General features: G+C 67.2%; 109 protein-coding genes, 2 tRNA genes and 1 riboswitch (1 of these 112 only partly in view). Of the genes, 33 read left to right on the top strand and 78 right to left on the bottom strand.

Annotated elements, in window-relative coordinates:
- The 3 genes in view from QTI05_RS18110 to QTI05_RS18100 are tightly spaced (at most 17 nt apart) and all read right to left on the bottom strand, a layout consistent with a single transcriptional unit that may run on beyond the window.
- On the bottom strand, positions 1-47 hold the 5' portion of the coding sequence (locus QTI05_RS18110; RefSeq protein WP_286543705.1) for a DUF6152 family protein. The gene continues 424 nt to the left of window position 1, outside the view; 47 of the gene's 471 nt are visible here — the first part of the coding sequence; its start codon is at positions 45-47; the stop codon falls past the left edge of the window.
- A gap of 17 nt (positions 48-64) precedes the next feature.
- Positions 65-484, bottom strand: a complete 420-nt coding sequence (locus tag QTI05_RS18105; RefSeq protein ID WP_286620081.1) for a hypothetical protein — start codon at positions 482-484, stop codon at positions 65-67.
- An 8-nt stretch (positions 485-492) separates the two neighbouring features.
- Positions 493-1,488: an asparaginase gene (locus QTI05_RS18100; RefSeq protein ID WP_286620079.1), complete on the bottom strand. Its 996-nt coding sequence runs from the start codon at positions 1,486-1,488 to the stop codon at positions 493-495.
- A gap of 74 nt (positions 1,489-1,562) precedes the next feature.
- Between QTI05_RS18100 and lexA the strand changes: the two genes are divergently transcribed.
- The 4 genes from lexA (at position 1,563) to QTI05_RS18080 (ending at position 4,895) form a co-directional block, all read left to right on the top strand.
- Positions 1,563-2,249: a transcriptional repressor LexA gene (gene lexA / locus QTI05_RS18095; protein WP_286543698.1), complete on the top strand. Its 687-nt coding sequence runs from the start codon at positions 1,563-1,565 to the stop codon at positions 2,247-2,249.
- A gap of 111 nt (positions 2,250-2,360) precedes the next feature.
- Positions 2,361-2,684 carry a hypothetical protein gene (locus tag QTI05_RS18090; RefSeq protein ID WP_286543697.1) on the top strand — a complete coding sequence of 108 codons (324 nt, stop codon included), beginning with the start codon at positions 2,361-2,363 and terminating at the stop codon, positions 2,682-2,684.
- A 49-nt stretch (positions 2,685-2,733) separates the two neighbouring features.
- On the top strand, positions 2,734-3,741 hold the full coding sequence (locus QTI05_RS18085) for a D-2-hydroxyacid dehydrogenase family protein (protein ID WP_286543695.1): 1,008 nt from the start codon (positions 2,734-2,736) through the stop codon (positions 3,739-3,741).
- Entirely contained in the window at positions 3,738-4,895 is a 1,158-nt protein-coding gene (locus QTI05_RS18080; RefSeq protein ID WP_286543693.1) for an MFS transporter, read from the top strand. Before QTI05_RS18085 ends, QTI05_RS18080 begins: the two co-directional genes overlap by 4 nt.
- A gap of 5 nt (positions 4,896-4,900) precedes the next feature.
- Here the strand turns inward: QTI05_RS18080 and QTI05_RS18075 are convergent, their stop codons facing one another.
- Positions 4,901-7,018 carry a type IV pilus assembly protein FimV gene (locus QTI05_RS18075; RefSeq protein ID WP_286543691.1) on the bottom strand — a complete coding sequence of 706 codons (2,118 nt, stop codon included), beginning with the start codon at positions 7,016-7,018 and terminating at the stop codon, positions 4,901-4,903.
- Between the two features lie 148 nt (positions 7,019-7,166).
- Between QTI05_RS18075 and QTI05_RS18070 the strand changes: the two genes are divergently transcribed.
- The 5 genes from QTI05_RS18070 to QTI05_RS18050 are packed head-to-tail and all read left to right on the top strand — an operon-like array spanning position 7,167 to position 12,627.
- Positions 7,167-8,690, top strand: coding sequence for a 3-hydroxyacyl-CoA dehydrogenase (locus QTI05_RS18070; protein WP_286543689.1), 1,524 nt, complete (start codon positions 7,167-7,169; stop codon positions 8,688-8,690).
- Positions 8,687-9,466: an oxepin-CoA hydrolase, alternative type gene (locus tag QTI05_RS18065; protein ID WP_286543687.1), complete on the top strand. Its 780-nt coding sequence runs from the start codon at positions 8,687-8,689 to the stop codon at positions 9,464-9,466. The genes QTI05_RS18070 and QTI05_RS18065 overlap by 4 nt, the downstream gene beginning before the upstream one ends.
- 57 nt (positions 9,467-9,523) lie before the next feature.
- Positions 9,524-10,243: a Crp/Fnr family transcriptional regulator gene (locus QTI05_RS18060; protein WP_286543684.1), complete on the top strand. Its 720-nt coding sequence runs from the start codon at positions 9,524-9,526 to the stop codon at positions 10,241-10,243.
- Between the two features lies 1 nt (position 10,244).
- Positions 10,245-11,330, top strand: coding sequence for a phosphotransferase (locus QTI05_RS18055; protein ID WP_286543683.1), 1,086 nt, complete (start codon positions 10,245-10,247; stop codon positions 11,328-11,330).
- A 25-nt stretch (positions 11,331-11,355) separates the two neighbouring features.
- Positions 11,356-12,627 carry an acyl-CoA dehydrogenase family protein gene (locus QTI05_RS18050; protein ID WP_286543682.1) on the top strand — a complete coding sequence of 424 codons (1,272 nt, stop codon included), beginning with the start codon at positions 11,356-11,358 and terminating at the stop codon, positions 12,625-12,627.
- A 73-nt stretch (positions 12,628-12,700) separates the two neighbouring features.
- On the opposite strand, the gene QTI05_RS18045 is transcribed toward QTI05_RS18050, so the two are convergent.
- From QTI05_RS18045 to QTI05_RS18025, 5 genes are all read right to left on the bottom strand, one after another.
- Positions 12,701-13,183, bottom strand: a complete 483-nt coding sequence (locus QTI05_RS18045) for a GNAT family N-acetyltransferase (RefSeq protein ID WP_286543681.1) — start codon at positions 13,181-13,183, stop codon at positions 12,701-12,703.
- 2 nt (positions 13,184-13,185) lie between these two features.
- The gene (gene glmM, locus QTI05_RS18040; RefSeq protein ID WP_286543680.1) at positions 13,186-14,520 is read right to left on the bottom strand and encodes a phosphoglucosamine mutase; all 1,335 of its coding nucleotides are present in this window, start codon (positions 14,518-14,520) and stop codon (positions 13,186-13,188) included.
- Positions 14,517-15,386 (bottom strand): dihydropteroate synthase, encoded by an 870-nt coding sequence (folP, locus tag QTI05_RS18035; protein WP_286543678.1) that lies wholly within the window; start codon positions 15,384-15,386, stop codon positions 14,517-14,519. The genes glmM and folP overlap by 4 nt, the downstream gene beginning before the upstream one ends.
- Before the next feature lie 61 nt (positions 15,387-15,447).
- A complete protein-coding gene (gene ftsH, locus QTI05_RS18030) occupies positions 15,448-17,370 on the bottom strand; it encodes an ATP-dependent zinc metalloprotease FtsH (protein WP_286543676.1) in 1,923 nt (640 codons plus the stop codon).
- Between the two features lie 171 nt (positions 17,371-17,541).
- Positions 17,542-18,210 carry an RlmE family RNA methyltransferase gene (locus QTI05_RS18025; RefSeq protein ID WP_286620077.1) on the bottom strand — a complete coding sequence of 223 codons (669 nt, stop codon included), beginning with the start codon at positions 18,208-18,210 and terminating at the stop codon, positions 17,542-17,544.
- Between the two features lie 37 nt (positions 18,211-18,247).
- On the opposite strand from QTI05_RS18025, the gene QTI05_RS18020 reads away from it, so the two are divergent.
- A complete protein-coding gene (locus tag QTI05_RS18020; RefSeq protein ID WP_286543673.1) occupies positions 18,248-18,727 on the top strand; it encodes a YhbY family RNA-binding protein in 480 nt (159 codons plus the stop codon).
- Positions 18,728-18,760: 33 nt separating this feature from the next.
- Positions 18,761-19,501 carry a glycosyltransferase gene (locus QTI05_RS18015; RefSeq protein WP_444812935.1) on the top strand — a complete coding sequence of 247 codons (741 nt, stop codon included), beginning with the start codon at positions 18,761-18,763 and terminating at the stop codon, positions 19,499-19,501.
- 17 nt (positions 19,502-19,518) lie between these two features.
- Here QTI05_RS18015 and QTI05_RS18010 read toward each other — a convergent pair whose 3' ends face one another.
- The 21 genes from QTI05_RS18010 to rpsB form a co-directional block, all read right to left on the bottom strand.
- Entirely contained in the window at positions 19,519-19,944 is a 426-nt protein-coding gene (locus QTI05_RS18010; protein WP_286620073.1) for a DUF4149 domain-containing protein, read from the bottom strand.
- On the bottom strand, positions 19,944-20,423 hold the full coding sequence (gene greA, locus QTI05_RS18005) for a transcription elongation factor GreA (protein ID WP_286543670.1): 480 nt from the start codon (positions 20,421-20,423) through the stop codon (positions 19,944-19,946). The genes QTI05_RS18010 and greA overlap by 1 nt, the downstream gene beginning before the upstream one ends.
- A gap of 65 nt (positions 20,424-20,488) precedes the next feature.
- The gene (gene kdoO / locus QTI05_RS18000) at positions 20,489-21,370 is read right to left on the bottom strand and encodes a Kdo hydroxylase KdoO (RefSeq protein WP_286543668.1); all 882 of its coding nucleotides are present in this window, start codon (positions 21,368-21,370) and stop codon (positions 20,489-20,491) included.
- A 4-nt stretch (positions 21,371-21,374) separates the two neighbouring features.
- Positions 21,375-24,596 carry a carbamoyl-phosphate synthase large subunit gene (gene carB, locus QTI05_RS17995; RefSeq protein ID WP_286620071.1) on the bottom strand — a complete coding sequence of 1,074 codons (3,222 nt, stop codon included), beginning with the start codon at positions 24,594-24,596 and terminating at the stop codon, positions 21,375-21,377.
- Positions 24,589-25,761 (bottom strand): glutamine-hydrolyzing carbamoyl-phosphate synthase small subunit, encoded by a 1,173-nt coding sequence (gene carA, locus QTI05_RS17990; protein WP_286620069.1) that lies wholly within the window; start codon positions 25,759-25,761, stop codon positions 24,589-24,591. Before carA ends, carB begins: the two co-directional genes overlap by 8 nt.
- A 151-nt stretch (positions 25,762-25,912) precedes the next feature.
- A complete protein-coding gene (locus tag QTI05_RS17985; RefSeq protein WP_286620067.1) occupies positions 25,913-26,692 on the bottom strand; it encodes a TrmH family RNA methyltransferase in 780 nt (259 codons plus the stop codon).
- Entirely contained in the window at positions 26,689-27,363 is a 675-nt protein-coding gene (gene rnhB / locus QTI05_RS17980) for a ribonuclease HII (protein ID WP_286543661.1), read from the bottom strand. The genes QTI05_RS17985 and rnhB overlap by 4 nt, the downstream gene beginning before the upstream one ends.
- On the bottom strand, positions 27,335-28,489 hold the full coding sequence (lpxB, locus tag QTI05_RS17975) for a lipid-A-disaccharide synthase (RefSeq protein ID WP_286620066.1): 1,155 nt from the start codon (positions 28,487-28,489) through the stop codon (positions 27,335-27,337). The genes rnhB and lpxB overlap by 29 nt, the downstream gene beginning before the upstream one ends.
- 2 nt (positions 28,490-28,491) lie before the next feature.
- On the bottom strand, positions 28,492-29,280 hold the full coding sequence (lpxA, locus tag QTI05_RS17970; RefSeq protein ID WP_286620064.1) for an acyl-ACP--UDP-N-acetylglucosamine O-acyltransferase: 789 nt from the start codon (positions 29,278-29,280) through the stop codon (positions 28,492-28,494).
- Positions 29,281-29,293: 13 nt separating this feature from the next.
- A complete protein-coding gene (fabZ, locus tag QTI05_RS17965) occupies positions 29,294-29,743 on the bottom strand; it encodes a 3-hydroxyacyl-ACP dehydratase FabZ (protein ID WP_286543655.1) in 450 nt (149 codons plus the stop codon).
- A complete protein-coding gene (gene lpxD, locus QTI05_RS17960; RefSeq protein WP_286543653.1) occupies positions 29,740-30,726 on the bottom strand; it encodes a UDP-3-O-(3-hydroxymyristoyl)glucosamine N-acyltransferase in 987 nt (328 codons plus the stop codon). Before lpxD ends, fabZ begins: the two co-directional genes overlap by 4 nt.
- 13 nt (positions 30,727-30,739) lie before the next feature.
- Positions 30,740-31,276 (bottom strand): OmpH/Skp family outer membrane protein, encoded by a 537-nt coding sequence (locus QTI05_RS17955; protein WP_286543651.1) that lies wholly within the window; start codon positions 31,274-31,276, stop codon positions 30,740-30,742.
- A complete protein-coding gene (bamA, locus tag QTI05_RS17950; protein WP_286620062.1) occupies positions 31,276-33,732 on the bottom strand; it encodes an outer membrane protein assembly factor BamA in 2,457 nt (818 codons plus the stop codon). Before bamA ends, QTI05_RS17955 begins: the two co-directional genes overlap by 1 nt.
- A 38-nt stretch (positions 33,733-33,770) precedes the next feature.
- Positions 33,771-35,144 carry an RIP metalloprotease RseP gene (rseP, locus tag QTI05_RS17945; protein ID WP_286543499.1) on the bottom strand — a complete coding sequence of 458 codons (1,374 nt, stop codon included), beginning with the start codon at positions 35,142-35,144 and terminating at the stop codon, positions 33,771-33,773.
- Between the two features lie 30 nt (positions 35,145-35,174).
- Positions 35,175-36,365: a 1-deoxy-D-xylulose-5-phosphate reductoisomerase gene (gene ispC / locus QTI05_RS17940; protein WP_286620060.1), complete on the bottom strand. Its 1,191-nt coding sequence runs from the start codon at positions 36,363-36,365 to the stop codon at positions 35,175-35,177.
- On the bottom strand, positions 36,362-37,207 hold the full coding sequence (locus QTI05_RS17935) for a phosphatidate cytidylyltransferase (protein WP_286620058.1): 846 nt from the start codon (positions 37,205-37,207) through the stop codon (positions 36,362-36,364). Before QTI05_RS17935 ends, ispC begins: the two co-directional genes overlap by 4 nt.
- Positions 37,208-37,212: 5 nt before the next feature.
- On the bottom strand, positions 37,213-37,947 hold the full coding sequence (gene uppS / locus QTI05_RS17930) for a polyprenyl diphosphate synthase (protein ID WP_286543494.1): 735 nt from the start codon (positions 37,945-37,947) through the stop codon (positions 37,213-37,215).
- A 10-nt stretch (positions 37,948-37,957) separates the two neighbouring features.
- Positions 37,958-38,518: a ribosome recycling factor gene (gene frr, locus QTI05_RS17925; protein WP_286543492.1), complete on the bottom strand. Its 561-nt coding sequence runs from the start codon at positions 38,516-38,518 to the stop codon at positions 37,958-37,960.
- A gap of 13 nt (positions 38,519-38,531) precedes the next feature.
- The gene (pyrH, locus tag QTI05_RS17920) at positions 38,532-39,254 is read right to left on the bottom strand and encodes a UMP kinase (RefSeq protein WP_286543490.1); all 723 of its coding nucleotides are present in this window, start codon (positions 39,252-39,254) and stop codon (positions 38,532-38,534) included.
- 77 nt (positions 39,255-39,331) lie between these two features.
- Positions 39,332-40,264 carry a translation elongation factor Ts gene (tsf, locus tag QTI05_RS17915; protein ID WP_286543487.1) on the bottom strand — a complete coding sequence of 311 codons (933 nt, stop codon included), beginning with the start codon at positions 40,262-40,264 and terminating at the stop codon, positions 39,332-39,334.
- 82 nt (positions 40,265-40,346) lie between these two features.
- Positions 40,347-41,102 (bottom strand): 30S ribosomal protein S2, encoded by a 756-nt coding sequence (gene rpsB / locus QTI05_RS17910; protein WP_286543485.1) that lies wholly within the window; start codon positions 41,100-41,102, stop codon positions 40,347-40,349.
- Positions 41,103-41,272: 170 nt separating this feature from the next.
- On the opposite strand from rpsB, the gene QTI05_RS17905 reads away from it, so the two are divergent.
- From QTI05_RS17905 to QTI05_RS17895, 3 genes are all read left to right on the top strand, one after another.
- Positions 41,273-42,598: an amidase gene (locus QTI05_RS17905; RefSeq protein WP_286621099.1), complete on the top strand. Its 1,326-nt coding sequence runs from the start codon at positions 41,273-41,275 to the stop codon at positions 42,596-42,598.
- A gap of 92 nt (positions 42,599-42,690) precedes the next feature.
- A complete protein-coding gene (locus tag QTI05_RS17900) occupies positions 42,691-43,950 on the top strand; it encodes a D-amino acid dehydrogenase (RefSeq protein WP_286620056.1) in 1,260 nt (419 codons plus the stop codon).
- Between the two features lie 20 nt (positions 43,951-43,970).
- The gene (locus QTI05_RS17895) at positions 43,971-45,437 is read left to right on the top strand and encodes an NAD(P)H-hydrate dehydratase (protein WP_286620054.1); all 1,467 of its coding nucleotides are present in this window, start codon (positions 43,971-43,973) and stop codon (positions 45,435-45,437) included.
- Between the two features lie 9 nt (positions 45,438-45,446).
- Here QTI05_RS17895 and QTI05_RS17890 read toward each other — a convergent pair whose 3' ends face one another.
- Both QTI05_RS17890 and rnr read right to left on the bottom strand, forming a co-directional pair.
- Positions 45,447-46,214, bottom strand: a complete 768-nt coding sequence (locus QTI05_RS17890; protein WP_286543478.1) for an SDR family oxidoreductase — start codon at positions 46,212-46,214, stop codon at positions 45,447-45,449.
- Between the two features lie 23 nt (positions 46,215-46,237).
- Positions 46,238-48,520 (bottom strand): ribonuclease R, encoded by a 2,283-nt coding sequence (rnr, locus tag QTI05_RS17885; RefSeq protein WP_286543476.1) that lies wholly within the window; start codon positions 48,518-48,520, stop codon positions 46,238-46,240.
- A gap of 84 nt (positions 48,521-48,604) precedes the next feature.
- Here rnr and QTI05_RS17880 point away from each other — a divergent pair.
- A tRNA-Leu gene (locus QTI05_RS17880) sits at positions 48,605-48,689 on the top strand.
- A 92-nt stretch (positions 48,690-48,781) separates the two neighbouring features.
- Here QTI05_RS17880 and rimO read toward each other — a convergent pair.
- The 6 genes from rimO to QTI05_RS17850 form a co-directional block, all read right to left on the bottom strand.
- Positions 48,782-50,188, bottom strand: a complete 1,407-nt coding sequence (gene rimO / locus QTI05_RS17875) for a 30S ribosomal protein S12 methylthiotransferase RimO (protein ID WP_286543474.1) — start codon at positions 50,186-50,188, stop codon at positions 48,782-48,784.
- A gap of 39 nt (positions 50,189-50,227) precedes the next feature.
- Positions 50,228-50,761, bottom strand: a complete 534-nt coding sequence (gene phaR, locus QTI05_RS17870) for a polyhydroxyalkanoate synthesis repressor PhaR (RefSeq protein WP_286543471.1) — start codon at positions 50,759-50,761, stop codon at positions 50,228-50,230.
- A 119-nt stretch (positions 50,762-50,880) separates the two neighbouring features.
- Positions 50,881-51,270, bottom strand: coding sequence for a hypothetical protein (locus tag QTI05_RS17865; RefSeq protein ID WP_286543469.1), 390 nt, complete (start codon positions 51,268-51,270; stop codon positions 50,881-50,883).
- A gap of 125 nt (positions 51,271-51,395) precedes the next feature.
- Positions 51,396-51,472: transfer RNA gene (locus QTI05_RS17860), tRNA-Val, on the bottom strand.
- Between the two features lie 46 nt (positions 51,473-51,518).
- Complete coding sequence (locus tag QTI05_RS17855) at positions 51,519-53,723, bottom strand: RelA/SpoT family protein (protein ID WP_444812934.1); 2,205 nt, start codon at positions 53,721-53,723, stop codon at positions 51,519-51,521.
- 26 nt (positions 53,724-53,749) lie between these two features.
- Entirely contained in the window at positions 53,750-54,706 is a 957-nt protein-coding gene (locus tag QTI05_RS17850) for an alpha/beta fold hydrolase (protein WP_286620052.1), read from the bottom strand.
- An 89-nt stretch (positions 54,707-54,795) separates the two neighbouring features.
- Between QTI05_RS17850 and QTI05_RS17845 the strand changes: the two genes are divergently transcribed.
- Positions 54,796-55,566, top strand: coding sequence for a 3-hydroxybutyrate dehydrogenase (locus tag QTI05_RS17845; protein ID WP_286620051.1), 771 nt, complete (start codon positions 54,796-54,798; stop codon positions 55,564-55,566).
- A 122-nt stretch (positions 55,567-55,688) separates the two neighbouring features.
- Here the strand turns inward: QTI05_RS17845 and QTI05_RS17840 are convergent, their stop codons facing one another.
- A complete protein-coding gene (locus QTI05_RS17840; protein ID WP_286543463.1) occupies positions 55,689-56,384 on the bottom strand; it encodes an SIMPL domain-containing protein in 696 nt (231 codons plus the stop codon).
- Positions 56,385-56,435: 51 nt separating this feature from the next.
- Positions 56,436-56,759 carry a hypothetical protein gene (locus QTI05_RS17835; RefSeq protein WP_286657835.1) on the bottom strand — a complete coding sequence of 108 codons (324 nt, stop codon included), beginning with the start codon at positions 56,757-56,759 and terminating at the stop codon, positions 56,436-56,438.
- A gap of 202 nt (positions 56,760-56,961) precedes the next feature.
- Between QTI05_RS17835 and ompR the strand changes: the two genes are divergently transcribed.
- Positions 56,962-57,693, top strand: coding sequence for an osmolarity response regulator transcription factor OmpR (gene ompR, locus QTI05_RS17830; protein ID WP_286543459.1), 732 nt, complete (start codon positions 56,962-56,964; stop codon positions 57,691-57,693).
- 74 nt (positions 57,694-57,767) lie between these two features.
- A complete protein-coding gene (locus QTI05_RS17825; RefSeq protein ID WP_286543643.1) occupies positions 57,768-59,168 on the top strand; it encodes a sensor histidine kinase family protein in 1,401 nt (466 codons plus the stop codon).
- Positions 59,169-59,178: 10 nt separating this feature from the next.
- Here QTI05_RS17825 and ispF read toward each other — a convergent pair whose 3' ends face one another.
- The gene (ispF, locus tag QTI05_RS17820; RefSeq protein WP_286543457.1) at positions 59,179-59,667 is read right to left on the bottom strand and encodes a 2-C-methyl-D-erythritol 2,4-cyclodiphosphate synthase; all 489 of its coding nucleotides are present in this window, start codon (positions 59,665-59,667) and stop codon (positions 59,179-59,181) included.
- The gene (gene ispD, locus QTI05_RS17815) at positions 59,664-60,377 is read right to left on the bottom strand and encodes a 2-C-methyl-D-erythritol 4-phosphate cytidylyltransferase (protein WP_286620049.1); all 714 of its coding nucleotides are present in this window, start codon (positions 60,375-60,377) and stop codon (positions 59,664-59,666) included. Before ispD ends, ispF begins: the two co-directional genes overlap by 4 nt.
- Before the next feature lie 93 nt (positions 60,378-60,470).
- On the opposite strand from ispD, the gene mfd reads away from it, so the two are divergent.
- The 3 genes from mfd to QTI05_RS17800 are packed head-to-tail and all read left to right on the top strand — an operon-like array spanning position 60,471 to position 65,733.
- Positions 60,471-63,953 carry a transcription-repair coupling factor gene (gene mfd / locus QTI05_RS17810; RefSeq protein ID WP_286620047.1) on the top strand — a complete coding sequence of 1,161 codons (3,483 nt, stop codon included), beginning with the start codon at positions 60,471-60,473 and terminating at the stop codon, positions 63,951-63,953.
- The gene (serB, locus tag QTI05_RS17805; protein ID WP_286620044.1) at positions 63,950-64,660 is read left to right on the top strand and encodes a phosphoserine phosphatase SerB; all 711 of its coding nucleotides are present in this window, start codon (positions 63,950-63,952) and stop codon (positions 64,658-64,660) included. The genes mfd and serB overlap by 4 nt, the downstream gene beginning before the upstream one ends.
- Entirely contained in the window at positions 64,657-65,733 is a 1,077-nt protein-coding gene (locus QTI05_RS17800) for an Ldh family oxidoreductase (RefSeq protein WP_286620043.1), read from the top strand. The genes serB and QTI05_RS17800 overlap by 4 nt, the downstream gene beginning before the upstream one ends.
- Here the strand turns inward: QTI05_RS17800 and QTI05_RS17795 are convergent.
- The gene (locus QTI05_RS17795) at positions 65,730-66,065 is read right to left on the bottom strand and encodes a DUF6172 family protein (RefSeq protein WP_286620041.1); all 336 of its coding nucleotides are present in this window, start codon (positions 66,063-66,065) and stop codon (positions 65,730-65,732) included. The two genes, QTI05_RS17800 and QTI05_RS17795, sit on opposite strands and share 4 nt — an antisense overlap.
- Before the next feature lie 56 nt (positions 66,066-66,121).
- Between QTI05_RS17795 and QTI05_RS17790 the strand changes: the two genes are divergently transcribed.
- The gene (locus QTI05_RS17790; protein ID WP_286543443.1) at positions 66,122-66,349 is read left to right on the top strand and encodes a hypothetical protein; all 228 of its coding nucleotides are present in this window, start codon (positions 66,122-66,124) and stop codon (positions 66,347-66,349) included.
- Here QTI05_RS17790 and QTI05_RS17785 read toward each other — a convergent pair.
- The gene (locus QTI05_RS17785; RefSeq protein ID WP_286543441.1) at positions 66,346-67,533 is read right to left on the bottom strand and encodes an aminotransferase-like domain-containing protein; all 1,188 of its coding nucleotides are present in this window, start codon (positions 67,531-67,533) and stop codon (positions 66,346-66,348) included. The two genes, QTI05_RS17790 and QTI05_RS17785, sit on opposite strands and share 4 nt — an antisense overlap.
- Positions 67,534-67,593: 60 nt before the next feature.
- Here QTI05_RS17785 and QTI05_RS17780 point away from each other — a divergent pair, with 60 nt between their 5' ends.
- Both QTI05_RS17780 and nth read left to right on the top strand, forming a co-directional pair.
- Positions 67,594-68,934 (top strand): type II toxin-antitoxin system HipA family toxin, encoded by a 1,341-nt coding sequence (locus QTI05_RS17780; RefSeq protein ID WP_286620039.1) that lies wholly within the window; start codon positions 67,594-67,596, stop codon positions 68,932-68,934.
- Positions 68,935-68,938: 4 nt separating this feature from the next.
- Positions 68,939-69,595, top strand: coding sequence for an endonuclease III (nth, locus tag QTI05_RS17775; protein ID WP_286620037.1), 657 nt, complete (start codon positions 68,939-68,941; stop codon positions 69,593-69,595).
- On the opposite strand, the gene QTI05_RS17770 is transcribed toward nth, so the two are convergent.
- The 17 genes from QTI05_RS17770 to QTI05_RS17690 form a co-directional block, all read right to left on the bottom strand.
- Positions 69,576-70,127, bottom strand: coding sequence for a histidine phosphatase family protein (locus QTI05_RS17770; RefSeq protein ID WP_286620035.1), 552 nt, complete (start codon positions 70,125-70,127; stop codon positions 69,576-69,578). The two genes, nth and QTI05_RS17770, sit on opposite strands and share 20 nt — an antisense overlap.
- Complete coding sequence (locus tag QTI05_RS17765; RefSeq protein WP_286620033.1) at positions 70,124-70,924, bottom strand: adenosylcobinamide-GDP ribazoletransferase; 801 nt, start codon at positions 70,922-70,924, stop codon at positions 70,124-70,126. Before QTI05_RS17765 ends, QTI05_RS17770 begins: the two co-directional genes overlap by 4 nt.
- Before the next feature lies 1 nt (position 70,925).
- Positions 70,926-71,981 (bottom strand): nicotinate-nucleotide--dimethylbenzimidazole phosphoribosyltransferase, encoded by a 1,056-nt coding sequence (gene cobT / locus QTI05_RS17760; RefSeq protein ID WP_286620031.1) that lies wholly within the window; start codon positions 71,979-71,981, stop codon positions 70,926-70,928.
- Positions 71,978-73,441 (bottom strand): cobyric acid synthase, encoded by a 1,464-nt coding sequence (locus QTI05_RS17755; RefSeq protein ID WP_286620029.1) that lies wholly within the window; start codon positions 73,439-73,441, stop codon positions 71,978-71,980. Before QTI05_RS17755 ends, cobT begins: the two co-directional genes overlap by 4 nt.
- Positions 73,438-74,478 (bottom strand): aminotransferase class I/II-fold pyridoxal phosphate-dependent enzyme, encoded by a 1,041-nt coding sequence (locus QTI05_RS17750; RefSeq protein WP_286620028.1) that lies wholly within the window; start codon positions 74,476-74,478, stop codon positions 73,438-73,440. Before QTI05_RS17750 ends, QTI05_RS17755 begins: the two co-directional genes overlap by 4 nt.
- Positions 74,479-74,482: 4 nt before the next feature.
- Positions 74,483-75,421 (bottom strand): adenosylcobinamide-phosphate synthase CbiB, encoded by a 939-nt coding sequence (cbiB, locus tag QTI05_RS17745; protein WP_444812933.1) that lies wholly within the window; start codon positions 75,419-75,421, stop codon positions 74,483-74,485.
- A gap of 2 nt (positions 75,422-75,423) precedes the next feature.
- Complete coding sequence (gene cobN, locus QTI05_RS17740; RefSeq protein WP_286620024.1) at positions 75,424-79,437, bottom strand: cobaltochelatase subunit CobN; 4,014 nt, start codon at positions 79,435-79,437, stop codon at positions 75,424-75,426.
- Positions 79,434-79,787 carry a DUF2149 domain-containing protein gene (locus tag QTI05_RS17735; protein WP_286543420.1) on the bottom strand — a complete coding sequence of 118 codons (354 nt, stop codon included), beginning with the start codon at positions 79,785-79,787 and terminating at the stop codon, positions 79,434-79,436. Before QTI05_RS17735 ends, cobN begins: the two co-directional genes overlap by 4 nt.
- Complete coding sequence (locus tag QTI05_RS17730) at positions 79,784-80,257, bottom strand: MotA/TolQ/ExbB proton channel family protein (protein ID WP_286620022.1); 474 nt, start codon at positions 80,255-80,257, stop codon at positions 79,784-79,786. The genes QTI05_RS17735 and QTI05_RS17730 overlap by 4 nt, the downstream gene beginning before the upstream one ends.
- The gene (gene bluB, locus QTI05_RS17725) at positions 80,257-80,961 is read right to left on the bottom strand and encodes a 5,6-dimethylbenzimidazole synthase (protein ID WP_444812932.1); all 705 of its coding nucleotides are present in this window, start codon (positions 80,959-80,961) and stop codon (positions 80,257-80,259) included. Before bluB ends, QTI05_RS17730 begins: the two co-directional genes overlap by 1 nt.
- A 107-nt stretch (positions 80,962-81,068) precedes the next feature.
- Positions 81,069-81,638 (bottom strand): cob(I)yrinic acid a,c-diamide adenosyltransferase, encoded by a 570-nt coding sequence (gene cobO, locus QTI05_RS17720; RefSeq protein ID WP_286620020.1) that lies wholly within the window; start codon positions 81,636-81,638, stop codon positions 81,069-81,071.
- Positions 81,639-81,650: 12 nt separating this feature from the next.
- Positions 81,651-82,418 (bottom strand): ABC transporter ATP-binding protein, encoded by a 768-nt coding sequence (locus QTI05_RS17715; RefSeq protein ID WP_286620017.1) that lies wholly within the window; start codon positions 82,416-82,418, stop codon positions 81,651-81,653.
- The gene (locus tag QTI05_RS17710) at positions 82,415-83,422 is read right to left on the bottom strand and encodes a FecCD family ABC transporter permease (protein ID WP_286620015.1); all 1,008 of its coding nucleotides are present in this window, start codon (positions 83,420-83,422) and stop codon (positions 82,415-82,417) included. The genes QTI05_RS17715 and QTI05_RS17710 overlap by 4 nt, the downstream gene beginning before the upstream one ends.
- Positions 83,419-84,273 carry an ABC transporter substrate-binding protein gene (locus QTI05_RS17705; RefSeq protein WP_286620013.1) on the bottom strand — a complete coding sequence of 285 codons (855 nt, stop codon included), beginning with the start codon at positions 84,271-84,273 and terminating at the stop codon, positions 83,419-83,421. Before QTI05_RS17705 ends, QTI05_RS17710 begins: the two co-directional genes overlap by 4 nt.
- A complete protein-coding gene (cobU, locus tag QTI05_RS17700; protein WP_286620011.1) occupies positions 84,270-84,833 on the bottom strand; it encodes a bifunctional adenosylcobinamide kinase/adenosylcobinamide-phosphate guanylyltransferase in 564 nt (187 codons plus the stop codon). The genes QTI05_RS17705 and cobU overlap by 4 nt, the downstream gene beginning before the upstream one ends.
- On the bottom strand, positions 84,826-86,178 hold the full coding sequence (locus QTI05_RS17695; RefSeq protein WP_286620009.1) for a cobyrinic acid a,c-diamide synthase CobB: 1,353 nt from the start codon (positions 86,176-86,178) through the stop codon (positions 84,826-84,828). Before QTI05_RS17695 ends, cobU begins: the two co-directional genes overlap by 8 nt.
- Positions 86,160-88,037, bottom strand: coding sequence for a TonB-dependent receptor domain-containing protein (locus QTI05_RS17690; protein WP_286620008.1), 1,878 nt, complete (start codon positions 88,035-88,037; stop codon positions 86,160-86,162). The genes QTI05_RS17695 and QTI05_RS17690 overlap by 19 nt, the downstream gene beginning before the upstream one ends.
- An 82-nt stretch (positions 88,038-88,119) precedes the next feature.
- A riboswitch (cobalamin riboswitch) is annotated at positions 88,120-88,375 on the bottom strand.
- A gap of 41 nt (positions 88,376-88,416) precedes the next feature.
- Between QTI05_RS17690 and QTI05_RS17685 the strand changes: the two genes are divergently transcribed.
- The 4 genes from QTI05_RS17685 (at position 88,417) to QTI05_RS17670 (ending at position 90,904) form a co-directional block, all read left to right on the top strand.
- Complete coding sequence (locus QTI05_RS17685) at positions 88,417-88,632, top strand: DUF904 domain-containing protein (protein WP_286543395.1); 216 nt, start codon at positions 88,417-88,419, stop codon at positions 88,630-88,632.
- A 9-nt stretch (positions 88,633-88,641) separates the two neighbouring features.
- Entirely contained in the window at positions 88,642-88,992 is a 351-nt protein-coding gene (locus QTI05_RS17680; protein ID WP_286620007.1) for a cell division protein ZapA, read from the top strand.
- A gap of 279 nt (positions 88,993-89,271) precedes the next feature.
- On the top strand, positions 89,272-90,087 hold the full coding sequence (locus tag QTI05_RS17675; protein WP_286620003.1) for a sulfite exporter TauE/SafE family protein: 816 nt from the start codon (positions 89,272-89,274) through the stop codon (positions 90,085-90,087).
- 295 nt (positions 90,088-90,382) lie between these two features.
- Complete coding sequence (locus tag QTI05_RS17670) at positions 90,383-90,904, top strand: universal stress protein (RefSeq protein WP_286620000.1); 522 nt, start codon at positions 90,383-90,385, stop codon at positions 90,902-90,904.
- A 19-nt stretch (positions 90,905-90,923) separates the two neighbouring features.
- Here QTI05_RS17670 and QTI05_RS17665 read toward each other — a convergent pair whose 3' ends face one another.
- On the bottom strand, positions 90,924-91,634 hold the full coding sequence (locus QTI05_RS17665) for a sulfite exporter TauE/SafE family protein (RefSeq protein WP_286619998.1): 711 nt from the start codon (positions 91,632-91,634) through the stop codon (positions 90,924-90,926).
- 204 nt (positions 91,635-91,838) lie between these two features.
- On the opposite strand from QTI05_RS17665, the gene fnr reads away from it, so the two are divergent.
- Entirely contained in the window at positions 91,839-92,555 is a 717-nt protein-coding gene (fnr, locus tag QTI05_RS17660) for a fumarate/nitrate reduction transcriptional regulator Fnr (RefSeq protein ID WP_286619995.1), read from the top strand.
- Here the strand turns inward: fnr and QTI05_RS17655 are convergent.
- The 9 genes from QTI05_RS17655 to QTI05_RS17615 all read right to left on the bottom strand — a co-directional run bounded on the left by QTI05_RS17655 (position 92,536) and on the right by QTI05_RS17615 (position 100,188).
- Positions 92,536-92,784, bottom strand: a complete 249-nt coding sequence (locus QTI05_RS17655; RefSeq protein WP_286619993.1) for a hypothetical protein — start codon at positions 92,782-92,784, stop codon at positions 92,536-92,538. The genes fnr and QTI05_RS17655 overlap by 20 nt on opposite strands.
- The gene (locus QTI05_RS17650) at positions 92,781-93,068 is read right to left on the bottom strand and encodes a FixH family protein (protein ID WP_286543640.1); all 288 of its coding nucleotides are present in this window, start codon (positions 93,066-93,068) and stop codon (positions 92,781-92,783) included. The genes QTI05_RS17655 and QTI05_RS17650 overlap by 4 nt, the downstream gene beginning before the upstream one ends.
- Before the next feature lie 25 nt (positions 93,069-93,093).
- The gene (gene ccoG / locus QTI05_RS17645) at positions 93,094-94,530 is read right to left on the bottom strand and encodes a cytochrome c oxidase accessory protein CcoG (RefSeq protein WP_286619991.1); all 1,437 of its coding nucleotides are present in this window, start codon (positions 94,528-94,530) and stop codon (positions 93,094-93,096) included.
- Positions 94,531-94,535: 5 nt separating this feature from the next.
- Positions 94,536-95,450: a cytochrome-c oxidase, cbb3-type subunit III gene (gene ccoP, locus QTI05_RS17640; RefSeq protein WP_286543372.1), complete on the bottom strand. Its 915-nt coding sequence runs from the start codon at positions 95,448-95,450 to the stop codon at positions 94,536-94,538.
- Between the two features lie 9 nt (positions 95,451-95,459).
- Entirely contained in the window at positions 95,460-95,597 is a 138-nt protein-coding gene (locus tag QTI05_RS17635; RefSeq protein WP_286543371.1) for a cbb3-type cytochrome oxidase subunit 3, read from the bottom strand.
- Positions 95,598-95,607: 10 nt separating this feature from the next.
- Entirely contained in the window at positions 95,608-96,240 is a 633-nt protein-coding gene (ccoO, locus tag QTI05_RS17630) for a cytochrome-c oxidase, cbb3-type subunit II (RefSeq protein WP_286619988.1), read from the bottom strand.
- A 9-nt stretch (positions 96,241-96,249) separates the two neighbouring features.
- The gene (gene ccoN, locus QTI05_RS17625; protein ID WP_286543367.1) at positions 96,250-97,689 is read right to left on the bottom strand and encodes a cytochrome-c oxidase, cbb3-type subunit I; all 1,440 of its coding nucleotides are present in this window, start codon (positions 97,687-97,689) and stop codon (positions 96,250-96,252) included.
- A gap of 64 nt (positions 97,690-97,753) precedes the next feature.
- Positions 97,754-97,891: a cbb3-type cytochrome oxidase assembly protein CcoS gene (gene ccoS / locus QTI05_RS17620; protein ID WP_286543366.1), complete on the bottom strand. Its 138-nt coding sequence runs from the start codon at positions 97,889-97,891 to the stop codon at positions 97,754-97,756.
- Positions 97,891-100,188: a heavy metal translocating P-type ATPase gene (locus tag QTI05_RS17615; protein ID WP_286619985.1), complete on the bottom strand. Its 2,298-nt coding sequence runs from the start codon at positions 100,186-100,188 to the stop codon at positions 97,891-97,893. The genes ccoS and QTI05_RS17615 overlap by 1 nt, the downstream gene beginning before the upstream one ends.
- A gap of 98 nt (positions 100,189-100,286) precedes the next feature.
- Between QTI05_RS17615 and QTI05_RS17610 the strand changes: the two genes are divergently transcribed.
- Together QTI05_RS17610 and QTI05_RS17605 are read left to right on the top strand one after the other, a co-directional pair.
- A complete protein-coding gene (locus QTI05_RS17610; protein ID WP_286543362.1) occupies positions 100,287-100,730 on the top strand; it encodes a universal stress protein in 444 nt (147 codons plus the stop codon).
- Positions 100,731-100,819: 89 nt separating this feature from the next.
- The gene (locus QTI05_RS17605; protein WP_286543360.1) at positions 100,820-101,245 is read left to right on the top strand and encodes a universal stress protein; all 426 of its coding nucleotides are present in this window, start codon (positions 100,820-100,822) and stop codon (positions 101,243-101,245) included.
- A 3-nt stretch (positions 101,246-101,248) separates the two neighbouring features.
- Here QTI05_RS17605 and QTI05_RS17600 read toward each other — a convergent pair whose 3' ends face one another.
- A complete protein-coding gene (locus tag QTI05_RS17600) occupies positions 101,249-102,211 on the bottom strand; it encodes an AraC-like ligand-binding domain-containing protein (protein WP_286543358.1) in 963 nt (320 codons plus the stop codon).
- Positions 102,212-102,377: 166 nt separating this feature from the next.
- On the opposite strand from QTI05_RS17600, the gene QTI05_RS17595 reads away from it, so the two are divergent.
- Together QTI05_RS17595 and QTI05_RS17590 are read left to right on the top strand one after the other, a co-directional pair.
- Positions 102,378-103,412, top strand: coding sequence for a carbon-nitrogen hydrolase family protein (locus tag QTI05_RS17595; RefSeq protein WP_286543356.1), 1,035 nt, complete (start codon positions 102,378-102,380; stop codon positions 103,410-103,412).
- A gap of 17 nt (positions 103,413-103,429) precedes the next feature.
- Positions 103,430-104,500 carry a phenylacetaldoxime dehydratase family protein gene (locus QTI05_RS17590; protein WP_286619983.1) on the top strand — a complete coding sequence of 357 codons (1,071 nt, stop codon included), beginning with the start codon at positions 103,430-103,432 and terminating at the stop codon, positions 104,498-104,500.
- Here the strand turns inward: QTI05_RS17590 and QTI05_RS17585 are convergent.
- The 6 genes from QTI05_RS17585 to lgt form a co-directional block, all read right to left on the bottom strand.
- Complete coding sequence (locus QTI05_RS17585) at positions 104,497-106,041, bottom strand: malonate--CoA ligase (protein WP_286619981.1); 1,545 nt, start codon at positions 106,039-106,041, stop codon at positions 104,497-104,499. The two genes, QTI05_RS17590 and QTI05_RS17585, sit on opposite strands and share 4 nt — an antisense overlap.
- Positions 106,042-106,048: 7 nt before the next feature.
- The gene (locus QTI05_RS17580) at positions 106,049-106,819 is read right to left on the bottom strand and encodes an enoyl-CoA hydratase/isomerase family protein (protein ID WP_286543347.1); all 771 of its coding nucleotides are present in this window, start codon (positions 106,817-106,819) and stop codon (positions 106,049-106,051) included.
- Positions 106,816-107,805 carry a Bug family tripartite tricarboxylate transporter substrate binding protein gene (locus QTI05_RS17575; RefSeq protein WP_286543344.1) on the bottom strand — a complete coding sequence of 330 codons (990 nt, stop codon included), beginning with the start codon at positions 107,803-107,805 and terminating at the stop codon, positions 106,816-106,818. The genes QTI05_RS17580 and QTI05_RS17575 overlap by 4 nt, the downstream gene beginning before the upstream one ends.
- 34 nt (positions 107,806-107,839) lie before the next feature.
- Positions 107,840-109,300: a malonyl-CoA decarboxylase domain-containing protein gene (locus QTI05_RS17570; protein WP_286619979.1), complete on the bottom strand. Its 1,461-nt coding sequence runs from the start codon at positions 109,298-109,300 to the stop codon at positions 107,840-107,842.
- On the bottom strand, positions 109,297-109,965 hold the full coding sequence (locus tag QTI05_RS17565) for a GntR family transcriptional regulator (RefSeq protein ID WP_286619977.1): 669 nt from the start codon (positions 109,963-109,965) through the stop codon (positions 109,297-109,299). The genes QTI05_RS17570 and QTI05_RS17565 overlap by 4 nt, the downstream gene beginning before the upstream one ends.
- Before the next feature lie 93 nt (positions 109,966-110,058).
- Positions 110,059-110,889 carry a prolipoprotein diacylglyceryl transferase gene (gene lgt / locus QTI05_RS17560; protein ID WP_286543336.1) on the bottom strand — a complete coding sequence of 277 codons (831 nt, stop codon included), beginning with the start codon at positions 110,887-110,889 and terminating at the stop codon, positions 110,059-110,061.
- Positions 110,890-111,183: the final 294 nt, after the last annotated feature.

Here is a 111,183-nt window from a genome sequence, read left to right as displayed (position 1 = left end):
GCAACGAGCGATGTGGCTGCCAAGGCGAAAAAATGGCGGCGTTGCATGACGGGCTCCTTCGCGTTCAGTAGTACGCAATCCAACGGCCGCAGAACACGACCGCAACCCAGATCACAGTGGACAGCAACATCTGGGCGCGGGCAAGCCCGTCCAGCCGGGCCAGCGAGCCACGCCCGTGGAACCATGCCGCATTGCAGCCTGCCGCCACGAGCAGCAGCATCTTGAGCACGAAGCTGCGGTTGGCGAGCAACTCGGCCGGCTGCGTCGAGAACATCAGGAGGCCGCTCGCCGCGGCGAGTGTGAACCCGGCCAGCGCGACGCCGAGCGACAACCGGGCCAACGCCTCGACCGGCAGCGCCGCGCCGCGACCGAACACGCGCAACTCGAACAGCACGAGATTGCCGAACAACAGTCCGATACCGAGGATGTGCACCGCCTCCAGTACCGGATAGGCCCAGGGATGGGTCTGCAGCGCGGCGAACATTACGTCCTTCAGCCGGACGCGTCAGCGCCGATCAGCTCGAGCATCAGCGCGATGCGCGCCTTGACCGGGCTCAACCCGCCTGCATCAGGCAGCGCATCACCCGCCTTCGGCAGGATCTGCCCGCTGGTGCAACGCGTGGCGCGCAGCACCGCGATGCCGGTGGCCTGCGCGCGCAATGCCGAAGCCTCCAGTTCGCGATGCAGCGTGCCGTTGCCGGTGGCAGCCAGCACCAGGCCCCGCACGGCATCGGCAACGCCGGCCTCCCGTTCACGCACCAGTGCGTCGACGATGGCGCCGCGCGCACCGGCGTGGCTTGTCAGGATCTCCACGCGCGGCGCGGCGCCGACGCTTGCTATCAAATCAATAGCTGTCTGCGCGCTTCCTTCTGACGCCGCAGGCCAATTTCGCAGTGAACGAACGACGCCCTCCTCGACATAACCGTGCGGGCCGGCATCGCCGGACGCGAAGGCGTCGACCCGGTAGGTGTGCACCTTCTGCACATCGAGCGCGCTGTGAATCACGCCCGCGCAGACCGCCACCACACCGCTCGCGCCTTCAGTGGCTGCGACCACGATCGCATCGCGCACGTTCTGCGGACCGTCGGGCGACAGCGCGGTTGCGGGCCGCATGGCGCAGGTCAGCACCACGGGCTTCCCGGGCGCCAGCACCGATTGGAGAAAAAAGGCCGTTTCTTCGAGCGTGTCGGTGCCATGGGTGATCACGATGCCTGCCACGTCGGGCTGTGCCAGCCAGTGCGCGCAACGCCGCGCGAGCTGCTGCCAGAGGGCGAACTCCATGTCCTTGCTGTCGACCTGCGCAACCTGCTCGGCCTCCAGCGTCACGCCGTCGGGCGCTTCGATGGCGCCGAGCAGCTCGGCCACGCCCACTTCGCCCGCGGTGTAGCCGATGTTGTCCCCGGGCTGCGCGGCTCGCCCGGCGATGGTGCCACCAGTGCCGAGCACCAGGATGCGGCGCGGCGTTGCTGTTGCAGATTGCGTGACCATCGCTTGCCAACTTTCAAAAACTGGTTAAAAATACAGTTACTGGATATGCAGCCAGTATCGCAAGGAGTCAACGCATGCTCAACCTGTCGACTTTCGCCGTCAAGCTTACCGCCCGTCAGCAACAGATTCTGGATCTCATCCAGAGCGCCATTGCACGAACCGGCGCCCCGCCCACCCGCGCCGAAATCGCAGCCGAACTGGGCTTCAAGTCGGCCAACGCGGCCGAAGAACACCTGCAGGCGCTGGCACGCAAGGGCGTGATCGAACTGGTCAGCGGCACCTCGCGCGGCATCCGCCTGAAGAGCGATGCACTGCGCGCCATCAACGAAACCCGCTCCAGCCAGTATTCGCTCGGGCTACCCGGCATGGCCCAGCTCGCACTGCCACTGATCGGCCGCGTCGCAGCCGGCTCGCCAATCCTCGCGCAGGAGCACGTCGATCAAACCTACTACGTCGAGAACACGCTGTTCCAGCGCCAGCCCGACTACCTGCTCAAGGTGCGCGGCATGTCGATGCGCGACGCCGGCATCATGGACGGCGACCTGCTCGCAGTGCAGGCCACCAAGGAAGCGCGCAATGGCCAGATCGTCGTGGCCCGGTTGGGCGACGAGGTCACCGTCAAGCGCCTCAAGCGCAACAAGCATGTGATCGAGCTGCATGCCGAAAACCCCGACTATCCAACCATCATCGTGCAGCCCGGCGAGCCCTTCGAAATCGAAGGCCTCGCCGTCGGCCTGATCCGCAACACGATGCTGATGTAGCCATCACCGGCAGCAACAGGTGGCGGGCGTATGGCGCAAGGCCATCACCCTGTTGCAGCCGGACAAGACGCAATCCTGCCTGTGTTCAACCTCTGACTTTCTGGAGTTCACATGGGAATCGCTCTTCTGACCTTGGCCGACCTGTTCATGCCGCTGCAATCGCTTGCAAGCCGCTGGATGCCGGCGCGCCGGGCCCACCGCAATGCGGGCCTGCGCTATGTGGCCGTGCGCCCCGCTTGCACCGTGCGGCCCGCTGCAGCCAACGTGGCACCCGCCGCACGGCCGCTGCGCGTGGTGCGCGTGCTCGATGGCCAGCGCGCCGGCCGCGCTTCCGGCCGCGTCGTGATCTCGGGCCGCATGGCCGATGTCTGTGCCGAACTCGACCGCCTCGTCGCGCTCGAGGCCGCCGACGACTCACGCCATCTGATGCACTGACCAGCGGCCGCCTCACGGCGACGAGGAGCGCAAGGCACAATAACGTGCCATGAACATCGTGATCCTCGACGACTACCAGGATGCCGTGCGCAAGCTGCGCTGTGCCGCCAAACTCGACGCCTACGCGGCCAAGGTCTACACCAACACCGTCAAGGGCATCGGGCAGTTGTCTGTTCGGCTCAAGGATGCCGACGTGATCGTGCTGATCCGCGAGCGCACGCAGATCTCGCGGCAACTGGTCGAGAAGCTGCCCAAGCTCAGACTCATTTCCCAGACCGGCCGCGTCGGTGGCCATGTCGACATCAACGCCTGCAGCGAACTCGGCATCGCGGTGGCCGAGGGCAGCGGCTCCCCGCTGGCGCCGGCCGAGCTGACCTGGGCCTTGATCATGGCGGCGATGCGGCGCCTGCCCCAGTACATCAGCAACCTCAAGCACGGTGCCTGGCAGCAGTCGGGCCTCAAGTCGGCGTCGATGCCGGCGAATTTCGGCCTTGGCTCAGTGCTCAAGGGCAAGACGCTGGGCATCTGGGGCTACGGCCGCATCGGCCAACTGGTCGCGCGCTATGGCCAGGCCTTCGGCATGCAGGTCGTGATCTGGGGCCGCGAGGCCAGTTGCAGCAAGGCCCGTTCCGATGGGTTCCAGATCGCTGCCAGTCGCGAGGCCCTGTTCGAGACGGCCGATGTGCTGTCCGTCCACCTGCGCCTGACGGACGAAACACGCGGCCTGGTCAGCCTGGAAGACCTCTCGCGCATGAAGCCGACTGCTTTGTTCGTGAACACCTCGCGCGCCGAACTGGTCGAGCCCGATGCGCTGCTCGCGGCGCTCAATCGCGGCCGACCCGGGCTGGCTGCCATCGACGTTTTCGAAAGCGAACCGCCGCTGCAGGGCCATGCACTGCTGCGTCTCGAAAACTGTATCTGCACGCCGCACATCGGCTATGTGGAACAAGAGAGCTACGAGCTCTATTTCGGGCAGGCGTTCGACAACGTGGTGAGCTTCATCAAGGGCAACCCGACCAACATCGTCAATCCGGGCGCGCTGCAGGTCCGGCGGTGAGCCGGCCGCCGCTGCCCGCCGCGCTGTGGGCGCTGCTGGTGGGCAATTTCGTGATCGGCACCGGCGTCATGGTCGTGGCCGGCACACTCAACGAGATCAGCGCTTCCTTCGGCGTCAGCGCCGCAGCGGCGGGCCAGCTGATCACGGCGGGCGCGGTGGTCGTCTGCCTCGGCGCCCCGCTGCTCGCGGCACTGGTGGCTAACTGGGATCGACGTGTGCTGCTGGCGCTGTCGATGGCTTGGTATGCGGTCGGTCACGCGCTCGCGGCGCTGATGCCCAGCTACACGGGTCTGCTCGTGGTGCGGATGCTCACGATGATCGCACCCGCCATCTTCACGCCGCAGGCCGCTGCCTGTGCCGGCTTGCTGGTGCCGCTCGAGCAGCGCGGCCGCGCCGTGACCTTCGTTTTTCTCGGCTGGTCAATGGCCTCTGTGCTGGGGCTACCGCTCGGTGCGCTGATTGGCGGGCACTTCGGCTGGCGTACTGCGTTCATGGCGATTGCCGTGGGGTCCGTGCTCAGCGCGATCTGGGTCTGGGCCACGCTGCCGGTTGGCATCCGGCCCGCGGCGTTGACGCGCGCCGCGTGGGCCAGGGTTCTGAAGAGCCCGGTGCTGATGGGCGTCGTGGCAGTCACTGCACTGCAGGGCGCCGGCCAGTTTGTGCTGTTCAGCTATTTCGCACCGCTGGTCAAACAACAGCTCGGTGCCGACGCGACGATGCTGAGTCTGCTGTGGGCCTGGTTCGGCGTCTGCGGCCTGATCGGCAACATGCTGGTCAGCCGGTACATCGACCGCATCGGTGCAGGCCGGATGGTGTTGTTGACCACCTCGCTGATCGCGCTGAGCCTGTTGCTGTGGCCGCTGGGCCGCAGCTTCGCCGTGCTGGCGCTGGTGCTGGCGCCCTGGGGACTCGGCTGCTTTGCCGCCAACTCGGCCCAGCAGGCGCGGCTGGTGGGCCTGGCGCCCGCAATGGCCTCCGGCTCGGTGGCGCTCAACAGTTCAGGGATCTATATCGGGCAGGCCATGGGCGCCGGGGCCGGTGGCTGGCTGCTCGCCAACGGCGCGGCAGGCTGGATGAGCTGGGCGGGCCTCGCGGCCCTGCTGCTGGCCATGGCGTTGAGCGCCGCAGTCGAGCGCCTGCCGCGTCCGGCCTGACCGCCTCAGCGCTTCTTGATGACGCGCGGTGCGATCTCGGCCTCGGTGGCCGGATCGAACAGGTCGAAATCGATGGTGTGCGAATCGCCGGCTGGCGGCGGCGCCCCCCGTTCGATCGGCGCGGCGATCGTTTCGAAGGCAGTCTTGTCGAACTCGGCCAGATCCATATCGATCTGCGGCCTGGCGGGCATCGGCCGGGCCTCGGCAGCCTGCACCGGCGACTCGGGGATCAGCACCGTATCGGCCTGCAGGCCGTCGTCGATGCCGCCGTAGATCGAAGGCGGCGGCATCCGCTGGTCGGGCGCGTTGCCGTCGAGCAAGGTGGCGGGCGCTGTGGCCGGCTCGTCGTGAGAGAAGGTGTCGACGAACGACAGTGGCGTCACCGGCGCCGGCGGCGCGCTGTCGGGGTCGATCACTTCCTTGGCCACCGCATACAACAGCAACAGTTCCTGATAAGCGGCAAGGTCGAAGGCTTCGTCCTCGTGCACGCCTGGTTTGCGGAACACCAGTTCCTCGATCAGCGCCAGCGTGCCCGAGGCCGGCCATTGCGATTCGATGCGGGCGAGCGCGCCTCGGTAGTGCTCCAGCCCGCGCCCGCCGAGCGAGAAATCGTCGAACGCAGGCACCTCGGCGTTGAAAGCACGCTCGAAGCCGCCGCTCAGACGGGCGTACTCGTCACGACGGCCCAGCGCGTGATAGATCTTGAACAGGTCGAGGTATGCCAGCGCACTGGTGTCGGGATTGGCGGCAATGTGTTCGACCAGAACCGCGATGGCCTGGTCGTGCTGGCCAAGCGACAGGAAGAAGTCCGATTGCTGCTGCACATCGAACAGCTCCTCGGTATTGACCGGTCGCACGGCTGCAGGCTCCGGCGCGCGCGTGGCAGCGGGCTCTGGCACGTCTTGGTCGTAACGCGTGTCGGCATTGGTGGAGGCCAGCAGCGCCGCATGGCGCGGATCCAGCTCCCCTGGTGGCAGCGCGTCGGGCTGCGTGGCCGGGTGATCCACCAGGTCGTCGAACTGGCTGTCGGGCGTCGGCCCCGGGCGTGGCCCGCCTTCCCGCGCATCAGGCCCATCACCCCACCAGGCCGGTGCCACGGCGCGGCGTGACAGGCGCCACAACAATCCAATCGCGACCAGTGCGAGCAACAGCAACAGCCCGAGGGCATACACCAGCGGATTGTTGTAGCGACTGTCGCGCGCCTCGGCCAATTCGCTGCGCATTTCGAGCAGCGTGCGCTGGTTCTGGGCGGTCTGCTCGCGCAGTGCGGCAAGCGTGGCTTCGAGCGACTGAATGCGCTGTGCCTCGCGTTGCGCGTCTTCCGGCGGTGCCGAGAGTGCACGCCACTGCGCTGCGGCTTGCGCGCGCTTTGCCAAGTCTTCACTGCCGGGCAATGCCAGCGAAGACGAAGTTTGCAGACCCACTTCCCGCAACGACAACGGTTCGAGCGCATCGACCTGCAGCCGAGGGCCGGTGGCAACCGCTTCGCGTTGGGGTTCAGGTGCCGTCACCCGTGCGACGGGTGCGGCCGGCGCGGGCACGCGCACGGCGGGCGCAACGCGGGCCGGCGCTTGCGCGACCGCGGCGCGGCGCGGCGCGGGAGGCGGCGTGCCTGAGGTCCGCTCGCCGGATTCAGCATTGCGCGGACGCGGCAGTGCGCTGCGTCGTGCCGTGCCGCCCGAACCAATGGCGGCAGAACCGGCGCCGGCGCTGCCTCGCGACGAACGCGTGCCGCGTTCTTGCGGTGCAAAAGCGGGCGCGCCGCTGTCCGCCCTGGAAGCCGACGACGCTGCGCGGGGCAGACTGACCGCCTCAGGTGGCACATCAGCCAACAGGACATAGGTGCGGATCGAGCGTGCGTCGCAACCGGCGCGCACCGTCACATTGACCACCGGTTCCTCGATTGCCACCGTCGACCGGACACGTAGACGCGAGCCGCCGGCCGAAGAACCCGGTTCCAGCGATACAGTCACGCGTCGATCATCGAGGCGCGCGTCGCCCTGAACCACTTCGGCTTCGAGGCACAGGCTGTCCCCTTTTTCCGTATCTTCGAGTGCCAGCGGGATCACCAGATCGAGCGGCTTGCCGATCCAGGTCACCCCTTGAGGGCGGCCGATCGTCAAGGCGAGCGATGGTAGTGCGAACCCCAACAGGGCCAGGGTCGCCGCAATGCGTCGAAGTTTCAAAATGGGATGAAAAAATTGCAATCTAAAGTAAACAGATTCTGACATGCAGGTACAGCACATTCTTCCATCTGGAGACATTTAACCAATGAACGTGAACTTTTCCAAAATCGCCGTCGTCGGTGCCGGCGCCATGGGCCGCGGTATCGCCCAGATGGCAGCGCAGGCCGGCAGCGAAGTATTGCTGGTCGACAGCATGCCAGGCGCCGCAGAACGGGGGCTGGCGGCCCTTGCCGAACAATGGGACAAATTGCACGCCAAGGGCCGGCTCGACGCGGCCGAGCGCGACGGGCTGGTTTCGCGGATCCGTGCGGTCACCACGATGCAGGAACTGGCCGCTTGCGATCTGGTCATTGAAGCCATCATCGAAGACCTTGAGGTGAAACGCCAGTTGTTTCGCGAACTCGAGACGATCGTGGCGCCCACTGCCGTGCTGGCCACCAACACCTCGTCGCTGTCTGTAACGGCCATTGCCCGCGCGCTGCAGCATCCGGGGCGCTGTGCGGGCTTCCACTTCTTCAACCCGGTACCGCTGATGAAGGTGGTCGAAGTCGTGGCCGGCTTCAAGACGGAACCGGAGGTCTGCACCCGCCTGGCCGACTACGCCGGGCAGATGGGCCACAAGGCGGTGCAGGCACGGGACACGCCCGGCTTCATCGTGAACCATGCGGGCCGCGGTTATGGCACCGAGGCGCTGCGCATCGTCGGTGAAGGCGTGGCCGATTTCGCCACGGTCGACCGGATCCTCAAGGACCAGGCCGGCTTCAGGCTCGGCCCGTTCGAGCTGCTGGACTTGACCGGGCTCGACGTTTCGCACCCGGTGATGGAGTCGATCTACCACCAGTACTACGAAGAGCCGCGCTTCCGACCCAGCGTGATCACGGCCCAGCGCCTGGCGGCCGGCGCGCTCGGCCGCAAGACCGGCGAAGGCTTCTATCGCTATCCCGACGGGGCAATGCAGCAGGCTCCCGAAGCGCCTGCGCCCCTGGTGGAAAAACTGCCGATCTTCTGGATCTCGCCCCGCGCCGCCCGGCGTGCCGAATTGATCAAGCTGGTACACGACCTCGGCGGCCAGATCGAAACCGGCGCCACGCCGTCGACGGCCGCGTTGATCCTGGTCGCACCACTGGGCTTCGACGTGACCACGGTGGCCGCCGTCGAGCGCCTGGACGCCACGCGCACCGTCGGCATCGACATGCTGATCGACGATGCCGCCACCAAACGCCGCGTGCTGGCCACCAACCCGGCCACACGGGTCGACATGCGCGACGCAGCGCATGCGCTGTTCGCGCGTGACGGCAAGGCCGTCAGCGTCATTCGCGACAGCGGCGGCTTCGTCACACAGCGCGTGGTGGCCACCATCGTGAACATCGCGGCCGACATGTGCCAGCAAGGCGTGTGTTCGCCGGCCGACCTCGAAACCGCGGTGACGCGCGGCCTCGGCTACCCGCAGGGCCCGCTTGCGATGGGCAACCTGTACGGCCCGACCAACATGCTCGAAGTGCTATTCAACCTGCAGACCGTCTACGGGGATCCGCGCTATCGCCCCAGCCCCTGGTTGCGCCGCCGTGGCGCGCTGGGCCTCAGCCTGATGCACGAAGAAGAAGCATGACCGCAGAACTCAAGAGCCGCACCGAAGGCCAGACCATGGTGCTGACACTGGCCAACCCGTCGCAGCGCAACGCGCTCGGCCCCGAGATGTACGCAGCCGGCATCGAAGCGCTGAACGGCGCCGAGAACAGCAACGACGTGCGCAACGTGGTGATCGTGGGCGATGGCGCCTGGTTCAGCGCGGGCGGATCGCTGCAGCGCCTGGCCGCGAACCGCGAGCGCGAGCCCGCGGCACAGGCCGAAAGCATCGACGGGCTGCACAACTGGATCGATTCGATCCGCGCCTTTCCGAAGCCGGTGATCGCCGCGGTCGAAGGTGCTGCGGCAGGAGCGGGCTTTTCCCTCGCGCTGGCCTGCGATTTCGTGATCGCGGCACGCGATGCGGTGTTCGCCGCGTCATACAGCAACATCGCGCTGTCGCCCGACGGCGGCCTGAGCTGGCAACTCGCGCAGGCGTTGCCGCGCCAACTCGCCAGCGAATGGCTGATGGGTGGCGAACGCATCGCGGCGCCGCGCCTGCATGCGCTCGGTCTGGTCAATCAACTGACCGAGCCAGGCCAGGCGCTGCAGGGCGCGCTCACAATGGCCGCCACACTTGCAGGCCGTGCGCCCAATTCGCTGGCGAGCATCAAGGAGCTGCTCAACGACGCGCGTGGCGCCACGTTGGCGGCCCATCTCACGCAGGAGCGCGACCACTTCGTGCGCAACCTGCACCATGCGAATGCCGGCATCGGCATCGCGGCCTTCCTCGCCAAGACACCACCGCGCTACGAGTAGCGCCGGGTCGCGCCAGCGACATCCCCCACCCCTTTCAGTCTCCGACAGGACAGACCAATGGACGACCCCATTCTTACCATCGAAGAACGAGAAGCGATCAATGCCGGTCGCTGGTTTTCTTCCCTTTCCCCATCACTTCGCCACGACATCCTCCGATGTGCTTATGTCAAACGCTACAAGGACGGCGACCTGCTGTGCGCGCGCGGCGACCCGCCCGAGCAGTGGATCGCCTGCGCCAAGGGTGCGGTGCGCGTGAGTTCGACGGCTGTGTCGGGCAAGCAGGTCACGCTGACCTACGTGGAGCCGGGGATCTGGTTCGGCGACGTGGCGATGTTCGACGGCGAGCGTCGCACGCACGATGCCTATGCGCATGGCGACACCACCACGCTCAACGTGGCGCGCGCCGACTTCCAGAAGATCCTGGCTGCGCACGTGGAACTGTACGAGGCCCTCATGCGCCTGCAGGCTCGGCGCATCCGCACGCTGTTCGGGTTGGTGGAAGACCTCAACACCCTGCCCTTGCGCGCACGCCTGGCCAAGCAACTGATTCACCTGGTGCGCAGCTATGGCGTGCCGAACCTTGCCGACGGCAGCCAGATGCGCATCGGCCTGCATCTGGCGCAGGAAGAACTGGCGCAACTGCTCGGCGCCTCGCGCCAGCGCGTGAACCAGGAGCTCAAGGCGATGGAGCGCGAGAACGCGATCCGCATCGAGCCGGCCGGGCTGGTGGTGCTGGACCGCGCTGCGCTCATGCGCATTTCGGAAGCAGACATCTGACATGACGGATTTCCAGAACTTCGTCGGCACGCGTGCCGTTTCGCCGCAGCATGCCTTCGACATCGGCGCGCTGACGGCCTGGCTCGAACAGCACCTCGATGGCTTCAGCGGCCCGCTGACGGTCGAGATGTTCAAGGGCGGGCAGTCGAACCCGACCTACAAGCTCGTCACGCCGGCCCGCAGCTATGTGATGCGCGCCAAGCCCGGCCCGGTTGCCAAGCTGCTGCCGTCGGCCCATGCGATCGAGCGCGAGTTCAAGGTGATGAGCGGCCTCGCCGGCACCGATGTGCCGGTGCCGCAAATGCATTGCCTGTGCACCGACGAAAGCATCATCGGCCGGGCCTTCTATGTGATGGAGTTCATGGCCGGCCGCGTGCTGTGGGATCAGTCGCTCCCCGGCATGAGCAACGCCGAACGCAGTGCCATCTACGACGAGATGAACCGCGTCATTGCAGCGCTGCACACGGTCAAGTTCGCCGAGCGGGGCCTGGCCGACTACGGCAAACCCGGCAACTACTTCGAGCGCCAGATCGGCCGCTGGAGCAAGCAGTACGTGGCCTCGATCACCCAGCCCATCCCCGAGATGGACAAGCTGATGGAATGGCTGCCGGCCCACATGCCGGCGAGCGCGCGCGACGAAAAAATGGTGTCGATCGTGCATGGCGACTACCGCCTCGACAACCTGATGTTCCACGCCACCGAGCCGCGCGCGATAGCCGTGCTCGACTGGGAGCTCTCGACGCTGGGCCATCCGCTGGCCGACTTCAGCTACCACTGCATGTCGTGGCACATCCCGCCGGGCACGTTCCGCGGCATCGGCGGGCTCGACCACAAGAGCCTCGGCATCCCGACCGAGAGCGAATACATCCGCAAGTACTGCGAACGCACCGGGCTCACCACGCCCGAGGCGCTGGTGCCCGACTGGAACTTCTACCAGGCCTACAACCTGTTCCGCATGGCCGCGATCCTGCAGGGCATCGCCAAACGGGTCGAGGCCGGTACCGCATCGAGCGAGCAAGCCGTGGCCTCCGGTCGTGGCGCGCGGCCCATGGCCGAAATGGCCTGGGCCTTCGCGCAGCGCACCTGACCCATTTACCCCGAGGAGACACCAGATGGATTTTGAATATTCCGCCAAGACGAAGGATCTGCAAAAGCGCGTGGGTGCTTTCATGCAAGAGCACATCTACCCGGCGGAAACCGAGTACACCGCCGAGTTGGCCGCCAACACGGCAGCAGGCAAACGCTGGAGTGCGCTCAAGACCGTCGAGAAGGTCAAGGAAAAGGCCAAAGCCCAAGGCCTCTGGAACCTGTTCCTGCCGGTCGACAGCGCCTCAGCCTCGGGCTACGAGGGCGCCGGCCTCACGAACCAGGAATACGCGCCGCTGGCCGAGATCATGGGCGCGGTGCCATGGGCCAGCGAAGCGTTCAACTGCTCGGCGCCTGACACCGGCAACATGGAAACCATCGCGCGCTACGGCTCCGAAGACATCAAGGCGCGCTGGCTCAAGCCGCTGCTCGAAGGGCAGATCCGTTCCGCCTTCGCGATGACCGAACCCGACGTGGCGTCGAGCGATGCGACCAACATCGCGACGCGCATCGAACGCGACGGCAACGAGTACGTGATCAACGGCCACAAGTGGTGGATCTCCGGTGCGGCCGACCCGCGTTGCGCAGTTTTCATCACCATGGGCAAAAGCGACCCCGACGCCCCCAAGCACTCGCAGCAGAGCATGGTGATCGTGCCTGCCGATGCCAAGGGCATCCGCATCGTGCGTCCGCTCAATGTGATGGGCTATGACGATGCGCCGCACGGCCACGTCGAGATGTATTTCGAGAACGTGCGCGTTCCTGTCGACAACATCCTGCTCGGCGAAGGCCGTGGCTTCGAGATCGCCCAGGGCCGCCTCGGCCCGGGACGGATCCACCACTGCATGCGCCTGATCGGCCTGGCCGAGCGCGCTCTCGAGCTGATGTGCAAGCGCGCCTCCTCGCGCGTGGCCTTCGGCAAGACCGTCGCCTCGCAGACCGTCACGCAGGAACGCATTGCCGAAGCGCGCTGCAAGATCGACATGGCGCGCCTGCTCACGCTCAAGGCCGCCTGGCTGATGGACGTGGCCGGCAACAAGGTCGCCAAGAACGAGATCGCGATGATCAAGGTGGTCGCGCCGAGCATGGCCTGCCAGGTGATCGACTGGGCCATGCAGGTGCATGGTGGCGGCGGCATGTGCGACGACTTCCCGCTCGCCTACGCCTACGCCGGTGCGCGCACCCTGCGGTTTGCCGATGGCCCGGACGAGGTGCATCGCAACGCGATCGCCAAGTGGGAGCTGGGCAAGTACGCGGCCGACAAGCGCGAAAGCGAGCCGCCCGTCACCCGCTTCTGACCGACACTGCTCATCGGCTGTTTTTCTGGCAGCCGCTGCCGCCCGCGCCACAAGCGCCGGCGGCATTTTTTATCTATAGCTTCTTCTGCAGGAAGAGCGCCGAGCCAAAGGCCGGATCGAGCTGATAGGCGGCGAAGCCCTCACGCTCGTAGGCACGCAGCGCACTTGCATTGCCCGACAACACCTCGAGCGTGAGCTTGCAGGCGCCGCGCGCCCTCGCCTCCTGCTCGACGCGCCCGAACATGCGCTGCGTGAGGCGCTGGCCGCGGTGGCTGGCCAGCACCACGACGTCGTGCACGTTCACGAGCGGGCGGCAGGCGAAGGTCGAGAAGCCCTCGATGCAGTTGACCAGTCCGACCGGTGCATCGCCGTCGAACGCCAGCACGCTGTAGGCCTGCGGCCGTCGGGCGAGTTCGGCTGGCAGACGCTCCAGCAGTTCGGGCGCAATCGCCGTTCCGCCGCCTGCCGGATCCTGCGCATAGACGTCGAGCAACGCGACGAGGGCAGCGGCGTCGTCGGGATTGGCGTAGTTCGCGAGCCTGATCTCGATCGACACGGTCAGGCCGCCTCGACCGTCGCCACGAGCCGGCGCGCGCACGCCTCGGCCTGTGCCGCTTCGCGCGCCTCGACCATCACGCGCAGCAGCGGCTCGGTGCCGCTGGCGCGGATCAGGACGCGGCCGCCGTCACCGAGTTCGGCCTCGGTGCGCTTCGTTTCCTCGGCGAGCGCACGGTTGCTGCGCCAGTCCTGGCCTTCGCGCAGCCGGATGTTGATGAGCGTCTGAGGGAACAGCGTCACGTCGGACAGGAGCTGCGCCACTGTCTTGCCGGAACGCACGCAGGCTTGCAGCACCTGCAGTGCACTCACGATGCCGTCGCCGGTGGTGTGACGGTCGAGCGCCAGCAGGTGGCCCGACCCTTCGCCGCCGAGCAGCCAGCCGCGCTTGTGCAGCTCTTCGAGCACATAGCGATCGCCCACCCTGGCCCGAACGAACTCGATGCCTTTGGCGCGCAGCGCGACTTCCACCGCCTTGTTGGTCATCAGCGTGCCGACCACACCTTCGATCCGGTCGCCCTTGGCCAGGCGCTCGGCGACCATGAGGTAGAGCAGCTCGTCGCCGTTGAACAGGCGCCCGCTGGCGTCGACCAGCTGCAGCCGGTCGGCATCGCCGTCGAGCGCGATGCCGTAGTCGGCGCCCTGCGCCTTGACCATCTCGATCAACGCTTGCGGATGCGTCGCGCCGACGCCCTTGTTGATGTTGAGCCCGTCGGGTGCACAGCCGATGCTGACCACGTCGGCTCCCAACTCGTGGAACACCTGCGGCGCAACCTGGTAGGCCGCGCCGTGGGCCGCGTCGACCACCAGCCTGAGGCCACGCAGCGTAAGGTCGTTGGCGAAGGTGCTCTTGCAGAACTCGGTGTAGCGGCCGGCCGCGTCGTCGAGGCGGCGCGCCTTGCCGAGCTGGGCGGACTCGACCCACACGGGCGCCTCCTCCAACGCGGCCTCGACCGCCAGCTCCCACTCGTCGCTGAGCTTGGTGCCCTGCGCGCTGAAGAACTTGATGCCGTTGTCCGGAAAGGCGTTGTGGCTGGCGCTGATGACCACGCCCAGGCTGGCGCGCTGTGCGCGCGTAAGGTAGGCCACGCCAGGTGTCGGCAACGGCCCCAGCAGCAGCACGTCGACACCGGCCGAATTGAAGCCGGACTCGAGTGCGCTCTCCAGCATGTAGCCCGAGATGCGCGTGTCCTTGCCAATCAGCACGCGTGGCCGCGCTTCGGTCTTCTTGAGCACACGGCCGACCGCATGGGCCAGGCGCAGCACGAAGTCGGGTGTGATCGGCGGCTGGCCGACTGTTCCTCGGATGCCGTCGGTGCCGAAATACTGACGTGTCATGATGGGATTTCGCTCCTTTGTTGTTGTGCTTCTTCGGCGTGCATGGCCTGCCAGACCTGGAGCACGCTCACGGTCTGGGCCACATCATGCACGCGCACGATACGGGCACCCCGCTCTACCGCGAGCAGCGCGGCGGCCACGCTGGGCATCAAGCGTTGCGAAGCGGGTTCGATACCGCTGACCGCGCCGAGTGAGGACTTCCGCGACCAGCCGGCCAGCAGCGGATAGCCTGGCGCGAGCAACTCGGACTGGCGTGCCAGCAGCGCGAAATTCTGCGCCACGGTCTTGCCGAAGCCAATGCCGGGGTCGAGCACGATGCGGGTCGAATCGACCCCGAGCGCCCGCAATGCCTGCGCCGATTGCTCCAAAAACGATCGCACCTGCTGCACCACGTCACCCGTCATCGGCGCCACCTGCATGGTCTGCGGATCGCGATGCATGTGCATGAGGCAGACGCCGCAAGCAGGATGCGCCGCCACGGCCTCCCTTGCGCCGGGTTGGCGCAGCGCCCAGACATCGTTGACGATGTCGGCATCGAGCTCGAGCACGGCACGCATGACTTCGGGCTTGTAGGTATCGACCGAGACCGGCACGCCGAGCCTGACGGCCTCGCGCACCACCGGCAGCACGCGCGCCAGCTCGATCTCCAGCGGCACCGCCGGACTGCCGGGCCGGGTCGATTCGCCGCCGATGTCGAGGATGTCCGCGCCCTCTTCGACCAGGCGTTCGCAATGGCGCAGCGCTGCCGCCGTGCTTTCGTGCGCACCACCGTCCGAGAACGAATCGGGCGTGACGTTGACGATGCCCATCACGCGCGGTCGCGCGAGATCGATCCTGAACCGCGTGGTTTGCCAGATCGTCGTCATGCGGCGGCGATTCCACAAAAAAACGGGGCCCGAGGCCCCGTTGATTGCCGATGCGTCACGCTCAGGCGGCGGTCGGCGCCGGATCCGGCTTGACGGCGGGCGTGCCGCCCGTGCCGCCACCGCTGTTGCCCGAAGGTGGCACGCGCGGCGTCCAGTCCTTGGGCGGACGCGGTTCCTTGCCGGCCATGATGTCGTCGAGCTGCTCAGAGTCGATGGTTTCCCACTCGAGCAGCGCCTTGGCCATCGTGTGCATCTTGTCGCTGTTCTCTTCGATCAGGCTGCGCGCCAGTGCGTATTGCTGGTCGATGATGCGGCGCACCTCGGCATCGACCTTTTCCATGGTCTGCTCGCTCATGCTGGTGGTCTTGGTGACCGAGCGGCCGAGGAACACCTCGCCCTCGTTCTCGGCATAGACCATCGGGCCGAGCGATTCGGTCATGCCGTAGCGCGTGACCATGTCGCGTGCGATCTGCGTGGCGCGCTCGAAGTCGTTGCTCGCGCCGGTGGTCATCTGGTGCATGAACACTTCTTCGGCGATGCGGCCACCGAACAGCATGCTGATCTGGTTCAGCATGTAGTCGCGGTCGTAGCTGTAGCGATCCTGCGCCGGCAGGCTCATGGTCACGCCGAGGGCGCGGCCGCGCGGAATGATAGTGACCTTGTGCACCGGGTCGCACTTCGGCAGCAGCTTGCCGAGCAGCGCGTGGCCGGACTCGTGGTAGGCCGTGTTGCGACGCTCTTCTTCGGGCATGACCATGCTCTTGCGCTCGGGGCCCATGAAGATCTTGTCCTTGGCCTTTTCGAAGTCCTGCATCTCGACCACGCGCGCATTGCGGCGCGCGGCCATCAGGGCGGCCTCGTTGCAGAGGTTGGCCAGATCGGCGCCCGACATGCCGGGCGTGCCGCGCGCGATGACGCCCGGGTTCACGTCCTGGCTCACCGGGATCTTGCGCATGTGCACGTTGAGGATCTGCTCGCGGCCACGGATGTCGGGCAGCGTGACGTAGACCTGGCGATCGAAGCGGCCCGGGCGCAGCAGCGCCGCGTCGAGGATGTCCGGGCGGTTGGTCGCAGCGACCACGATCACGCCGAGGTTGGTTTCGAAGCCGTCCATCTCGACCAGCATCTGGTTGAGCGTTTGCTCGCGTTCGTCGTTGCCGCCGCCGAGACCAGCGCCGCGCTGGCGGCCGACCGCGTCGATTTCATCGATGAAGATGATGCAGGGCGCGTTTTTCTTGGCGTTCTCGAACATGTCGCGCACGCGGGCCGCGCCCACGCCGACGAACATTTCGACGAAATCGGAACCCGAGATCGAAAAGAAAGGCACCTTGGCCTCGCCGGCGATCGATTTGGCCAGCAGCGTCTTGCCGGTACCGGGCGGGCCGACCAGCAGCAGGCCGCGGGGAATGCGCCCGCCGAGTTTCTGGAAGCGCTGCGGATCCTTCAGGAAATCGACAACTTCCTTGACCTCTTCCTTGGCCTCGTCGCAACCGGCGACGTCTGCGAAGGTCACCGTGTTGTTGTTCTCGTCCATCATGCGGGCTTTGCTCTTGCCGAAGCTGAAGGCACCGCCCTTGCCGCCGCCCTGCATCTGTCGCATGAAATAGACCCAGACGCCGATCAGCAGCAGCATCGGCCCCCAGCTGACCAGCAGCGTCATGAGCAGCGAGCCCTCTTCGCGCGGCTTGACGTCGAACTTGACGTTGTTGTTGATCAGGTCGCCAACGAGGCCACGGTCGAGGTAGGTGGCGGTGGTGCGGATCTTGCGGTCGTCATTGGTGACTGCCACGATCTCGCTGCCGCCCTGGCCTTCCTGGATGGTTGCACTCTTGATCCGGTTGCCGCGCACTTCCTCGAGGAAATCCGAGTAGCCGACATAGCCGGCCCCTGCTGCGCCGCGGGTGTCGAACTGCTTGAACACAGTGAACAACACCATCGCAATGACGAGCCAGACGGCAATTTTCGAAAACCACTGATTGTTCAAACGAGGCTCCAGTCGTAGGGTGCGCGTGACAAAACAATGAAAGCCGCGCACCAGGCAGGCAATTGACGCCCATTTTAGGCTTTTCAAGCTGCGAAATAGCCTTGTTTGCACCCATCAGCCACAGGGCCTGCACGGTTTTGCGCCAAACCGCCCCGTTTGGCGGCAACGGTATCAAGGCGTATCCGATACCTTCAGGCCGATCCCGACCAGAAAAGTCTCGGACGACTTGTCGCGCGATGCCTTCGGTTTGACCTTCTTTACGACCTTGAAGGTGTCCTTGAACAGCTTGTTGAGCGGGTCGTAGCCGCTGCCGTGAAACAGCTTGGTCACGAGCGCGCCCTCGGCCTTCATGTGGCGACCGGCAAAGTCGACCGCAAGCTCCACCAGGTGGGCGATGCGCGCCGCATCGGCCGAGGCGATGCCGGAGAGGTTGGGCGCCATGTCGGACACCACCACGTCGGCCTTGCGCCCCTGCAAGGCCTCCTCGAGGCGCGCGAGCACGTCCGGCTCGCGGAAGTCGCCCTGCAGGAAGATCACGCCCTCGATCGGCTCCATCGGCAGCATGTCGAGCGCGATGATGGTGCCGTGCAACTGACCCGCCGCAGCCCCGCCAGGCGCCATCCGGCGCCGCGCGTACTGGCTCCAGGCCCCCGGCGTGGAGCCCAGGTCGATCACGAGCTGCCCGGGCTTGATCAGGCCCAGCGTCTCGTCGATTTCCTTGAGCTTGTAGGCAGCGCGCGCCCGGTAGCCCTCTTTGGTCGCGAGCTTGACCCACGGGTCGTTGATATGGTCGTGCAGCCAGGCCTTGTTGACCTTCTTGCCGGTTGTTTTGGTGCTCATCCGTAGGGTCGTTTCACAGTGGTTCGATAATACGGGCATGCCCGCTATTCATTTGACCCCCGCCCAGCGCAAGGTGCACCGCTCCGAAGCGCACCATCTGAACCCGATCGTCATGATCGGCGGTGACGGGCTCACGCCGGCCGTCAAGAAGGAAACCGACGCCGCACTCAAGGCGCATGGCCTCATCAAGATCCGCGTCTTCTCCGACGACCGGGTCGCGCGCGACGCGATGCTGCAGACGCTGGCCGACGAACTCGATGCGGCCCCGATCCAGCACATCGGCAAGCTGCTGGTGCTGTGGCGCCCGAAAGCCGAGAAGGTCAAGGAAGTCGACGAAGACCGCATGCCCGGCCCCCGCGACATCAAGGTCGTCAAGTACAGCAAGCGCTTCGGCCAGCGGCCCGAGATAAAGACCCTGCGCGTGCTCGGCAACCAGCGCCTCACCCCCGGCGGCAACATCAAGCGTGCCAAGCCGCGCAAGTCGCTGTCGGTGAAAAAGCAGCGCCAGGCGGATTGAGCGATGGCGCTGGAGGCTGGAGCGGCGCCGCCGATGCGCCACATCTTGTGCATGAAGTGGGGCACCAAGTACGAGGCCTACTACGTCAACAAGCTCTATGCGATGGCGCGCCGCCATCTGAGTGGCGAGTTCCGCTTTGTCTGCCTGACCGACGACGCCGCCGGAATACGCAAAGAGGTCGAATGCTTTCCGATTCCGCGGCTCGACATCCGGCCCGAGGCGGCCGGCGTGCGCGATCGGGCCTGGCGCAAGCTCACCACGCTGAGCCGCGACCTGCCTGACGTCTACGGACTGCACGGCCAGGCGCTGTTTCTCGACCTCGACATCGTGGTGGTCGGCAGCCTCGACGAATTCTTCACCGAGCCCGGCGAGTTCGTGATCATCAAGGACTACCGCCGCCCCTGGCGCGTGACCGGAAACTCGTCGGTGTACCGCTTCACGATCGGCGCGCATGCCGATGTGCTGGATCATTTCCGTAGCCACGAGACGGCGCTGCGCGAGCAGTTTCGCAACGAGCAGACCTACCTGTCGGACTACGTGCACAAGCAGGGAAAGCTCAGCTATTGGCCGAGCGCCTGGTGCCCGAGCTTCAAGTACCACGGCATTCCGGTGTGGCCGACCAACTACTGGCAGCCACCCTTTGTGCCTGAAGGTGCGCGCGTGGTGATCTTTCACGGCGAGTGCAACCCGCCCGATGCGCTGGCCGGACGCCGCAACCGCCGGTTCCGCTTTATCCGCCCGGCGCGCTGGGTCGCCGAGCACTGGAAAGAGTAAGCGCGCCTTCAGGCGTCTCAGCGAAGCGCGGGGCCTTGCATCCGCCACAGGACGACTGCGGCGCTCACCCACTGCAACAGGTACATGCCGCTGCCAACCGCGTGCCACAGCGGCAGGTTGTCGCGCGCCACGATGCGCGGCGCGACGCCGAACTCGGCCAGCAGTGCAAACAGCAAGCCCGCCAGGATGAACGGCAAGGCCGCCCGCACCCGGTCGGCGGTTTCGGGCGCGCGGGCCGATCGGCTCACCATCAGGAGCAGCAGAGCGCACGCGATCGAGACCCAGGTCTGGGCCGTGAAAAGCCTGGCCGCCATGCCGCCCGCGATCGTGGGGGTTGCCAGGTGCTTGAACAGCAACGGCACGACCAGGAACCCGATCGTGCTCAGGCTGCCCCACCAGAACGCCGCAACGATGCCGGGCAGGCGCGCGACCAGGGCCCGCATCAGAGGTAGCGCACCGCCACGATTTCGTAGCGCTTGAGGCCGCCCGGCGCCTGCACTTCGGCCGTATCGCCCTCTTCCTTGCCGATCAGCGCGCGCGCGATGGGGCTGGAGATGTTGATCAGGCCCAGCTTCAGGTCGGCCTCGTCCTCGCCGACGATCTGGTATTTGACCGCCTCGCCGGACTCCTCTTCCTCGAGTTCCACGGTGGAGCCGAACACTACCTTGCCGCCGGCGTCGAGCTCGGTCGGGTCGATGACCTGCGCGGCCGAGAGCTTGCCCTCGACCTCCTGGATGCGGCCCTCGATGAAGCCCTGGCGATCCTTGGCGACTTCGTACTCGGCGTTTTCGCTCAGGTCGCCCTGGGCGCGTGCCTCCGAGATCGCGTTGATGACCCAGGGGCGGTCGACGGTCTTGAGGCGGTGCAGTTCTTCGCGGAGCTTCTCGGCGCCGCGCTTGGTAATCGGAATGGTGGTGGCCATGGTTGCCTGTCTCAAAAAGCGAAACCGCCGAACGTCGCCGTTCGGCGGTATCTGGGTAGTGGAAATCAGACGAGGGTTCGTCCGGTCAGCCGGCTCAAAATAGCCAGCGGACTTGCAGAAGGATTGTATTGGCTTGCGGCCGGCAGATGAAGGGTCTGCTCGGCCATGAACTGGCCCGACATCACGGCGTGGGAGGTCTGGTCCGAAAAACAGACCCACACCGAACCGGGCGGAAACGGCACGGTTTCCTGCTCTGCTGTCTTTTGATAGTCCAGGTCGGACTTCATCGCGTCGTGCAGCTGCAGCATCAGGTGGTCGTACTCGCTGCGCAGCGACTTGGTCACGCGCAGCGTGCGCAGCAGCCTGGCCTGCAGGCGTGAATACGGCTTGGCGCGCGGCAGAAAGCGTTGTGCCACCGTCTCGAACGGCTCACCCACCCGCCAGACGCGCGGCGCGCCCTGCGGATTCAGATTGGTGAACACGCGCAGGATGCGCTCACCGTAGTTGGGCCGCGAGGGAAAGGAGTCGACATGCAGGCGCCTGTCGTCGGCGCGCCAGGATTGCACGCGCGTTTCGACCTGGGCCGGGCGGAAGCTGGTCGGCGCCATGCGCAACGACGGGCTGTAGTGCGGCAGCAAGCCGTCGATCAGCTGGCGCGCCTGGCTGCGAAAGCGGCCGATCATCGCGGCCGCCGTCTGCTGCGTCGATTCGTCGCCCGCCACGCCCTTGAGCTTGCCCTCCCCGGACGCAGTCACGTCGAGGCTGATGTTGCGCACGCCCTCGGCCAGCAGCGCCGGGTCAAGCAGCTTCTGCTCCGACGGCAGCAGTTCAAAGCCCAGGCGCGGGAAGTACAGCACCTTGCCAGCCTCGAGGGCAGCGATCCACGCTTCGTTGGGCGTGGCGCCGCCCCAGTCGGCCAGGTCGAGTTCGACGAGCTGGGAGGCCATGGCTTCAGGCGAGCTGCGCGTGCATCTCCTGCACGGAAATCACGCCCAGCTCGTCCATGTGCTGCATGCCTTCGACCGCGGCTTCGGCGCCGAAGATGGTGGTGTACGTGGTCACACGCGCCAGCAGCGCCGAGGTGCGGATCTGGCGCGAGTCGGTGATCGCGTTGCGGCGCTCCTCGACCGTGTTGATCACCAGCGCGATCTCGTTGTTCTTGAGCATGTCGACGATGTGCGGGCGACCTTCGGTGACCTTGTTCACCTGGGTGCAGGCAATGCCGGCCGCCTGCATCGCGGCCGATGTGCCCTTGGTCGCGATCAGCTCGAAACCGAGCCTGGCCAGGCCGCGCGCGACTTCCACCGCGCGCGCCTTGTCGTTGTTCTTGACCGAGATGAACACCTTGCCCGATTTCGGCAGCACCGTGCCGGCGCCGAGCTGCGACTTGACGAAGGCTTCGCCGAAGGTCTTGCCCACGCCCATGACTTCACCGGTCGACTTCATCTCGGGGCCAAGGATCGTGTCCACGCCCGGGAACTTGACGAACGGGAACACGGCTTCCTTCACGCTGAAGTAAGGCGGCGTCACTTCCTTCGTCATGCCTTGCGACTTGAGCGACTGTCCCGCCATACAGCGCGCCGCGACCTTGGCAAGCTGGATGCCGGTGGCCTTGCTCACGTAGGGCACGGTGCGCGAGGCACGCGGGTTCACTTCGAGCACGTAGATGACGTCCTTGCCGTCCTTCTGCTGGATCGCGAACTGCACGTTCATCAGGCCGACCACGTTCAGCGCTTCGGCCATGGCGGCGCTCTGGCGCTTGAGTTCGGCGATCGTATCGGCGTTCAGGCTGTAGGGCGGCAGCGAGCAGGCCGAGTCGCCCGAGTGCACGCCGGCCTGTTCGATGTGTTCCATCACGCCACCGATCAGCGTGCCGCCTTCGGCGTCGCGGATGCAGTCGACGTCGCATTCGACCGCGTCGTTCAGGAAGCGGTCGAGCAGCACCGGCGAGTCGTTGCTCACCTTGACCGCTTCGCGCATGTAGCGCTCGAGGTCGCGCTGCTCGTGCACGATTTCCATCGCGCGGCCGCCGAGCACGTAGCTCGGGCGCACGACCAGCGGATAACCCAGTTCGGCCGCTTTCTCGAGCGCCTCGGGCTCGGCGCGTGCGGTCGCGTTCGGCGGCTGGCGCAAGCCCAGCTTGTGCAGCAGCTGCTGGAAGCGTTCGCGGTCTTCTGCCGCGTCGATCATGTCAGGCGAGGTGCCGATGATCGGCACGCCGTTGGCTTCGAGGTCGAGCGCGAGCTTGAGCGGCGTCTGGCCGCCGTACTGCACGATCACGCCGAGCGGCTTTTCCTTGTCGACAATCTCGAGCACGTCCTCGAGCGTCAGCGGCTCGAAGTACAGGCGGTCCGAGGTGTCGTAGTCGGTCGACACGGTCTCCGGATTGCAGTTGACCATGATGGTCTCGTAGCCGTCCTCGCGCATCGCCAGCGCGGCATGCACGCAGCAATAGTCGAACTCGATGCCCTGCCCGATGCGGTTGGGACCACCGCCGAGCACCATGATCTTTTTCTTGTCGGTCGGCGCGGCCTCGCACTCGTCCTCGTAGGTCGAGTACATGTAGGCGGTGTTGGTCGCGAACTCGGCCGCGCAGGTGTCGACCCGCTTGTAGACCGGGCGCACGCCCAGCGCGATGCGCTTTTCCCGGATCGCGGTGTCGGTGGTCTTCAACTGGCGCGCGAGGCGGCGGTCGGAGAAGCCCTTCTTCTTGAGCGCCAGCAGCGTGTCGCGGTCGATCTCGTCGATCGACTTGGTTTCGAGCTCGAGCTCGATCTTCACGATCTCTTCGATCTGCACCAGGAACCACGGGTCGATCTTGGTCAGCGCGAACACTTCGTCCACGCTCAGGCCCATCGCGAATGCGTCGCCCACATACCAGATGCGCTCGGGACCGGGCTCGCCGAGTTCCTTCTCGAGCACTTCGCGATCCTGCGTTTTCTCGTTCAGGCCGTCGACGCCCACTTCGAGCCCGCGCAGCGCCTTCTGGAACGATTCCTGGAAGGTGCGGCCCATCGCCATCACCTCGCCCACCGACTTCATCTGCGTCGTCAGGCGCGAATCGGCCTGCGGGAACTTCTCGAAGGCAAAACGCGGAATCTTCGTGACCACGTAGTCGATGCTGGGCTCGAAGCTCGCCGGCGTAGCGCCGCCGGTGATCTCGTTGCGCAGCTCGTCGAGCGTGTAGCCGACGGCCAGCTTGGCCGCGACCTTGGCGATCGGAAAACCGGTCGCCTTCGACGCCAGCGCCGAGGAACGGGACACGCGCGGGTTCATCTCGATGACGACCATGCGGCCGTCCTTCGGATTGATGGAGAACTGCACGTTCGAGCCGCCGGTGTCGACGCCGATCTCGCGCAGCACGGCCAGCGAGGCGTTGCGCAGGATCTGGTATTCCTTGTCGGTGAGCGTCTGTGCCGGCGCCACGGTGATCGAGTCGCCGGTGTGCACGCCCATGGGGTCGAGGTTCTCGATCGAGCAGACGATGATGCAGTTGTCCGCCTTGTCGCGCACCACTTCCATCTCGTACTCTTTCCAGCCGAGCAGCGATTCTTCGATCAGCAACTCGTTGGTCGGCGAGGCCTCGATGCCGCGCTTGCAGATGGTCTCGAACTCTTCCGGGTTGTAGGCGATGCCGCCACCGGTGCCGCCGAGCGTGAAGCTGGGGCGGATCACCGTGGGGAAGCCGACCGTCTTCTGCACGGCCCAGGCTTCGTCCATGGAGTGCGCAATGCCCGAGCGTGCCGAGCCCAGGCCGATCTTCGTCATTGCGTCCTTGAACTTCAGACGGTCTTCGGCCTTGTCGATAGCCTCGGGCGTGGCGCCGATGAGTTCGACGTTGTACTTGGCGAGCACGCCGTTGCGCCACAGGTCGAGCGCGCAGTTCAGCGCCGTCTGGCCACCCATGGTCGGCAGGATCGCGTCGGGCTTTTCCTTGGCAATGATCTTCTCGACCGTCTGCCAGGTGATCGGCTCGATGTAGGTGACGTCGGCTGTCGCCGGGTCGGTCATGATCGTCGCGGGGTTGCTGTTGATCAGGATGACCTTGTAGCCCTCCTCGCGCAACGCCTTGCAGGCCTGCACGCCCGAATAGTCGAACTCGCAGGCCTGGCCGATGATGATCGGGCCGGCGCCGATGATCAGGATGCTTTTGAGGTCTGTGCGCTTAGGCATTCTTGTGTTTCTCCATCAATGCCGTGAAGCGGTCGAACAGGTAGCCGATGTCGTGCGGGCCCGGCGAGGCTTCCGGGTGGCCCTGGAAGCAGAACGCGGGCTTGTCGGTGCGGGCCAGGCCCTGCAGCGTGTTGTCGAACAGGCTGATGTGGGTCGGGCGCAGGGTTGCGGGCAGCGTTTTCTCGTCGACGGCGAAGCCGTGGTTCTGGCTGGTGATGCTCACGCGGCCGTTGTCGAGATCCTTGACCGGATGGTTCGCGCCGTGGTGCCCGAACTTCATCTTGAAAGTCTTCGCGCCCGAAGCCAGCGCCATGATCTGGTGGCCCAGGCAGATGCCGAAGGTCGGGATGCCGGTCTCGATCAGTTCCTTCACGGCGCTGATCGCGTAGTCGCAGGGCTCCGGGTCACCGGGGCCGTTGGCCAGAAAGATGCCGTCGGGCTTGAGCTTGAGCACATCGGCCGCGGGCGTTTGCGCCGGAACCACCGTGATGCGCGCGCCGCGCTGCGCGATCATGCGCAAGATGTTCTTCTTTACGCCATAGTCGAAGGCCACGACGTGGAACTTCGGCGTGATCTGCACGCCGTAGCCGGCGCCGAGCTTCCACTCGGTCTGCGTCCATTCGTAGGTTTGCTGAACCGACACCACTTTGGCCAGATCCAGCCCGGCCATGCTCGGCGCGGCCTTGGCGGCGGCGATGGCCTTGTCGATCAGTGCCTGGGTGGCGGCCTCGCCTTCGGCCAAGCCGAGGATGCAGCCGTTCTGTGCGCCGTGCGTGCGCAGGTGGCGCGTGAGCTTGCGGGTGTCGATGTTGGCAATCGCGACCGTGCGGCCGGCCACCAGGTACTCGTTGAGCGTGGCGGTCTTGCGGAAGTTGGACGCGACGAGCGGCAAGTCCTTGATGATCAGGCCTGCGGCGTGGATCTTGTCGGCTTCGACGTCTTCCTCGTTGACGCCGTAGTTGCCGATGTGCGGATACGTGAGGGTCACGATCTGCTGGCAATAGCTCGGGTCGGTCAGGATTTCCTGGTAGCCGGTCATCGCGGTGTTGAACACCACTTCACCGACGGTGGCGCCAGTGGCGCCAATCGAGTTGCCGAGAAAGACCGTGCCGTCTGCAAGCGCCAGGATGGCGGGCGGGAAAACTCCCTTGAGAGACAAAAGCAACTGGGTTCTCCGGATGGATGACGCCCAAAGCGAACCCAAGAAGCGACTCGGGGGTTGCGGCTTTCGTCGAGGAGGTGGCTTGCGTGCGCTGTGGGCGGGGTGGGTGCGGGAAAGCCCTTGATTATAGCCGGTGGCGCCCCGCGAAATTGATTCAGGCCTGGCGCGCTGCAGCACTCGCGTGCAGGCAAATCGCCGCCGCAGCTGCGACGTTGAGCGATTCTTCGCCGCCGGGCTGGGCAATACGAATGCGATGAGAGGCGCGCGCCTCCAACTCGGCCGACACGCCCTGCCCCTCGTGGCCCATGAGCCATGCACAGGGATGCGGCAACCTTGCCTTGTGCAGCCAGTCGCCGTGGTGCGAGCTGGTCGCGACCAGCGGCACCGTCAGGCCATCGAGCGCCGACGCATCCACACCCTCGATCAGCCGCAGGCCGAAGTGCGCGCCCATGCCGGCGCGCAATACCTTGGGCGCCCACAGTGCGGCCGTGCCCTTGAGCGCCACCACCTGAGAGAAACCGAAGGCAGAAGCGCTGCGCAGGATGGAACCCACATTGCCCGCGTCCTGCAGCCGGTCGAGCACCACGGTCGGCGCGTCGGGCAGCAATTCGGGCCGGTCCGGCAGGTCGAGAACAAAGCCCATCGGCGCCGGCGACTCGAGACCGCTCACAGCAGCCAGCAATGCATCTGCAATCACGATCTTTTTGACAGCAGCCTGCGCCAATTCGACTGGCGCTGCAGGCCAGAACGACGCTGAAAAAACCGCAATGGCCGGGCGCACGCCACGCGCCAGCGCCGCACGGCACAGGTGGTCGCCCTCGAGCCAGAGGCGGCCGAGCCTGCGATAGGCGCCCGGGTCTTGCGCAAGCTTGCGCAGGTCTTTCAGCAACGGGTTGTCGCGCGAAGTGACGTGCTGGACGTCGGAAACGCTCATGGCGCGCTTTCGCGCTGCAGGAGCACATCCGGCGCCACGGCTTGGTCGGCCATGCGCGCATAGGCCGCCGCCACGGGACTGAAGGAACGCCGGTGGTGCACGCAGGCGCCGTGGCGCTGCAGCGCTTCCATGTGCTCGGGCGTGCCATAGCCCTTGTGGCTGGCAAAGCCGTAGTTCGGAAACTCCGCGTGCAGTTGATCGCACAACCGGTCGCGGTGCACCTTGGCCAGGATCGAGGCGGCGGAAATGGCCTTCACGCGCGCGTCGCCCTTGACGATCGCTTCAGCCAGCACGTCGAGCGTCGGCAACCGGTTGCCGTCGACCAGCACCTTGGCCGGCTTCAGGCGCAGGCCCTCGACCGCGCGGCGCATCGCGATCATGGTGGCCTGGAGGATGTTATGCCGGTCGATTTCCTCGACGCTGGCCAGCGCGATGGAGCAGCAGAGGGCCTGCGCCAGGATCTGGTCGTGCAGCCGCTCGCGCTGCAGCGCCGTGAGGGTTTTGGAATCCGCCAGCCCGCGGATCGGCCGCAGGTCGTCGAGGATCACGGCCGCGGCCACCACCGGTCCGGCCAGCGGGCCGCGGCCCGCTTCGTCGACCCCGGCCAGCAGACCCGGCGCATCCCAGACCAGCGCGGCCTGCTCAGCTTTGAAGAACTTTCTGGATCGCATCGGCACAGAGTGTGGGGGTGTCGCGGCGCAATTCGTCGTGCAGGGTCGCAAAACGCTGCTGCAGCGCCGCAACGCGGTCGGGGGCGGCAAGCCAGGCCAGCGTGGCCTCGGCCAGCGCCTCGGGCGTGGCGGCATCCTGCAGCAGTTCGGGCACCACGAACTCGCCGCACAGGATGTTCGGCAATCCGACCCAGGGTTGCAACTGCTGCCGGTGCATGAGGCGCCAGGAAAGCGAATGCATGTTGTAGGCGATCACCATCGGCCGCTTGAACAGTGCAGCCTCCAGCGTGGCGGTGCCGCTCGCAATCAGCGTCACGTCGCAGGCGGCCAGCGCGGTGTGCGACTGGCCGTCGAGCAGTTGCACCTGGCCTGCCATCGGGCTGGCTGCCAACAGCTGCTCGACTTCGGCGCGCAGCGCGGGCAACACCGGCGCTATGAATTTAAGAGCGGGCTGCGCCCGCTGCATCAGCGCTGCAGCCGAAAAGAACCTGGAAGCAAGGTAGCGCAGCTCGGAGCGGCGACTGCCAGGCAGCAGCGCCACCACGGTCGCGTCGGCCTCGATGCCGAGCGCTGCACGGGCGGCAGCGCGATCGGGCGTGATCGGGATCACGTTGGCGACCGGATGGCCGACGTAGCTGGCCGCAATGCCCTGCTTCGCGAGCAGGGCCGGCTCGAACGGGAAGATGCACAGGACATGGTCGGCGGCTGCCCGGATTTTCTCGACCCGGTCGGCGCGCCAGGCCCAGATCGAGGGACAGACGAAATGCACGGTCTTGAGGCCGCGGCCGCGCAGGCCGGCCTCGAGGTCGAGGTTGAAATCGGGCGCATCGACGCCGATGAACAGCTGCGGCCATTCGCGCAGCAGGCGCGCCTTGAGCTGTCGTCGGATGCCTGCAATTTCAGCATAGTGGCGCAGCACCTCGATGTAACCGCGCACGGCGAGCTTCTCCTGCGGCCACCAGCTTTCGAAGCCGCGCGCCAGCATGCGCGGCCCGCCGATGCCGGCTGCGTGCATGTCGGGCCAGCGCGCCTGAAGGCCTTCGAGCAGCAGGCTGGCCAGAAGATCGCCTGACGCTTCGCCTGCGACCAGTGCGAACTGTCGCGGTGTCGTCGTGGGAGCGGACATGTCTAGCGCGCGATGCCGCGCGTGCTGTTGGCGAGAAACCCGCTCATCAACGCGACGTCGGCAGCGGCTTCCGGCAATTCGGTCGCCAGCGCGTCGACGGCGCCGCGCGCATCGTCGAGCGTGCGGCCCTGCCGGTAGATGAGGCGGTGCATCTGCTTGACCGCCGCGAGCCTTGCGGCCGAGAAACCGCGGCGGCGCAAGCCCACGATGTTGAAGCCGCGCACCGCCATCGGGTTGCCGTCGACCAGCATGAACGGCGGTACGTCCTGCGACACCGCAGTGGCGAAACCGACCATGGCGTGCGCGCCGACCTTCACGAACTGGTGGATGCCCACGAGGCCACCGACGGTGACCCAGTCGCCGAGATCGACATGGCCGGCCAGCGTGGTGTTGTTGGCCAGCGTGGTGTGGTCGCCGACCCGGCAATCGTGCGCGATGTGGGTGTAGGCCATGATCCAGTTGTCATGGCCGACGCGCGTGATGCCACCAGCGCCCGGCACGCCGAGGTTGAAGGTGCAGAACTCGCGAATCCTGTTGCGGTCGCCGATCACCAGCTCGGTCGGCTCGCCCGCGTACTTCTTGTCCTGCGGCACGGCACCGATCGAGGAGAACTGGAAAATCTGGTTGTCGACGCCGATGGTGGTTCGGCCCTCGATCACGCAGTGCGGACCGATCGTGGTGCCGGCCCCCACCTTCACGTGCGGGCCGATCACGGTGTAGGGGCCAACCGTGACGGATGCGTCGAGTTCGGCCTTCGGGTCGACGATGGCCGTCGAATGAACCTGGGTCATGCGGTCGACAGGATCAGTTGATCTGGCGCATTGCGCACATCAGCGTGGCCTCGCACGCCAGTTCGCTGCCAACCAGAGCGCGGCCCCTGAACTTGGAAATACCGGCCTTCATGCGGTCGATTTCGACCTCGAGCGTGAGCTGATCGCCCGGCTCGACCGGCCGCTTGAAGCGAGCCCCGTCGATCGCGGCGAAGTAGTAGACCGTGTTGTCGTCGGGCACGATGTCGAGCGAATGGAACGACAGCAGCGCAGCAGCCTGTGCCATCGCCTCGAGCATCAGCACGCCAGGCATCACCGGGCGGTGCGGAAAATGGCCATTGAAGAACGGCTCGTTCATCGTGACGTTTTTCAGCGCGGTGATGCGCTTGCCCTTCTCCATCGACAACACCCGGTCCACCAGCAGGAACGGGTAGCGGTGCGGCAGCAGTTTGAGGATCTGGTGGATATCGAGCGTCGTCGTCATGAATTCTTGTCCTGCATCGTCGTTTTTTCGAGGGCCTTGAGCCGCTCGCGCAGACCATGCAGCTGCTTGAGGGTGGCGGCGTTCTTCTCCCACGCGGCATTGTCGTCGATGGGAAACATGCCGGTGTAGTGGCCGGGTTTGTGGATCGAGCGCGTGACCACGCTGGCGGCCGAGATGTGTACGCCGTCGGCCAGCGCCAGGTGGCCCAGCACGATGGCGCCACCACCGACGGTGCAATGCGCACCGATCACTGCACTGCCCGCCACACCGACGCAGCCGGCCATGGCGGTGTGCTTGCCGATGCGGACGTTGTGGCCGATCTGGATCAGGTTGTCGAGCTTGACGCCGTCCTCCAGTACCGTGTCTTCGAGCGCGCCACGGTCGATGCAGGTGTTGGCACCGATCTCGACGTCGTCGCCGATGCGCACCGCGCCGAGCTGCTCGATCTTGACCCATGCGCCTTCGTGCGGCGCCAGCCCGAAGCCATCGGCGCCGATCACCACGCCCGGATGAAGCAGGCAACGCGCGCCGATGACACAGTCTTCGCTGACCGTGACGCGCGACTTGAGCACCGTGCCGGCACCGATGCGTGCGCCACGTTCGACCACGCACAGCGCGCCGATGCGCGCCGTCGGATCGACCCGGGCCTCCGGATCGATCACGGCGCTGGGATGGATGCGCACGCCGTCAGGCCGGGCATGTTCGCGCTTCCAGAGCTGGGTCAGCCGCGCGAAGTAAAGGTACGGGTCAGCGGCGACGATGAAAGCGCCGCGTGCGGCAGCCTGCTCGCGCAGCGCTGGCGACACGATCACGCAACCCGCGCGGGATGCCGCCAGTTCCTTGAGGTATTTGGGATGGCTCAGAAAGCTGAGGCCATCGGGGCCGGCATCCTGCAGCGGCACAAGCCGCGCGATGCTCAGCCCGGGATCACCCTGGAGTTCGCCTCCGAGGGCTTCGACGATCGCTCCGAGCCGCAGCGCCACACCGGTCGCGGCCTTACTTGGCGTTGCCTGCGGACGTCGACGCGTTGAGCGCCTTGATCACCTTGTCGGTGATGTCGTGCTTGGGATTGATGTAGATCGCTTCCTGCAGGATCGCGTCGTACTTCTCGGCCTCCGCAACCTGCTTGACCACGCGGTTGGCGCGCTCGTAGACGGCCTGCAATTCTTCGTTCTTGCGCGCGTTCAGATCTTCCTGGAACTCGCGGCGCTTGCGCTGGAATTCGCGATCCTGGTCGACCAGTTGGCGCTGGCGCGTCGCACGCTGGGTTTCCGACAGCGTGGGCGCTTCGCGTTCGAACTTGTCGGAGGCAGTCTTGAGCGCTTCGCCCTGGCCCTGCAGATCCTTGTCGCGCTTGGCGAACTCGGCTTCGAGTTTGGCCTGCGCGGCCTTCGCGGTCTGGGCCTCGCGCAACACGCGATCCGGATTCACAAAACCGACGCGAAACGTCTCTTGCTGCGCCTGGGCAGGCGCAGCGCACAGCGCAAAAACGGGGATCAGGAACGCGCCTGCGACACGAAACAGGAAAGTCATCAAAAAGAGGTTCCGATCTGGAATTGGATGCGCTGAATTCTATCCCCGGCCACCAATGGCAGGTACGGGTTGTTGGGATCCAGGACTTCCTTTTGCTGCTTGACCGGCACCGCATAGGCGAGCCGCAACGGGCCGAGCGGCGAGATCCAGCTGATGCCAATGCCGACGGAGGCGCGGATCTTTTTCTGCGCCTTCCATTGCGCGTCGGAGGTGTAGGGCGAGCGGTCACCGAACACGTTGCCGGCGTCGAAGAAGCCGTAGAGACGCAGCGTGCGGTCGTTGCCGGCGCCCGGGAACGGCGTGCTGAGCTCGGCGTTGAAGATGGCCTTCTTGTTGCCGCCGATGGCTGCGCCCTGCGTCTGACCCAGGAGCGGCACGTCCTTCGGACCCAGCGAGTTCTGCTCGAAGCCCCGGATCGAGCCGAGACCACCGGCATAGAAGTTCTTGAAGATCGGGTAGACATTGCTGCCGTAAGCCCGGCCGTAGCCGACTTCGCCATTGATGGCGAAGGTGTACTGCTTGGTGATCGGAAAGAACTGCTGGTACTGGTAGTTGGTCTTGACGTACTTCATGTCGCCGCCAACGCCCACTTCGAGGTTGGCGCGCTGCAGCCGGCCCTTGGTCGGCACCAATGCGCTGTCGCGGTCGTCGCGTGACCAGCCCACGGTAAGCGGAATGCCCCACACGCTGTCCTTGCTGCACGAAACAATGCTGTCGCTGCCCGTGGTGCAGCCGAAATAGTCGCGGTACGACTGCGGCGTGGGCGACTGGAAGAGCACGAAGCCGGACAGCGGATTCAGCACATAGCTGCCACGACCCGGATCGAAGCGGTAACGCTCGAGGCCGGCGCCGAAGAAGATCGTGTCGACCTCGCTGAACGGCACACCGAAGCGGATGCTGCCGCCTTCGTTGACCAGCTTGTAGTCGCCGTCCGTCGTGTAGTACGGGCGGGTCGTCGTGTGGTACAGGCTGATCGTGCGCGAAATACCGTCCTTGGTGAAATAAGGATCAGTGGTCGTGACCGAAACCGTGCGCGAGTACTTGCTGGTATTGACCTGCAGGCCCAGGTAGTTGCCCGAACCGAACACGTTCTCCTGCGACACGCCGAACGACAGCGACACCTTCTCGGAGCTCGAGAAGCCAGCGCCGAGCTGCAGCGTTCCGGTGGGTTTCTCGGTCACGTTGATGGCCAGGTCGACCTGGTCGGGCGTGCCGGAGATTTCCTGCGTGTCGACAGTGATCTCCGTGAAGAAGCCGAGCCGGTCGACCCGGTCGCGCGACAGCTTGATCTTGTCGCCGTCGTACCAGGAGGCCTCGTACTGGCGGAACTCGCGGCGGATCACTTCGTCGCGCGTGCGGTTGTTGCCGCCCACGATCACCCGGCGCACGTACACGCGCCGCGACGGCTCGGCCACCAGGTTCATGGCCACCGTGTTGTTGGTGCGGTCGACCTCGGGCTTGGCCTGCACCTTCGCGAACGCATAGCCGAAAGTGCCGAAGTAGTCGGTGAAGGCCTTGGTGGTCTCGGTCACCTGCTCGCCGTTGTAGGGCTCGCCCGGCTTGATGGTCACCAGCGACTTGAACTCGTCGTCGCGCCCCAGGTAGTTGCCGTCCAGCTTGACGCCCGAGACGGTGAACTTCTGGCCTTCGGTGATGTTGACGGTGACCGACAGGTCCTGGCGATCGGGCGAGATCGCGACCTGGGTCGAGTCGACCCGAAACTCGAGGTAGCCGCGCGTGATGTAGTAGGAGCGCAGCGTCTCCAGGTCGGCATTGAGCTTGGCGCGCGAGTACTGGTTGGACTTGGTGTACCAGGCCAGCCAGCCGCCCGAGTCCTGGTCGAACAGGCCCAGCAGCGTGGATTCGCTGAAGGCCTGGTTGCCCACGATCTTGACTTCCCGGATGCGCGCGGAGTCGCCTTCGGTCACCGAGAAGGTGAGGTTCACGCGGTTGCGCTCGGACGGGGTGACGGTGGTGACGATCTGGGCGTTGTAGAGGCTGCGGCTGATGTACTGGCGCTTGAGCTCCTGCTCGGCGCGGTCGGCCAGCGCCTTGTCGTAGGGGCGGCCTTCGGCCAGGCCCACTTCGCGCAGCGCCTTTTGCAGGGCCGCCTTGTCGAATTCCTTGATGCCGGCGAAGTCGACCGCGGCGATGGTGGGGCGCTCCTCGACGATCACCACCAGCACGTTGCCGCTGACGTCGATGCGCACGTCCTTGAACAGGCCCAGATCGAACAGCGCACGGATGGCGGCCGAGCCGCGTTCGTCGTTGTAGGTGTCGCCCACGCGAAACGGCAGCGAAGCGAAGATGGTGCCGGGCTCGACCCGCTGCAGGCCTTCGACGCGAATGTCGCGCACCGTGAAGGGCTCTACGGCCCATGCGGCGGTGGCGGCCAATGCGCTCGCTACCAGAGCGACCACGCTACGCATACGGAAGCGACTGTTTGTTGTGTTCATCTGTGAATTGAGCCGGCGCGCAAAGGGCCGGCAGATAGTTAACCAAAGAGCCGCGTGACGTCGTTGAAGAGTGCGATCGACATCATGACAAGCAGCAATGCGACCCCTCCGCGCTGAAACCGTTCCATCCATGCGTCGGAGACGCTTTTGCCGGTCAGGCCCTCCCAAAGATAATACATCAGGTGTCCCCCATCGAGGACGGGCAACGGCATCAGGTTCAGCACGCCAAGGCTGACGCTGATCAGGGCCAGAAACACCAGGTATTGCGTGAGGCCCATGCTGGCCGACTTGCCGGCGTAGTCGGCAATCGTGAGCGGACCGCTGAGGTTTTTCAGCGAAGCCTCGCCGATCACCATCTTGCCCATCATGCGCACCGTCAGCGCCGACACTTCCCAGGTTCGCACGACACCGCGCCAGACGCCGTCCACCGGGCCCTGGCGCACGGTCACCATGTCGGGCGGGGCGCCGACGTAGGCGCCGATGCGCCCGACCTTGAGCTGGCCCTCCTCGCGGACCTCGGGCGTGACCTCGATCGTGAGACTGCGGCCGCGGCGCTCGATCAGCCACGGCTGCGTGCGTGCCTTGTCTGCGTCGACCGACGCGCGGATGACCTCGCGCAACTGCTGCCCGTCGACGATGGCAGTGCCACCGACCGAGCGCACCAGGTCGCCGCGCTGGAGGCCGGCTTTTTCGCCGGCACCGCCCGCCACGAGTTCGCCGATCTCGGGCCGCGTCAACGGCGCAATGACGCCGATCTTTCGAAACAGCTGGGCATCGGCGTCACGGGTCTCGATGCGGCTCAACGGCAGCACCAGCATGCGGGAAGGCCGACCGCCCTCGCCTGCGATTTCGAGCTGCAGATCGTGGCCGTCGAGCGCGGCGCGGGTCATGCGCCAGCGCAGATCCTCGAACGACTGAACGGGCTCCAGCGCATCGCCGGTGTAGGCGGCCGCATCGATTTGTTCGCCGCCACGCAGGCCGGCTTGCTCGGCCAGCGAAGCCGCAACCGGCCGCGCGAGCCTGGCGACCGGCTCCTGCACACCGATCCAGTTGACCAGTGTGTAAAGCACCACCGCCAGCAGCAGGTTGGCGATCGGCCCGGCGGCCACGATGGCCGCGCGCGAGCGCAGGCGCTGAGTGTTGAAGGCACGGTGACGCTCTTCAGGCGGGACCGGCGCCTCGCGCTCGTCCAGCATCTTGACGTAGCCGCCGAAAGGGAAGGCACCAATCACGAACTCGGTGTCCTGCCCCGGCCGTGGCCGCTTCGGCCGCCAGGTCAGCAACGGTTTGCCGAATCCGACCGAGAACCGCAGCACCTTGACGCCGCACGCCACCGCCACGCGGTAGTGACCGTATTCGTGCACCGCGATCAGCAACCCGAGTGCAACGATGAAGGCAACTATGGTGAGCATCCGGGTTCCCCTGTAATGCGAAGAAGCGGCTCAGGCGGCCAGCCGCAGCGCCGCCGCATTGGCTGCCGCGCGCGCGTCGGCGTCGAGCGCCAGCAGGTCGGCCAGCGATGTGGGCTTGGAGGGCGTGACCGCCGCCAAAGTTTCAAGGTTGACCGCATGAATGCGGTCGAAGCGAAGGCGGCGCGCCAGAAAAGCCTCAACCGCGATCTCGTTGGCCGCGTTCAACACGGCCGTGGTGCCTGGCGCAGCGCGCAACGCGGCCCAGGCCAGCGCGAGGCCGGGAAAGCGCGCGTCATCGGGCGGCTCGAAGCTCAGTGCCGCCATGTTGCGGAAATCGAGCCGTGGTGCGCCGCTTTCGACGCGCTCGGGCCAGGCCAGGCCGACCGCGATGGGGACGCGCATGTCGGGCGTGCCGAGCTGCGCCATGACCGATCCGTCGCGAAACTCGACCATCGAGTGCACCACGCTCTGCGGATGGATCACCACCTCGATCTGCTCCGGCGTCACGCCGAACAGATGCCGCGCCTCGATCACCTCGAGCGCCTTGTTCATCATCGTGGCCGAGTCGACCGAGATCTTGCGGCCCATCACCCAGTTCGGATGGGCGCAGGCCTGTTCGGGCGTGACGGCGCCGAGCGTGCCCGGGGCGCGCGAGCGGAACGGCCCGCCCGACGCGGTCAGGATGATCTTGTCCACGCACAGCGGCCAGCTCGCCGGGTTTTCGGGCAACGACTGGAAGATCGCCGAGTGCTCGCTGTCGATCGGCAGCAATGTCGCTCCCCCCTCGCGCACGGTGCGCATGAACAGCTCACCGCCGACAACCAGCGCTTCCTTGTTGGCCAGCAGCAGACGCTTGCCGCTTCGCGCGGCCGCAAGGCACGGGCCCAGACCCGCCGCGCCGACGATCGCCGCCATCACCGCGTCGACGTCCTCATGCGACGCAATCGCCTCCAACGCATCGTGCGCAGTGAGAACCGTCGTGGCGAGGCTGTTCTGCTTGAGCTTTTCAGCCAGTCGAACCGCATGCGGTGCGCTTGCCATGACGGCGTAGCGCGGCTCGAAGCGAGCGCACTGGGCCAGCAATTCGTCGACCTTGGTCGCAGCCGAGAGCGCAAAGATCTCGAACCGCTCCGGGTGCCGGGCGATCACGTCCAGCGTACTGACGCCGACCGAGCCGGTCGAGCCGAGCACGGTGATGCGTTGCCTGCGTGCTTCGTTCACAACGACACCAACATCATCGCCAACGGCAGCGCGGGCAGCAAGGCGTCGATCCGGTCCAGCACGCCGCCGTGACCGGGCAACAGGTTGCTGCTGTCCTTGGCGCCGGCGCTGCGCTTGATCAACGACTCGACCAGGTCACCGACCACGCTCATTGCGGCCAGGAAGATCACTCCGAGCACCAGCAGCCACCAGCCGCGTGCGGCGAGCCGGCTGTAGAGACTGGGCACCGAAGCCTGCAGCGCCGCGTCGGCCCAGGCCCAGGCCAGGGCCAGCACGACGACGCCCGCCATGCCACCCCACACCCCTTCCCAGCTTTTGCCGGGACTGATCGCGGGCGCCAGCTTGCTCCTGGTGAACTTGAGGCCGAAGGCCCGCCCTGCGAAGTAGGCGAATATGTCGGCCACCCATACCAGTAGCAGGATCGAGAGCAGGAAGTTGATACCGACCATGCGCGCCTGCACGGCCGCCAGCCAGGCCACCCAGAGCGCCAGCAGGCCACCGACCAGGCGCAGCGCCTTCGGAATGCGCGGCCACCCGGGCACCGCAACCCGCAACAGCGCAGCGCCGCCGAGCACCCAGGCGACACCGGCGAGCGCCCAGGCCAGGGTCAGTTGCATTCCAAGCAGGCCGACCCACCAGGACAACGCGCACAGCAGCACCATCTCCAAGCCGAGAAACAGCGACACGCGCGAGCCATAGCCGTTGAGGCGCCCCCATTCCCACGCGGCGGCGCCGATCAGCACCAGCATCACGACCGCAAACGGCACGTAGCCGGGATAGAACAGCGCCGGCAACAGGATCGCCAGCAAGGCCAGCGCGGTGATGATGCGTTGCTTGAGCATCCGGATCAGGCGAGCTGGCGTGGTTGCTGCGCACTCGAAGCAAGCTGCGCAGAAGTCTGGCCGAAGCGGCGCTCACGTCGCCGGAATGCCGCAATCGCTTCGTCGAGCGCGGCTTCGTCGAACTCTGGCCACAGCTTGTCGCTGAAGAACAATTCAGCATAGGCGCTCTGCCAGAGCAGGAAATTGGACAGACGCTGCTCGCCGCCGGTGCGAATGAACAGGTCGGGATCAGGCACGTGGGCCAGTGCCATCGCGCGGTCGAGGTTGGCCTCCGTCAGTGCCTCACCGCGCGCGGCAAGCTGCGCTGCAGCACGGGCGATGTCCCAGCGGCCACCATAGTTGAAGCAGACGTTGAACACGAGCCGCGTGTTGTGCGCGGTGGCCGCCTCGGCCTGCACCAGGCCGGCGATCATCTTCTCGGACAGCCCGCCGCGCTCGCCGATGAAGTGCAGGCGCACGCCATCGTCGCGCAGACGCGGAACCTCGCGGCCCAGCGCGCCGACCATCAATTCCATCAGGCCCGAGACCTCTTCGACGGGGCGATTCCAGTTCTCCGACGAGAAGGCGAACACCGTGAGCACACCCACGCCACGGTCGGCGCAGGCCTTGACGCAACGGCGCAGTGCTTCCACCCCCTGCTTGTGACCCGCCACGCGCGGCAGGAAGCGCCGTGTCGCCCAGCGGCCATTGCCGTCCATCACGATGGCAATGTGATGGGGGACGGCAGGTGAAGCGGTCATGCGCAACAGATCAGACGGCCATGATCTCGGCCTCTTTGGCCGTGACCATCTTGTCGATGTCCGCGATGTGGCGGTCGGTGACTTTCTGGATCTCGGCTTCGGCGCGCTTCTGGTCGTCCTCCGACGCGAGCTTGTCCTTGACGAGCTTCTTGACCGCTTCGTTCGCATCGCGGCGCAGGTTGCGCGTGGCGATCTTGGCGGCTTCGCCTTCGTTGCGAACCAGCTTGGTCATTTCCTTGCGGCGCTCTTCGCTCATCGGCGGCATCGGCACGCGGATCAGGTCGCCCATCGACGCCGGATTCAGGCCGAGATCACTCTCGCGAATGGCTTTTTCGATCTTTGCGCCCATGCCCTTTTCCCAGGGCTGGATGCTGATCGTGCGGGCGTCGAGCAAGGCCACATTCGCGACCTGGCTCAGCGGCACCTGCGAGCCGTAGTAGTCGACATGGATCGAATCGAGGATCGCGGGATTGGCGCGACCCGTGCGGATCTTGGTCAGGTTGTTCTGGAAGGCTGCGAGCGACTGGGTCATCTTGGTGTCGGTCGCAGTGCGGATGTCTGCAATGGTCATCTGTCAATTCTCCTCAGGCGTGCACCAGCGTGCCTTCGTCCTCGCCCATCACGACGCGCTTGAGCGCACCGTTCTTGAAGATCGAGAACACCTTGATCGGCAGTTTCTGGTCGCGGCACAGCGCGAAAGCGGTGGCGTCCATGATGCCGAGATTCTGCGCAATCGCTTCGTCGAAAGTCAGCGAGGCGTAGCGTGTGGCGGTCGGGTCTTTCTTGGGGTCGGCGCTGTAGACGCCGTCGACCTTGGTGGCCTTGAGCACGAGTTCGGCACCGATCTCGGCACCACGCAACGCGGCCGCCGTATCGGTCGTGAAAAACGGGTTGCCGGTGCCGGCCGCGAAGATCACGACCTTGCCCTCTTCAAGGTACTGAAGCGCCTTGGGCCGCACATAGGGCTCGACCACCTGCTCGATGGCGATGGCCGACATCACACGTGCAGTGAGGCCCTGCTTGTTCATGGCATCGGCCAGCGCCAACGAATTCATCACCGTGGCAAGCATGCCCATGTAGTCAGCGGTCGCACGATCCATGCCGACCGAGCCACCGGCCACACCGCGAAAGATGTTGCCGCCGCCGATCACGACGGCCAGCTCCACGCCCATGTTCACCACTTCCGCCACCTCCTCCACCATCCGCACGATGGTCGCGCGATTGATGCCGAAGGCGTCGTCGCCCATCAGCGCCTCACCCGACAGCTTCAACAAGATGCGCTTGTGGGCTGGACGGGCGTTGGGCATGAAAGACTTCCTTTTGTTGTTGGCGGGGGCGAGTGTACGGGGTGAAAGCGACGACGCCGCGATGGCGGCGTCGTGCTTCAGGCGGGCGACTTCTCGCCCTTGGCGGCAGCCACCTGCGCCGCGACCTCGGCAGCGAAGTCGTCGACCTTCTTCTCGATGCCTTCGCCCACGATGAACATCGTGAAGCTCTTGATCGAGGTGTCGGCCGCCTTGAGCATCTGCTCGACGGTCTGCTTGTCGTTCTTCACGAACGGCTGGTTGTGCAGCGAGACTTCCTTCAGGAACTTCTGCACGCCGCCTTCGACGCGCTTGGCGACGATTTCGGGTGGCTGCACCGGCTTGCCGGCGGCTTCGGCAACCTTGCGGTCTTCATCGGCCTTGCCCACGGCCACGGCGCGTTCTTTCTCGATCAGCTCGGCCGGCACGTCGGCCGTCGACAGCGCGACCGGCTTCATCGCGGCGATGTGCATGGCCACGTCCTTGGCAGCGGTGTCGTCGCCCTCGAACTCCACCAGCACACCGATGCGGGTGCCGTGCAGGTACGAGGCCAGCTTGGCGCCGGAGTTGAAGTGCTTGAAGCGGCGGAAGCTCATGTTCTCGCCGATCTTGCCGATCAAGCCCTTGCGCACGTCTTCCAGCGTCGGGCCGAAGCCGTCCTGCGTGTACGCGATGGCGCCGAGCGCAGCCAGGTCGGCCGGGTTGTTCTTTGCGACCAGTTCGGCGGCGGCCTTGGCCATGGCCAGGAAGCTGTCGTTCTTGGTGACGAAGTCGGTTTCGCAGTTGATTTCGATCATGCCGCCGGCGGCACCGTCGACGTATGCGGTGACCACGCCTTCAGCCGTCACGCGGGCCGAGGCCTTGCCGGCCTTGTTGCCGAGCTTGATGCGCAGCAGCTCTTCGGCCTTTTCCATGTTGCCGTCAGCCTCCGTCAGGGCCTTCTTGCATTCCATCATGGGCGCGTCAGTCTTCGCGCGCAGTTCGCCAACCATGCTTGCGGTGATTGCAGCCATTTGATTTCTCCGGTTTTCTCAGTATTCAGGTTAAAAAAAAGGGGCAACAAAGCCCCTTCTTCAGGCGCGCGGGCGCGTCAACTCAGGCGGAAGCGCCTTCTTCGACTTCGACGAATTCGTCGCTGTTGCCTTCGGCGATGGCCTTGACCACATCACCGGTGGCGCTGTTGCGGCCTTCGATGATCGCGTCGGCGATGCCGCGGGCGTAGAGCGTGACGGCCTTCGACGAGTCGTCGTTGCCCGGAATCACGTAGTCGATGCCTTCCGGCGAGTGGTTCGAGTCGACCACGCCGATCAGCGGAATGCCGAGCTTCTTGGCTTCGGCCACGGCGATCTTGTGGAAGCCCACGTCGATCACGAAGATGGCGTCGGGCAGCGCGGTCATGTCCTGGATGCCGCCGATGTCCTTTTCGAGCTTTTCGATTTCGCGCGAGAAGGTCAGTTGCTCCTTCTTGCTGAGCGCGTCGAGGCCGCCTTCTTGCTGGGCCTTCATGTCCTTCAGACGCTTGATCGAGGTCTTGACGGTCTTGAAGTTGGTCAGCATGCCGCCGAGCCAGCGGGTGTCGACGAACGGCACGCCGGCGCGGCGCGCTTCGGCAGCGACGATTTCACGGGCCTGGCGCTTGGTGCCGACCATCAGGATCGTGCCGCGGTTGGCCGTGAGTTGCTTGGCGTACTTCATCGCATCCTGGAACATCGGAAGCGATTTTTCCAGGTTGATGATGTGGATCTTGTTGCGATGGCCGAAGATGAACGGGGCCATCTTGGGGTTCCAGAAGCGGGTTTGGTGACCGAAATGGACACCGGCTTCCAGCATTTCGCGCATGGTGGTCGACATAGGAATAACTCCAAAGGTTAGGTCTTAAAGCCAGTCCGTTTTTGCGGCCACCCAACGCAATTCGGGCGACGCGCAACACCTTGAATGGACTGGTTTGCGGATGTGTTTCACTGGGAAAGGCACCGGATGGCGACCTGTCAGCGAAACCCAAGGAGTATAGCATGCAGGCCATGCAAGACCTCCACGCCACCCGACTCGCACTGCGTGCGGGCCAGACCTCCGCGCGCACCGAAATGGCGCATTCCGTCGCCGTAGCCGGATCGCCCGCCTGCGCCCATGCCTTCACCCGGCCGCTGTTCGAGGCGGCCGGCACCGAGGCCGAGCGCGCCGGATCCGGCCTGCCGCTGGCCGGGCTCGCCTTTTCCGCCAAGGATCTGTTCGACATCGAAGGCCAGCCGACCCCGGCCGGCTCGCAGGTTCTGAGCCATGCGCCGGCCGCCCGCGCCGACGCCGTGGCGGTGGCCCGCCTGCGCGCCGCCGGCGGCGCACTGATCGGCCGAACCAACATGACCGAGTTTGCCTTTTCGGGCGTCGGCGTGAACCCGCACCACGGCACGCCGGCCAATGCGGCCGATGCGACCACGCCGCGCATCCCTGGCGGCTCGTCGTCGGGTGCTGCCGTTTCGGTGGCTACGGGTGCGGCCTTCATCGGCCTGGGCTCCGATACCGGGGGTTCGATCCGCATTCCGGCCGCGCTCAATGGCATCGTCGGCTTCAAGAGCACTGCGCAGCTGGTGCCGGCCGACGGCGCGCTGCCGCTGTCGACCACGCTCGACACCGTCTGCGCCATGACACGCTCGGTGCGCGACGCGGTGACCGCGCATGAAATTCTGGCGGCGCGCCGGGTCGGCCTCACCGATGCGCCGCTGGCAAGCTACCGGGTTGCGGTGGTCACCAATACCTTCTTCGACGGCATCGAGGCGCCGGTCGACACGGCCTTCCACAACGCCTTGCGCCAGCTGCGCACGGCTGGCGCCCGGATCGAGGAAATCACCCTGCCCCCGCTGGCCGATCTGGCCTCGATCAACGCGACCGGCGGCTTCTCGGCCGCCGAGGCCTATGCCTGGCACCGGCTGTTGCTGGAGCGCAGCGGCGCCGGCTACGACCCGCGCGTGGCGCAGCGCATCCTCAAGGGCGCCACCATGAAAGCGCACGAGTACATCGACCTGCTGCAGGCGCGGCGCGGCTGGATCGCGCGCATGGAAGCGGCGCTCGCACCGTTCGATGCGGTGCTGTCGCCCACGGTGCCGATCACCGCGCCGCCGATCGCCAACGTGGCGCCGGGTGCCGAGCGCGACGACGAGTTTTTCCGCGTCAACGGCCTGCTGCTGCGCAACCCCTCGGTCGTCAACATGCTCGACGGCTGCGCGATCTCGCTGCCCTGTCCGGTCGACGGCGGCCTGCCCGTCGGCCTGATGCTCTGGCATGCCGCACTGCACGATGACGTGGTGCTTTCGCTGGCGCTGCAGATCGAACAAGCGCTCCAGAACGCATAGTGCCCACGCCCGCGTACGGGCGACGCAGGCCTGGTCTATCCTCGACCCATGGCGCGCGAAACCGCGCGCCCTCTTCTGACTTTCCGAATCCAATGAAAATCGCGATCGTGGGCGCCGGCATCGTCGGCGTCACCACTGCCTGGGAGCTGGCCTGCGACGGCCATGAAGTCGTGGTGTTCGAGCGCCGCGGCGCCGCAGCCGAAGAATCGAGTTTTGCCAATGCCGGCGTCGTTGCACCGGGCTACGTCACCCCGTGGGCTGCGCCGGGCATGCGCGCCAAGGTACTGCGTTCGATGCTGTCGACACACGGCGCCATCAAGGTGCGCTGGCCGCTCAGCGGCCGCGACATCGGCTTCATGGCCCGCTGGCAGCGCGCCTGCAAGCTCGAAACCTATCTCGCCAACCGCGCCCGCCTGCAGCGCCTTGCGTTCTACAGCCGCACTCGCCTGCACGAAATCACCGAGACGCGCGAACTCAGCTACGAGCGCAGCGACGGCTACATGGTGCTGCTGCGCTCCAGACGCGAACTCAAGCTGGTGCAGCCCGGCCTCGACGTGCTGCGCGCGACCGGCACCCCGTTCCACGAGCTCGACCCCGACGAGGCGCGCAAGATCGAGCCCGCACTGAGCACCGACACCGAGCTCGGTGGTGCGATCCATCTGCCCGACGACGAAGTCGGCAACTGCCGCCAGTTCGCGCTGCTGCTCAAGCGCGAGGCCGAGGCGCTCGGCGCGCAGTTTCATTTCAATTGCGACATCGCGCCGCTGAGCCGTATGGCACCACGCTCGATCTCGCTGGCGGCCGGCTCGGAGCCCCACGCCTTCGACGCGGTGGTGGTGTGCGCCGGCATTGACTCGGCCCGCATCCTGAAGCCGCTGGGCCTGCGCATTCCGCTGGCTCCGGTGTACGGCCACTCGATCAGCGCCACCATCCGCGAGCCGCTCAACGCGCCGCGCAGCGCCGTGATGGACGAACGCTACAAGGTCGCGATCTCGCGCCTCGGCCTGCGCGTGCGCGTGGCCGGCGGCGCGGAACTCGGCGGCTCGCCCGACACGATCAACCCGGCCGCCTTGCAAACGCTCTACAAGGTGCTGCACGACTGGTTCCCGGGTGCAGCGACGCTGCAGGCAGGCGTGCAGCAATGGAAAGGCGCGCGGCCGATGCTGCCCGACGGCCCGCCGGTCATCGGTCGCAGTGGCGTTCCCGGCGTCTGGCTCAACCTGGGCCACGGCTCGAGCGGCTGGGCGCTCTCGTGCGGCAGCGCACGCGTCTTGGCTGACCTGGTCGGCGGACGCGACCCGGGCGTCGATCTCGAAGGCCTGGGCATGGAGCGCCTGCTCGGCCAAGGCTGAAGGCCGGGCAGAATGGGCCGATGCATCGCATCACCCCGGCGACCACGGCATCGCTCTTCGGCATCGAAGCCACGCGCCGTGTCGAGCACGCTGCCGCGGCGACGCTGCCTCCCCATACCCTGATGCAACGCGCCGGGCTTGCGGTTGCGCGCCTGGCGATGGCGATCGCGCCGCATGCGCGCACCGTGTGGATCGCCTGCGGGCCGGGCAACAACGGCGGCGACGGCCTGGAGGCTGCGGCACAACTGAAGCAGCGCGGGTTTGCGCCGGTAGTGACCTGGCTGGGCCACGAAGGCAACGCGCCGCCCGACGCACTGGCATCGCTTCAGCGCGCACGCGCCGCCGGCGTCGCGTTCGCCGAAGCGCCGCCCGAGCGCTGGGATCTGGCGGTCGATGCGCTCCTTGGCATCGGTGCCAGCCGCGCGCCCGAAGGCACGATGGCCGACTGGCTACAACGCATGCATGCTGCCGCGTCACCTGTGCTCAGCGTCGACGTGCCCTCCAGCCTGAACGCCGAAAGCGGGGCAGCTGCGATGGAAGCCACGGCACCCGGTGCCCGGGGGACGGGTGCTGCTGCCCGTTTTTGCCTGAGCCTTCTGACACTGAAGCCGGGTCTTTTCACGGCGCAGGGCCGCGACGCAGCCGGCGAGGTGTGGCTGGACGACCTCGGCTGCAGCGCCTTCGATGCGGTGCCTGTCGCCTGGCTGGCGGGTGCACCCGCTGCGCGCACGCGGTTGCAGGCTGCGCACAAGGGCAGCTACGGCGACGTGGCTGTGATCGGCGGCGCCCCCGGCATGGCCGGCGCTGCGCTGCTGGCGGCTTCGGCGGCGCTGCACGCGGGCGCAGGCCGGGTGTTTGCCGGCCTGCTCGACAGCAAGGTGGCCCTCGACACTTCGCAACCTGAACTCATGGTGCGCGACCCGGCCACGCTGGATGTCGGCGCGATGACGGTGGTGTGCGGCTGCGGCGGCGGTGCGGCCGTGCGAGGCGTGCTGCCGCGCGTGATCTCGACCGCGCAACGGCTGGTGATCGATGCCGACGCGCTCAACGCGATCGCGCTCGACCCCGGCTTGCAAACGCTGCTGGCGGCGCGCGGACGGCGCCGCCAGCCTACGGTGCTCACGCCGCATCCGCTCGAAGCCGCGCGGCTGCTCGACATCGGCACTGCAGCCGTTCAGGCCGACCGGCTGGGCGCGGCGCAAAAGCTTGCCGACCGTTTCGGCGCGGTGGTGGTGCTCAAGGGTTCAGGCACGGTGGTGGCCGCGCCGGGCGCCCTGCCCTCGATCAACCTCAGCGGCAATGCGCGCCTGGCTTCGGCGGGCACCGGCGATGTGTTGGCCGGCATGGTCGGTGCCGCCCTCGCAAGCGGGTTGCTGCCCGCGCTCGATGCAACGCGTGATGCCGTCTGGCACCACGGCGATCTGGCCGACCACTGGCCGGCCGATGCGCCGCTCACCGCCGGCGCACTGGCGCGCGGCGGCCGCTGAGCGGCAGCCTCAGCCGCGGCCGACGAACGGCATCTTGGTCGCCATCACCGTGTGGAACAACACGTTGGCTTCGAGCGGCAGGCTCGCCATGTAGAGCACCGAACGGCCGACGATGTCCACGTCCATCACCGGCTCGATCGCGATCTCGCCACTGGCTTGCGGCACGCCTTGCGCCATGCGTCCGCCCATCGCGGTCATCGCGTTGCCGACGTCGATCTGGCCGACCGCGATGTCGTACTTGCGACCGTCGAGCGAGGCGGTCTTTGTCAGGCCTTCGACCGCATGCTTGGTGGCTGTGTAGGCGGCCGAATTCGGACGCGGCGTGGTGGCCGAAATCGAGCCGTTGTTGATGATGCGGCCGCCGCGCGGGCTCTGCGCCTTCATCGTGCGGAAGGCCTGCTGCAGGCAATAGAACATGCCGTTGAGGTTGATGTCGATCACGCCCTTCCACTGCTCGGGCGTCCAGTCCTCCATCAAGCCGGGCGGGTTGCCAGTACCGGCGTTGTTGAAGAGCAGGTCAACGCGGCCGAAGCGATCGACCACCGCCGAGAACAGGGCCTGCACCGAAGCCGGGTTGGTCACGTCCGTCGGCACCGCGAATGCGCGCGCGCCCGCACCCGATTCGTCGGCCACGGTTTCGAGCGGCTCGGGGCGACGCCCGGCCAGTGCCACGCTCCAGCCATCGGCCAGCAGGGCCAGCGCGGCGGAGCGCCCGATGCCGGTGCCGGCACCGGTGACGATCGCAATGCGCGAGTTCGGGTTTGCTGCTGCAGTCATTCTTGTGTCTCCGTCAAAGGGGTTCAGGGGCGGCGCGGTTTGCGCCCTTTCATCTTGTTGGCGGCCTTCTTCACGGCCGACTTGAACGCTTGCATCGCGCTTTGCTGCGCAGGGCGCTCGGCGGCGGCCACCGCGGCGGTGGCTTCGGCCTTGTCTTTCTCCTTGTGCGCATGCGGCGGCCGCGACTGGCGCTTGCCCGAGGCCCTGGGCGAGGCGCCCGCGTTGCCGGGCGCAGCGCCCTTGTCCTTCGCCGGACGCGCCGCCAGGTCGTCGCCCTCGCGGATCAGACGGAAATCGATCTTGCGGCCGTCGAGGTCGACGCGGCTCACCTGCACGCGAACGCGCGTGCCGATGGCGTAGCGGATGCCAGTGCGCTCGCCGCGCAGTTCCTGGCGCATCTCGTCGAACTTGAAGTACTCGCCGCCGAGTTCGGTGATGTGGACCAGGCCTTCGACGTACATCGCATCGAGCGTGACGAAGATACCGAAGGTCGTGGCCGAACTGACCACGCCGCCGTATTCCTCGCCGAGGTGCTCGCGCATGTACTTGCACTTGAGCCAGGCCTCGACGTCGCGGCTGGCTTCGTCGGCGCGCCGCTCGTTGGCGCTGCAATGCAGGCCGGCGGCTTCCCAGGCGAGCGTTTCCTTGGTCGGCGCGACGGTGGCCTTCTGCGGTTTGCTGGTCGGCGACTTGACACGCGAGGCGAGTCGCTTGGCCAGCTTGGCATGCGCTTCGCCCGGCGTCGGCAATATCGGCAGCGTGTACTTCTGCTTGTTGAGGATCGCCTTGATCACGCGGTGCACCAGCAGGTCGGGGTAGCGACGGATCGGGCTGGTGAAGTGCGTGTAGGCCTCGTAGGCCAGGCCGAAGTGGCCGCTGTTGATCGGCGTGTAGATCGCCTGGCTCATCGAGCGCAGCAGCATGGTGTGGATCTGCTGCGCGTCGGGCCGTTCCTTGGTCGCCTCGGCGATCGCCTGGAATTCGCCGGGCTTCGGATCGTCGGTGATCGAGAGGCCGACACCCATCGCCTTGAGGTAGCCGCGCAGCACTTCCTTCTTCTCGGTCGTCGGGCCTTCGTGCACGCGGAACAGGCCCGGGTGCTTGCCTTCGGCGATGAAGTCGGCGCTGCAGACGTTGGCCGCCAGCATCGCTTCCTCGATCAGCCGGTGCGCCTCGTTGCGCGTGCGCGGCACGATCTTCTCGATGCGGCCGGCGTCGTCGCAGACGATCTGTGTTTCGGTGGTCTCGAAGTCCACTGCGCCACGACGCGAACGCTGCTTGAGCAGCGCCTTGTACACGTCGGAGAGGTTCAGCAAGTCCTTGACGCGTTCCTTGCGCTTGGCCGCCTCGGGGCCGCGCGTGTTGCCAAGGATGGCTGCCACTTCGGTGTAGGTGAAGCGGGCGTGGCTGAACATCACGGCCGGGTAGAACTGGTAGGCGTAGATCTCGCCATCGGCCGCCACGAGCATGTCGCACACCATGCAGAGGCGCTCGACCTCGGGGTTGAGCGAGCACAGGCCGTTCGACAGCTTCTCGGGCAGCATCGGAATCACGCGGCGCGGGAAGTACACGCTGGTGGCGCGGTCGTAGGCATCGATGTCGATCGGCGAGCCGGTCTGCACATAGGCACTGACGTCGGCGATCGCGACCAGCAGTCGCCAGCCCTTGCCGCGGCCGACCTTGGCCGGCTCGCAGTACACGGCATCGTCGAAGTCGCGTGCGTCTTCGCCGTCGATGGTGACCAGCGGCACGTCGGTAAGGTCGACACGGCCGCGCTTGTCAGCCGGCCGCACCTTGTCAGGCAGCGCTTTCGCTTCGGCGAGGCCAGCCTCGGAGAATTCGTGCGGCACGCCGTACTTGCGCACCGCGATCTCGATTTCCATGCCGGGGTCGTCGATCTCGCCCAGCACTTCCTTCACGCGGCCCACCGGCTGGCCGAACAGTGCCGGTGGTTCGGTGAGTTGCACCACCACGACCTGGCCCGCCTTCGCAGTGCCGGTCGCGCCCTTGGGAATCAGGACGTCCTGGCCGTAGCGCTTGTCTTCCGGGGCGACGAGCCAGATGCCGCCTTCATGCAGCAGGCGGCCGATGATCGGCTGCTCCGGCCGCTCGACGATTTCGACGACACGCCCCTCGGGCCGGCCGCGCCGATCCTGGCGTACGACGCGCGCCTTGACGCGATCCTTGTGCAGCACCGCGCGCATCTCGTTCGGGGGCAAATAGATGTCGGCTTCGCCATCGTCGCGCTGCACGAAGCCGTGCCCATCGCGATGTCCTTGAACCGTTCCTTCAATCTCGTCCAGCAAGCCGCTGGGGTGGCCATTATTTTTGATATGATCTCTCTCTTTCCTGAAATTCAAAACGCGTTGCAAGCTTCTTGCAACATGTGGGCCCAGATGGCGGAATTGGTAGACGCACTAGTTTCAGGTACTAGCGAGTAACATCGTGGAGGTTCGAGTCCTCTTCTGGGCACCAAGTTTAAATAGATCCCTTGTCGGGATTTCTCCATCAAAGCCACCGGTCTCCGGTGGCTTTTTTGTTGTCCGGTCAGCAGTGTCAATGCACTCTCACACCGGCACCGCAACGAGGTCGTGGCCCTCGGCGCCGACGATGCGGGCGCGCGTGAACTCACCGACCTTCAGCGTCTTGCTGATCTTCTCGGGCGGCAGCAGCCGCACCACGCCGTCGATCTCTGGTGCATCGGCATAGCTGCGGCCAACCCCGCCCTTGCGGCCCATGCCCGGCGCCGAATCGACCAGCACCTGCATGCTCGCGCCGATGCGTCGCCGCAGCCGCGCGATCGACACCGACTCGGCCACTTCCATGAACCGTGCGCGCCGCGCTTCGCGCTCGGCTTCCGGCAACATGCCCGGAATCTCGTTCGCCGCGGCACCGGAGACAGCGCTGTAGGCGAAGCAACCGGCCCGGTCGATCCCGGCCTCGCGGATGAAATCGAGCAGGTGCTCGAACTCTTCCTCGGTTTCGCCGGGGAACCCCGCGATGAACGTGCTGCGGATCACGAGTTCGGGACACAGCTCGCGCCATTTCGCGATGCGCTCGAGATTGCGTTCGCCGCTGGCCGGCCGTTTCATGCGCTTCAACACGGCCGGGTGGCTGTGCTGCAGCGGCACGTCCAGGTAAGGCAGCACCCTGCCGCTCGCCATCAGCGGAATCACGTCGTCCACGCTCGGGTAAGGGTACACATAGTGCAACCGCACCCAGGCGCCGTAGGGTTCGGCGATCTCGCCCAGTTCGCGCACCAGATCGAGCATGCGCGTCTTGACCGGCTTGCCGTTGAAGAAACCCATGCGGTACTTGGTGTCGACGCCATAGGCCGAGGTGTCCTGGCTGATGACCAGCAGCTCCTTCACGCCGCCTTCGAACAGTGCCCGGGCTTCGTTCAGCACATCGCCGATCGGCCGCGACACCAGGTCGCCGCGCATCGACGGGATGATGCAGAAGGTGCAGCGGTGATTGCAACCCTCGCTGATCTTCAGGTAGGCGTAGTGGCGCGGCGTGAGCTTCAGGCCTGCAATGCCGAAGCTGTTGGGCACCAGGTCGACGAAGGGGTCGTGCGGCTTGGGCAGGTTGGCATGCACGGCATCCATCACCTCCTGCGTCGCATGCGGGCCGGTCACGGCCAGCACGCTCGGGTGCATCTGGCGCACCATGTTGCCGCCGTCTTCGCCGGCCTTGGCACCGAGACAGCCCGTGACGATCACCCGGCCATTGGCGGCCAGCGCCTCGCCGATGGTGTCGAGGCTTTCCTTGACCGCATCGTCGATGAAGCCGCAGGTGTTGACGATGACGAGATCAGCGCCCTCGAAAGTCTTCGAAGTTTCGTAGCCCTCGGCGCTCAGCCGGGTCAGGATCAATTCGGAATCGGTCAGGGCCTTGGGGCAGCCCAGGCTCACAAAGCCCACTTTGGGCGCCGCAGCGGTGGCGGTTCGTTCGGGGGAGGCAACTTCACTCATATCCCCGTATTGTCCCAGCTATCGCCGCCGGAGCCGGCCTCAGGGTCGCTTGAGGCCAAATGCGCCCAGAACCTGTTCGGTGTTCTTCTTCATTTGCTCCTGCATCTGCAGGAACACGGTCTTGGATTGCTCGACGTAGTTACCCATCAGGCCCTGCAACACCGGCGACTGCGCGGTCATGAAGTGCGACCACATTTCCGGCGTCAGGCCTTCGGCCTTTTCGCTGAGCTGGGCCTGCACCTCGGTCATCGCCTGGATGTTCTTTTCGAGGTAGGGGCCCATGTAGCTCTGCATCGCCTGGCCATAGAAACGGATGATGCTGGCCAGCACCTGCTCGGTGAACATCGGCGCGCCGCCGGCCTCTTCTTCCAGGATGATCTGCAGCAGGATGCTGCGCGTCAGGTCGTCACCGGACTTGGCGTCGCGAACCACGAACGCCGCCTTCGACATGACCAGTTGCTTGACCTCGGCCAACGTGATGTAGGTCGAAGTGTCGGTGTCGTACAGCCTTCGGTTCGGGTACTTCTTGATCACCCGGAGGGCCGGCTTGGCGCCGACTTTCTTGCTCTGCAATGGGACTCCTTCACTTGGGGACGCGATCGCGCCCGAGGCATTCTAGGGAGCGGTTTTGCTGCACCGCGCCAAGGTTTACCCTGACCGGTGCCGCGCTTGCGCGCCGGGCGGCGCCCGCGCTATTCCAGCGAACTGGTGTATTCGGCGCCACAGACCTTGCAGGTTGCAGTTTCGGGGCGCTCGTCGTTCGCATCGCGGTAATGCAGCGGACTCTTGATGCCATTGAAAACCCAGCAGCGCGGGCAGTGCTCATGGCCCGCCACGGGCAAATACGCCCGGGCGCGCTGTTCGGCACGTTCCCGCGTGACCGGCGAGCCCTGGCGCACCGTGCGCGCCACTTCTTCGGCCGCCATGGTGCCGGCGCGCCCGCTGGCGCGGTCGTTCAGCCCATAGACCACGCGCGCAAACTCGAGCGGCGCCTGGCGCAGCAGGGACGCCAGCCGCAATTCTTCGACCGCCGGATCGAGCGGCGGCGGATGCAGGAGGTCGATGGGGGTCGGGGTTGTCACGGCAGGCACACAAGTTAACACATTTGAATCAACTGTCGCCTCCTACGGATGGCGTAGCCCGATCGTCGAGCCAAGAAAAAAGCCACTCTAACGAGTGGCTTTTGTTCACGTTGTTCACGCGTATTTGGTAGGCCCAGACGAATTCGAATCGCCGACCTCTTCCATGTCAAGGAAGCGCTCTAACCAGCTGAGCTATGGGCCTGATGTGTGCAGCCTCAGATTATAGCAGTGGTTTGGCGGCATTCCGCTCAGCGGCGGCGGGCATGGCGTACGCCCTCCACGGCGCCCACGATGCGCAGAACCTGCGCCAGCCGCGCCGCGTCGGCGATTTCGATGGTGAAGGTCATCCACGCGGTGCCCTTGACCGACTGGGTCTGCACGCCGATGACGTTCATCTTTTCGCGTGCGAAAACCTCGGAGATGTCGCGCAACAGGCCCTGACGATCCAGCGCCTCTACCGCCACGTCGACCGCGTAGACCGCGCCTTCCTCGCCCTTCTTGGCGCCCCATTCGACCTCGATCACGCGCTCGGCGCTTTGCGAAACCATCGTGCGGAAGTTGCTGCAGTCGACACGATGGATGCTGACGCCATGGCCGCGCGTGACGAAGCCGCCGATCGCGTCGGGCGGCGCCGGTCGGCAACACTTGGCCAGCTGCGTCATCAGCGACGACACGCCGACCACCAGCACGCCGCCCTGCACCCCCTTTTCGGTCGCGCGGGATTTGCGGATCAGCACCCCGTCATCGGGGCCTGGCGCTGGTTCGGGCGGCCGCAGCAGCGTCTCGATATTGCGCAACGAGAACTCGTCCTTGCCCACCACCTCGAACAGGTCGTCGGCCGACTTGAAGCCGAGCCGCGACGCGAGATCATCGAGCTTGAGCGCCGTCTTGCCTTCGCGCTGCAGCAACTTTTCGACCGCCTCGCGTCCGCGCGCCACGGTTTCGTGCGTGACCTGCGCATTGAACCAGGCACGTACCTTGGCACGTGCCCGGTGGCTCACCAGGTAACCCAGCTCGGCATTGAGCCAGTCGCGCGACGGGCCGCCTTCCTTGGCCGCGATGATCTCGACGGTCTGCCCGTTCTGCAGCGGCGTGTTGAGCGGCACCATGGCGCCGTCGATGCGTGCGCCGCGGCAGCGATGGCCCAGGCTGGTGTGCACGGTGTAGGCGAAGTCGACCGCAGTGGCGCCCTGGGGCAACTCCACGATCGCGGCGTCCGGCGTCAAGACATAAATTCGGTCGTCGAAAAGCCCCTGGCCCTGCTGGCCGTCCGACAGATCGCGCTCCCAGGCCAGCAACTGGCGCAGCACCGCGATCTTGGCGTCGTACTCGCCGCCGGCCCATACGCCGGCGTAGCCCTTGGGCCCGGCTTCCTTGTAGGCCCAGTGCGCGGCCACGCCGTGCTCGGCGTGATCGTGCATCTGTTCGGTGCGGATCTGGATCTCGATCGGCTTGCCGGCCCGGCCATCGGCCATTTCGCGCACCACGGTGTGCAGCGACTGGTAGCCGTTCGCCTTGGGCCGGGCGATGTAGTCGTCGAACTCCTCGTCGATCGGCTGGAAGTGCGAATGCACCCAGGCCAGCGCGGCGTAGCAGTCCTTCACGTCCTGCACGATCACGCGCAGCGCGAGGATGTCGAACACCTGCGCAAAGTCGAGCGACTTGCCGCGCATCTTCTTGACGATGCTGTAAATGTTCTTCGGGCGGCCCTGCACCGTGGCACGCACGCCCTGGCTTGCCAGATCCTGCTCGAGCTGCGAGCGCAACTGCTCGATGTGGCCTTCGCGCTCGGTGCGCTTTTCGTCGAGCAGCCGCGCAATCAGCTGGTAGGTTTCGGGTTCGAGAAAGCGGAACGAGAGGTCTTCGATCTCCCACTTGACCTGCCAGATCCCGAGCCGGTTGGCGAGTGGCGCGAAGACCTGCAGCGACTCGCGAGCCACGTTCTCGGCCACCGGCTGTTTGGCCGCGGCCGCGTGACGCAGCGTTTGCAGCCGCGAAGCGAGCCGCAGCATCACCACGCGCAGATCGCGCGAGAACGCCAGCAGCATCTTGCGCACGTTCTCGGTCTGGTTGCCGGCACCGTCGGTGTGCGAGCCGGCCGCGGCGGTGCGCGTCTGCTGCTGCACATAGACCAGCTTGGTGGTCTCCACCGCCAGCGCCGCAAAGTTGTCGCCGAACACCTTGGCGATCACCTCCTGCGGTCGGTTCAGGTGCTGGCACGAATAGACCAGGTAGCTCGCCGCCTGCATTGCTTCGGAGCCACCCATCGCAGCCACGATCGCGGCCACCGCGTCGGCATGGCCCAGTGTGTTTTCGCCGGTGTCCAGGGTTTCATCGGCGATCAGCGGCTCCGCGAACGCACGTGCGCGCGCCAGCATGTTGGCCTGCACCGGCGTGCTGTCGGCCGTGGCGGCCGACAGCGGGTAGTCGACCACGGGCTCCGACAATTTCAAGGACGAGGGGCTGGAGAGTTCACGCTTCACGGGGAAAACAAAAATGAGGTGATTGCGCCGTATTGATCCGGTACGACCAGGGTCGGCGCGTGGCCCACGCCTTCGAACTCGACCAGGGTGGCGCGTGGCCCGCGCTGCGTCATGGCCACCGCCGTGGCCGGTCGCAGCAAGTCCGATTGCGCGCCGCGCAGCAGCAGGGTCTGGGCCGTGATCGCGTCATACAGCGCCCACATCACGGTTTCGGCCTGGGCCGTCGATTCGGGGGTGAACGCGCGCAGGGGCACGGCAATCGCCGGGTCGTAGTGCAGCACGAACGGGCCATCGCCCGGCGCAGCGTCGGCGTCGACCTTGCCACTGCCATCGGCATTGCGTTGCGCGGACGGCGCCACCATGTGGCGCGAGAGTTCGGCCCATTGCGCGGAAGTATGCGGGCCGAACGTGGCCGAGAGCGACCACAGCGCAGCAGCCGCATCGGCCATCGACGCATAGCGACCGCCCTGCCCCACATAGGCGCCGATGCGGCGCAGCGCATCGGGATCGAGCGCCGGGCCGACGTCGTTGAGCACCAGCCGGCGGATCGGGGCCGGCAGCGGCAGCTCGCGATTGCCCGCGAGCACCATGCCGATCAGCCCGCCCATGCTGGTGCCCACGTAGTCGAGCGTGGCTATCGGCTGCTCCCGGTGCAATTGCGCCAGCAGCGCCAGCATGTCGGCCGCATAGAACGGGATCTGGTAGCCGGCGGGATCGCGCAGCCAGTCGCTCTGCCCGCGCCCGACCACGTCGGGGCACACCACGCGCACGCTGCCGCCGGCGCGCACCACCAGTGCCTTGGCCAGTTCGTCGAAATCGCGGCCCTGCCGCGTCAGCCCGTGCACGCACACCACCACGCGTGAAGCGGCCGCGTCACCCCACTGCCACCAGGCCATGCGGTGGCCGCCGGCGGCATCTTCGCAGGGGGTGAAATGAAGGGTGGGTTCAGTCATGGAAAGAAGCCGATCCGGCTGCGAGGGGCGCCGTTGCGGCTGCGGATAATGGTCGCATTGCATCCTAATTCATTCGGAGATTCATCCATATGCTCAAAGGCAAAACCGCCCTCGTGACAGGCTCCACCAGCGGCATCGGCCTGGCCATTGCCAAGGCACTTGCACAACAGGGTGCAAATCTTGTTCTCAACGGTTTCGGCGACGCCGAAGGGCCGCAGACCGAGATCACCGCGCTCGGCGTGCAGGCCGCGTACCACGGTGCCGACATGAGCAAGCCCGAGCAGATCGAGGACATGATGAAGTTCGCGGCCTCGAAGTTCGGCCGCGTCGACATCCTGGTCAACAACGCCGGCATCCAGCATGTGGCGAAGGTGGAAGACTTTCCACCCGAGCGCTGGGACGCCGTCATCGCGATCAACCTCACCAGCGCCTTTCACACCACGCGGCTCGCGGTGCCGGCCATGCGCGCGGCCAACTGGGGCCGCATCATCAACGTCGCCTCGGCTCACGGCCTGGTCGCTTCGGCCCAGAAATCGGCCTACGTCGCGGCCAAGCACGGCATCGTCGGACTCACGAAGTCGGTCGCGCTCGAAACCGCGACCACGGGCATCACGAGCAATGCGATCTGTCCGGGCTGGGTGCTGACGCAACTGGTTCAAAAGCAGATCGACGACCGCGCCGCGCGTGAAGGCATTTCTGCACTGCAGGCCCAGAATGAATTGCTCGGCGAGAAGCAGCCTTCGCTGCAGTTCACGACCGTGGAGCAACTGGGCGGCCTGGCGGTCTTCCTATGCTCGCCTGCCGCCGATCAAGTCCGCGGCGTGGCCTGGGCCATGGATGGCGGCTGGACGGCGCAGTAGTTGCTCGCCCCCAGGCTTCGCGCACTGCGTGTCGCTTCGCCTTCCCCCTGACCGGGGGCAACACCGGCGGACCGGCGGAGCCGGTTCCGCGGTGTTCCACGAAGGGGTCCGGTGCCAGGTGCTTACTTCAGTTGGACTGAGCCGGAGACGGTGACGACCACGCTGGTCTTGCCGGCCTCGACCGGCACTGCCGCATCGGACGAGAACGACTTGGCCTGCGCCGCCATCATGCGCGGCCGGCCGGGGTCTCCCTGGTTCGAATTGACCGACACCTCGCGCAGCGTGTAGCCGCCGAAGCCGAAGCCCTTGGCAAGTTCGCCGGCTTTCTGCTTGAACGCGTCGATCGCGATCGTCTGCGCTTCGACCTCGACCTTGGTGCGCTGCTCCCGGCTCAGGGCGAAGCCGACGTTGCCGACATTGAGCGTGGTGATGCGCCCGGCCGCCTGGGTGATGCGCGGGAAGTCGCGGCCTTCGAGCACCAGTTCGGTCGAGCCCTGCCAGCCGTTGATCTTGCCCTCACGGGTGTAGCGCGGTACCAGGCTGAAATTGCCGGTGCGCACATCGAGCTGGCCGGGCTGGGCGGTCTTGCGTGCCTCGGTCAGTGCGGTATCGAGCGCAGCCTTGAGTTGACTCTGCACGGCAGCGGCGTCGGTGCCGTCGCGCGTGGTGGACAACGTCATGCTGAGCAGATCCTGTTGCACCTCGACCGTGCCGCTGGCCGACAGCTGCAGCACGTTCTGCGGCGGGGGATTCTGGGCAAGAACAGCGCCCGCGCCTGCCAACAGCGCGCAGGACGCTATGAATTTAATAGCATTCAAATCAAGTCTTTCGATGAAAGGGAAGGTGCGGGTGCCCCAAGGGCACCCGACTCACGGGCGCTGGCTGCGTGCCGCGGGCCGCGTCGGCAGGGCATCGGCAACGGGCACCGGCACCATGCGTTCGGCCGGTTGCGATTCTGCCGAATGCAGCGCGGCCGACGATTCCCGCCATTGGCGCCGCAATTGCTCGCGCAACTCGAGCCGCTCGGCTGCCGTCAGACGCCGACCGGCTGCGGCGTCTTCGCGCTGCACCTCGTCACGCCTGGCGGCGCGATGCCCCTCGACTGCACCGCGCAGTTCGTTGCGCTGCTGATCACTGATTCGCAGGTAGCCCTCGGGCGCTGCCCACAACGGTGCGCAGACACTGGCAAGCACTAAAGGCAGGGTACGGAGGATGGATCGCATTGCAGATGGCAGTCGTTACCAATGCACTCTGCCACCTCGCCATGGCGCTATGGTGGCGCTAAAGCGAGCGGCCGCAAGTTTTGTAACTTAGTGTCAACGCGGCGGCGAAACCCGCTCAATGGCGTACCAACGCATTCAGAATTGGCGTTGTTACAAATTCAGTGTTGTTGAAATGAATCAAGTTCCTGCCCGCACCGACAAGATCGTCATCGTCGACGACGACGCCCGCATCCGCGACCTGTTGCGCCGCTACCTGACGCAGGAAGGTTTCGAGGTGATCGTTGCGGAAGACGGCAAGGCGCTCAACCGCATCCTGCTGCGCGACACGGTTGACCTGATCGTGCTCGACCTGATGATGCCGGGCGAAGACGGCCTCTCGGTCTGCCGCCGCCTGCGTGCCGCCAACGACCGAACGCCGATCATCATGCTCACCGCCAAAGGCGAAGACGTCGACCGCATCGTCGGCCTCGAGGTCGGCGCCGACGACTACCTCGGCAAGCCATTCAATCCACGCGAACTGCTGGCGCGTGTGCACGCCGTGCTGCGCCGCCGTCCACCCCTCGAAGCGCCGGGTGCCCCTTCAACCGACAACGAAACCGTGAGCTTCGGCCCCTTCAGCTTCGACCTCGGCTCGCGCACCTTGCGCAAGGACGGCGAAGAGCTCTCGCTAACCACCGGCGAGTTCGCGATGCTGAAGGCGCTGGTGCGCCATCCGCGCCAGCCGCTGTCGCGCGAGAAGCTGGCCCAGCTGGCCCGCGGCCGCGAGTTCGAACCCTTCGACCGCAGCCTTGACGTGCAGATCTCGCGGCTGCGCAAGCTGGTCGAGTCCGATGCCGCGGCGCCGCGCTACATCCAGACCGTTTGGGGCGTCGGCTACGTGTTCGTGCCGGACGGCACGACCTGAACCCGGTGTCCACTGCGTTCGGCCCCCAGACGACGCAGCCGAGCCCGCTGGCCGAGGACAGCTCGCAGCTGACGTTGCCGAGCCCGCTCGAAGGCAGCAGCCCCAGCAGGAACCGCAGGCGGCTCAAGCTCGGCTTCAGCCTCTTCTGGCGCACCTTTTTCCTGCTCGCCCTGCTGCTGGTCGGCAGCACGGTGGCCTGGCTGCAGACGTTCCGCCAGCTCGAGTACGAGCCGCGCGCGATCCAGACCGCGCACCAGATCGCCTCGCTGGTCAACCTGACCCGTGCGGCACTGGTGTACTCGGACGCGATCACCCGCGTGTCGCTGATCAAGACGCTGGCCGACCAGGAAGGCGTGCGCATCCTGCCGCGCGAGCCGAACGACCGCTTCGAGGCCTACACCACCGGCGCCCTTGACCAACGCGTGACCGAAGAGCTGATCGACCAGCTCGGTGAAGGCACCAACGTCGCGAGCCGCGTAAACAACGAGCCGGGCCTCTGGATCGGCTTCACCATCGAAAGCGACAACTACTGGCTGCTGCTCGACCCGACCCGCTTCAGCCGCGTCGGCGGGCGCACCTGGCTCGTGTGGCTGATCACGGCGATGGCGCTTTCGCTGACCGGTGCCGCGCTGATCACGCGCTTCATCAACCGACCTCTGAGCCAGCTCTCGCGCGCCGCGCGCGAGGTGCGCGACGGCGAGTACGAGGCGCACCGGCTCGACGAGCGCGCGCGCACCAACGAGATTCGCGCGGTGAACATCGGTTTCAACCGCATGGCCGACCAGTTGGCCAAGATCGAGCAGGACCGGGCCATCATGCTGGCCGGCATCTCGCACGACCTGCGCACGCCCCTGGCGCGGCTGCGGCTCGAAACCGAGATGAGCGTGGAAGATGAAGACGCGCGCAACCACATGGCGGCAGACATCGCGCAGCTCGACGCCATCATCGACAAGTTCCTCGACTACGCGCGCCCCGACCATGTGGACTTCAAGCCGGTGCTCCTGCGCGACGTGATCGACGCCTGCACCTACGCGGTGCAGGACCACGAAGACGTAAAGATCAAGGTCGACGTGGCGTCCGACCTGGCCGTGATGGCCGATGAGGTCGAACTCACGCGCGTGATCTCCAACCTGGTCGAGAACGCGCGGCGCTATGGCAAATCGCCCGCCAGCGGCGTGGCCGACATCAACATCCAGGCCCAGGCGCACAACGACGCGGTGCTGATCAAGGTGCGCGACCACGGCGCCGGCGTGGCGCCTGCGCTGCTGTCGCAATTGACCAAACCGTTCTTTCGGGGCGACGCAGCGCGGACTTCGGCCGCGGGCGCCGGGCTGGGCCTGTCGATCGTGGCCAAGAACATCGACCGCATGGGCGGCACCTTCGCGCTCACCAGCACCCCCGGCCGCGGCCTCGCGGCGCACATCCGGATGCCGCGTGCGGCGGGCGTCAAGCCCTCCGCGCCCCAAGGCAAATAGCAGCAGGCCGCTAGCGGAACAGCAGCACGGCGGCGCGTGCTTCCATCGCCCGACCCTCGCCGACCGGCCCGAGCTTCTCGGCGGTCTTGGCCTTCACATTGACCTGGCCCGGCTCGATGCGCAACGCCTCTGCAATGCGCGCGCACATGGCCGCGATATGAGGCGCGAGCTTCGGCGCCTGCGCGATCACGGTGCTGTCGACATTGCCGATCTGCCAGCCCTGTGCGCGAACGCGGCGCGCAGCCTCCGCCAGCAACACGATCGAGTCGGCGCCGCGGAATTCGGGATCCGTGTCGGGAAAGTGCCGGCCGATGTCGCCCAGCGCCGCCGCCCCGAGCAGCGCATCGGTGATCGCGTGCAGCAGCACATCGGCGTCGGAATGGCCGAGCAGGCCGGTCACGTGCGGAATCTCGACGCCGCCGAGGATCAGCTTGCGGCCGGCCACGAGCTGGTGCACGTCCCAGCCCTCGCCGATGCGGAATGGAAAACCTGTGGTCATGGTGCGGTGCGCCCCTTCAGCACGGCCTCCGCCAGCGCGAAGTCTTCCGGGTAGGTGAGTTTGAAGTTCTGTGCGCTGCCCGGCACCAGCAGCGGTGCCAGGCCGATCGCCTCGATCGCGCCGGCCTCGTCGGTCACGCCCTCGCCGGCGCGTTCCAGCGCGTCGATCAGCGCGCCGATGCGAAACATCTGCGGCGTCTGGGCCAGCCATTTGTCGCCGCGATCGAGCGTTGCGGCCACACGGCCGTCCGGGCCTGCGGACTTGAGCGTGTCGGCAAGCCGGTGCGCAAGCAGCCCGCCCACGGCATCGTGCTCGCAGGCGGCGATCAGCGCCTCGACCTGCTCCGGCGTGACCAGGCAGCGCGCCGCATCGTGCACCAGTGCCCAGTCGGTATCCGCGGCGCCCTCGGCGCGCAACGCGCGCAAGCCGGCCAGCACCGTCGCGGCCCGCGTGGCGCCACCCTCGGGCAGCAGTCGCTCGCCGACGCGCGGAAAGTCGGGCAAGGCGGCGTGCACCGCTTGGTCGCCGGGGGACACCACCAGCGTCAGGCCGGCAAGCTGGCCGGCCAGCGCGCGAAACACCGCGACCGTGTGCGCCACCATCGCCAGGCCGGCGATCGGCCGGTATTGCTTCGGCTCGCGGCTGCCCGCACGGCTGCCGGAGCCCGCACAGGGAATCACGACAAACAGGCGGGCACGGGATTGAGGCATGGACGAAGCGGCGAATGGGGCGCCATTCTAGAATTGGCCTTGCACACCCCTCGCCAGCCGGCGCGGGGTGTTCTGCATTGTCTGCACAAAGCCATGGTTCTCCCTCCCCTCGTCGCCGGCAAACGATTCACGCTGCCGCGGCCGCCCTCTTCCGCCGATGCCCTGCTGCTGGCCCGCCTGGCCGAACGCGAAAAGCTCGCTGGCCGCGCAGTGGCGGTGTTCACCGCCGATGCCAACGACGCGCAACGGCTGCTCGACGAGCTGACCTTCTTCGCGCCCGGGCTGCGCTGCGCGCTGTTTCCCGACTGGGAGACGCTGCCCTACGACAGCTTCTCGCCGCACCAGGACTTGATCAGCGAGCGCCTCGCCACGCTGTGGCGTATCAGCCAGCACGATGCAGACCTGGTGCTGGTGCCGGCCACGACCGCGCTCTACCGGCTCGCGCCGCCCGCCTTCCTGGCCGGCTACACCTTCCACTTCAAGACCCGGCAGAAGCTGCAGGAATCGAAGCTCAAGGCCCAGCTCACGCTGGCCGGCTACAGCCATGTCACGCAGGTGGTGAGCCCGGGCGAGTACGCGGTGCGCGGCGGCCTGATCGACCTGTTTCCGATGGGTTCGACCCAGCCGTTTCGCGTCGACCTGTTCGACGACGAGATCGATTCGATCCGCACCTTCGACCCCGACACCCAGCGCAGCCTGTACCCGGTGCCCGAAGTGCGCCTGCTGCCGGGCCGCGAGTTTCCGATGGACGACGACGCGCGCGCCCGTTTCCGCGGCCGCTGGCGCGAACTGCTCGAGGGCGACCCGACCAAGAGCCGCATCTACAAGGACATGGGCAACGGTGTCGCCACCGCCGGCATCGAGTACTACCTGCCGCTGTTCTTCGAAGAAACGGCCACAGTGTTCGACTACCTCGGCACCGACGCCACGGTGGTGCTGCACGGCGACCTGGAACCCGCGTTCCGGCATTTCTGGCAGGACACGCGCGAACGCTACCGGCTGGTGCAGGGCGACCCCGAGCGGCCGGCGCTGCCGCCCGAGGCACTGTTCCTCAATGCGGAGCAGTTCTATGCCTGCGCCAAACCGCATGCCCAGCTCGCGCTGCGCGGCGCCACTGCCGAAGCTGCACCCTTCGCCGAATTCGACGTGCTGCCGCCGATGGCCGTGGTGCGCGGCGCCGAAGACCCGCTGACCCGGCTGAAGGACCACCTGCGCAACACCCAGCAGCGCGTGCTGCTGCTGGCCGAAAGCGCCGGGCGGCGCGAGAGCCTGCTCGACTTCCTGCGCGCGAGCGGTGTCAGCCCGCCGGCCTTCGATTCGCTGGCCGAGTTCGAAGCCGATGGCAGCGAACGCATCGGCATCGCCACCGCGGCGCTGGCCTCGGGCTTCGCCTGGCTCGAAGGCGGCATCGACCTGGTCACCGAAACCGAGCTGTTCGCAAGTGCGCCCACCACGCGGCGCCGCAACAAGAAGCAGGAACAGGTCAGCGACGTCGAGGCGCTGATCAAGGACTTGAGCGAGCTCAACATCGGCGACCCCGTGGTGCACTCCGCGCACGGCATCGGCCGCTACCGTGGCCTGATCAACATGGATCTGGGCCAGGGCAAGAACCCCGATGGCACGCCCGTGCTGCAGGAAATGCTGCACCTCGAATACGCCGACAAGGCCACGCTCTACGTGCCGGTAAGCCAGCTCCACCTGGTGAGCCGCTACACCGGCGTGAGTGCCGACGAGGCGCCGCTGCACAAGCTCGGCTCCGGCCAGTGGGAAAAGGCCAAGCGCAAGGCTGCCGAGCAAGTGCGCGATTCGGCCGCCGAGCTGCTCAACATCTACGCGCGCCGCGCGGCGCGCGAAGGCCATGCCTTCCGCTACTCGCCGCACGACTACGAGACCTTCGCCAACGACTTCGGCTTCGAGGAGACGGCCGACCAGAAGGCCGCCATCCATGCCGTGATCCAGGACATGATCTCGCCGCAGCCGATGGACCGGCTGGTGTGCGGCGACGTGGGCTTCGGCAAAACCGAAGTCGCATTGCGCGCCGCCTTCATCGCCGTGACCGGCGGCAAGCAGGTCGCGTTCCTCGCGCCGACCACGCTGCTGGCCGAGCAGCACTACCAGACGCTGGTCGACCGCTTCGGCAAGTGGCCGGTGAAGATCGCCGAGATGAGCCGCTTCCGCTCGGCCAAGGAGATCACCGCGGCGGCGAAGGGGCTGGACGACGGCACCATCGACATCGTGGTCGGCACGCACAAGCTGCTTTCGCCGTCGATCCGGTTCAAGAACCTCGGCTTGCTGATCATCGACGAAGAGCACCGTTTCGGCGTGCGCCACAAGGAGGCGATGAAGGCGATGCGCGCCGAGGTTGACGTGCTCACGCTCACCGCCACGCCGATTCCGCGCACGCTGGGCATGGCGCTCGAAGGCCTGCGCGACCTGAGCGTGATCGCGACCGCGCCGCAGCGTCGCCTCGCCATCAAGACCTTCGTGCGCACCGAGGGCAACGGCGTGATCCGCGAGGCCGTGCTGCGCGAGCTGAAGCGCGGTGGACAGGTCTACTTCCTGCACAACGAGGTCGAGACCATCCAGAACCGGCGCCAGAAGCTCGAAGAGATCCTGCCCGAGGCGCGCATCGCGGTGGCGCACGGCCAGATGCCCGAGCGCGAGCTGGAGCGCGTGATGCGCGACTTCGTCGCGCAGCGCTACAACATCCTCCTGTGCTCGACCATCATCGAGACCGGCATCGACGTGCCGACCGCCAACACCATCGTGATGAGCCGCGCCGACAAGTTTGGCCTGGCGCAGCTGCACCAGCTGCGTGGCCGGGTCGGCCGCAGCCATCACCAGGCCTATGCCTACCTGATGGTGCCGGACATCGAAGGCCTGACCAAGCACGCCTCGCAGCGGCTCGAAGCAATCCAGCAGATGGAAGAACTCGGTTCGGGCTTCTACCTCGCGATGCACGACCTCGAGATCCGCGGCACCGGTGAGGTGCTCGGCGAAAGCCAGAGCGGCAACATGATGGAGATCGGCTTCCAGCTCTACAACGAGATGCTGGGCGAGGCGGTGCGCGCGCTCAAGGCCGGGCAGGAGCCCGACCTGCTCTCGCCGCTCAGCGCGACGACCGAGATCAACCTGCACGCACCCGCCCTGCTGCCCGACGACTACTGCGGCGACGTGCACCTGCGCCTGTCGTTCTACAAGAAACTCGCAACCGCGAAGACGCCCGACCAGATCGACATCCTGCTCGAAGAGATCGTCGATCGCTTCGGCAAGCTGCCGCCGCAGGCGCAAACGCTGATCGACGTGCACCGCCTGCGCGTGCTGGCGCGGCCCTATGGCGTGGTCAAGGTCGATGCGGCACCGGGCGTGATCCACATCACCTTCAGGAAGGATCCGCCGATCGACGCGATGAACATCATCAGCCTGATCCAGAAGAACAAGCACATCAAGCTGGCCGGCAACGAGAAGCTGCGCATCGAGCGCGAACTGAAAGAACCCAAAGACCGGGCACAGATGGTGCGCGACGTGCTGCGCAGCCTGGGCCAACCCAAAGTACAGGAACCGATGCCCGCATGAGCCCCTCTGAATTCGCACCCGGCCTGGTCGTCCAGCGCTTCACCCCGCCGCTGAAACTCGCCGACTTCAAGCTGATCGCATTCGACATGGACTCGACGCTGATCAACATCGAATGCATCGACGAGATCGCCGATGCGGTCGGCAAGAAGGCCGAGGTGGCGGCCATCACCGAGGCCACGATGCGCGGCGAGATCAAGGATTTCAAGGAAAGCCTGCGCCGGCGTGTCGCGCTGCTCGAAGGCGTGCCGGTCGCGTCGCTGCAGCAGGTGTACGACGAACGCCTGCGCCTGAACCCCGGCGCGGCCGAACTGGTCGCGGCCTGCAAGGCGGCCGGACTCAAGGTGCTGCTGGTGTCGGGCGGCTTCACTTTCTTTGCCAATCGCGTGAAGGAACGCCTGGGCATCGACTTCGCACGCTCCAACCTGCTCGACGAGGCTGATGAAAAACTCACCGGCCGCGTTGTCGTGCAGTCGTGGGGCGACATCTGCGACGGCGCCGAAAAGCGCCGCACCCTGCTCGAAGTGGCTTCGCTGCTCGGCATATCGCCGGCCGAGACCATTGCCGTGGGCGACGGCGCCAACGACCTGCCGATGATGGCCGAAGCCGGCCTCTCGGTCGCCTATCACGCCAAGCCGAAGGTGCGCGAACAGGCCATGGTGGCCATCAACGAAGGCGGCCTCGACCGCCTGCTGGAGATCGTGCGATGACCGAAGAAGCCGCTGTGCTCTACCGCCCCGATGCGCTGATCGACTATGCCGAGGCGCTGCTGCAGAAGGCCGGCCTCGCCGCATCGATGGCCGGTGCCGTCGCCCGCACGCTGGTCGAAGGCGACCTGCTGGGCCACGACACCCATGGCCTCGCGCTGCTGGCCGGCTATGTGAAGGAACTCGAATCGGGCGGCATGACGCGCGACGGCGCGCCCGCGGTGCTGTCCGATCGGCCTGCTGCCGTGCTCTGGGACGGCATGCGCCTGCCCGGGCCCTGGCTCATCGAACAGGGCATGGACATGCTCATTCCGCGTGCGCGCCAACTGGGCACCGCCGCGCTCGTCATCCGCCGCAGCCACCACATCGCCTGCCTGGCGGTCTACATGCTTCGGGCGCTGCAGGAAGACATGCTGATGCTGCTGGCCTGCTCTGACCCCAACACGGCCAGCGTCGCACCGTTCGGCGGCACGCAGGCGGTGTTCACGCCGAACCCGCTGGCCATGGGCTTTCCGCTCAGCGAGGGCGGCGTGCTGGTCGACATCTCGGCCTCCATCACCACCAACGGCATGAGCAACCGCAAGCGCGCGGCCGGCGAAACCTTTGCCGAAGAGTGGCTCATCGATGCGAAAGGCCGGCCCAGCAACAACCCTCAGGTGCTGTTCGACCAGCCGCCCGGCACGTTGCTGCCGGTCGGTGGCCGCAGCCACGGCCACAAGGGCTACGGCATGGCGCTGCTGGTCGACACGCTGACCGGCGGCCTCGCCGGCCACGGCCGCGCCGATCCGCCCGAGGGCTGGGGCGCCACCGTCTACATCACGCTGCACGACCTGAACGCGTTCGGCGGCAAGGCAGCCTTCCTGCGCCAGATGGACCACGTGGCGCAGCAATGCCGCAGCAACACGCCGGTCGACGCCGCGAAGCCGGTGCGCCTGCCCGGCCAGGCCGGCCTCGTGGGGCGCGAGGCGCAGAAAAAGAACGGGGTGCGCCTGCACCCCTCGATTGCGGCCGCGCTGCAGCCGTTGGAAGCACGGCACGGGCTGGCGCTGGCCAGCGCGCGCCTCCAGGCCGCCTAGGTAGCCGTGCCCGGATCCGCCTGCAGCGGGTCGGCAGCGGCCTCTGCGGGCCGAGCCTTGCGGTGCCCGTGCTTGGCCAGGATCTCGACATAGAACTGCGGGCCGGCAGCCTTCGCTACCGCATCCATCAGTCCGGTGAGCTCGTTGAGATGCACCGGGGCGGCGGCTTCTTCGGCGGTACCGAACCTGCAGTCGAAGTCCCAGTAGTCCACGCCTTCGGGCAGCACGCGCCGGCGCTCACGCTTGATGTACTTGCGGATCTCGTGTTTGACCGCTTCGAGCACGCGGTCCGGGTTCTTGCCTTCAGGGCGGAGTTGAAAGGTTTTGCGCATGGTCGATCCTAACGCCGTGTGTACAGTCGATGCTTCAACGGAAAGCAGGTGAATACATGGCACGCGCAAACGACTGGGCAGGCAAGGTGATGGCGCTCATCAACGGCGGCAACACGAGTGCCGCGATTGCGCAGATCAAGGTCGCGCCAAGCGTGAAAGACCTGAAGGCCCTTCAAACCATCATGACCTTGTCGCGCCTCACCGGGAAATATCGCAACGTCGATACCGCGATTGCCGACAACCTGGCGCTGCTGTCGGCGCCGCGCCTGCACCGCTCCCCTTAAAGCGCCTTGCCCAGCCGGGCGATGCCCTCTTCGATCTTCTCGACGTTGGCCGTCGCAAAGCTCAGGCGAAGCGTCGACACATCGGGCTTCTCGGCGAAGAACGGCGCGCCGGGCACGAAGGCCACGAGCTGTTCGATCGCCTTCTTGGCGAACACGTTCGCATCGGCCAGCTTGCCGTTCGCACCCGTGAGCCGCGCCCAGAAGAACAGGCCGCCACCCGGTTGCTCGAACGCAATCGCATCGCCGAGCTCGCGCTTGAGCGCCGCGCCCATCGCCTTCGCGCGCTCGCCGTAGACCTTGCGCACGTTGGCCAGCGTGGCCGGCATGCGGCCGCTCTTGAGGTACTGCGCAGCGGTCGCCTGCGCGAAGGTGCTGGTGTGCGCATCGCTGAACTGCTTGCACATGGTGGCCTTGGCCAGCAGCGCGGGCGGCGCGATCATCCAGCCGATGCGCAGGCCCGGGCTCAGCACCTTGCTGAGCGAGCCGCAGTGCGCGACCAGCTCGCGCGCGCCCGGCACGTCCTTGGCCAATGCCATGATCGATGGCGGCGGCGCCTCGCCGAAGTACAGGTCGCCGTAGGGATCGTCTTCCACCACCAGCGTCTGGTACTTGACGGCCAGCTCGAGCACCTTCTTGCGGCGCTCCAGGCTCAGCATCGCGCCGCTCGGGTTGCCGAAGGTCGGGATCAGGTAGACGAACTTCGGCTTGTGTTCGGCAATGAGTTTTTCGAGTTCGTCGGTCTTCACGCCGTTGGCATCGATCGGCGCGCTGATCAGTTGCGCGCCGTACAGGCGAAAGCACTGGATGGTCGCAAGGAAGGTCGGGCCTTCCACAATGACCTTGTCACCGGGCGAGATCAGCGTCTTGCCCAGCAGGTCGAGCGCCTGCTGGCTGCCGGTGGTGACGATCAGGCCGCCCGGCTCGACATCGACGCCCTTGCCCTTCATGAAGGCGCTGAGCTGCGTGCGCAGCGGCTCGTAGCCTTCGGTGGCACCGTACTGCAGTGCGCCGCCCGGTTCCTCGGTCAACGCCTTGTTGCTGGCTTCTTTCAGGCCCTCGACGTCGAACATCGCGCTGTCCGGAAAGCCCCCGGCAAAGCTGATGATGCCGGGCGTGCCCAGCAGCTTGAAGAGTTCGCGGATGGCGGAGGTTTCGACGTTGTCGAGGCGGGAGGCGAATTGCATGGACATCTCACTTTCTGGAGCCGTATTGTCCAATGAAGCGGCAACGCAGAATACGGGCCCATGAGCTCCCCCAAAAAAAGCCGCGGCGCGCGACATCCGCAACCACTGGTCGCCTGGAGCAACGGCAATGTTGTCGGCGAATGGTCTGTGCGCGAAGGCGTGCACCGCTTCCAGTACGCAGACGCCTGGGCCGGCTCGGCCGAAGCGACGCCGTTGTCGCGCTCGTTGCCGCTGACGCAAGGCAACGTTGCCCACGCCGGCCAGGTCGTGCAGAGCTACTTCGACAACCTGTTGCCGGACAGCGAAGACATGCGGCGCAGGCTGCAGAGCCAGATCGCCATGACGGGCGCCGATTCCTTCGACTTGCTGAGCACGCTGGGCCACGAATGTGTCGGCGCAGTCCAGCTGTTGCCCCCCGGGCTGCAACCCACCGGCTTTGAACGCATCGACGCCGAACCACTGGACGACGCGGGTGTCGAGCGCGTCATTGATGCCTCGCTGACCACCGATCGTGACGGCCATGCACCCCGCATCGCCATCGCCGGCGCACAGGAAAAAACCGCACTGCTGCGGCGCGAGGGCCGCTGGTTTCGCCCGCTGCACGCCACGCCGACCACACACATCCTCAAGCTGCCCCTCGGCCGGGTCGGCAACATGCAGGCCGACATGCGCGACTCGGTCGAGAACGAATGGCTCTGCTCGCGCGTGATGAGCGCCTTCGGCCTGCCCACGGCGCATTGCGAGATCGCGACCTTCGGCGCGCGCAAGGCGCTGGTGGTGCAGCGCTTCGACCGGGCGCCGCAAGCCATGGGCAGCGACGCCGAATGGATCGCCCGGCTGCCGCAGGAAGACTTCTGCCAGGCGCTCGGCGTGCCGGGTTCGCAAAAGTACGAAGCCGATGGCGGGCCCGGCATGCGCGACATCCTGCGCGTGCTGGACGCCAGCAGCAACGCCGCGGCCGACAAGCGCGCATTCGTCAAGGCGCAGATGGTGTTCTGGCTGCTCGCCGCGACGGATGGCCACGCGAAAAACTTCTCGATCTTTCTGGAGCGCGGCGGTGGCTATCGGCTCACGCCGTTCTACGACGTGCTGTCGGCCTGGCCCGTGATCGGCCAGGGCGCCAACCTGATCGCGCCGCAGAAGGCCAGGCTCGCGATGGCCTTGCGCAGCAGGAGCGCGCACTGGGGCCTGGCGGATATCGAGGCCCTGCATTGGGACGGCGTCGCCAAACTGGCGGGCCTGGGCGATGCGCAGGCGCTGTGCGACGAATTGATCGCGCAACTGCCGGGCGTGCTGCAGAGCGTGCAGGCGCAGTTGCCGGCCGGCTTTCCGGAGCACCTTGCCGGCACGATCTTCGACGGCATCAAGACCACCGCTCGACGCCTGGAAGCAGCGCACTGAGCCCATGAAAAAAGCCGACATCACACCCTTTTTCGCGACCTTGCAGGCCGCCAACCCGACGCCCGAGACCGAGCTCGAATACAGCACGCCGTTCGAACTGCTGGCCGCGGTGCTGCTCTCTGCGCAGGCCACCGACGTCGGCGTGAACAAGGCCACGCGCAGGCTCTACCCGGTGGCGAACACGCCGCAGGCCATCTTCGACCTGGGGGTCGAAGGGCTGGAGAGCTACATCAAGACCATCGGCCTCTACCGCAGCAAGGCCAAGCACCTGATCGAGGCCTGCCGCATGCTGATAGAGCAGCACGGCGGCGAGGTGCCGCGCACACGGGCCGAGCTGGAGGCCCTGCCCGGCGTCGGCCGCAAGACCGCCAACGTGGTGCTGAACGTGGCCTTCGGCGAGCCGACCATGGCGGTCGACACGCACATCTTCCGGGTGAGCAACCGCACGGGACTGGCGCCGGGCAAGACGCCGCTCGAGGTCGAGCTCAAGCTCGAAAAGCGCGTGCCGCCCGAATTCCGCCTGCATGCGCACCACTGGTTGATCCTGCATGGCCGCTACGTGTGCATCGCGCGCAAGCCGCAGTGCTGGCAATGCGCCGTGGCGCCGTACTGCGACTACAAGCCCAAGACGCCGGCGCCCGCTAAACCCGCTCGATCGTGATGATCTCGCCGAAAGCGATCGGCGCGGCCGGCCACTGATCGGCGCGCTCGACGCTGAGCACCCCGCGCTGCAGCAGCTGCACCGAGCGCATCACGCCGGCATGCGTGACCCAGACCGCATCGCGCCCCGAGAGCTGCCATTCGTCGAAGGCATCCCGCACCCGCTGCATCAGATGGCGCGTGCTCTCGCCGGTGCCGCCCGGTCGACCATCGGCAAAGTTGCCGATCCAGCCGTCGAATTCGGTGCGCGCAATGGACTCCCACTCGCAACCCTCCCAGGCACCGAAGTCCATCTCGGCCAGCCTCGTGTCGGCGCGCGCGAGCAGTTCGGGCCGCAGCGCCTCGATGGCCTGGGCCAGCTCGGCGCACCGCCGCAAAGGCGAGCAGCTCAGCGTGCTGCCGGCCGGTATGAGCGGCGCGATGCGCTGCGCCAATGCCAACGTGGCGTCGGCCGGCACCCCCACATCGGTCACGCCATAGCAGATGCCGGGAGCGGCGTCGGTCTGCGCATGGCGCACCAGCCAGAGCTTCATGCCTGCCACGCCAGCGCGAGGTAGATAGACAACTCGCACACCTGCTGCGTGGCGCCGAGTCCGTCGCCGGTAAAACCCTGCAGCCGGCGTCGCAACAGGCGCGCCATGAAGGCGGCGGCGAGCGCGCAGGCCAGCACCATGGCCGCCGTCTTGACCCCGCCTTGCGCAAGCAGCACGGGTGCCGCAGCCGGAATCGACCACGAGACACCAACCCACAGGGCGCCCGCGCCGATCGCGTCGGCCAGCGGCTTGGCCTTGCTCGCGCCACTGTCGCCCACATACGGCAGCCAGCGGATCAGGAACAGAGGCGCCAGCCGCGACAGCACATGCGCGCTGACGATGGCGCAGGCCGCCACCTCGACGCCCTGCCCCGCCAGCATGGTGAGCAGCGCGATCTTGAGGCCCAGCGCCAGCACCAATGCGATCGCGCCGAACGCGCCGATGCGCGAGTCCTTCATGATCTCCAGCGCCCGCGCGCGGTCGGCCGAACCGCCCAGTCCGTCGGCCACGTCGGCCAGCCCGTCTTCGTGAAAGGCGCCGGTCAGCAGCACCGTGGCAATGGTGCTCAGCAGCGCCGCGACAACTGCGCCTGCGACGCCGGGCAAGCCCGCCTGCGCGACGACGAACACGGCTGCCGCGACCCCGCCCACCAGCCAGCCCACGCCTGGAAAATGCGCTGCGCTCGAGCGCAGCATCTGCGGACTGAAGCCGACCCATTGCGCGAGCCGCCCGGTCACCGGCACGCGCGTGAAGAACTGCAGCGCGAGCAGGAAGTGACGCAGGCCGCTGGTCAGCATCTCACCCGTCCGAACGGGAAACGCCGGCCGCTTCGAAGCTGGCCATCTCGCGCAGGATGCGGCAGGCCGATTCGAGCAGCGGCCAGGCCAGCGCAGCGCCCGAGCCTTCGCCCAGCCGCAAGTCGAGCCGCAGCAGGGGCCGCAAGCCCAGGTGCGCGAGCAGCAACGCATGGCCCGGCTCGGCCGACTCGTGCGATGCGATGCAACGCTGCACCACATTGGGCCGCAGCGTGTGCGCCACCAGCACGGCCGCGCCGGTGATGAAGCCGTCGACCACGATCACACGCCGCTCCTGCGCAGCCTGCAGCACGGCGCCGACCATCGTCGCAATCTCGAAGCCGCCGAAGGCCGCGAGCGCGTCGAGCGCCGAGGTGGCGCCGCGGTGCAGTTCCAGCACGCCGGCCAGCACGGTGCGCTTGCGCGCGAGGCCGGCCGCGTCGAGCCCGGTGCCGACGCCGACACAGGCATCCAGCTCGAGTCCCGCCAGCCGTGCCAGCAACATCGATGCGGTCGAGGTGTTGCCGATGCCCATCTCGCCGAGCAACAGCGCGTTGCCAGGCAACGCCCGCACCAGCTCGCGGCCATTGGCGATCGCCTGGGTGCATTGGTCGGCGGTCATGGCTGCCCCGGCCGAAGCATCTGCCGTGCCCGGGCCGATCTTGCGAATGACCAGGCCGGCCTGCGGTGCAAACTCGTGCCGCACGCCGCAATCCGCCACCGTGAGCGCCAGCCCGTGCTGGCGCGCCAGCACGCTCACCGCCGCGCCGCCGGCCAGAAAGTTCTGCACCATCTGCCAGGTCACGTCGCTCGGATAGGCCGAAACGCCGCGCGCCGCCAGCCCATGGTCGGCCGCGCAAACCAGCATCTGCGGCGCGGCCAGTGCGGGCGCCTCGCTGCCGAGAATGGAGCCGATGCGCAGCGCAAGCGCCTCGAGCTGGCCCAGCGCGCCGACCGGCTTGGTCTTGTTGTCCAGGATGTGCTGCAGCCGCTGCGTCAGTGCAGCGTCGCTCAGGTCGGGAACCTCGGGAACAGCGGGAGAAAGCTCGGAAAAGGTCATGCGGTCAGCGAGCGCAGTACGCCCGGTTCAAAGTGTTGATCAATGTAGTCGGCCAGGCCGTCGAACACGCCATCAAGTGTGGGTGCCCGGGCGCCGAACAACGCATGCAGCGCGGCCGGATCCTCGAACAGGCCGTGCAGGTAGATGCCGAGCACGTTGCCCGCGTCGTTCTGCCAGGCCAGGCCGTCGGGCATGGCGGCGTGGGCATGCTCGCCGGCTGCAGCCATGGCGCTGTGTTCCAGCGTCTGGCCGTGGTGGATTTCGTAGCCCTCCACGGCAATGCCGGAGAGGGCAGCCCAGGCCCCGGTCAGCGCACCGAAGCGCGCGACGCGATGCTGCACCGTCTTGTCGCGCTCGAAGCGCGTGACCAGCGGCAGCAGCCCGAGCCCCGGCCCGTTGCCGTCGATGCCGTGCGGGTCGATCAGCGCCTCGCCGAGCATCTGCAGCCCGCCGCAGACGCCGAGCACCCGCCCGCCGCGGGCCGCATGTGCTGCGATGGCGCGATCCAGCCCCTGCTGGCGCAGCCAGGCCAGGTCGCCGCTGGTGTGCTTGGAGCCGGGCAGGATCAGCGTGTCGGCATCGGCCAGATCGGCCGCAGTGCGCACCCAGCGCAACTGCACGCCGGGCACGTTCTTGAGCGGCTGGAACTCGTCGAGGTTGCTGATGCGCGGGTACACGACGACGGCAATGGTCTGGCATCTTCCCCCGCCGGGGGAAGGCTGGGATGGGGGCGAGCGGTCGTCGAACACCCCGTCTTCCTCGGGCAATCCGTGCTGCCACCACATCGGCAGGGTTGCCACGGTCGGCACACCCGTCATCTGCTGCAGCATCTGCGGCGCCGGCGCGAGCAGCGCGGCATCGCCGCGAAACTTGTTCAGCACGAAGCCTGCGAGCAGCGCCCGGTCTTCTTCGGGCAGCAGTGCCCAGGTGCCGTAGAGGTGCGCAAATGCGCCGCCGCGGTCGATGTCGGTCACCAGCAGGCAGCGGGCTCCGGCATGGCGTGCCACGCGCAGGTTGACGATGTCGCTGGCCATCAGGTTGATCTCGGCCGGCGAGCCGGCGCCTTCGATCACGACCACGTCGTTCTCCGCGCGCAGTTCGTCGAGCGCCTGCGCGATCAGCGGCCAGACGCGCTCGCTACGGCCACGCCACGGCAGCGCGGAGAGCGACTCGCTCACCTGCCCCATCAGCACCACCTGGCTGTGCGTGTCGCGCTCGGGCTTGAGCAGCAAGGGGTTCATGCGCACGTCGGGCATGGCGCGGGCCGCCAGTGCCTGGAAGTACTGCGCGCTGCCGATCTCGCCGCCGGTGACCACGCGCGCGTTGTTGCTCATGTTCTGCGCCTTGAACGGCGCCACCTTCAGGCCCTGGCGCGCATGCCAGCGGCACAGGGCGGTGGTGAGCCAGCTCTTGCCCGCGCCGCTGGTCGTGCCCAGCACCATCACACATTTCGCCGTCATTCGGGGATTGTCGTCGGCGCCTTGCCAATCCGGCGCAGTGCGTCCGCGAGCGCCTGGCCGCTGGCCGGCGGCAGCGCGGCCAGCCGCACATGGCCCGGCAGGCCGAACGAGGTGGTGTCGCGCAGCTTGATGCCTTGCGTTCGCAGGCCGGCGCACAGACCGGCGATGTCGTCCATCGGCGGGCGCGCGCAGAAGAAATTGGCCGCGCCGGGCAGGCAGCGCCAGCCGAACTCCTGTTCGCACAGCACGATCTGGCGCGCCTTCCATTCCCGCAGCGTGACCAGGCTGGTGGCGAGCCATTGCTGCGTGGCGGCCGAGGTCCAGCCATCGAGCAGCGCCACGCCATGCGTGCCGACCGGCCATGACGGCGCCATCGCATCCACCGTGTCGACCCAGTCCCCCGCATCCACGGGTGCGATCGCGTACGCAGCGCGCACGCCCGTGAGGCCGAGCGCCTTGTTCGGCGTCCAGAGCTGCCAGACGCGGTCGCGCTGCGCGCTGCCCAGCCCCAGCGCACCATCGAGGCGCAACGGCTCGTAGGCGAGGTCGAGCACGCAGACGGCGTCGGCCGCGAGTGCGTCGATCGAGGCCGTCAAGCCGGATTGCGCCTGGCCCAGCGGGCTGGACGGATCGCAGCACCACACCAGCCGCGCTTCGGCCGGCGGTGCGGGCTGCAGACCCCAGGCCTGCGCCGCCCGGGCGTAGTCGCCATAGCCATGCGCGGGCAGGCACACCGACTTCGCACCGCGCCGCGCCGCAGCCGCCGTGAGCCGGAAGATCAATTCACTCGCGCTCGCGGCAAAGACGATGCGCTCCGCCGCCACGCCATGGAACTCGGCCAGCCGCGCGCGCAGCCCGCCGTAGCGCGGATCGGGGTAACGCGAGGCATCGGCTTGCCGCACCGCTTCGAGGATCGCCGGGCATGGGCCGCACGCGTTGCTGTTGGTCGAGAAATCATGCAGTGGCACCCCCTGCGCGTCGGGGCCGCCGTGGCTGTCGCGCAGGTCTGCGTCGGAGGAATTCGGTAGAAGGGTCATGGCATCAGAAAGCAAGCATGAGCGCAGCAGCGAAGATCGCCAACACGCCGACCACGCGCGCAGCGCAGGTCGCCGCCCGCTGCGCATCTCCGGCCACAGGCGCTCGTCCGGCCGCGTTGAGCACGTACATCCCCGGCTTGCCGAGCCGCACATCGAGCAGCAGCGCCATGGCCGCCATCGGCCATCCGCTGTTGGGCGACGGGGTTCGACGTGCTTCGCGCCGCAGCCCGCGCGGCCAGCGCCAGGCCACCAGTGCGAGCAGCAGCGCCGTGATGCGTGCCGGCAGCCACGACAAGCCATCGTCCACCCGCGCTGCCCACTTGCCGGCCCATTGCCAGTCGCGCCCGTTGCGCTCGCCCGGGTAGCCCCACATGGCATCGGCGGTGTTGGCATAGCGGTAGAGGGCAGCACCGGGCAGGCCGAGCAGCACGAACCAGAACACGGGGGCGACGACGGAATCGTTGAGGTTTTCGGCCAGCGATTCGATCGCGCTTTCACGCACTTCGGATTCGCTCAACGCGCTCACGTCGCGGCTCACCAGGCGCGCGAGCTGCGCGCGGCCGGCGTCGAGCGACACATCCAGTGCCGCCTCGACGGCCAGCACCTCGTCGCGCAGCATGCGCCAGGCCAGCAAGGGCTTGAGGGCGACCGCGACGAGCAGCACGGCAGCAACCGAGTGAACCTGCGCCGCGCACGTCGCGACGGCCCACGCGGCGGTCACGACGATGGCTGCGCCTGCCCACCATGCCAGCGTTGCGGTCATGAACGGCTTGAATCTTTCAGCGGGAACGGTGCCCATCAGTGGGGCGGCATGGCGCCCGGCCCAGCCGAGGTAGCGGCCCATCCACACCACGGGATGCAGGCGGGCGGGCGGCTCGCCGAACAGCGCGTCGATCGCGAGCGCGAGCCAAAGGGCCAACACCGGGGTCAGCGTCGCGTCCATGGTCATGCGGCGGTGGACGCGCGCCGCGCCTGCCGCCAGGCACCGGCCAGCAGCAGGGACAGCACGGCAAGCAAGGCCACCAGGCTCGCGACCAACGGTCGCGCGCTTCCTTCGGGCGTGCGAGGCGACTGCGGCTCCAGCCTGAGTCCCTGCACGCGCGTCGGGGCTGCCGGATCGGCAGGGTCAATGAGGCCTGCTGGCGCGGGCGCCTCCACCGGGCGCGGCGCGGTACGCTGAGCGACCGGGCGCGGCGGCGCGCCGGCCACGGTCGGCGCGGCCTGGGCCGCCGCGAAGCGCTGTACCGCCGGGTTGCCATCGCGCTGGCCGGTCGCCTTCAGCGTCTCCTGGTAGGCCTGCATCAGCTCGCGCTTGGTCGCCCCATCGGGCTGCCAGTAGTTGAGCCGGATCGCGTCGAGCATGCGCTCGAGCGTCTGCGCGAACGCGGCGCGGTTGCTGCCCTCGAGCCATGCACGCGTGCCCAGCTTGTACCTGTCGCGCACGTAGACCTCGTGCAGCGATTGCCACTGGTCCTGCCGCACCGCCTGCGGCGCCGTCACCTGCCAGCCCCAGAGGAACTGCGCGGTCTTGAGCACCTGCAGCGTGCCGCTGTAGCCCTCGGCCTTCTGCGCCTCGATCCATTGCGGATGGAGGTAGCGCGTCTGCATCTCGCGCGCGATGGCGCCGGCGGCGGTGTCGGTGCGCACCGCGCTGCCGTCGCGCAAGTTCTGCACGTAAAGCGCCGGGTTCTTGCCCGTGAGCTGCCGCACGGCCTGCGCGATGCCGCCCAGGTACTGGAACGGGTCGTCGTTGGTGAGCACGCCGTAGAGATTGGAGGTGCGCGCCATCAGCGCCGCATCGACCTGCGCGAGATTGCCTGCAAAAGCGCCGGCGCGGCTGGCGCCGTCGAGCCCCTTTCCGTAGGCATGGCCCATGCGGTCCATGTAGAGCTGCGCCATCTGCGCATCGCCGCCGCCACGGCGCTGCGAAGTCCACACGTCGCTCGCGAGCGCAGCCTCTTCGAGCCCGGCGCCGTAGCTGCCTTGCTCGTTCGAGAACACGCGCGCGGTCGACCAGCGCTTGGCGTCGGCCGGCGTCGCGCCTTCCGCGCGAAGCTTCCGGGCCAGCGTCTCGCTGTGCTGCGCGACGGCGTTGCCGGGCTCCGGCAAGGCGGCCACCTGCTGCACGGCCTCGTCGAGCCAGCGCATCACATTGGGGAACTGGTCGCGGTACGAGCCCGTGACGCTGATCAGCACGTCGATGCGCGGCCGCTTCAACGCGGATGCAGGCAGCACCTCGATGCCGGCGATGCGGCCGGCGTCGTCCCAGCGCGGCTTCACGCCCATCGCATAGAAGGCCTGGCTTTCCATCACGCCTTGGTGGCGCGAGGCTTCGCCGGCCCAGAGGGTGAAGGCGATCTTTTCGGGTGGCTTGCCGGCGTGGCCCTTGGCGTGCCCGGCGATCCAGGCGTCCATCGCCGCAACACCTGTCTCCCACGCGGCGCGCGTCGGCACGCGGCTCGGGTCGAAGCCGTAGAGGTTGCGCCCGGTGGGCAGGCTGTCGGGGTTGCGCACCGGATCGCCGCCGTAGCTGGCCTTGAGGTAGCGGCCGTCGAGCGCGGTCAGCAGGCCTTCGATTTCTTCGTTGTGCACGAGCGTGGCGTCGATCTTCTGCGCGCGCAGGGCCATGGTTCGCAGTGCTTCGGCCTTCGCGGCATCCGCACCCATGGCGCTCGCGGCTTCGGCATCCTTGATCGCTACTTCGACCCAGCGCGCCGGGCGCGAAGCCGCAATCTTCTTCGCATCGATCAGGAAGGCCTCGTCGATGTCTTCGCCCAGTGCCTCGGCCAATGGCTTGCCGAGGATCTGCAGAATCGTCATGCGGCGCCGCTCCGCATCGGGCGCCTGCCCGAAAGTAGCCAGGCCCAGCGGCTGCGCGGTCTGCGCCAGTTCGTCGAGGTAGGGATGCAGCACCGCGATGAAGCCCGCGAAGTCGGCGCGAATCCGCGCGGGCGTCCATTGCAGGTCGCGGTCGTAGTGCTGCGCGGCGAACTCCGCGGCCAGTTGCCTTTCCATCGCAGCCTTCACCGGCCCGGGCGACAGCGTCTCCCAGTCGTGCATGCGCTCGTGCATCGCTTGCACGCCGGGCCGAAAACCGGCGGGCGCGAACATCGGTGTCGAGTGGCTCACCATGGTCGCGCGGCCGCGGCGCTTGGCGGTGGTGGCCTCGCCGAGGTTGTCCATGATGTACGGATAGACGTTGGGCAGGTCGCCGAGCGCGAGCAGCGGATCGTCTTGCACCGACAGCCCGCGCTCCTTGCCCGCCGACCATTCGACCGTGCCGTGCGTGCCCACATGCACGACCGCGCTCGCACCGAACTGCGTGCGCAACCAGAGGTAGGTGGCAAGGTAGCCGTGGCTCAGCGGGATGGCCGAGCGGTGGTAGACCTGCTCGGCCTTGCCCGCCACCTGCGTGCCGGGCTCGAAGCGCGGCGGCTGGCGCAGCACGACGACGTTGCCGAACTGCACGCGCGGGATGACGAAGGCTTGCTCACCCGCGATCGGCCGCAGCATGGTCGATTTCTCCGGCGGCCCCCAGTAGGTTTCGATGCGGCGCTGCGTCTCGGCGGGCAGTGCACGAAACCATGTGACGTAGCGCGACAGCGGCAGCGAATCGGCCAGCCCCTTGTCGAGCAGCGGTTGCAGCGCATCGGCGCCATCGACCGGGTAGTAGGCCTTCATCGTGGCCTGCACCTGCGCGATGAGCGCGTCCGCGCCGGGTACCTCGGTACCGTAGCCGGCCGACTGCATCGCCGCGAGCATGTTGCTCACGCTGCGCGGCACATTGAGAAAGGAAGCGCCGAAGTTGGCCTCGCCCGGCGGGTAGTTGTAGACCAGCATCGCGACGCGGCGGTCCGCGGCCGGCGCGCGTTGCAGCCGCAGCAGCGCGGCCGCCTTGCCGGCCACCGCATCGATCTGCGCGGGCAGCGGCTGCAGCGTGCCGGTCGCGGCATCGCGGGCGCTGACCAGTATCGGGTCGGTCATGCCGGCCAGTTCGCTCGGGCTGTAGTACGACGCGATGTCGGTCTGCGCCAGGCCATCCTTGCTCTGCGCCCACTGCGTGGCGTCCATGGCGAGCGAGGGCAAGGTCTGAAGCACAGGAACGCCGATGCGTTCGAGCTCGGCCTTGCGCTCGTTCGGGCCGAAGACCAGCGAGGCGTTGACGATCAGGTCGGCAACACGCCGTTCATCCGCACTCGCAGCGTGGGTCATGCGAAAGAACAGGTCGTTCTGCTGGCGCGGGCCGTAAAAGGCATAGGCGCGCAGGCCGCGCTGTTCAAGTGTGGCAATGAGCCGGTCGAGCCAGCTGGTGTCGTCGCCGGTCACGGTGGCGCTGTTGATGGCGATGGCGACGGTTCCAGCAGTACCTGGCAGGCGGTCGAGCGCCGCGATGTCGGTCTCGATGCGCGGCCAGCCCGGGCGATAGAGGCCCGCGAGCGGCAAAGGCACGGGCGCCGGCAATCCATTCAGATCACCGACTCGCGCCAGTGCCTTCATCGCCGCACCGAGGTTGGCGGTGCCCGCAAACCGCCAGTACTCGCGCAGCCGCTGCGCCCAGGCCGCGTCGACGCCGCGTTCGGCGGCGAGCGGCGGCGCGCCGGAAGCCTGCCCCTTGGCCACGAGGGCGAATTCGCCGATCAGCGCATAAGGCGCAGTGCTTCGTGCGATCACGTCGCCGAAGCGCGCCGAGGCCGCCTGTGCAACGCTGATGTGCGGGGCATCGATCACCAGAAGCCGTGCGCCGTCGAGCGCGGCGGCCAGCGCTTCGGGCGAGTCCTTCGCAGTCGATACCACCTGAAGCGGCAGACCTGCCTCGCGCGCCGCATCCTGCAGCCGCACGACGCGCGCGGGCGACACCAGCGATGTACTCAGGACGACGATGCGCGAAGGCGCGTTCGGCTGGGCCTGCGCGCAAAGCCCGAGCCCCACGAGCAGGAGCCAGATAAAGAACCGCCTCACTTCCCACCCTGCGCCGGAACCGCATCCGCCGGCACATAGACCATCGTGCCGTCCTTCAGCCGCCACGCGGTGCCGGCCTTCTCGCCGTCGCCCTGCCCCGTCGCGCCGCTGGCCTTGAAGCGCGTGATCTTCCGGCCTTCGCGCGTGATGATCTCCATGTTCGGCTGGCCTTCGTTGCGGATGATGGTCAGCTTGTCCTGCGCGAAAGGGTTCATCGGGTTGTTGATGACCGCGATCATCAGCATGCCAATCACCACCATGAACACGTCGATCAGGTTGATGGTGGAGAGCACCGGATCGTCGTCATCGCTGTCGAGACTGCTCAGGATCGAGAACTGACGACGGCTCATGACAACCGGTCTCGCGCGTCGAGCACCACCACCAGCTCGCGCATCAGCCAGCGGCGGCGCACGGTATAGACCACGAAGGTGATCGAGGCCGAGGCCAGCGCGACGATCACGGCGGCGAACGCGGGTGCGAGGCTCTGCGCCACGCCTTGCGATTCGCCCGATGCGACGGCCACCAGCGCCGGCCCCATCGGAATCATAGTGGCGATCAGCCCGAGCATCGGCGCCACGCGGCTGCACAGGCGCACGCCTTCGAGCTGCTTGAGCACCACCAGTTCCATCTGCTCCTGGCTGGCATCGGCATGGCCCTGCAGCACCAGTGCGCGCAGCGGGTCACGGCGCCGCTGCAGGTACTCGATGCCAAAGGCGCCAAGGCAATACACCGCGTAGCCAAAAGACAGCAGCACGCCAAGCGTCACGGGCCAGAGGAACAGGCGCGCCAGCTCGAACAGCACGGTATCGAAGGCCAGCATCAGGCGGGCTCCACAAAGGACGGGGTTGGAAACAGGTCCGACGGCCGGCCCCAGCACTCGTCGAACACCAGCGCCGACAGCGGCTCGCGCCGGGCCCAGCGTTCGCGCTGGAGCATCGGCTCTTCGTAGAAATCGTGCACCGGGCCCAGGCACAGCAGCGCGATCGGCTCCGCGCCCTCGGGCAGGCCCAGCAAGGCGCTCACCTCGGCCGGATCGAACAGCGAGACCCAGCCCATGCCCAGCCCTTCGGCGCGCGAAGCGAGCCAAAGGTTCTGGATGGCGCAGGAGGCCGAGGCCAGGTCCATCTGCGGCAGCGTGCGGCGGCCAAACACGTGCTTGTCACGGTCATCGGCGAGCGACACGGCCAGCAGCTCGGCCGCATCGAGCAGGCCCTGCACCTTGAGGCGCATGAACTCGTCTTCGCGCTCGCCGAGGGCGCAAGCCGTCAGCACGCGTTCGCGCTCGACCACGTCATGCAATTGCCGGCGCAATGCGGCGTCGCGGATGCGGATGAAGCGCCACGGCTGCATGAAGCCGACGCTGGGCGCGTGGTGCGCCGCTTCGAGCAGCCGGCGCAGCACCTCGGGCGCGACCTCGCCGCCCGCGAAGTGCCGCATGTCGCGCCGCTCGTGGATGGCACGGTACACCGCCCTCACCTCTTCCTGGGGAAAAGCATGATCCACCATGGGGTTCAGCGACTGCATTCTTCTCCAGGAATACCGTGGAACCGGCTTTGCCGGGCCACAGGTATTGCCCCCTGCAAGGGGGTAGGAGGCCACACGAAGTGGGCAAGCCTGGGGGTGGGCAACATCTAATCCTCGATGCCGCGCTGGGCAGGGATGCCGGCCTTGAAGGCGTGCTTGACCATGGTCATCTCGGTCACGGTGTCGGCCAGCTCGATGAGTTCGGGCGGGCAGCGGCGGCCGGTCAATGCAACGTGCACTTCCTTCGGCCGGTTGCGCAGCGTGTCAAGCACGTCGTCGAGCGGCAGCCAGCCGTAGATCAGCGGGTAGGTGATCTCGTCGAGCACCACCAGGAAGAACTCGCCCGACAGGATCGCCGCCCTCGCCTTCTGCCATCCGTCGCGCGCGAGCTGCGCCGAATGTTCGAGATCCTGGCTCTTCCAGCTGAAGCCGTCGCCCAGGCCTTCGATCGGAATGCCGATCTGCTCGAACATGCGGTGTTCACCGAAGCGCGCGCTCGGCACCTTCATGAACTGGTAGATCTTGACGGCCTTGCCGCGGCCGTGCGCACGCAGCGCCAAGCCGAAGGCCGCGGTGCTCTTGCCCTTGCCATCGCCGGTGTTGACGATGACGATGCCGCGGCGTTCGCCTTCGGGCTTCTCGTAGGGTTTGGCGGAAGGTGGGGTTTCGATTTGCATTTGAAGGTTTCCTCAGCGCGGGAGCGCAATCCATTGGTCGGCAACGTGGTGCACGTGAATGCGGCCATCGAAGACGTTTTCGAGTACGGCATGCGTTGCCGTGTCGTCGCAGGCACCGTGGTGCAGTACGCGGCCGTTGGCCATCACCACCAACTCGTCGGCCGCAAGCGCCATCGACAGTTCGTGCAGCACGCTGACCACAGTGGTGCCCGCAGCGACCAGAGCGCGCACGGTGCACATCCAGTCGGACTGGTGCGGCGGGTCGAGGTTGGCGAGCGGCTCGTCCATCAGCAGCAGGTCGGCCTCGACCGCCAGCGCGCGTGCCAGCAGCACGCGCTGCCGTTCGCCGCCCGAGAGCTGGCCCAGCGGGCGATCGCGCCAGTCCCAGGCCTGCGTGCTGCGCAACGCGCGCTCGACGGCCGCGCGGTCGGCCTCGCTCGGCGCCGCCAGCCAGCGCTGGTGCGGCAGGCGACCCAGCATCGCGACGTCATACACCATCAGGTCGTCCGCACTGCCCTCGCCCGCACCGCCCTGGCCGAGCCACGACAGTCGCTGCGCACGCACACGGCCCGGCAGGCGGCCGAGCGCGTCGCCGAACAGCAGCACCTCGCCGCGGTGCGGCAGCAGACCGGCCAGCACCTTGAGCAAGGTCGACTTGCCGGCACCGTTCGGGCCGACGATGCTGGTCCAGCGCCCCGTGGCGATCGACAGGTCGATGCCGTGCAGCACCTCGGCCACGCCCAGCCTGGCAGCAACGCCGCGCGCGACGATGGCCGTCACGGCCCCGTCCCCCGTGTGCTGCGCCGGTGCATGAGCCACAACAGATAGCTGCCACCCAGCACCGCGGTCAGCACGCCGACCGGCAGTTCCTGTGGCGCGATCAGCCAGCGCGCTCCGAGATCGGCCGCCATCAACAGCAGCCCGCCCATCTGCGCCGACAGCACGATGAGCCAGGCATGCGTGGACTTGACCATCGAGCGCACCAGGTGTGGTGCAGCCAGGCCGACAAAGGCGATGAGGCCGGTCTGCGCCACGGCCGTGCCGGTCGCAAGCGCCAGCACCGCGACCAGCGCGGCACGCATGGCACCCAGCGGCAGGCCCAGGCTCTTCGCGGTCGCCTCGCCCAGCGCCAGGCCGTCGAGCACCGGCGCCAGCGCCCAGCCCAGAAACAGGCACACCGCGCCCAACGCCGCCATCACGCCGCAGCCGCTCCAGCCAACCAGCCCGGTGCTGCCGAGCATGAAGCCCTGGATTGCCTGCAGCACGTCGGCCGAGGCGATGGTGATGAGGTCTTTCATCGCGCCCAGCACCACGCCGACGATCACTCCGGCCAGCAGCAGCCGCAGCGTCTGCTGAACGCCGCGCGCGAGCAGCAGCGTGAGCAGCACCGCGACCACCGCCCCCAGGAAGGCCGCGCCGGTGAGGCCGAGCCGTGTGACCCACTGCGTGGTGCCGGGCGACGCGCCGAACAGCATCAGCGCCACCGCCACGCCGAGGGAGGCGCCCGAGGCGCTGCCCAGCAGGTACGGGTCGGCCAGCGGGTTGCGAAACAGCCCCTGTGCCACCGCCCCCGCGAGCCCGAGCAAGGCCCCCGCCAGCCAGGCGCCCAGCGTGCGCGGCAGGCGGATGTCCCGGACGATCTGCAACGCCACCGGGTCGTGCCGCGCGGCCAGCACACTTTCGAAACCGGTGCTGCCGACGCCCGCGCCGAGCGCCATCAGCGCCACGGCCAGCAGCAGCAGCGCGAAGCCGATTCCCCACGCGCGACGCCTCTGGCTATTCATGCGGCTTTTTCCTGGAGACACTTCGCCATGAGGCGCGCGGCTTCGCCCATGCGCGGCCCGGGCCGCACCAGCACATCGGACTCGGCGGCCTTGAAGCGGCAGATGCGGGCATTGCGCACCGCGCGGATGGTGGCCCAGCCGGGCCGCTGCTCCATGCCCTGCGCGCTGCGCTCGCTGACCATGATGAGGTCGGGGTTGGCGCGCACCACGTACTCGGGGTTGATCTTGGGGAATGGCCCGAGCGCGGTCGGGACGATGTTCTTCACGCCGAGCCGCGTGAGCGTTTCGCCGATGAAGGACGACTCGCCGGCGGCATAGGGTCCGCTGTTCACCTCGAAGTAGACGCGCGTGTCTTTCACGCTGGCCGGCAGCGACTGCGCCGCGGCCGACACGCTGGCATTGATCACGCGCCACACGCGCTGCGCATCGTCGACCGCCAGCACCTGGCCGAGCTTGTCGAGCACGCGCCGCACGTCGGCATGGCTCTTCGGCTCGAGCACCAGCACCTTCATGCCGAGCTGCTCCAGCCGTTCGGTGACGCGCGACGACTTGGCGAGCAGCACCACGTCGGGCTTGAGCGCGACGATGGCCTCCACGTTCGGGTCGATCCCGCCACCGACCTTGGGCAGCGCCTTCACCGAATCCGGCCAGTTCGAATAGCGGTCGGTGCCGACCAGCCGCTCGCACGCGCCCAGCTCGCAGACCGATTCGGTGAGCGACGGCAGCAGGGTAACGATGCGCTGCGGCGGCTGCGGCAGGCTCACGGCCACGCCGCGCTCATCGACGACGTCGTAGGCGTGGGCAGCGGCAAGGCATGTCGTCAGCAGCAGGGCCGCCAGCAGGTTCTTCATGAAGGCGCCTTCAATGTGAGTGGCAGGCCCGCCGCCATCAACGTGACGCGATCGCACGCGGCGGCCACCTCCTGGTTGAGCCGACCGAGGGCGTCGACGAAAGCACGCACCTCGCGCCCCATCGGGATCACGCCGAGGCCGATCTCGTTGCCGACCAGCACGAGGGGCCCGCGCCGCTCGCGGATGGCGATCGACAGCATCGCCGCCTGTGCAGACGACGATGCCGGTCGAGCGGCATCGGTATCCGCCGGCATCAGCAGGTTGGTGAGCCAGAGCGTGAGGCAGTCCACGATGACCAGTGTGTCGGGATTGTCATGTGCGGCGATGGCTTCGGCCAGCGCGATCGGCTCCTCCACGGTCGCAAGGCCTGGCACGCGTTCGGCACGATCCGCCCGGTGGCGCGCGATGCGTTCGCGCATCTCGTCGTCCCAGGGCTGCGCGGTCGCGATCAGCACCGCGCGGTGCTGCGGCGACCGAGCCAGCCAGTCGGCCGCACGCTGCTCCGCGTGGCGCGACTTGCCGCTCTTCTGGCCGCCGAGGACGAATTCGCGTTCAGCCATGCGCCACCTCGATGGGATGCCGGTCGAACAGGTGCGCGGTCGCCTCGGGGTTCGACGCGAACCACGCGTGGAAGTAGCTGGCACGCACCGAGCCGTGCACGTAGAAAGCCTCGCCGGCCCGTGCGCCCACGGCCGCATCGACGCCCGGCCTGGCCGTGCGGCCCGCCGGCGCCAGCGGCGTGTCGCAGGTCGAGTAGTGGAAGGTGTGGCCGCGCAAGGCATCGCCCGCAATGGCGAGCTGCTGCGGTCCCAGGCCCGCCAGCCGCTTCTGCATGGTCACCCGGCCGGGCAACAGGCTCCACATCGGCTGCACCTCGCCGTCTTTCGTGACCAGTTCATCGAACAGCGCCATCATGCCGCCGCACTCGGCCCAGACCGGCTTGCCTGCGGCCGCATGCGCGCCGAGGGCATCACGCATGTCGTCGCGGTTGGCGAGCGTCGCGGCGTGCAGCTCGGGGTAGCCCCCGGGCAGCCACACGGCGTCGCACGCCGGCAAGGCGTCGCCGGCCAGCGGCGAGAAGAACACGAGCCGTGCGCCCAGCAGGCGCAGCGTGTCGAGATTGGCCGGGTAGATGAACGAGAAGGCCGCGTCGCGCGCGATGGCGATGGTTCGGCCGGCCAGCAACGGCTTGATCGCGGCGGCGGTCGGTCCTGCCGCGAAATGCACCTGCGGCAACTGCGCGATCGTCCGCTGCCCAAGCGGCGTCGCCGCCAGCGCGTCGGCGGCGGCATCGAGCCGCTGCATCGCATCGCCGAGCTCGCCGCTGTCGACCAGCCCCAGATGCCGCTCCGGCAACGCGAAACCGGGTCCGCGCTGCAAGGCGCCGAGCCACTGGTCGGGCTCGCGCAGCGCGTCCTGCAGCATGCCGGCATGGCGGTCGCTGCCCACGCGGTTGGCCAGCACGCCGGCCCACGGCAGGCCGGGGCGAAAGTTCTGCAGCCCGAAGGCCAGCGCGCCGAAAGTGCCGGCCATGGCCTGCGCGTCGATCACGGCCAGCACCGGCAGGCCGAAGCGCTCGGCCAGGTCGGCCGCGCTCGGATCGCCGTCGAACAGGCCCATCACGCCCTCGACGATCACGAGGTCGGCCGTGGCCGCCGCCGCGTGCAGGCGTCGCCGGCAATCGGCCTCGCCCGTCATCCAGAGATCGAGCGAATGCACCGGCGCGCCGGTGGCGAGCGCAAGCCAGTGCGGATCGAGAAAGTCCGGCCCGCACTTGAAGGCGCGCACCGTGCGGCCCTGCCGCGCATGCAGCCGCGCAAGCGCGGCCGCCACGGTGGTCTTGCCCTGGCCCGAGGCCGGCGCCGCCACCAGGACGGCGGCGGTGGTTACAGCGACGGCGTCCACTTGAGGCCCACGTAGCCGCTGCGGCCGGCCGTGGCGTAGCCGCGCGCCAGCGTGTAGTCCTTGTCGCCCACGTTGTCGATGCGCACCAGCAGGCTGAGCGACGGTGTGATCTGCGTGCTCGCCGACAGGTTGAGCAGCGTGTAGCCGCCGAGCCGCACGGTGTTGGCCGCATCGTCGAAGCGGCTGGCCGAGGTCTGCACTTCGGCGCCCAGGGTCCAGCCGGCCACGCGCCAGTCGGCGCCGAGGGTCGCGTGCTTGCGGGCACGGCGCGCGAGCTGCTTGTCGGTGCCGAGGTCGCGCGGATCCTGGAAGTCGAGCGAGGCGCGCAGGGTGACGTCGCCGATGCGGTGGCCGGCCGACAGCGTCACGCCCTCGTACTCGGCACGCGCCGTGTTGCGGTAGCAGCCAAAGGCCGATGCGCAGCCGCGCGCGTTGCTGTCGAAGGTGATCAGGTTGTTCACCCGGTTGCGGTAGAGCACGATGCCGGCGCTGGTGGGGCCGTCGGTGTAGCGCAGGCCGACCTCGGCGTTGCGGCTCGATTCGGGCTGCAGGCTCGCCAGGCCATATTCGCTGAAGCGCTGGTAGAGCGTTGGCACGCGGAACGCGGAGCCCACCGAGGCGGTGGCACGCCACTGCGGGGTGATGGCGAAGCCGTAGGCTGCGCTGCCGGTGGTCTTGCCGCCGAACTCGCTGTCGTCGTCGCGGCGCACGTTCAGCTGCAGCGAATGCGGGCCTTGCACGAAACCGTAGCCAAGCGACAGCGCATCCTGCGAACGGTCACGCTTGAGCAACGTGGCGGTGGAAGTGGCAGGCGGGTTGGTCAGGCCGTCCTCGCGGCGCTCCAGCGTGGCGGTCACGAGGTGCGGGCCGAAGCGGAACTCGTTCTGCAGCAAATAACCGCGCAGGTGGGTCCGCGTGGCGTAGTACGACGGCTCGGTCTCGTAGGCGTTGACGGAGTCGGTGATCTGCACGCGCGTGCTGTAGACCTCGTTCCACTTGGCGGTCCATGCCAGCCCTGCCGTGCGCAGGCGCTGGTAGCCGATGTCGTCCGGAAAGAAGGTTCGCGGCGGCCGTGGCAGGGTGCGCGACGTCGAGTCGTAGCGCGCCTGCTGGTCGTTGTAGAGCACCGTCGCCTCGACGCGCTGGTCGGGCGTGATCTGGTAGCCCAGGCGCACGTTGGCCGAGTCGGTACGGTAGCCATCGCGGTCGGGGTTGGTGTAGCCGTCCCTGCTCACCGTTCGCTTGTTCCAGGGCTGGATGTTGAAGCCCTTGTTTTCCTCGTGGGCGACGCCGAGCGAATAGTCGAAGGCGCCTGCGGCACCGCTGATGCCCGCTTCGGAGCGGCGCAGCCCGTAGCTGCCGAAGCCGACGCCGACGTAAGGCAGCGGGCGTCCTTCGCCGCGGCGGGTGAAGAGCTGGATCACGCCGCCGATGGCATCGGATCCGTACACCGCCGCGGCCGGGCCGCGCAGCACTTCGATGCGTTCGATCTGCGCGAGCGGGATGCTTTCCCAGGTGGCACCACCGGTCGACTGCGAATCGACCCGCACGCCGTCGATGTAGACGGCGGTGAAGCGCGTCTCGGCGCCGCGGATGAACACGCTGGTGTTGCTGCCCGCGCCGCCGTTGCGCGAGATCTCGATGCCGGGCAGGCGCGCGAGCAGGTCGGCCACGCCGACCGCGCCGGCGCGCTCGATGGTGTCGCGTTCGATGACGGACATGTCGCCGACCAGTTCGGACAACGGCTGCGGGGTGCGGTTGGCGGTCACGACGATTTCGTCGAGGGTGGCGGATGTCTGCGCGAAGGCGACGAGGGGCAACTGCAGCAGGGCAGCCAGGAATGGAGCGCTGGTTTTCATGACAAGGGACCGGATCAGCAATGCCCGTCACCGGCCTCCCCGCCGGTGTTTGGGCGTCATGGCTGCCTCGTGCTTGACGCATGCGGCAGCCGCCTCGTTGGCCGGTATCCGGGCTGGCAGTCCTGCTTTCATCCGCCTTCCCAGGCACCTGTTTCAGGGCGCCCAGTGGCTTGATGGGATGAAAGTGGCGCCGAAAGCGTGAGCTTCGGGCGCCGTCTGCTTGACCGTTGCGGGGGCAGCGCAGGTGGCTTCGGCCTTGTTGGGGGCCTCGACTCCTGCTTCCCGTTGAACTGTGCCGCGTGAACCGCGGCGCGAGCACCAACGGGTTCGATTCTAATTTGAAAGTGTTTGAAAGCAGGGGAACCTACAATCGCCCACCATGTCCGCCCCCAGCCCCATCGACCAGATCGCCGAGCGAGTGGAACGTCTGCTCGTGCGCCACGAAGAGGTGCAACGCACCAATGCGCTGTTGCAGGAACAGGTCGATGCGCTCACGCGCGAGCGTGACGCGCTGAAGTCGCGGCTCGCGGCGGCGCGCACGCGCATCGACGCGATGCTCGAGCGGCTGCCGGCCGAACCACCCGCCACCGAATAAATCCAGACGATGAAGCAGATCGAAGTTCAGATCATGGGCCAGAGCTACCTGCTCGGCTGCCCCGAAGGCGGAGAAACCCAATTGCGCAGCGCAGTCGAGCGGGTCGATGCCGCCATGTGCAAGATCCGCGACGCCGGCAAGGTGAAGGCACGCGACCGCATCGCGGTGCTGGCCTCGCTGAATCTGGCGTTCGATCTGGTGCAGGCCGAAGCGGCGCCCGCTGCCGTGGTGGCAGCGGCACCGGTTGCAATACCCGCGGCGGTGGCCGTGTCAAGCGATTCCGACGCGAACGACCCACGTTTGTCGCAATTGCTGCACCGACTCGACAGCGCCCTCGCCGGCGACGGACATTTGCTCTGATCACCGGCATCCGCGGCACGTTGCCGGCGTAAAATCCGACCTGTCTGCAGTGCGTGTCGGGCTTTATATTTCCTTGTTCCAATGCTCTCCGGAGCCGGGCTTGGTACATTGCTTGACGGGCGTGATCATCTCGCGTCAGATGAACCCGAAGTCTTGCTGCCCTCGCCCACCTGAACCCTGGTTCAGGATGCGGGTTCGGCACCCACCTGCAGACACCTATTCATGAAACGACGGCCCCCTCACCCGGGGCCGTCTTTTTTTCAGAGGCGCGTTGCCACCATGATGCTCGAACCCCTGCTGATCGCCGAACTCGCGGCGCTCGGCCTCGCCACCGGATTTCTCGCAGGCCTGCTGGGCATCGGCGGCGGCATGCTGATGGTGCCTTTCATCACGATCATCATGGGCCAGCGCGGTGTGCCGGCCAACCTCGCCGTGAAGATCGCGATTGCCACGTCGATGGCCACGATCATCTTCACCTCGATCTCGAGCGTGCGCGCCCATCACAAGCGCGGCGCCGTGCGCTGGGACATCGTGCAGCGGCTGTCGCCCGGCATCGTGATCGGCAGCCTGGTCGGCAGCCTCGGCGTTTTCGCGCTGCTCAAGGGCACCGCGCTGGCGATCTTCTTTGCGCTGTTCGTGGGCTTCTCGGCCACACAGATGTTCCTCGACAAGAAGCCCAAGCCCACGCGGCAGATGCCCGGCACCGGCGGCCAGCTCGCCGCGGGCGGTGCGATCGGTTTTCTCTCAGGCCTGGTCGGCGCCGGCGGCGGCTTCATCAGCGTGCCGTTCATGACCTGGTGCAACGTCGCTATCCACAACGCGGTGGCCACGAGCGCGGCGCTGGGTTTCCCGATCGCTGTGGCCAACGTGGTCGGCTACATCGTGAGCGGCCAGTCGGTGCAGGGGCTGCCGTCCGGCTCGTTCGGCTACATCTGGCTGCCGGCGCTGGTGGTCATTGCCATCTGCAGCGTGTTCACCGCACCGTTGGGTGCAAAAGCCGCGCACAGCCTGCCCGTGAAGAAGCTCAAGCGGGTGTTCGCGAGCATCCTGTATGTGCTGGCGGCCTACATGCTCTGGAAGGGCTTGCGCGGCTGATACGGTCTTGCATTCACAGAGTCCTGCGTTGATTGTGGGCGCTGAGGGTCCGGGGTGGGATCAGGGCGGCGGGGCCGGTTCGCGCTGAACATTCAGAGCGTGCCCAGGCCGCTGGTGGTGGGTGGCCCCTGCAGCGAAATAAAGGAGGAGGCCGCAGGCCGGGGGACATTCGCGGAAGGGGCCACCCGCCGCCAGCGGCCCGCCCCAATCCCCCTTCCTTGACGCGGATCAAGACCCCAGGGACGGGTCATTTCATACTGATGCTCCCTGTTCTTGCGACAAAGAGGAGCACGCCATGTACCAGAAGATTCTTGTTCCGGTCGACGGCAGTTCGACCTCGAACCTCGGCCTGGACGAAGCCATCCGCCTGGCTCAACTCACCAAGGGGCGGCTGCGCCTGATCCACGTCATCGACGAGCTGTCTTTCGCGCTCGCCATGGACGCCTATTCGGGCCACGCCGGCGACTGGCTCGGCGTGCTGCGCAAGGAAGGCGCAAGGGTTCTCGAGGAAGCCCGCGAGAGGGCGACGACTGCGGGCGTCGACGTTGAAACGGCGCTGCGCGACAACTTCTCGAACTCGGTACACGAGCTGGTCACGGCGGAAGCGGCGCAATGGCCGGCAGACCTCATCGTGCTCGGCACCCACGGGCGCCGCGGCGTCGGCCGGCTGGTGCTGGGCAGCAGCGCCGAGCACATCCTGCGCTATGCGCCGGTGCCCGTGCTGCTGGTGCGCGCACCCGAAGCGAAGTCGCGCGCCAAGGCCGTCGCTGAGTCCATTCGCGTGAGCCTGCCGTCGGCGGCGTTGGGACTCGAGTAGGCGGCCATCCGCCCCGCGCTCACCGGCACCAGATTTCGATCTGGTGTCGCAGGTCGATCCAGAGTGCCTGCGACGCGACGCCCGCCAGCAACACGCCCGCCACGCGGGTGCCCCAGACCTGCCGCAGGGACCCGACGCCGTGGCGCAGGCGCTGCCAGAGCCAGGGGGCCAGCATCAACCACAGCCCGCTGCCGACACCGAACAGCGCCATGACGAGTGCGCCCTGCGCCGGCCCGTTGCCCAGGCTCGCCAGCATCAACGCCGAATACAGCAGCCCGCAGGGCATCGCGATCCACAGCGCGCCGGTGGCAAGCAGCCCCGGGGCCGAACCGTTCAGGGGCCGCAGCCGCGTTGCGAGCCAGCCCCCGGCGCGGTGCGACCAGCGCGGCTGCCGCCCCGCCACGGCCAGCACCACGCCCCACGCGAGCACGGCCACATGCAGCATCGTCCAGACCGGGCGCAGCAGCGCCACGTGCTCGCTCGCCACGGCAAGACTGCCCACCGCTGCAGCGGCCAGTGCCCCGCCGGCTGCATAGCCCGCGATGCGCCCGATCTGCAGCAGCAGCATGCGGCCCGCACCGTCGTCCGCGGAAAGTGCGGCCACGCCACCGTTCGGCGCTGCGCGCACGATGCGAACCACGCCGGCGCAAGCCGCGCCGCACATGGCGACGCAATGCGGGCCGCCGGCCAGGCCCATCAGAAAAGCCGAAGCGGCCAGTGCGGTTTGCATGGTGGCGGCCGGTCGAGTTAGATGATGCGGGAGAACCGCGTGCGGTTGCGATCGGCCTGCTGGTAGCGGTCGAACAAAACGGCGGTGGAAATCGAGGGCATGACCCATCGACTGTGCGGCCGGCCCGCCGAAGATCCATTGACCTGAATCAACTCAGCTGCAGACGCAGGGGCTGAAAATTGCTCAAAGAGAGCCTCCATTGCCATGACCCCTCAAACCATCAAGGTCGCCTGCTCGAACTGCAATCTGCGCGAACTCTGCATGCCCGTGGGCCTGCTGCCGTCCGAGCTCGATCGCATCGACGACATCGTGGCGACGCGCCGCAAGGTGAAGCGGCGCGAGACGCTGTTTCACAGCGGCGAGCGCTTCACCTCGCTCTATGCGATTCGCACCGGGGTGTTCAAGACACGCGTGGCGACCGAAGACGGCCGCGACCAGGTCACCGGCTTCCAGATGGCCGGCGAGATCATCGGCCTCGACGGCATCGTGAACGACCACCACACCTGCGACGCTGTGGCGCTGGAAGACTCCGAAGTCTGCGTGATGCCGTTCGACCGCATCGAGGAACTCTCGCGCGAGATCACCTCGCTGCAGCGCCATGTGCATCAGATCATGAGCCGCGAGATCGTGCGCGAGCACGGCGTGATGCTGCTGCTGGGCGGCATGCGGGCCGAAGAGCGGCTGGCCGCCTTCCTGCTCAACCTGGTGCAGCGGCTTCATGCGCGCGGCTTCTCGCGGTCGGAACTGGTGCTGCGCATGACGCGCGAAGAGATCGGCAGCTACCTCGGCCTGAAGCTCGAGACCGTGAGCCGTACGCTGTCGAAGTTCGTCACCGACGGCATCGTCGAGGTCGACAACCGGCATGTGCGCATCGTCGAGCCCGACGCACTGCACCGCATCGTCACTCCGGCGGCTTGCTGAGATCCCGCGCAGGCATCGACACCAGCACCATGGTCAGCGCGCTCGAAGCCGCGGCCAGCACCCAGAACACAAAGAAGCCGATCGTGTAGACCGCCTGGCGCGACAGGCCGAGCGACTCGCTGCCCCAGCGCAGGTCGGCCGGATCAACCAGCGCGAACACCAGCAGCTCGAAGCTGCAGGCCAGCAGGAAGCCGGGCCACAGGATCCAGAGTGCCGCGCGCGCGGTCACGGCGCAGCGCGCTTCGGCGCGGGCATGTCGTTGCCTGGCGTCGCCGCGTGGTTGCGCCCGACCAGCGCCGGCACCAGCTTCTTGTCGGCCAGCGTGCGGTTGATCTGGATGCCCTGACGGTAGTAGTCCTCGGCGACCACGGGATCGGGGATCGCCAGCGCGATCCACAGCGTGCCGAAGCCGGCGACGACCACACACGCCGGCCCCGCGATCACCATCCACACCAGCGGGAACTTCCACCAGGGTGCAGCCGGCACCGGCGGTGCGGGTTCTTGCTCGTTCATTTTTTTCATCTTTGTCTCCTCCGGGTCAACGGGGCACCAGGAAAGCGGCCTTCTCGGACACCTGCGCACTGCCATCGGCCGAGCGCACGCCGAAGTGCACGGTGTGGGAGCCGGGTGCCGCGCTGCCATACGGGATCTGCAGGCGCACTGCCACCCAGCGCGACTGGGCGCTTTCGATTTCCACCGGCTCCGCCGGGAGCACGGACAGGCCCTCGAGGCCAGTTGCCTCGATGCTGTAGCGCTGCGGCTGCTCGGTCGCGTTCATGATCTGCAGGCGGTAGACGTTCTCGAGCCGTCCACCCTCGGCGATGCGGGCCAGCGACGCGCGATCCCGCACCACGTCGACCTTGAGCGGCATGCGCACTACCAGGCTGGCCAGCAACCCGAGGCACAGCGCCGCCAGCACGCCGGTGTAGATCAACACGCGCGGCCGCAGCACGCGCCGACGGATCTCGCCGTTGGTCCAGTGCCCGGCCATGCTGTTCTGCGTGGCATAGCGGATCAGCCCCAGTGGCCGGTGCTGCTTTTCCATGACGGTGTTGCAGGCATCGACGCACAGGCCGCAGCCGATGCATTCGTACTGCAGGCCCTGGCGGATGTCGATGCCGGCCGGGCAGACCTGCACGCACAGGTCGCAATCGATGCAGTCGCCGGATCGGGCTTCCTGCGGGCCCTTGGCAGGCAGGCCGCGCGGCTCGCCGCGTTCCACGTCGTAGCTCACGATCAGCGTGTCGCGGTCGAACATGGCACCCTGAAAGCGCGCATAGGGGCACATGTACTGGCACACCTGTTCGCGCATGAAGCCCGCGCTGCCGTAGGTGGCAAAGCCGTAGAAGAACACCCAGAACACCTCCCACGAGCCCATGCGGGTCTGCAGGAATTCCATGCCGAGTTCGCGCACGGGCGTGAAGTAGCCGACGAAGGTGAAGCCTGTCCACAGCGCGATGCCCAGCCAGACAATGTGCTTGAACCACTTCTTGACCAGCTTTTCGAGCGAGAACGGCTCGCCGTCGAGACGCATGCGCGCGACGCGATTGCCTTCGATCTTGTGCTCCACCCACAGGAAGATCTCGGTATAGACGGTTTGCGGGCAAGCGTAGCCGCACCAGAGCCGACCCGCCACCGCCGTGAACAGGAACAGCGAGAGCGCCGAGATCACCAGCAGTCCGGTCAGGTAGATCAGATCCTGCGGGTACAGCACCAGGCTGCCCAGGTAGAAGCGCCGGGCGCCGAGGTCGAACAGCACCGCCTGGCGGCCGCCCCACTCGATCCAGGGCAGGCCGTAGAACACGAGCTGTGTCAGGAACACCATGGCCCAGCGCCAGCGCGCGAACAGCCCGCTGATGCTGCGCGGGTAGATCTTCCTGTGCGCCGCGTAGAGCCCGCTGCCCTGCTCCGCCGCGACGATCGGAATCACCTTGCGCGGGCGCAAGGGCGAAGTGGCGGGCAGCGGTTCGGCCATGGTTGTCAGGGCGCCGCTGCGGCCTTGTTGGACATGCCCCAGACATAGGACGCGAGCACCTGGATCTGCGCTTCGGTCAGCCGGCCCTGCTGCGGCGGCATCTGGTTGGTCTTGCCGTTGTTGATGATCGCGATGATGGCTTCCTGGCCGTAGCCATGGAGCCAGATGTTGTCGCGCAGGTTGGGTGCGCCCATCGCCTGGTTGCCGACGCCGCCGATGCCGTGGCAGGCCGCGCATGCGGTGAACTTGCTCTTGCCAAGGCCGGCGCGCAGCGAGTCGTGCGGACTGCCCGACAGGCTCAGCACATAGTTGGCCACGTTCTTCACGTCGTCGGGCGTGCCGACCGCGGCCGCCATCGGCGGCATGACGCCGGTGCGGCCCTGCGTGATGGTCTCCCTGATCTTGTCGGGTGTGCCGCCGTGCAGCCAGTCGTTGTCGGTCAGGTTCGGAAAGCCCTTGCTGCCGCGCGCGTCGGAGCCGTGGCATTGCGCACAGTTGTTCAGGAACAGGCGCTCGCCGATGGCCATGGCGCCCGGTTCACCGGCGACCTGTTCGGGCGCCATCGCGGCGTATTTCGCGTAGACCGGCTCCAGCGCACGGTCGGCGGCTGCGACGTCGCCCGCGTACTCGCTGCGGGTGCTCCAGCCGAGCTCGCCGCCATAGCTGCCCAGGCCCGGATAGGCCACGAGATAGCCCAGCCCGAACACGATCGTGAGCACGAACATGCCCACCCACCAGCGCGGAAGCGGGTTGTTCATCTCGCGCAGGTCTTCGTCCCAGACGTGGCCGGTGGTGTTGTCGCTGCCGGTCGGGGCGCGCGTGCGGGCCGTGACCCACAGCAGCAGCGCGCAGGCCAGGATGCTGGCCAGCACGACCACCGTGACGTAGTGCGACCAGAAGTCGCTGATGAAATCGCTCATGGTGCGGCCTCAGTCCTGTTCGAACGGCAACCGGCCCGCTTCGTCGAAGGCGCTGGCGTTGCGACGCCAGTAAGTCCAGACGACGATGCCGATGAAAGTGGCGAACGAGGCCAGCGTGGCCGCGATGCGCAGGGTGGTGACGTCCATCGTGCTTCCTTTACTTGAGTGCGAGGCCGAGCGACTGCAGGTAGGCCACCAGTGCATCGAGTTCGGTTCTGCCGTCGACGTCGGCCGGCGCCGCCGCGATCTGCGCGTCGGTGTAGGGCACGCCGACGCGGCGCAGCGCGGTCATGTGGGTGGCGGTCGTGGCGCCGTCCACCATCGCCTTGTCGAGCCAGGCATAGCCGGGCATGTTCGACTCGGGCACCACGTCGCGCGGGTTGTTCAGGTGGATGCGGTGCCACTCGTCGCTGTACTTGCCGCCGACGCGGTGCAAATCAGGGCCGGTGCGCTTGCTGCCCCACTGGAACGGATGGTCGTAGACGAACTCGCCCGCCACCGAGTAGTGCCCGTAGCGCAGCGTCTCGGCCCGGAACGGCCGGATCATCTGCGAGTGGCAGTTGTAGCAACCCTCGCGCAGGTAGATGTCGCGCCCGACCAGTTGCAGCGACTTGAGGGGTTCCACCCCTTTCACCGCTTCGGTGGTCGACTTCTGGAAGAACAGCGGCACGATCTCGACCAGCCCGCCGATGGCGATGACCAGCAGAATGAGCACGATCATCAGGAAGTTGTTGGTCTCGATCTTCTCGTGCGAGAAGCCGGTCTTGGGGGTTGTGGTCTTGTCGGACATGTGGCTTCCTCAGGCGTGCGCGGCCACAGGCTGCGGAATGACGGCGTTGACCGAGCGGCCGAAGCCCACCGTCATCCAGACGTTCCAGGCCATCACAAGCATGCCGCCGAGGTACAGCAGCCCGCCGACGAGGCGCACCACGTAGTACGGGAAGGTCGCCTTCACGCTTTCGACGAAGGTGTAGGTGAGCGTGCCGTCGGGATTGACCGCGCGCCACATCAGGCCCTGCATCACGCCGGCGATCCACATCGCGGCGATGTAGAGCACGATGCCGACGGTCGCCATCCAGAAATGCAGTTCGATGGCCGGCACGCTGTGCATCTCGGTGCGGCCGTACATGCGCGGGATCAGGTAGTAGAGCGAGCCCATCGAGATCAGCCCGACCCAGCCCAGCGCACCTGCGTGCACGTGGCCGACCGTCCAGTCGGTGTAGTGGCTCAGGGCGTTGACCGTCTTGATCGACATCATCGGCCCCTCGAAGGTCGCCATGCCGTAGAACGACAGCGCCACGATGAGGAAGCGCAGGATCGGATCGGTGCGCAGCTTGTCCCAGGCGCCCGACAGCGTCATCACGCCGTTGATCATGCCGCCCCAGCTCGGCGCCAGCAGGATCAGCGAGAACACCATGCCGATCGACTGCGTCCAGTCCGGCAGCGCGGTGTAGTGCAGGTGGTGCGGGCCCGCCCACATGTAGGTGAAGATCAGCGCCCAGAAGTGCACGATCGAGAGCCGGTACGAATACACCGGGCGGCCGGCCTGCTTGGGGATGTAGTAGTACATCATCCCGAGGAAGCCGGCGGTGAGGAAGAAGCCGACCGCGTTGTGGCCGTACCACCACTGCACCATCGCGTCCTGCACGCCCGCGTAGGCGGAGTAGCTCTTCATCCAGCCGGCAGGTATGGCCGCGCTGTTGACGATGTGCAGCAGCGCCACCGCGATGATGAAGGCGCCGTAGAACCAGTTGGCCACGTAGATGTGGCGCACCTTTCGCATGCCGATGGTGCCGAAGAACACGACCGCGTACGCCACCCACACCAGGGTGATCAGGATGTCGATCGGCCATTCGAGCTCGGCGTACTCCTTGCCGGAGGTATAGCCCATCGGCAGGCTCAACGCGGCAGCGACGATGACGGCCTGCCAGCCCCAGAACACGAACGACGCCAGCTTCGGCGCGAACAGCGGAACCTGGCAGGTTCGCTGCACCACATGGAAGCTGGTCGCCATGAGCGCGCAGCCGCCAAAGGCGAAGATCACCGCATTGGTGTGGAGCGGACGCAGGCGCCCGTAGCTGAGCCAGGGAATGCCGAAGTTCATTTCGGGCCACGCGAGCTGCGACGCGATGAGCACGCCGACCAGCATGCCGACCACGCCCCATACCACCGCCATAAGTGCGAATTGCCGTATGACGGTGTCTTCGTAGACCGCAACAGGAGGGTTGTCAGCGTGCATCGTCTGGCCTTTTGTTAACTGCGGCCAGTGTCGGTGCGTGCCCGGCACGTCGCCTTGATGCAGATCAATCGTTGCGCAGAATGCGCTCGCCTTCGCGCTCGACGTCGTCGAACTGGCCACGGTCGACCGCCCACCAGAGCCCGGCCAGGATCAGCAGCACCAGCACCACGGAGAACGGGATGAGCAAAAAGAGGATGTCCATCAGCGCCCGCCCCCGCACGGCACTGCGAGGCGCGCCGCGTTGAGCACCACCACCAGCGAGCTGACCGCCATGCCGAGGCCGGCCAGCCAGGCCGGCAGCAGCCCGGCGAGCGCCAGTGGCACGCACAGCGCGTTGTAGCCGGCCGCCCACCAGAGGTTCTGCCGCACCACCCGCAGCGTGCGGCGCGCCTGCGCGATCGCCTGCGGGATGCTGGCCAGCGACTCGCTCAGCACGATGAAGTCGGCACGCGCCCGGGTCAGCGGAACGGCCCGGCCGAACGCGAACGAAACATCGGCCTGCGCCAGCACCGGCCCGTCGTTGAGGCCATCGCCGACCATCGCGACACGCCGGCCCTTCGCCTGCAGTTGCCGCAGCGCATCGAGCTTGTCTTCGGGCAGGCAGTCGCCCTGGGCCTGCGGAATGCCGACGCGGCCCGCCACATCGCGCACCGCGGCGCCCCGGTCGCCGGAAAGCAGCCGCACGGCCAGCCCTTGCGCCCCGAGCGCGTGCACTGCGGCCACCGCGTCATCACGCAGGTCTTCGGCCAGCACGAAGCTCGCGACCCAACCGCCTTCGTCGCTGAGATGGACCTGCGCCGCCTCGACCTGCAGCGGCGCGACGCCGCAGAAGGCCGCCGCCCCCAGGCGCATGCGGCGCGGCAGCCGTGCCCCCGCGGCTCCCTGCCATGCCGCACCTTCGAGCCCCTGCCCGGCGTGCTCCGTCAGGTCGGAAACCATCCACGTCGGCGGCATGCGGTACTGCGCGTTCCAGGCGCCCACCACCGCACGCGCAGCTGGGTGCAGCGACTGGGCGCCGAGCGCCGCGGCAAGCTCAACCGCATCGCCTGGCCGAATGCCGCGCCGGCAGTAGACGCGCTCGAGCCGTGGAGTGTCGCGCGTCAGCGTGCCGGTCTTGTCGAACACCACCGTATCGACCGAGGCCAGTGCCTCCAGCGCCTGCAGGTTGCGCACCAGCATGCCTCCCCGCGCCAGCGTACCGGCGCTCGCGAGCATGCCGGCCGGCGTGGCGAGCGAAAGTGCGCAGGGGCAGGTCACGATCAGCACCGCCACCGCCGCCATCAGCGCCTTGCCGTGATCGGTCGGCCACCAGACCACGAAGGCCAGCGCCGCCGCCGCGAGCACCACGCCCAGAAAGGGGCGTGCAACGCGATCCGCGAGCTGCGCGAGGCGCGGCTTGTCGATCGAGGCGCTTTCCATCAGCGCCACGATCTGCGCGAAGCGCGTGCCAGGCCCGACGGTGTCGATGCGTACCAGCACCGCCGCGTCAAGATTGTGGCTGCCGGCCAGCACCTGCGCGCCGCACGGACGCGGCACCGGACGCGACTCGCCGGTGAGCAGCGCCTCGTCGGCCGAGGTGTCGCCCTCGATCACCGTGCCATCGGCGGGAAAGGCCTCGCCCGGCAGCACGCGCACCACATCGCCGGCCGCAAGCCGCCGCACCGCGACCCGGCTGAAGCTGCCGTCGACATCCCGCCGTTCGATGCTGTCGGGCAGCCGGTTCATCAGCGCCTCGAGCGCGCCGGCCGTCCGGTCGCGCAGCCGTGCCTCGAACCAGCGGCCGGTGAGCAGGAAGAACACGAACATCGTGAACGCGTCGAAGTACACCTCGTGGCCAAACGGCCCGGCCGGATCGAAAGTGGCGGCGCTGCTGACGACGAAGGTGATGGCCATGCCGAGCGCCACCGGTAGGTCCATGCCGATGCGGCGGGCCCGCAGGTCGCGCCATGCGCTCGAAAAGAAAGGCCCGCACGAAAACAGCAGCACCGGCAGCGACAGCACCCACGAGGCCCAGCGCAGCAGTTGCGCGGCATCGGCCGTCATGTCGCCGGGCTGCGCGATGTAGGCGGGGTACGCGTACATCATCACCTGCATCATGCAAAAGCCCGCTACCAGCCAGCGCCACAACGCCAGCCGCGTCACCTGCGCGCGCCGCGCACGCGCCGCGATGTCGCCAGCCGGCACCAGCCGGTAGCCCACCGCGGCAGCCGCCGCGAACCAGCGCGAAGGCTTGACCCGCGCGGCCGACCAGACCACGCGGGCACGCCGGCTCGCGGCGCTGACCTGCACCTCGAGCACGCCGGGCACCTGCATCAGCGCAACTTCGACCGTGAAGGCGCAGGCCGCGCAGTGCATGCCCTCGATCACCACCTGCGACTGCCAGCGCCCCGCCGGCGCGGCGGCGTCCAGCGCATGGCCGAACGCAGGCCACTCGGCCGGATCGTCCAGCAGCGCATGCGCGGGAAGGTCGACCGGGCTCGACGGAAGAATGGCTTGCATCCGGCGAGGCTAGCGGTGCTTGTCCCTTGAACCCTTGATGTGAATCAACACATGGCGCGGCGGGCGGCCTATGCTGGTTCAAATTCCCAGGAGAACCCATGTTCCAGCGCATCCTCGTCGCCACCGACGGCTCCGTCCTCTCGAAGAAGGCCGTGAAGAGCGCGATCGCGCTGGCCGCGCAAAGCGGCGCCGAGCTGGTTGCGCTGACGGTCGTGCCGCGCTACCCCACCAGCTACCTCGACGGCGCCATGGCGTTTCCGCCGGAAGACATCGCCCGCATCGAGAAGCAGTGGGCCGATGCGTCGCGGGTCACGCTCGATGCCATCGTGGTCAAGGGCCGGGCCAGCGGCGTTGCGGTGAAAACGGCGACCGTGAACTCCGACCTCGTGGCCGAGTCGATCATCGCGGCCGCACGCAAGCACAAGATCGACCTGATCGTCATGGCTTCGCACGGGCGCAAAGGCCTCAAGCGCCTGTTGCTGGGCAGCGAGACGCAGCACGTGCTGACGCATTCGGAGCTGCCCGTGCTGGTGCTGCGCTGAGATCGGCCACAAGCCCGGGTCAACCCGGTCTGTACGCGCTTCGCGAGGGGCCGTATAAGCAATCGCGTCACATTCGAAAGAGGAACACCATGAAGATCCTGATTGCCGTCGACGGCAGCAAGCACACCCGCAAAGCGCTCGACTACCTGGCCAAGCACCGCGCCTCACTGGTCGACGGCCACGAGCTCGTGCTGGTCAACGTGTGCAGCGGCATTCCGCCGCACGCGGCGCGCCACGTCAGCAAGGACGTGCTCGACAGCTACTACGCGGAAGAAACGGGCAAGGTGATCGAGCCGGTCAAGCTCGGTCTGGCCGAGCGCAACATCAGCGGCTACACGATCGACGTGCGCCACGGCAATGCGGCCGAGGAAATCCTCAAGTCGGCCAACGCCGCGAAGGCCGACCTGATCGTGATGGGCACGCACGGCCACGGCATCTTCGGACGTGCGCTGATGGGGTCGGTTGCCACCAAGGTGGTGGCCGAGACCGACATCTCGGTGCTGCTGGTTCAGTAAGCGCTATTGCACGCGCTGCTGCCGCCACTCGCGCGGCGAGCAGCCGAAGCGCTCGCGGAACGCGCGGCTGAAGTGGGCGGCATCGTTGAACCCGCGCCCATACGCGATCTCCCCCACCGGCCGGCCCGCGAGACGCGGCTCCAGCAGGTCGCGGCTGCAGGCTTCGAGCCGGCGCTCCCAGATGTACTGCGAGGGCGTCAGCGGCTCGCTCTTGAAGACGCGGTGGATGTGGCTCGCCGACACCCCCAGCGCTGCCGCGAGACTGCCCACCGACAATGACGGATCGGCCAGCTGCTCTTCGATGCGCCGCTTCACACGCGCGAGGTGATACGCCGTGAGGTTGCTGAGTGCGGGTGCGCGCGCCGCGGGCAGCGTCTGCAGCCCGGCCACGAGGATGCTCTGCACGCCGTTGGCCACCGCCAGGGCCGACGCCGGCTGCAGCGTGTCGATGTCTTCGCGCAGCGTGCGGATCATGCCGAGCAGCAGGTGGCCCGCGCCTTCCCTGCCCGACACCGTGGTGGCCGTCAGCGCCTCGGTGTCGCGCAGCTCGCTGCGCAGGCGCTCGCCGGGCAGTTTGAGCACGATTTGCTCGAAGGCGTCGTCGAACAGCAGCTGATAAGGCCGCGTGCTGTCGTACAGCGCGAAGTCGCCGGCCGAGAGCACCGCATCGCGCCCGTCCTGCCGCACCACGCCATGCCCCTGGGCCTGGATGCTCACGAGGAAGTAGTCGTCGCTCGAACGCGAGATGTGGCCACTCGTGCGCATGACCTTCTGTGGCCCTGACCGGACCACCGACACGTCGAGGCTCGGCAGGGAATGCTGGCGAATGCTGCCCTCGAAGCTGCCGGTATCGCCCTCGCGCACCGGGTCGCAACCGAGCTGCACGTAGACGTTGCAGATCAGGTCAGTCCAGTAGGCAAGCCGCTGGTCTCGCCCAACGGCATCAGTGCTGAGCAACTGGTTCATGGGGTTTCCCGGAAAGTGCATGCAACGCTGGAACAAGAACGCCGCAAGTTCGGGTCAAAACGTTCCGCGGCGGCGAATTTACGCTTCAAGCAACCCGCATGCCACAGCGCAAACCCGGTGCGCAAGTGTGCGAAGTTGTTTCATCCACCGCTTCTGAAGGCCCTTCATGCCCACCACCGTTCATCCCAAGCTCCGCGTCGCCGCCGTGCAGGCAGCGCCCGTGTTCCTCGACCTCGACGGCACCATCGACAAGACCATAGACCTCATGGCCCAGGCCGCCGGCCAGGGCGTCAAGCTGATCGCCTTTCCAGAAACCTGGGTGCCCGGCTACCCCTGGTGGATCTGGCTCGATTCACCGGCCTGGGGCATGCAGTTCGTGCAGCGCTACAGCGACAACGCGCTGGTCGTCGGCTCCGCCGAGTTCGACCGCGTCAGGGAGGCGGCGCGCAAGCACAGGATCTGGGTCTCGCTCGGCTACAGCGAAAAGGCCGCCGGCAGCCTCTACATCGCGCAGGCGCTGATCGACGACCAGGGCAACACAGTGCAGACGCGCCGCAAGCTCAAGCCCACGCACGTGGAGCGCACCGTGTTCGGCGAAGGCGACGGCTCCGACCTCGCCGTGGTCGAAACGCCCCTCGGCAACATCGGATCGCTCTCGTGCTGGGAGCACCTGCAGCCGCTCAGCAAGTACGCGATGTATTCGCAGAACGAGCAGATCCATTGCGGCGCATGGCCCAGCTTCTCGCTCTACCGCGGCGCGGCCTACGCGCTCGGCCCGGAGGTCAACAACGCCGCGAGCCAGATCTACGCTGCCGAGGGACAGTGCTTCGTGGTCGCGCCGTGCGCAACCGTGTCCCAGGCGATGAGCGACCTGCTGTGCACCGATCCGGCCAAGCAGCAGATGCTGCGGACCGGCGGCGGCTATGCACGCATCTACGCGCCGGACGGTTCACCGCTCGGCACGCCGCTGGCCGAAGACCAGGAAGGGCTGGTGATCGCCGACATCGACCTCGGCATGATCTCGCTCGCCAAGGCTGCAGCCGACCCAAGCGGCCACTACTCGCGGCCCGACGTCACGCAACTGCTGCTGAACAAGACACGCCGCGAACCCGTGGTGGTGCAGCGCGCGCCCGAACCCGAGAGCAGCGTGCCGGAAGCGATCGCCGCCAACACCGAGACGCGCCTGCCGGTCGCGGCCTGACCGCACGGAGCCACGCCATGGAATCCGCCATCGCCGAACATCTGAAATGCCCTCGCACGCGGCACCGCCGCGTCGAGGACGACTACACGCCGCCCTACCCCGTCTGGTCGGCCCGCGCGCCGGCCTCGGTGAAGCGGGTCGTCATGGGTTATTTCGGGGTGCAGTCACGCGGGGCCGAGATGCAGGGCCGCGCCTGCGCCACGCTGATGAAGATCGTGCGCGACTTCGCGCTGCCCGATGGCCCCGGCCACCATGACCTGGCGCACTACGTCGATGCCGATGGCTACGACAACATGATTGCCATCGCGTACTGGAGCGAAGCGGCCGCCCATGAACGCTGGTGCGCAACGCCGGAAATCGACGCGTGGTGGCGCTCCGACGATCGGCTGTCGGAGGGCCTCGGCCACTTCCGCGAGATCGCCTCGCCGCGCGTCGAGCACTTCGAGACCATGTTCAACACGCCGAACCGCTTCGAGGGCGTCGGCGTGGTCATGGGCGAAGTCAGCGGCGAGTTGCAGGAGCACGGCTACTGGGGTTCGATGCGCGACCGCATCCCGCTCTCGCAGACCGATGCGATGGCACCCTCGGGCACGCGGGCGGTGATTGCGGGCACGCCGGCACCGGGCCAGCGCGTGCGCGTTGCGGGTCACGAGAACATCGCGATGATCCGCTCCGGCCAGGAATGGGCCGAGACCACCGGCCAGGAACGCACGCTCTACCTCGAAGACATGGAGCCGGTGCTGCGCGAGGGCATGGAGTTCCTGCGCGACGAGGGCCTGGGCATCGGCTGCTACAGCAACCGCTACATGCACCACCTCGATGCAGCCGGTGCGCCCTTGCAGAAGTCCTTCGGCCTGAGCTTCTGGCGCTCGCTCGCCGACATGGAGCGCTGGGCCGAATCGCACCCCACGCACGTCGCGATCTTCGGCAGCTTCATGCGCTATGTGCAGGCGCTGAACTTCCAGCTGCAGCTTCGCGTGTACCACGAGGTCTCGGTGCTGAAGGCCGACGAGCAGAGCTACGAATACATCAACTGCCATGCGCGCAGCGGGCTCATGAACGGCCTGGGCCTGACGGAAAAGAGCTAGGCGAACAGCCCCTTGTGCTGCTCGCGCAGCAGCGCCTTCTGCACCTTGCCCATGGTGTTGCGCGGCAACTCGGACACGACGAAGCAACGCTTCGGAATCTTGAAGTTCGCGAGCTTCGACTTGAGCGCCGCGACGATCGCGTCGGCATCGAGCGCCGCGCCGGCCTTGGCGATCACGATGGCAACGCCCACCTCGCCGAAGTCCGCATGCGGCACGCCGACCACGGCGCTCTCGGCCACGCCGGGAAGGTCGTTGATGTAGCCCTCGATCTCGGCCGGGTAGACGTTGTAGCCGCCGCTGATGATCAGGTCCTTGCTGCGGCCCACGATGGTGACGTAGCCGAGGCCATCGATCTTGCCGACGTCGCCGGTCTTGAAGAAGCCATCGTGCGTGAACTCCTCGCGCGTCTTTTCGGGCATGCGCCAGTAGCCGGCGAACACGTTGGGCCCGCTGACCTCGATGCCACCGATCTCGTCGGTGGTGCATTCGCGGCCCTCTTCGCCTTCCTGCGTCGACACCACGCGCAGTTGCACGCCGGGCAGCGGAAAGCCCACGGTGCCGCCGCGCCGCTCGCCCTGCACCGGGTTGTACGGATTGGACGTGAGCATGGCAGTTTCGCTCATGCCGTAGCGCTCGAGGATGGTGTGGCCGGTGCGCTCGCGCCACTCGTTGAAGGTTTCGATCAGGAGCGGCGCCGACCCGGCGACGAACAGGCGCATGTTGCGCACCGCCTTTTTCGTCAGGCCCGGCTCCGCCAGCAGGCGCACATAGAGCGTGGGCACGCCCATGAACACAGTGGCCTCGGGCAACCTGGCGACGATGCGCTTCGGGTCGAACTTGCCGAACCAGAGCATCTTGCTGCCATTGAGCAGCGCGCCATGCATCGCGACGAACAGGCCGTGCACGTGGAAGATCGGCAGCGTGTGGATCAGCACGTCGCCCCTCGTCCAACCCCAGTAGTCCTTCAGCACGGCGGCGTTGGACAGCAGGTTGCCGTGCGTCAGCATTGCACCCTTGCTGCGGCCGGTGGTGCCGCTGGTGTAGAGGATCGCGGCCATGTCGCTTTCGGCCTTCTGCGCGATGGTGTGCCGGTCGCTGCACTGCGCCGCCACTTCGAGCAGCGTGCCGGTGCGGTCGTCGTCGAGCGTGAACACGTGGCGCGTGCCGGCCGCCTGGGCGATCGGCCCGACCCAGCCTGCATTGGCGCTGGTGCACACCACCACGGCCGGTTCTGCATTGCCGATGAAGTATTCGATCTCGGCGCTCTGGTAGGCCGTGTTCAGCGGCAGGAACACGTAGCCCGCGCGCAGCGTGGCGAGGTACAGCAGCATCGCCTCGACCGACTTCTCGACCTGCACCGCCACGCGCGCACCAGGCTCGAGGCCGAGCGCATCGAGCAGGTTGGCGATCATGGCGCTGGCGCGATCCAGGTCGCGCCAGGAATAGAACAGCCCGTTGTCGGTCTCGACCGCGATGCTGTCGAGGTCGGCTGGGAAGGCGGCGCGCAGTGCCGCGAACAGGTTGGCGTTGGTCTTCTTCATGCGGGCCTCAGAAAACAGGGGAGCGTTTGGCAAGAAAGGCGGCAATGCCTTCGCGGTGCTCGGCCGAATCGGCATAGCGATAGGCCAGGGGCAGCGCCGGTGGGACGGGTACTGGAGCCCGATTCAATGCGAGAAACGTGGCCTTGTTGAGACGTGCTGCAGCGGGTGCCAGCGCAGCGATGCGGGCGGCGTGGGCCAGCGCCGCATCTGCGACGGTGTCGTCGGGCAACACCTGCAGCAGGAAACCCGCGTCGTACAGCCGTGCCGCCCCATGCACGCTGGCGGCCAGCAGCATGTCGCGCGCCAGCGTGTCGCCAATCGCGCCCCGCACCAGCGCCGCTTCGCGTGGCGCCATCGGGAAGCCTAGCCGGGCGATCGGTGCGCCGAATTTTGCAGAGGCGCCGGCCAGCCGGATGTCGCAGCAGCTCGCGATCTCGATGCCGGCACCCATGCAGGCGCCTTCGATCTGGGCCACCAGGGGCACCGGGCATTCGAGCATGGCCTGCAGCGCGGCCCACACCTCGTCTTCGTGAAACGCGCGCAGGCTTTCTTCGGCAAAGCGGAACGACGGATATTCGGAGATGTCGCCACCGGCGCAGAAGGCCCCGCCCTCCCCGCGCACGACGACGCAGCGCAAGGCCTCGTCCTGCGCCAGGGCTTCGAAGGTGGAACGCAACACGAGCCACATCGCGCGCGACATGGCGTTGAGCCGGCCGCTGTGCGAGATCGTGACGAAGGCGATGGCGCCTTCGCGCTGCAGCTGGACGGAACCGCTCATTCCAGCTTGGCGCCCGAAGCCTTGACGACGGTGGCCCAACGCTTGATCTCGGCGCTGACGAAGCTGCCGTAGGCGCCCATCGTGAGATTGGGAATCTCGGAACCGTTGGCTGCCCAGATGGTCTTGAGATCGTCGGTGGCCATGCTCTTTTTCATGTCGTCGACGATGCGCGCCTGCACTTCGGCCGGCGTGCCCTTCGGCGCCCACAGCCCGTACCAGGTGGTCACCGTGTAGCCGGGCAGCCCAACTTCGGCCGCGCACGGCACATCCGGAAAAGCGGGGTTGCGCTTGGCGCCAGACACCATCAGCGCCTTGATGCGACCGCCCTTGATGTGCTGCGCCGAGGAGCCCAGGCCGTCGAAGCACACGTCCACGTTGCCGGCGATCAGATCCTGCAGCATCGGACCGGCACCGCGGTACGGAATGTGAGTGATGAAGGTGCCGGTTTGCTGCTTGAACAGTTCACCTGCCAGGTGGTGCGAGGTGCCGGCGCCGGCCGAGCCGTAGTTCATCTTGGCCGGGTTCTTCTTCGCGTAGGCGACGAACTCCTGCAGCGTGGTTTGCGACACGCGCTTGGGGTTCACCACCACGACCTGCGGCGCATTGGCCAGCAGCATGAGGGGCACGAAGTCCTTCTCGATGTCGTAGTCGAGTTTGGGATAGATCGAAGGTGCGATCGCATGGTGCACCGCGCCCATGAACAACGTGTAGCCGTCGGCCGCCGCCTTGGATGCGATGCTGGCGCCCAGCGTGCCGCCGGCACCGCCGCGGTTGTCGATGACCAGGGTTTGCCCCGTGGCCTTCGAGAACTGGGCCGAGAGCGGCCGCGCGAAGGCATCGGTGCCGCCACCGGCCGGGAACGGCACGATCATCGTGACGGGTCTGGTGGGCCAGGTCCCCTGCGCCTGCGTCGTGCCGGCCGCTGCAACGGCCGCACCGGCTGCAGCCCACCGCAACATGTCGCGGCGATGAAAGAGGGTGTTCATTGTTTGCTTGTCTCCGTTGTCGTTGAGGAATGCGTCAACTCTTCTTCCTGGGAAGCAGATTCTCGATGTCGCCGGATATCGGCACCTTGCCCTGCGCCAGCAGCGCGCGGTGCTTGTCGAGCCGCTTGAGATCGTAGAGGTAGTTCACCATCAGTCCATAGGACTGCCTGAGGCCCTTGGTTGACGGGTCGCCGGCCCAGTTGAGGCGTTCCACGCGGGCACCGTTGCCAAGGTGGAACCGCGCCACCGGATCGGCGGGTTTGCCGTCCGTCATTTCGCTGCCCAGGTAGCGTGCCGCCGCAGTCAGCAGCAGATGGCGCAGCGGCGACGCCGGCGCCAGCCCGAGGGGCTTGTCGATCGCCGCGAGAACGTCGGCGGGCGCCGGCGTGTCGACGCCGACCGCTCGGGCGAGTTCGCCCCGCTGCCGGTCGTCGAAATGCGCCAGATGGGTCGCCATGTTCTTGCCGAGCCATGTCCGGAACCCGGGAATCGGCGACAGGGTGGCAAAGGTCTTGAGCTTGGGAAACTCGTCCTTCAGCGTTTCGACCACGCGCTTGATGAGCGAATCGCCGAAGCTCACGCCGCGCAGCCCGCTCTGCGTGTTGCTGATGGAATAGAAGATGGCGGTGGTGGCACGGTCCAGGTCGGCCGCTGCAGCCGATTCATCGAGCAGGGGCGGAATGCTGTCGGCCATCGCGTCGACCAGTGCCACCTCGACGAAGATCAGCGGCTCGCCGGGCAGGCGCGGGTGAAAGAAGCCGTAGCAACGACGGTCGGAGTCGAGCCGGTTGCGCACGTCGGCCCAGCTCTGGATGTCGTGCACTGCCTCGTACTTGATGAGCTTCTCGACCAGCGATGCCGGCGAATCCCAGCTGATGCGGCGCAGGTCCAGAAAACCCACGTCGAACCAGGTGGAGAACATGTACTCCATCTCCACGTCCAGCGCGCGCAGGCGCTTGTCGGTCTTGAGGTGCGACTGCATTTCCGCACGCATGCCGACCAGGAACGGAATGCCCTCGGGGTAGACGCTGAAGCGCTGCAGCAGCCGACGCCGCGGCGAGACCGTGGCGCGGCGGTAGTTCACTTCGGCCACTGCCTCGTCCGGCGTGCCAAGTGCCGCCGCGAACTGGGCCTGCGCGGCCTTTGCCTTGCCGGGGTCGGCCACGAAGATCTCGCTCATCAGGAGCCAGAGGTCGCGCCGCTCTTCCGGGCTGGCCGCCTCATACCAGCCCTGCAGCACCTTGGCGCGGCGGCCGCCTTCGACCTCGCTGACGGACGGATCGATCACGGCCTTGAGCTCGGCCAGCGTGCGGCGCAGCGCACGCGGCGACAGCGCCTCGTCTTTCTGGCGCAGCGTGGCGTCCAGGCGTTCGCGCGTCGAGCGCGGCGGCGACGCTGCCGCGTCTGCCCGATCGCCCTCGCCTTGCGTGGGCGACTTGCGACCTGGCCGAAGCCTCGACACGCTGCGTTCGAGCCACGTTGCCGTACCGTTCATGACATCAACCTCAGTTTCTGTTGTTGCGCCACCTCGCGCAAAGCCTCGCGTTGCCGCGTCAGGTGGGTGCGCATGGCCGCTTCGGCGCCGGCGCTGTCGCGCGCCTTGAGCGCTGCGAACACGGCCAGATGTTCCGACAGGCTCTGCTCCAGCCGGCCCGGCGCGTGCAGTTGCTGCAGGCGCGCGAGCTTCAGGATCTTGCGCAGGTCGCCGATCACCTGTGCGAGCCAGCGGTTGTCGGCCAGCGTGATGATGGCTTCGTGGATCACATGGTTGGTGGCGTAGTAGTCGGTGATGCGCCGGGCTTTCGCGTGGCGCGCCAGCTTGTCGTGCAGCACGTCGAGCTCCCGCAGCTCGGCGTCGCTCGCATTGCGCGCCGCCTCGAAGGCGCAACGGCCCTCGAGCAGCGCAATGACCGGAAAGATCTCGTCGAGGTCGCGCTCGGTCACCTCGCTGACGAAGCAGCCGCGCCGCGGCTCGTGCCGCAGCAGCCCCTCGGCCGTGAGCACCTTGAGCGCCTCACGCAAAGGCGTGCGGGAAATTTCGAGCCGCTGGCACAGCGCGCCCTCGTCGAGGAAGCTGCCCGGCGCCAAGGTACCCGCGAAGATCTGCTCGCGCAGCGTGGCGGCGACTTCGTGGTGCAGGGAGTTGGCCACCAGGCGCATGACGTTGTATCTCGTAATTTCCTGTAATTACGCGTAATTGTGAGCGCTGAAGACATCGCGCACAAGGCTGCGCGCCACGCAGAAACTCCGGATTTACCCTGCAGCCTGCGCGCGTCGCGCGGGCTGGCGCGCAGCCCAGAGCCACAAGCCGATGCCGAACAGGATCATCGGCAGGCTCAGCCACTGGCCCTGGCTCAGGTTGAGCGCCTGCAGGCCGAGGAAATCGTCGGGCTCACGGAAGAATTCAGCCACGAATCGCATCACCCCGTAGCCGGCACAGAACGCCGCCGCCACCTGCCCCGTCTTGCGCTCCTTGCGCGCATAGAGCCACACGATGACGAACAGCAGCAGCCCTTCGAGCAGGAACTGGTAGATCTGCGACGGATGGCGCGGCAGCATCGAGCCGCTTTGAGGAAACACCATGCCCCACGGCAAGTCAGGGCTGCTGAAACGGCCCCACAGCTCGCCGTTGATGAAGTTGCCGACACGCCCCGCTGCCAGTCCGGTGGGCACACAGGGCGCAACGAAATCCATCACTTGCCAGAACGGCCGGGTGCGCGAACGCGCGAACCACAGCATCGCGGCCATCACCCCGAGAAAGCCGCCATGGAAGCTCATGCCGCCCTGCCAGACAAAGAAGATCTCGAGCGGGTGAGTGAGGTAGTAGCCCGGCTTGTAAAACAGGCAGTAGCCGAGCCGGCCGCCGACGATGACGCCGACCACGCCGAGGAACAGGATGTCTTCCACGTCCTTGCGGCTCCAGGCGCCCGGCCCGGTGATCGAGCGGAAAGGCTCGTGGCCGAGGCGGCGTGTGCCCAGAAAGAAGAAAAGCCCGAAGGCAGCCAGATAGGTCAGGCCATACCAGTGGATGGCGACCGGCCCGAGTTGCAGTGCGATCGGGTCGATGTGGGGGTACATGAGCATGGGGCGATTGTGCCGCGCTCGGCCGAAGGCGAAGGCGCGCGATTGGCGTTTGCCGGGGGCATCGCGCGCGTGTGCTTCGTGCTTGGCGTTTCGGGGCACGGCCTGTGGGTAGGGTCGGTGCGGGAAGGCGTTGGGGTGGGTCGCTGGCGGTGGGGCACGCTGCGCAGCGAAATAAAGGAGGAGGCCGCAGGCCGGGGGACATTCGCGGAGCAGCGTGCCCCGCCGCCCTGAGCCCCCCCCGGCAACTCAGCCCCCCGCCGCACGCGCCTTCGCGGCAGCGGACACCGCGCGCGC

Source organism: Variovorax fucosicus (assembly GCF_030316825.1).
In the GTDB taxonomy this organism is placed as follows: Bacteria; Pseudomonadota; Gammaproteobacteria; order Burkholderiales; family Burkholderiaceae_C; genus Variovorax; species Variovorax fucosicus.
This window is presented reverse-complemented; position numbering and strand designations above follow the sequence as displayed.

Bases quoted from the DNA above. Each gene is read 5' to 3' on its own strand.
- QTI05_RS17765 (WP_286620033.1), bottom strand. From the start codon at position 70,924: ATGCTGACCAGCGGCCTGCGTCACTTCCTGCTCGCGCTGCAGTTCTTC.
- ompR (WP_286543459.1), top strand. From the start codon at position 56,962: ATGAATCAAGTTCCTGCCCGCACCGACAAGATCGTCATCGTCGACGAC.
- QTI05_RS17755 (WP_286620029.1), bottom strand. From the start codon at position 73,441: ATGACGGCGAAATGTGTGATGGTGCTGGGCACGACCAGCGGCGCGGGC.
- lgt (WP_286543336.1), bottom strand. From the start codon at position 110,889: ATGCTCATGTACCCCCACATCGACCCGATCGCACTGCAACTCGGGCCG.
- QTI05_RS18055 (WP_286543683.1), top strand. From the start codon at position 10,245: ATGACGGATTTCCAGAACTTCGTCGGCACGCGTGCCGTTTCGCCGCAG.
- glmM (WP_286543680.1), bottom strand. From the start codon at position 14,520: ATGACACGTCAGTATTTCGGCACCGACGGCATCCGAGGAACAGTCGGC.
- bamA (WP_286620062.1), bottom strand. From the start codon at position 33,732: ATGAACACAACAAACAGTCGCTTCCGTATGCGTAGCGTGGTCGCTCTG.
- QTI05_RS17905 (WP_286621099.1), top strand. From the start codon at position 41,273: ATGCAAGACCTCCACGCCACCCGACTCGCACTGCGTGCGGGCCAGACC.
- lexA (WP_286543698.1), top strand. From the start codon at position 1,563: ATGCTCAACCTGTCGACTTTCGCCGTCAAGCTTACCGCCCGTCAGCAA.
- QTI05_RS18085 (WP_286543695.1), top strand. From the start codon at position 2,734: ATGAACATCGTGATCCTCGACGACTACCAGGATGCCGTGCGCAAGCTG.
- QTI05_RS17800 (WP_286620043.1), top strand. From the start codon at position 64,657: ATGACCGAAGAAGCCGCTGTGCTCTACCGCCCCGATGCGCTGATCGAC.
- QTI05_RS17585 (WP_286619981.1), bottom strand. From the start codon at position 106,041: ATGAAGAAGACCAACGCCAACCTGTTCGCGGCACTGCGCGCCGCCTTC.
- rpsB (WP_286543485.1), bottom strand. From the start codon at position 41,102: ATGTCGACCACCATGCGCGAAATGCTGGAAGCCGGTGTCCATTTCGGT.
- QTI05_RS17735 (WP_286543420.1), bottom strand. From the start codon at position 79,787: ATGAGCCGTCGTCAGTTCTCGATCCTGAGCAGTCTCGACAGCGATGAC.
- QTI05_RS18025 (WP_286620077.1), bottom strand. From the start codon at position 18,210: ATGAGCACCAAAACAACCGGCAAGAAGGTCAACAAGGCCTGGCTGCAC.
- mfd (WP_286620047.1), top strand. From the start codon at position 60,471: ATGGTTCTCCCTCCCCTCGTCGCCGGCAAACGATTCACGCTGCCGCGG.
- QTI05_RS17705 (WP_286620013.1), bottom strand. From the start codon at position 84,273: ATGAAGAACCTGCTGGCGGCCCTGCTGCTGACGACATGCCTTGCCGCT.
- QTI05_RS17595 (WP_286543356.1), top strand. From the start codon at position 102,378: ATGCCCACCACCGTTCATCCCAAGCTCCGCGTCGCCGCCGTGCAGGCA.
- QTI05_RS17895 (WP_286620054.1), top strand. From the start codon at position 43,971: ATGCATCGCATCACCCCGGCGACCACGGCATCGCTCTTCGGCATCGAA.
- cobU (WP_286620011.1), bottom strand. From the start codon at position 84,833: ATGGCTGAACGCGAATTCGTCCTCGGCGGCCAGAAGAGCGGCAAGTCG.
- QTI05_RS17770 (WP_286620035.1), bottom strand. From the start codon at position 70,127: ATGAAGCTCTGGCTGGTGCGCCATGCGCAGACCGACGCCGCTCCCGGC.
- lpxA (WP_286620064.1), bottom strand. From the start codon at position 29,280: ATGACCCAGGTTCATTCGACGGCCATCGTCGACCCGAAGGCCGAACTC.
- ccoP (WP_286543372.1), bottom strand. From the start codon at position 95,450: ATGAGCGATTTCATCAGCGACTTCTGGTCGCACTACGTCACGGTGGTC.
- frr (WP_286543492.1), bottom strand. From the start codon at position 38,518: ATGACCATTGCAGACATCCGCACTGCGACCGACACCAAGATGACCCAG.
- ispF (WP_286543457.1), bottom strand. From the start codon at position 59,667: ATGACCACAGGTTTTCCATTCCGCATCGGCGAGGGCTGGGACGTGCAC.
- QTI05_RS17665 (WP_286619998.1), bottom strand. From the start codon at position 91,634: ATGCAAACCGCACTGGCCGCTTCGGCTTTTCTGATGGGCCTGGCCGGC.
- QTI05_RS17605 (WP_286543360.1), top strand. From the start codon at position 100,820: ATGAAGATCCTGATTGCCGTCGACGGCAGCAAGCACACCCGCAAAGCG.
- tsf (WP_286543487.1), bottom strand. From the start codon at position 40,264: ATGGCTGCAATCACCGCAAGCATGGTTGGCGAACTGCGCGCGAAGACT.
- nth (WP_286620037.1), top strand. From the start codon at position 68,939: ATGAAAAAAGCCGACATCACACCCTTTTTCGCGACCTTGCAGGCCGCC.
- QTI05_RS17730 (WP_286620022.1), bottom strand. From the start codon at position 80,257: ATGCTGGCCTTCGATACCGTGCTGTTCGAGCTGGCGCGCCTGTTCCTC.
- cbiB (WP_444812933.1), bottom strand. From the start codon at position 75,421: ATGGACGCGACGCTGACCCCGGTGTTGGCCCTTTGGCTCGCGCTCGCG.
- QTI05_RS17635 (WP_286543371.1), bottom strand. From the start codon at position 95,597: ATGGACGTCACCACCCTGCGCATCGCGGCCACGCTGGCCTCGTTCGCC.
- QTI05_RS18105 (WP_286620081.1), bottom strand. From the start codon at position 484: ATGTTCGCCGCGCTGCAGACCCATCCCTGGGCCTATCCGGTACTGGAG.
- QTI05_RS17890 (WP_286543478.1), bottom strand. From the start codon at position 46,214: ATGACTGCAGCAGCAAACCCGAACTCGCGCATTGCGATCGTCACCGGT.
- QTI05_RS18020 (WP_286543673.1), top strand. From the start codon at position 18,248: ATGCCCGCTATTCATTTGACCCCCGCCCAGCGCAAGGTGCACCGCTCC.
- folP (WP_286543678.1), bottom strand. From the start codon at position 15,386: ATGACGACGATCTGGCAAACCACGCGGTTCAGGATCGATCTCGCGCGA.
- QTI05_RS17600 (WP_286543358.1), bottom strand. From the start codon at position 102,211: ATGAACCAGTTGCTCAGCACTGATGCCGTTGGGCGAGACCAGCGGCTT.
- cobO (WP_286620020.1), bottom strand. From the start codon at position 81,638: ATGCAAATCGAAACCCCACCTTCCGCCAAACCCTACGAGAAGCCCGAA.
- lpxB (WP_286620066.1), bottom strand. From the start codon at position 28,489: ATGTCCGCTCCCACGACGACACCGCGACAGTTCGCACTGGTCGCAGGC.
- QTI05_RS17900 (WP_286620056.1), top strand. From the start codon at position 42,691: ATGAAAATCGCGATCGTGGGCGCCGGCATCGTCGGCGTCACCACTGCC.
- QTI05_RS17675 (WP_286620003.1), top strand. From the start codon at position 89,272: ATGATGCTCGAACCCCTGCTGATCGCCGAACTCGCGGCGCTCGGCCTC.
- ispD (WP_286620049.1), bottom strand. From the start codon at position 60,377: ATGCCTCAATCCCGTGCCCGCCTGTTTGTCGTGATTCCCTGTGCGGGC.
- QTI05_RS17570 (WP_286619979.1), bottom strand. From the start codon at position 109,300: ATGAACGGTACGGCAACGTGGCTCGAACGCAGCGTGTCGAGGCTTCGG.
- ccoS (WP_286543366.1), bottom strand. From the start codon at position 97,891: ATGGACATCCTCTTTTTGCTCATCCCGTTCTCCGTGGTGCTGGTGCTG.
- QTI05_RS17790 (WP_286543443.1), top strand. From the start codon at position 66,122: ATGGCACGCGCAAACGACTGGGCAGGCAAGGTGATGGCGCTCATCAAC.
- QTI05_RS17690 (WP_286620008.1), bottom strand. From the start codon at position 88,037: ATGAAAACCAGCGCTCCATTCCTGGCTGCCCTGCTGCAGTTGCCCCTC.
- rseP (WP_286543499.1), bottom strand. From the start codon at position 35,144: ATGCTCACCATAGTTGCCTTCATCGTTGCACTCGGGTTGCTGATCGCG.
- QTI05_RS17710 (WP_286620015.1), bottom strand. From the start codon at position 83,422: ATGAATAGCCAGAGGCGTCGCGCGTGGGGAATCGGCTTCGCGCTGCTG.
- QTI05_RS18060 (WP_286543684.1), top strand. From the start codon at position 9,524: ATGGACGACCCCATTCTTACCATCGAAGAACGAGAAGCGATCAATGCC.
- QTI05_RS17935 (WP_286620058.1), bottom strand. From the start codon at position 37,207: ATGCTCAAGCAACGCATCATCACCGCGCTGGCCTTGCTGGCGATCCTG.
- QTI05_RS18010 (WP_286620073.1), bottom strand. From the start codon at position 19,944: ATGCGGGCCCTGGTCGCGCGCCTGCCCGGCATCGTTGCGGCGTTCTGG.
- fabZ (WP_286543655.1), bottom strand. From the start codon at position 29,743: ATGACGACGACGCTCGATATCCACCAGATCCTCAAACTGCTGCCGCAC.
- QTI05_RS17565 (WP_286619977.1), bottom strand. From the start codon at position 109,965: ATGCGCCTGGTGGCCAACTCCCTGCACCACGAAGTCGCCGCCACGCTG.
- QTI05_RS17580 (WP_286543347.1), bottom strand. From the start codon at position 106,819: ATGAGCGGTTCCGTCCAGCTGCAGCGCGAAGGCGCCATCGCCTTCGTC.
- QTI05_RS17850 (WP_286620052.1), bottom strand. From the start codon at position 54,706: ATGACTGAACCCACCCTTCATTTCACCCCCTGCGAAGATGCCGCCGGC.
- QTI05_RS17795 (WP_286620041.1), bottom strand. From the start codon at position 66,065: ATGCGCAAAACCTTTCAACTCCGCCCTGAAGGCAAGAACCCGGACCGC.
- QTI05_RS17650 (WP_286543640.1), bottom strand. From the start codon at position 93,068: ATGAACGAGCAAGAACCCGCACCGCCGGTGCCGGCTGCACCCTGGTGG.
- QTI05_RS17590 (WP_286619983.1), top strand. From the start codon at position 103,430: ATGGAATCCGCCATCGCCGAACATCTGAAATGCCCTCGCACGCGGCAC.
- fnr (WP_286619995.1), top strand. From the start codon at position 91,839: ATGACCCCTCAAACCATCAAGGTCGCCTGCTCGAACTGCAATCTGCGC.
- QTI05_RS17685 (WP_286543395.1), top strand. From the start codon at position 88,417: ATGTCCGCCCCCAGCCCCATCGACCAGATCGCCGAGCGAGTGGAACGT.
- carB (WP_286620071.1), bottom strand. From the start codon at position 24,596: ATGCCTAAGCGCACAGACCTCAAAAGCATCCTGATCATCGGCGCCGGC.
- ccoG (WP_286619991.1), bottom strand. From the start codon at position 94,530: ATGGCCGAACCGCTGCCCGCCACTTCGCCCTTGCGCCCGCGCAAGGTG.
- QTI05_RS18090 (WP_286543697.1), top strand. From the start codon at position 2,361: ATGGGAATCGCTCTTCTGACCTTGGCCGACCTGTTCATGCCGCTGCAA.
- QTI05_RS18050 (WP_286543682.1), top strand. From the start codon at position 11,356: ATGGATTTTGAATATTCCGCCAAGACGAAGGATCTGCAAAAGCGCGTG.
- QTI05_RS17955 (WP_286543651.1), bottom strand. From the start codon at position 31,276: ATGACTTTCCTGTTTCGTGTCGCAGGCGCGTTCCTGATCCCCGTTTTT.
- QTI05_RS17750 (WP_286620028.1), bottom strand. From the start codon at position 74,478: ATGACCCTTCTACCGAATTCCTCCGACGCAGACCTGCGCGACAGCCAC.
- greA (WP_286543670.1), bottom strand. From the start codon at position 20,423: ATGGCCACCACCATTCCGATTACCAAGCGCGGCGCCGAGAAGCTCCGC.
- QTI05_RS18065 (WP_286543687.1), top strand. From the start codon at position 8,687: ATGACCGCAGAACTCAAGAGCCGCACCGAAGGCCAGACCATGGTGCTG.
- cobT (WP_286620031.1), bottom strand. From the start codon at position 71,981: ATGACCTTTTCCGAGCTTTCTCCCGCTGTTCCCGAGGTTCCCGACCTG.
- QTI05_RS17610 (WP_286543362.1), top strand. From the start codon at position 100,287: ATGTTCCAGCGCATCCTCGTCGCCACCGACGGCTCCGTCCTCTCGAAG.
- serB (WP_286620044.1), top strand. From the start codon at position 63,950: ATGAGCCCCTCTGAATTCGCACCCGGCCTGGTCGTCCAGCGCTTCACC.
- QTI05_RS17575 (WP_286543344.1), bottom strand. From the start codon at position 107,805: ATGAACACCCTCTTTCATCGCCGCGACATGTTGCGGTGGGCTGCAGCC.
- uppS (WP_286543494.1), bottom strand. From the start codon at position 37,947: ATGACCGCTTCACCTGCCGTCCCCCATCACATTGCCATCGTGATGGAC.
- rimO (WP_286543474.1), bottom strand. From the start codon at position 50,188: ATGAGTGAAGTTGCCTCCCCCGAACGAACCGCCACCGCTGCGGCGCCC.
- QTI05_RS18015 (WP_444812935.1), top strand. From the start codon at position 18,761: ATGCGCCACATCTTGTGCATGAAGTGGGGCACCAAGTACGAGGCCTAC.
- kdoO (WP_286543668.1), bottom strand. From the start codon at position 21,370: ATGGCCTCCCAGCTCGTCGAACTCGACCTGGCCGACTGGGGCGGCGCC.
- bluB (WP_444812932.1), bottom strand. From the start codon at position 80,961: ATGCAGTCGCTGAACCCCATGGTGGATCATGCTTTTCCCCAGGAAGAG.
- ccoN (WP_286543367.1), bottom strand. From the start codon at position 97,689: ATGCACGCTGACAACCCTCCTGTTGCGGTCTACGAAGACACCGTCATA.
- ccoO (WP_286619988.1), bottom strand. From the start codon at position 96,240: ATGTCCGACAAGACCACAACCCCCAAGACCGGCTTCTCGCACGAGAAG.
- QTI05_RS17670 (WP_286620000.1), top strand. From the start codon at position 90,383: ATGTACCAGAAGATTCTTGTTCCGGTCGACGGCAGTTCGACCTCGAAC.
- QTI05_RS17845 (WP_286620051.1), top strand. From the start codon at position 54,796: ATGCTCAAAGGCAAAACCGCCCTCGTGACAGGCTCCACCAGCGGCATC.
- QTI05_RS17680 (WP_286620007.1), top strand. From the start codon at position 88,642: ATGAAGCAGATCGAAGTTCAGATCATGGGCCAGAGCTACCTGCTCGGC.
- QTI05_RS17780 (WP_286620039.1), top strand. From the start codon at position 67,594: ATGAGCTCCCCCAAAAAAAGCCGCGGCGCGCGACATCCGCAACCACTG.
- QTI05_RS17615 (WP_286619985.1), bottom strand. From the start codon at position 100,188: ATGCAAGCCATTCTTCCGTCGAGCCCGGTCGACCTTCCCGCGCATGCG.
- QTI05_RS17985 (WP_286620067.1), bottom strand. From the start codon at position 26,692: ATGAGCGTTTCCGACGTCCAGCACGTCACTTCGCGCGACAACCCGTTG.
- QTI05_RS18070 (WP_286543689.1), top strand. From the start codon at position 7,167: ATGAACGTGAACTTTTCCAAAATCGCCGTCGTCGGTGCCGGCGCCATG.
- pyrH (WP_286543490.1), bottom strand. From the start codon at position 39,254: ATGCCCAACGCCCGTCCAGCCCACAAGCGCATCTTGTTGAAGCTGTCG.
- QTI05_RS17785 (WP_286543441.1), bottom strand. From the start codon at position 67,533: ATGCAATTCGCCTCCCGCCTCGACAACGTCGAAACCTCCGCCATCCGC.
- QTI05_RS18100 (WP_286620079.1), bottom strand. From the start codon at position 1,488: ATGGTCACGCAATCTGCAACAGCAACGCCGCGCCGCATCCTGGTGCTC.
- rnhB (WP_286543661.1), bottom strand. From the start codon at position 27,363: ATGCGATCCAGAAAGTTCTTCAAAGCTGAGCAGGCCGCGCTGGTCTGG.